This is a genomic window from Mycobacterium sp. ML4, assembly GCF_054515735.1.
This window is the reverse complement of record NZ_JBTNSY010000022.1, coordinates 1-102,972: the sequence shown is the minus strand read 5'-3', so window position 1 is coordinate 102,972 and position 102,972 is coordinate 1. Positions and strand designations below refer to the sequence as shown.

General features: G+C 66.7%; 101 protein-coding genes and 3 pseudogenes. 39 read left to right on the top strand and 65 right to left on the bottom strand.

Features of this window, described 5'->3' with window-relative positions; genetic code table 11:
- The 3 genes from ACX9NE_RS22805 to ACX9NE_RS22795 all read left to right on the top strand — a co-directional run.
- On the top strand, positions 1-215 hold a 215-nt coding region (locus ACX9NE_RS22805), incomplete at its 5' end, for a hypothetical protein (protein ID WP_459377741.1).
- A gap of 658 nt (positions 216-873) precedes the next feature.
- Positions 874-2,139, top strand: coding sequence for a PPE family protein (locus ACX9NE_RS22800; protein WP_459363329.1), 1,266 nt, complete (start codon positions 874-876; stop codon positions 2,137-2,139).
- A gap of 497 nt (positions 2,140-2,636) precedes the next feature.
- On the top strand, positions 2,637-2,945 hold the full coding sequence (locus tag ACX9NE_RS22795) for a WhiB family transcriptional regulator (RefSeq protein ID WP_065043238.1): 309 nt from the start codon (positions 2,637-2,639) through the stop codon (positions 2,943-2,945).
- A gap of 63 nt (positions 2,946-3,008) precedes the next feature.
- Here ACX9NE_RS22795 and ACX9NE_RS22790 read toward each other — a convergent pair whose 3' ends face one another.
- A complete protein-coding gene (locus ACX9NE_RS22790) occupies positions 3,009-3,545 on the bottom strand; it encodes a peroxiredoxin-like family protein (protein WP_459363328.1) in 537 nt (178 codons plus the stop codon).
- A 473-nt stretch (positions 3,546-4,018) separates the two neighbouring features.
- On the opposite strand from ACX9NE_RS22790, the gene ACX9NE_RS22785 reads away from it, so the two are divergent.
- On the top strand, positions 4,019-5,788 hold the full coding sequence (locus ACX9NE_RS22785; protein WP_459363327.1) for an NAD-binding protein: 1,770 nt from the start codon (positions 4,019-4,021) through the stop codon (positions 5,786-5,788).
- A gap of 162 nt (positions 5,789-5,950) precedes the next feature.
- On the opposite strand, the gene ACX9NE_RS22780 is transcribed toward ACX9NE_RS22785, so the two are convergent.
- Positions 5,951-6,139: a hypothetical protein gene (locus tag ACX9NE_RS22780; RefSeq protein ID WP_459370811.1), complete on the bottom strand. Its 189-nt coding sequence runs from the start codon at positions 6,137-6,139 to the stop codon at positions 5,951-5,953.
- Positions 6,140-6,258: 119 nt separating this feature from the next.
- Positions 6,259-7,695 (bottom strand): type I glutamate--ammonia ligase, encoded by a 1,437-nt coding sequence (gene glnA, locus ACX9NE_RS22775; RefSeq protein WP_459363326.1) that lies wholly within the window; start codon positions 7,693-7,695, stop codon positions 6,259-6,261.
- 111 nt (positions 7,696-7,806) lie between these two features.
- Here glnA and ACX9NE_RS22770 point away from each other — a divergent pair, with 111 nt between their 5' ends.
- On the top strand, positions 7,807-8,547 hold the full coding sequence (locus ACX9NE_RS22770; protein ID WP_459363325.1) for a superoxide dismutase family protein: 741 nt from the start codon (positions 7,807-7,809) through the stop codon (positions 8,545-8,547).
- An 83-nt stretch (positions 8,548-8,630) separates the two neighbouring features.
- Here ACX9NE_RS22770 and ACX9NE_RS22765 read toward each other — a convergent pair.
- Positions 8,631-8,800, bottom strand: a pseudogene (locus ACX9NE_RS22765) (hydrogenase); the annotation flags it as partial.
- A 268-nt stretch (positions 8,801-9,068) separates the two neighbouring features.
- Between ACX9NE_RS22765 and ACX9NE_RS22760 the strand changes: the two are divergent.
- Together ACX9NE_RS22760 and ACX9NE_RS22755 are read left to right on the top strand one after the other, a co-directional pair.
- Positions 9,069-9,506, top strand: coding sequence for a hypothetical protein (locus tag ACX9NE_RS22760; protein ID WP_459363324.1), 438 nt, complete (start codon positions 9,069-9,071; stop codon positions 9,504-9,506).
- Positions 9,507-9,684: 178 nt separating this feature from the next.
- Positions 9,685-9,861, top strand: coding sequence for a hypothetical protein (locus tag ACX9NE_RS22755; RefSeq protein ID WP_459363323.1), 177 nt, complete (start codon positions 9,685-9,687; stop codon positions 9,859-9,861).
- A gap of 78 nt (positions 9,862-9,939) precedes the next feature.
- Here ACX9NE_RS22755 and ACX9NE_RS22750 read toward each other — a convergent pair whose 3' ends face one another.
- A complete protein-coding gene (locus ACX9NE_RS22750) occupies positions 9,940-11,619 on the bottom strand; it encodes an amidohydrolase (RefSeq protein WP_459370809.1) in 1,680 nt (559 codons plus the stop codon).
- 283 nt (positions 11,620-11,902) lie between these two features.
- Between ACX9NE_RS22750 and ACX9NE_RS22745 the strand changes: the two genes are divergently transcribed.
- Positions 11,903-13,717 (top strand): N-acyl-D-amino-acid deacylase family protein, encoded by a 1,815-nt coding sequence (locus ACX9NE_RS22745; RefSeq protein WP_459363321.1) that lies wholly within the window; start codon positions 11,903-11,905, stop codon positions 13,715-13,717.
- A gap of 85 nt (positions 13,718-13,802) precedes the next feature.
- Here ACX9NE_RS22745 and ACX9NE_RS22740 read toward each other — a convergent pair whose 3' ends face one another.
- Positions 13,803-15,017, bottom strand: a complete 1,215-nt coding sequence (locus ACX9NE_RS22740) for an Rv1453 family transcriptional regulator (protein ID WP_459363320.1) — start codon at positions 15,015-15,017, stop codon at positions 13,803-13,805.
- A 152-nt stretch (positions 15,018-15,169) separates the two neighbouring features.
- Here ACX9NE_RS22740 and ACX9NE_RS22735 point away from each other — a divergent pair, with 152 nt between their 5' ends.
- The 4 genes from ACX9NE_RS22735 (at position 15,170) to ACX9NE_RS22720 (ending at position 18,619) form a co-directional block, all read left to right on the top strand.
- Positions 15,170-15,469 carry a PE family protein gene (locus ACX9NE_RS22735; RefSeq protein WP_459363319.1) on the top strand — a complete coding sequence of 100 codons (300 nt, stop codon included), beginning with the start codon at positions 15,170-15,172 and terminating at the stop codon, positions 15,467-15,469.
- Positions 15,470-15,483: 14 nt separating this feature from the next.
- Positions 15,484-16,599, top strand: coding sequence for a PPE family protein (locus ACX9NE_RS22730; protein ID WP_459363318.1), 1,116 nt, complete (start codon positions 15,484-15,486; stop codon positions 16,597-16,599).
- Between the two features lie 36 nt (positions 16,600-16,635).
- Positions 16,636-18,180: an MFS transporter gene (locus ACX9NE_RS22725; protein WP_459363317.1), complete on the top strand. Its 1,545-nt coding sequence runs from the start codon at positions 16,636-16,638 to the stop codon at positions 18,178-18,180.
- A 256-nt stretch (positions 18,181-18,436) separates the two neighbouring features.
- Positions 18,437-18,619: a hypothetical protein gene (locus ACX9NE_RS22720; protein WP_459363316.1), complete on the top strand. Its 183-nt coding sequence runs from the start codon at positions 18,437-18,439 to the stop codon at positions 18,617-18,619.
- A 43-nt stretch (positions 18,620-18,662) separates the two neighbouring features.
- Here the strand turns inward: ACX9NE_RS22720 and ACX9NE_RS22715 are convergent, their stop codons facing one another.
- The 5 genes and pseudogenes from ACX9NE_RS22715 to ACX9NE_RS22695 all read right to left on the bottom strand — a co-directional run.
- Positions 18,663-19,067 carry a DUF6596 domain-containing protein gene (locus ACX9NE_RS22715; protein ID WP_459363315.1) on the bottom strand — a complete coding sequence of 135 codons (405 nt, stop codon included), beginning with the start codon at positions 19,065-19,067 and terminating at the stop codon, positions 18,663-18,665.
- On the bottom strand, positions 19,051-19,251 hold the full coding sequence (locus ACX9NE_RS22710) for a hypothetical protein (protein WP_459363314.1): 201 nt from the start codon (positions 19,249-19,251) through the stop codon (positions 19,051-19,053). The genes ACX9NE_RS22715 and ACX9NE_RS22710 overlap by 17 nt, the downstream gene beginning before the upstream one ends.
- Positions 19,252-19,504: 253 nt before the next feature.
- The gene (locus ACX9NE_RS22705; protein WP_459363313.1) at positions 19,505-19,705 is read right to left on the bottom strand and encodes a YciI family protein; all 201 of its coding nucleotides are present in this window, start codon (positions 19,703-19,705) and stop codon (positions 19,505-19,507) included.
- Positions 19,706-19,893: 188 nt separating this feature from the next.
- Positions 19,894-20,316 carry an alpha/beta fold hydrolase gene (locus ACX9NE_RS22700; protein WP_459363341.1) on the bottom strand — a complete coding sequence of 141 codons (423 nt, stop codon included), beginning with the start codon at positions 20,314-20,316 and terminating at the stop codon, positions 19,894-19,896.
- A gap of 25 nt (positions 20,317-20,341) precedes the next feature.
- Positions 20,342-20,632 (bottom strand): annotated as a pseudogene (locus tag ACX9NE_RS22695) (alpha/beta fold hydrolase); the annotation flags it as partial.
- Between the two features lie 137 nt (positions 20,633-20,769).
- Between ACX9NE_RS22695 and ACX9NE_RS22690 the strand changes: the two are divergent.
- Entirely contained in the window at positions 20,770-21,264 is a 495-nt protein-coding gene (locus ACX9NE_RS22690) for a hypothetical protein (RefSeq protein ID WP_459363312.1), read from the top strand.
- 256 nt (positions 21,265-21,520) lie between these two features.
- Here ACX9NE_RS22690 and ACX9NE_RS22685 read toward each other — a convergent pair whose 3' ends face one another.
- From ACX9NE_RS22685 to ACX9NE_RS22605, 17 genes are all read right to left on the bottom strand, one after another.
- Positions 21,521-22,402 (bottom strand): alpha/beta fold hydrolase, encoded by an 882-nt coding sequence (locus ACX9NE_RS22685; protein WP_459363311.1) that lies wholly within the window; start codon positions 22,400-22,402, stop codon positions 21,521-21,523.
- 173 nt (positions 22,403-22,575) lie between these two features.
- The gene (groL, locus tag ACX9NE_RS22680; RefSeq protein ID WP_459363310.1) at positions 22,576-24,198 is read right to left on the bottom strand and encodes a chaperonin GroEL; all 1,623 of its coding nucleotides are present in this window, start codon (positions 24,196-24,198) and stop codon (positions 22,576-22,578) included.
- Positions 24,199-24,308: 110 nt separating this feature from the next.
- Positions 24,309-24,611 carry a co-chaperone GroES gene (gene groES / locus ACX9NE_RS22675; protein WP_011739140.1) on the bottom strand — a complete coding sequence of 101 codons (303 nt, stop codon included), beginning with the start codon at positions 24,609-24,611 and terminating at the stop codon, positions 24,309-24,311.
- A gap of 345 nt (positions 24,612-24,956) precedes the next feature.
- A complete protein-coding gene (tsaD, locus tag ACX9NE_RS22670) occupies positions 24,957-25,991 on the bottom strand; it encodes a tRNA (adenosine(37)-N6)-threonylcarbamoyltransferase complex transferase subunit TsaD (protein WP_459363309.1) in 1,035 nt (344 codons plus the stop codon).
- Entirely contained in the window at positions 25,988-26,455 is a 468-nt protein-coding gene (gene rimI / locus ACX9NE_RS22665; protein WP_459363308.1) for a ribosomal protein S18-alanine N-acetyltransferase, read from the bottom strand. Before rimI ends, tsaD begins: the two co-directional genes overlap by 4 nt.
- Complete coding sequence (gene tsaB / locus ACX9NE_RS22660) at positions 26,452-27,090, bottom strand: tRNA (adenosine(37)-N6)-threonylcarbamoyltransferase complex dimerization subunit type 1 TsaB (RefSeq protein WP_459363340.1); 639 nt, start codon at positions 27,088-27,090, stop codon at positions 26,452-26,454. Before tsaB ends, rimI begins: the two co-directional genes overlap by 4 nt.
- The gene (gene tsaE / locus ACX9NE_RS22655; RefSeq protein WP_459363339.1) at positions 27,069-27,530 is read right to left on the bottom strand and encodes a tRNA (adenosine(37)-N6)-threonylcarbamoyltransferase complex ATPase subunit type 1 TsaE; all 462 of its coding nucleotides are present in this window, start codon (positions 27,528-27,530) and stop codon (positions 27,069-27,071) included. The genes tsaB and tsaE overlap by 22 nt, the downstream gene beginning before the upstream one ends.
- Positions 27,531-27,738: 208 nt before the next feature.
- On the bottom strand, positions 27,739-28,842 hold the full coding sequence (locus ACX9NE_RS22650) for an alpha/beta fold hydrolase (protein WP_459363338.1): 1,104 nt from the start codon (positions 28,840-28,842) through the stop codon (positions 27,739-27,741).
- Positions 28,843-28,855: 13 nt separating this feature from the next.
- Positions 28,856-30,022, bottom strand: a complete 1,167-nt coding sequence (gene alr / locus ACX9NE_RS22645) for an alanine racemase (RefSeq protein ID WP_459363307.1) — start codon at positions 30,020-30,022, stop codon at positions 28,856-28,858.
- A gap of 63 nt (positions 30,023-30,085) precedes the next feature.
- Positions 30,086-34,540, bottom strand: a complete 4,455-nt coding sequence (locus ACX9NE_RS22640; RefSeq protein WP_459363306.1) for a PE family protein — start codon at positions 34,538-34,540, stop codon at positions 30,086-30,088.
- A gap of 408 nt (positions 34,541-34,948) precedes the next feature.
- Positions 34,949-36,331: a glutamate decarboxylase gene (locus ACX9NE_RS22635; RefSeq protein WP_459363337.1), complete on the bottom strand. Its 1,383-nt coding sequence runs from the start codon at positions 36,329-36,331 to the stop codon at positions 34,949-34,951.
- Positions 36,332-36,354: 23 nt separating this feature from the next.
- The gene (locus tag ACX9NE_RS22630; protein WP_459363305.1) at positions 36,355-37,773 is read right to left on the bottom strand and encodes an NAD(P)H-hydrate dehydratase; all 1,419 of its coding nucleotides are present in this window, start codon (positions 37,771-37,773) and stop codon (positions 36,355-36,357) included.
- A 2-nt stretch (positions 37,774-37,775) separates the two neighbouring features.
- Complete coding sequence (locus tag ACX9NE_RS22625; protein ID WP_459363304.1) at positions 37,776-38,129, bottom strand: rhomboid-like protein; 354 nt, start codon at positions 38,127-38,129, stop codon at positions 37,776-37,778.
- A 38-nt stretch (positions 38,130-38,167) separates the two neighbouring features.
- Positions 38,168-39,040: a DUF4436 domain-containing protein gene (locus ACX9NE_RS22620; protein WP_459363303.1), complete on the bottom strand. Its 873-nt coding sequence runs from the start codon at positions 39,038-39,040 to the stop codon at positions 38,168-38,170.
- Positions 39,041-39,078: 38 nt separating this feature from the next.
- Entirely contained in the window at positions 39,079-39,918 is an 840-nt protein-coding gene (locus ACX9NE_RS22615; RefSeq protein WP_459363302.1) for a DUF4436 domain-containing protein, read from the bottom strand.
- A 10-nt stretch (positions 39,919-39,928) separates the two neighbouring features.
- Positions 39,929-41,797 carry a glutamine--fructose-6-phosphate transaminase (isomerizing) gene (glmS, locus tag ACX9NE_RS22610; protein WP_459363301.1) on the bottom strand — a complete coding sequence of 623 codons (1,869 nt, stop codon included), beginning with the start codon at positions 41,795-41,797 and terminating at the stop codon, positions 39,929-39,931.
- A 393-nt stretch (positions 41,798-42,190) separates the two neighbouring features.
- Positions 42,191-42,385, bottom strand: coding sequence for a hypothetical protein (locus tag ACX9NE_RS22605; protein ID WP_459363336.1), 195 nt, complete (start codon positions 42,383-42,385; stop codon positions 42,191-42,193).
- A 180-nt stretch (positions 42,386-42,565) separates the two neighbouring features.
- Between ACX9NE_RS22605 and ACX9NE_RS22600 the strand changes: the two genes are divergently transcribed.
- Genes ACX9NE_RS22600 through ACX9NE_RS22585 form a run of 4 tightly spaced genes read left to right on the top strand, consistent with a single transcriptional unit; the run spans position 42,566 to position 45,098 of the window.
- Positions 42,566-42,751 carry a DUF2510 domain-containing protein gene (locus tag ACX9NE_RS22600; RefSeq protein WP_459363300.1) on the top strand — a complete coding sequence of 62 codons (186 nt, stop codon included), beginning with the start codon at positions 42,566-42,568 and terminating at the stop codon, positions 42,749-42,751.
- Positions 42,752-42,760: 9 nt separating this feature from the next.
- Complete coding sequence (locus ACX9NE_RS22595; protein ID WP_459363299.1) at positions 42,761-43,612, top strand: dienelactone hydrolase family protein; 852 nt, start codon at positions 42,761-42,763, stop codon at positions 43,610-43,612.
- A gap of 52 nt (positions 43,613-43,664) precedes the next feature.
- Positions 43,665-44,015, top strand: coding sequence for a nuclear transport factor 2 family protein (locus ACX9NE_RS22590; protein ID WP_459363298.1), 351 nt, complete (start codon positions 43,665-43,667; stop codon positions 44,013-44,015).
- Positions 44,016-44,051: 36 nt separating this feature from the next.
- Complete coding sequence (locus ACX9NE_RS22585; RefSeq protein ID WP_459363297.1) at positions 44,052-45,098, top strand: LLM class F420-dependent oxidoreductase; 1,047 nt, start codon at positions 44,052-44,054, stop codon at positions 45,096-45,098.
- A 14-nt stretch (positions 45,099-45,112) separates the two neighbouring features.
- Here the strand turns inward: ACX9NE_RS22585 and ACX9NE_RS22580 are convergent, their stop codons facing one another.
- The 9 genes from ACX9NE_RS22580 to eccCa all read right to left on the bottom strand — a co-directional run bounded on the left by ACX9NE_RS22580 (position 45,113) and on the right by eccCa (position 54,737).
- Entirely contained in the window at positions 45,113-46,426 is a 1,314-nt protein-coding gene (locus ACX9NE_RS22580; RefSeq protein WP_459363296.1) for a hypothetical protein, read from the bottom strand.
- Between the two features lie 2 nt (positions 46,427-46,428).
- The gene (locus ACX9NE_RS22575; protein ID WP_459363295.1) at positions 46,429-46,716 is read right to left on the bottom strand and encodes a type VII secretion target; all 288 of its coding nucleotides are present in this window, start codon (positions 46,714-46,716) and stop codon (positions 46,429-46,431) included.
- A 44-nt stretch (positions 46,717-46,760) separates the two neighbouring features.
- Complete coding sequence (glmM, locus tag ACX9NE_RS22570) at positions 46,761-48,098, bottom strand: phosphoglucosamine mutase (RefSeq protein WP_459363294.1); 1,338 nt, start codon at positions 48,096-48,098, stop codon at positions 46,761-46,763.
- A 129-nt stretch (positions 48,099-48,227) separates the two neighbouring features.
- Positions 48,228-48,683, bottom strand: a complete 456-nt coding sequence (rpsI, locus tag ACX9NE_RS22565) for a 30S ribosomal protein S9 (RefSeq protein WP_459363293.1) — start codon at positions 48,681-48,683, stop codon at positions 48,228-48,230.
- Positions 48,680-49,123, bottom strand: coding sequence for a 50S ribosomal protein L13 (gene rplM / locus ACX9NE_RS22560; RefSeq protein ID WP_459363292.1), 444 nt, complete (start codon positions 49,121-49,123; stop codon positions 48,680-48,682). The genes rpsI and rplM overlap by 4 nt, the downstream gene beginning before the upstream one ends.
- Positions 49,124-49,294: 171 nt before the next feature.
- A complete protein-coding gene (locus ACX9NE_RS22555; protein ID WP_459363291.1) occupies positions 49,295-49,591 on the bottom strand; it encodes a WXG100 family type VII secretion target in 297 nt (98 codons plus the stop codon).
- 14 nt (positions 49,592-49,605) lie between these two features.
- Positions 49,606-49,932 (bottom strand): WXG100 family type VII secretion target, encoded by a 327-nt coding sequence (locus ACX9NE_RS22550; protein WP_459363290.1) that lies wholly within the window; start codon positions 49,930-49,932, stop codon positions 49,606-49,608.
- Positions 49,933-50,001: 69 nt separating this feature from the next.
- A complete protein-coding gene (locus ACX9NE_RS22545; protein WP_459363289.1) occupies positions 50,002-51,183 on the bottom strand; it encodes a type VII secretion-associated protein in 1,182 nt (393 codons plus the stop codon).
- Complete coding sequence (gene eccCa / locus ACX9NE_RS22540; protein ID WP_459363288.1) at positions 51,180-54,737, bottom strand: type VII secretion protein EccCa; 3,558 nt, start codon at positions 54,735-54,737, stop codon at positions 51,180-51,182. Before eccCa ends, ACX9NE_RS22545 begins: the two co-directional genes overlap by 4 nt.
- Before the next feature lie 113 nt (positions 54,738-54,850).
- Here eccCa and eccD point away from each other — a divergent pair, with 113 nt between their 5' ends.
- On the top strand, positions 54,851-56,185 hold the full coding sequence (gene eccD / locus ACX9NE_RS22535; protein ID WP_459363287.1) for a type VII secretion integral membrane protein EccD: 1,335 nt from the start codon (positions 54,851-54,853) through the stop codon (positions 56,183-56,185).
- The gene (gene mycP, locus ACX9NE_RS22530; protein WP_459363286.1) at positions 56,182-57,495 is read left to right on the top strand and encodes a type VII secretion-associated serine protease mycosin; all 1,314 of its coding nucleotides are present in this window, start codon (positions 56,182-56,184) and stop codon (positions 57,493-57,495) included. Before eccD ends, mycP begins: the two co-directional genes overlap by 4 nt.
- Here mycP and eccB read toward each other — a convergent pair.
- Positions 57,460-58,845 carry a type VII secretion protein EccB gene (gene eccB / locus ACX9NE_RS22525; RefSeq protein ID WP_459363285.1) on the bottom strand — a complete coding sequence of 462 codons (1,386 nt, stop codon included), beginning with the start codon at positions 58,843-58,845 and terminating at the stop codon, positions 57,460-57,462. The two genes, mycP and eccB, sit on opposite strands and share 36 nt — an antisense overlap.
- A gap of 119 nt (positions 58,846-58,964) precedes the next feature.
- Between eccB and ACX9NE_RS22520 the strand changes: the two genes are divergently transcribed.
- The 5 genes from ACX9NE_RS22520 (at position 58,965) to ACX9NE_RS22500 (ending at position 64,531) form a co-directional block, all read left to right on the top strand.
- Positions 58,965-59,756 (top strand): cutinase family protein, encoded by a 792-nt coding sequence (locus ACX9NE_RS22520; RefSeq protein WP_459363284.1) that lies wholly within the window; start codon positions 58,965-58,967, stop codon positions 59,754-59,756.
- A gap of 30 nt (positions 59,757-59,786) precedes the next feature.
- On the top strand, positions 59,787-60,425 hold the full coding sequence (locus tag ACX9NE_RS22515) for a cutinase family protein (protein WP_459363283.1): 639 nt from the start codon (positions 59,787-59,789) through the stop codon (positions 60,423-60,425).
- 134 nt (positions 60,426-60,559) lie between these two features.
- A complete protein-coding gene (locus ACX9NE_RS22510) occupies positions 60,560-62,209 on the top strand; it encodes a purine-cytosine permease family protein (RefSeq protein ID WP_459363282.1) in 1,650 nt (549 codons plus the stop codon).
- Positions 62,210-62,343: 134 nt separating this feature from the next.
- Entirely contained in the window at positions 62,344-63,390 is a 1,047-nt protein-coding gene (locus ACX9NE_RS22505; protein ID WP_459363281.1) for a PPE family protein, read from the top strand.
- A 13-nt stretch (positions 63,391-63,403) separates the two neighbouring features.
- Positions 63,404-64,531: a PPE family protein gene (locus tag ACX9NE_RS22500; RefSeq protein ID WP_459363280.1), complete on the top strand. Its 1,128-nt coding sequence runs from the start codon at positions 63,404-63,406 to the stop codon at positions 64,529-64,531.
- On the opposite strand, the gene truA is transcribed toward ACX9NE_RS22500, so the two are convergent.
- The 8 genes from truA to infA all read right to left on the bottom strand — a co-directional run bounded on the left by truA (position 64,528) and on the right by infA (position 69,182).
- On the bottom strand, positions 64,528-65,370 hold the full coding sequence (gene truA / locus ACX9NE_RS22495) for a tRNA pseudouridine(38-40) synthase TruA (protein ID WP_459363335.1): 843 nt from the start codon (positions 65,368-65,370) through the stop codon (positions 64,528-64,530). The two genes, ACX9NE_RS22500 and truA, sit on opposite strands and share 4 nt — an antisense overlap.
- A complete protein-coding gene (gene rplQ, locus ACX9NE_RS22490) occupies positions 65,366-66,001 on the bottom strand; it encodes a 50S ribosomal protein L17 (RefSeq protein WP_459363279.1) in 636 nt (211 codons plus the stop codon). Before rplQ ends, truA begins: the two co-directional genes overlap by 5 nt.
- A 32-nt stretch (positions 66,002-66,033) precedes the next feature.
- Positions 66,034-67,077, bottom strand: coding sequence for a DNA-directed RNA polymerase subunit alpha (locus tag ACX9NE_RS22485; protein WP_459363278.1), 1,044 nt, complete (start codon positions 67,075-67,077; stop codon positions 66,034-66,036).
- A 130-nt stretch (positions 67,078-67,207) separates the two neighbouring features.
- On the bottom strand, positions 67,208-67,813 hold the full coding sequence (rpsD, locus tag ACX9NE_RS22480) for a 30S ribosomal protein S4 (protein WP_459363277.1): 606 nt from the start codon (positions 67,811-67,813) through the stop codon (positions 67,208-67,210).
- Between the two features lie 18 nt (positions 67,814-67,831).
- Positions 67,832-68,251, bottom strand: coding sequence for a 30S ribosomal protein S11 (gene rpsK, locus ACX9NE_RS22475; protein ID WP_158015564.1), 420 nt, complete (start codon positions 68,249-68,251; stop codon positions 67,832-67,834).
- 6 nt (positions 68,252-68,257) lie between these two features.
- Positions 68,258-68,632, bottom strand: coding sequence for a 30S ribosomal protein S13 (gene rpsM, locus ACX9NE_RS22470; protein WP_036352829.1), 375 nt, complete (start codon positions 68,630-68,632; stop codon positions 68,258-68,260).
- Between the two features lie 175 nt (positions 68,633-68,807).
- Complete coding sequence (rpmJ, locus tag ACX9NE_RS22465; protein ID WP_003886927.1) at positions 68,808-68,921, bottom strand: 50S ribosomal protein L36; 114 nt, start codon at positions 68,919-68,921, stop codon at positions 68,808-68,810.
- Between the two features lie 39 nt (positions 68,922-68,960).
- Entirely contained in the window at positions 68,961-69,182 is a 222-nt protein-coding gene (infA, locus tag ACX9NE_RS22460) for a translation initiation factor IF-1 (RefSeq protein ID WP_003418601.1), read from the bottom strand.
- A 240-nt stretch (positions 69,183-69,422) separates the two neighbouring features.
- Here infA and ACX9NE_RS22455 point away from each other — a divergent pair, with 240 nt between their 5' ends.
- The 7 genes from ACX9NE_RS22455 to ACX9NE_RS22425 all read left to right on the top strand — a co-directional run bounded on the left by ACX9NE_RS22455 (position 69,423) and on the right by ACX9NE_RS22425 (position 74,872).
- A complete protein-coding gene (locus ACX9NE_RS22455) occupies positions 69,423-70,265 on the top strand; it encodes an LLM class F420-dependent oxidoreductase (protein WP_459363276.1) in 843 nt (280 codons plus the stop codon).
- A gap of 17 nt (positions 70,266-70,282) precedes the next feature.
- Positions 70,283-71,143 carry an LLM class F420-dependent oxidoreductase gene (locus ACX9NE_RS22450; RefSeq protein ID WP_459363275.1) on the top strand — a complete coding sequence of 287 codons (861 nt, stop codon included), beginning with the start codon at positions 70,283-70,285 and terminating at the stop codon, positions 71,141-71,143.
- 11 nt (positions 71,144-71,154) lie between these two features.
- The gene (gene rfbB / locus ACX9NE_RS22445) at positions 71,155-72,150 is read left to right on the top strand and encodes a dTDP-glucose 4,6-dehydratase (RefSeq protein ID WP_459363274.1); all 996 of its coding nucleotides are present in this window, start codon (positions 71,155-71,157) and stop codon (positions 72,148-72,150) included.
- Position 72,151: 1 nt separating this feature from the next.
- Positions 72,152-72,766, top strand: coding sequence for a dTDP-4-dehydrorhamnose 3,5-epimerase (gene rfbC, locus ACX9NE_RS22440; protein ID WP_459363334.1), 615 nt, complete (start codon positions 72,152-72,154; stop codon positions 72,764-72,766).
- 85 nt (positions 72,767-72,851) lie between these two features.
- Entirely contained in the window at positions 72,852-73,355 is a 504-nt protein-coding gene (locus tag ACX9NE_RS22435) for a lipoprotein LpqH (RefSeq protein WP_459363273.1), read from the top strand.
- A 48-nt stretch (positions 73,356-73,403) separates the two neighbouring features.
- Positions 73,404-74,072, top strand: coding sequence for an ABC transporter ATP-binding protein (locus tag ACX9NE_RS22430; RefSeq protein ID WP_459363333.1), 669 nt, complete (start codon positions 73,404-73,406; stop codon positions 74,070-74,072).
- A complete protein-coding gene (locus ACX9NE_RS22425) occupies positions 74,069-74,872 on the top strand; it encodes an ABC transporter permease (protein WP_459363272.1) in 804 nt (267 codons plus the stop codon). The genes ACX9NE_RS22430 and ACX9NE_RS22425 overlap by 4 nt, the downstream gene beginning before the upstream one ends.
- 3 nt (positions 74,873-74,875) lie before the next feature.
- On the opposite strand, the gene ACX9NE_RS22420 is transcribed toward ACX9NE_RS22425, so the two are convergent.
- Together ACX9NE_RS22420 and ACX9NE_RS22415 are read right to left on the bottom strand one after the other, a co-directional pair.
- Complete coding sequence (locus ACX9NE_RS22420; protein ID WP_459363271.1) at positions 74,876-75,574, bottom strand: Rieske (2Fe-2S) protein; 699 nt, start codon at positions 75,572-75,574, stop codon at positions 74,876-74,878.
- The gene (locus tag ACX9NE_RS22415) at positions 75,571-76,110 is read right to left on the bottom strand and encodes an RNA polymerase sigma factor (protein WP_459363270.1); all 540 of its coding nucleotides are present in this window, start codon (positions 76,108-76,110) and stop codon (positions 75,571-75,573) included. Before ACX9NE_RS22415 ends, ACX9NE_RS22420 begins: the two co-directional genes overlap by 4 nt.
- Positions 76,111-76,399: 289 nt before the next feature.
- Between ACX9NE_RS22415 and ACX9NE_RS22410 the strand changes: the two genes are divergently transcribed.
- From ACX9NE_RS22410 to ACX9NE_RS22390, 5 genes are all read left to right on the top strand, one after another.
- A complete protein-coding gene (locus ACX9NE_RS22410; protein ID WP_459363269.1) occupies positions 76,400-77,920 on the top strand; it encodes a CoA-acylating methylmalonate-semialdehyde dehydrogenase in 1,521 nt (506 codons plus the stop codon).
- Positions 77,921-77,924: 4 nt separating this feature from the next.
- Entirely contained in the window at positions 77,925-79,085 is a 1,161-nt protein-coding gene (locus ACX9NE_RS22405) for an acyl-CoA dehydrogenase family protein (RefSeq protein ID WP_459363268.1), read from the top strand.
- Between the two features lie 9 nt (positions 79,086-79,094).
- Positions 79,095-79,979: a 3-hydroxyisobutyrate dehydrogenase gene (gene mmsB / locus ACX9NE_RS22400; RefSeq protein ID WP_459363267.1), complete on the top strand. Its 885-nt coding sequence runs from the start codon at positions 79,095-79,097 to the stop codon at positions 79,977-79,979.
- A gap of 116 nt (positions 79,980-80,095) precedes the next feature.
- Complete coding sequence (locus ACX9NE_RS22395) at positions 80,096-82,051, top strand: serine/threonine-protein kinase (protein WP_459363266.1); 1,956 nt, start codon at positions 80,096-80,098, stop codon at positions 82,049-82,051.
- A 129-nt stretch (positions 82,052-82,180) separates the two neighbouring features.
- A complete protein-coding gene (locus ACX9NE_RS22390) occupies positions 82,181-82,336 on the top strand; it encodes a hypothetical protein (RefSeq protein WP_459363332.1) in 156 nt (51 codons plus the stop codon).
- A gap of 454 nt (positions 82,337-82,790) precedes the next feature.
- Here the strand turns inward: ACX9NE_RS22390 and ACX9NE_RS22385 are convergent.
- From ACX9NE_RS22385 to ACX9NE_RS22365, 5 genes and pseudogenes are all read right to left on the bottom strand, one after another.
- Positions 82,791-83,301, bottom strand: a pseudogene (locus tag ACX9NE_RS22385) (hypothetical protein); the annotation flags it as partial.
- Positions 83,302-83,590: 289 nt separating this feature from the next.
- Positions 83,591-84,466, bottom strand: a complete 876-nt coding sequence (locus ACX9NE_RS22380; protein ID WP_459363265.1) for an alpha/beta fold hydrolase — start codon at positions 84,464-84,466, stop codon at positions 83,591-83,593.
- Between the two features lie 3 nt (positions 84,467-84,469).
- The gene (locus tag ACX9NE_RS22375) at positions 84,470-85,681 is read right to left on the bottom strand and encodes an aspartate aminotransferase family protein (RefSeq protein ID WP_459363264.1); all 1,212 of its coding nucleotides are present in this window, start codon (positions 85,679-85,681) and stop codon (positions 84,470-84,472) included.
- Positions 85,674-86,792 (bottom strand): N-methyl-L-tryptophan oxidase, encoded by a 1,119-nt coding sequence (gene solA / locus ACX9NE_RS22370; protein ID WP_459363263.1) that lies wholly within the window; start codon positions 86,790-86,792, stop codon positions 85,674-85,676. The genes ACX9NE_RS22375 and solA overlap by 8 nt, the downstream gene beginning before the upstream one ends.
- On the bottom strand, positions 86,785-87,681 hold the full coding sequence (locus tag ACX9NE_RS22365) for a DUF6206 family protein (RefSeq protein ID WP_459363262.1): 897 nt from the start codon (positions 87,679-87,681) through the stop codon (positions 86,785-86,787). The genes solA and ACX9NE_RS22365 overlap by 8 nt, the downstream gene beginning before the upstream one ends.
- A 96-nt stretch (positions 87,682-87,777) precedes the next feature.
- Here ACX9NE_RS22365 and ACX9NE_RS22360 point away from each other — a divergent pair, with 96 nt between their 5' ends.
- Positions 87,778-88,725: a LysR family transcriptional regulator gene (locus ACX9NE_RS22360; RefSeq protein ID WP_459363261.1), complete on the top strand. Its 948-nt coding sequence runs from the start codon at positions 87,778-87,780 to the stop codon at positions 88,723-88,725.
- Between the two features lie 266 nt (positions 88,726-88,991).
- On the opposite strand, the gene ACX9NE_RS22355 is transcribed toward ACX9NE_RS22360, so the two are convergent.
- From ACX9NE_RS22355 to secY, 12 genes are all read right to left on the bottom strand, one after another.
- Positions 88,992-89,492, bottom strand: coding sequence for a MarR family winged helix-turn-helix transcriptional regulator (locus ACX9NE_RS22355; RefSeq protein ID WP_459363260.1), 501 nt, complete (start codon positions 89,490-89,492; stop codon positions 88,992-88,994).
- Between the two features lie 34 nt (positions 89,493-89,526).
- A complete protein-coding gene (locus tag ACX9NE_RS22350; protein WP_459363259.1) occupies positions 89,527-90,570 on the bottom strand; it encodes a pyridoxal phosphate-dependent aminotransferase in 1,044 nt (347 codons plus the stop codon).
- Positions 90,570-91,589, bottom strand: coding sequence for a 3-oxoacyl-ACP synthase III family protein (locus ACX9NE_RS22345; RefSeq protein ID WP_459363258.1), 1,020 nt, complete (start codon positions 91,587-91,589; stop codon positions 90,570-90,572). Before ACX9NE_RS22345 ends, ACX9NE_RS22350 begins: the two co-directional genes overlap by 1 nt.
- Positions 91,590-91,596: 7 nt before the next feature.
- Positions 91,597-92,262, bottom strand: a complete 666-nt coding sequence (locus ACX9NE_RS22340; protein ID WP_459363257.1) for an SRPBCC family protein — start codon at positions 92,260-92,262, stop codon at positions 91,597-91,599.
- 206 nt (positions 92,263-92,468) lie between these two features.
- Positions 92,469-93,806, bottom strand: a complete 1,338-nt coding sequence (locus ACX9NE_RS22335; protein WP_459363256.1) for an FAD-binding oxidoreductase — start codon at positions 93,804-93,806, stop codon at positions 92,469-92,471.
- Positions 93,787-95,013, bottom strand: a complete 1,227-nt coding sequence (locus ACX9NE_RS22330) for a flavin-containing monooxygenase (RefSeq protein WP_459363255.1) — start codon at positions 95,011-95,013, stop codon at positions 93,787-93,789. Before ACX9NE_RS22330 ends, ACX9NE_RS22335 begins: the two co-directional genes overlap by 20 nt.
- Before the next feature lie 14 nt (positions 95,014-95,027).
- A complete protein-coding gene (locus ACX9NE_RS22325; protein ID WP_459363254.1) occupies positions 95,028-96,773 on the bottom strand; it encodes a thiamine pyrophosphate-binding protein in 1,746 nt (581 codons plus the stop codon).
- A 50-nt stretch (positions 96,774-96,823) separates the two neighbouring features.
- Positions 96,824-97,540 carry an anti-sigma factor family protein gene (locus tag ACX9NE_RS22320; RefSeq protein WP_459363253.1) on the bottom strand — a complete coding sequence of 239 codons (717 nt, stop codon included), beginning with the start codon at positions 97,538-97,540 and terminating at the stop codon, positions 96,824-96,826.
- 31 nt (positions 97,541-97,571) lie between these two features.
- Positions 97,572-98,117 carry a sigma-70 family RNA polymerase sigma factor gene (locus ACX9NE_RS22315; protein ID WP_459363252.1) on the bottom strand — a complete coding sequence of 182 codons (546 nt, stop codon included), beginning with the start codon at positions 98,115-98,117 and terminating at the stop codon, positions 97,572-97,574.
- Positions 98,118-98,169: 52 nt separating this feature from the next.
- Positions 98,170-98,973, bottom strand: a complete 804-nt coding sequence (map, locus tag ACX9NE_RS22310; RefSeq protein ID WP_459363251.1) for a type I methionyl aminopeptidase — start codon at positions 98,971-98,973, stop codon at positions 98,170-98,172.
- Positions 98,973-99,518: an adenylate kinase gene (locus ACX9NE_RS22305; RefSeq protein ID WP_459363250.1), complete on the bottom strand. Its 546-nt coding sequence runs from the start codon at positions 99,516-99,518 to the stop codon at positions 98,973-98,975. Before ACX9NE_RS22305 ends, map begins: the two co-directional genes overlap by 1 nt.
- Positions 99,515-100,840 carry a preprotein translocase subunit SecY gene (gene secY / locus ACX9NE_RS22300; protein WP_459363249.1) on the bottom strand — a complete coding sequence of 442 codons (1,326 nt, stop codon included), beginning with the start codon at positions 100,838-100,840 and terminating at the stop codon, positions 99,515-99,517. The genes ACX9NE_RS22305 and secY overlap by 4 nt, the downstream gene beginning before the upstream one ends.
- Positions 100,841-101,159: 319 nt before the next feature.
- Between secY and ACX9NE_RS22295 the strand changes: the two genes are divergently transcribed.
- On the top strand, positions 101,160-102,113 hold the full coding sequence (locus ACX9NE_RS22295; RefSeq protein ID WP_459363331.1) for an SAM-dependent methyltransferase: 954 nt from the start codon (positions 101,160-101,162) through the stop codon (positions 102,111-102,113).
- Positions 102,110-102,972, top strand: an 863-nt coding sequence (locus tag ACX9NE_RS22290; protein ID WP_459363248.1) for an SAM-dependent methyltransferase, incomplete at its 3' end; no start/stop codon positions are given. The genes ACX9NE_RS22295 and ACX9NE_RS22290, both read left to right, overlap by 4 nt.

Sequence of the window (102,972 nt, the reverse complement as noted above, 5' to 3'; positions counted from 1 at the left end):
ACCCCGCCGCACTCACCGATGCCGCCGCACGACTATCCGCCGTCGCCACCAACCCGATCACACTCACCCAGGTCAGCGCCGGTCCCGTCTCGACCACGCAGGCGACCACGCAGTTGGGTACGGTCACGGTCGATAGCTCGCTACTCACTCAATCCGCGACGCAACTTTCCGTGGCATCCGTACAACCCAGCCAGGTGCTGTCGCTGCTGCGCTGATTGCCATCGGCGAAGATAGAGCCGAACGTCTGGTCCGCATTCGCAGGACCGCTGTTCTATGCGATGTTGCGGTAATCCGGCGCGGCGACTGCTGCCTGTCGGCATAAGAGCCGCCTTCATACGTCCTTGCGGTCCACCACCGCACGAATAGGAGCCACGATTCCGCCGATCGATTTTGTGATTTGAAGCCTCCGTCGGCGCAGGTGGCCATCCACTTCTCGTGGCCGCGCGAGTGCGAACCCGTTGCCGATGCTGGAACCACAAGGTTGACATTCACAACGGCCGATCCGTGGCTAATCCCCCTGCAACCAATTCAGCAACGTATCCTTCAGCGTAATTCACCGAATACCTGACATTTGGGCGCGAGCGCCATTATCTTTTTCTTGTCATCATTCCGGTCACCGGCGCTTCAGACGAAAGGATGTGGTGCAGATGGGGACGACACAAGCCGGAATGCGGCAACCTTTAGCGCGTGGCAGGAAACTACCACGCGTTCAGCGCCGGGGGGGCGGCGGTTTCTGTCGGCATCGCTCGGAGCCCGGTGCCAGGGCGGGCCTTCGTGCGGGCGGTCGGCGGGCGGGGGTCGGGTAGATAATCCTCGAGGCCGTCACCAGGTGGCGGTCAGGCCGGGAAGGCCGGCCAGGAAGGAATGTTTGCGATGAGTTTCTTGGTGGCGTCACCGGAGGTCACTTCAACGCAGATGCACACCGGTGCAGGTTCAGCGCCGATGTATTCCGCCGCGGCGGCCTGGGACGGGTTGGCCGCCGAGCTTGATTCGGCCGCCGGGTCGTTTTCCTCTCTGATCAGGCAGGTCACGACATCAGCCTGGCAGGGCGAGTCGTCAAGGGCGATGACCGAAGTGGCGTTGTCCTATACACAATGGCTGGCCGGCGCGGCCACCCAGGCAGGGGGCGCGGCCACCGGAGCCAAAGCGGTGGCGGCGCTGTTCGAGGAGGCTCGCGCCGCTGTGGTACATCCGATCGAGGTCAGAATGAACCGGGTTCGGCTGCTGGCGCTGGCACGCGCGAACATCTTCGGGTTGGCTGCACCCGCAATCGCAGCCAACGAATGCGAATACGAAGAGATGTGGGCCAAGGACGTCGCGGCGATGCTGGGCTATCACGGCGGTGCCAGCGCAATCGCCCAGCAGCTTGCGCCGTGGCAAAACGCCCTCAAAGGTTTGACCAGCCAGATTTCTGCCGCGACCGGAGCCGGAGCCGCGGCGTTGCCGCCCGCGCCGGCAGCCACCGCGGTGGAGTACGGCTTGATCGCCGCCCTGATATCGGTGGCCGCGATTCCCGCTGTATCGGGGTTAGCGGACAACGTCGGGAGGACGCTGAACGCCGTGTCGGCGGCTATCGCCCCCGCGGCTAGAGCCGCCACGACGGCTGCGACGACGTTGGCAGCGACAGCGAATGCCGCCGTTGCGCCGGTGGCCAAGGCGCTTGCCGACACCCCGGTGGTTGCCGCGGCGAACGCCGCACTCGCCCCGGTGACCACACAGGTTGCGGCCGCGGTCGCGGGCGCGACGCAGGCGGCCAACGCCGTGATCGATCAGGCTGGCCGGACCATCGGGGTAGTCCAGAACGCGGCGCTGGGTTCGCAGCTTGCGTTGTTCGCCACGGATCCGGCGCTGTTGAGTCAGTTCGTGTCCGGAGCCCTCGGCAATCCGGCACTGTTGAACAGCTTGGTGCCGATCCTGGCGAATAATCCCGCCCTGGTGACCAGCATCTTCGGACTTCTGGCGAGCAATCCGCAGTTGGTGACAGGACTGATCGCGCAGGTGCAGAGCAACCCGGCGCTGGCGGCCCAGCTACTTGGCGCGTTCACCCAGCTGCAGGCGACCAATCCAGCCCTGGCGGCCCAGTTGGTGACTTTGGCTACGCAGCTGGCGAACCAGCTCGGCATCGGGCAGGTTGCCTGAGGTGAGGCCGTGTGGCCCCGCGGCCAGCCGGTGGGGCCACACGCTCTTTTTTTGCGGCCCGCCAGTGCAGCCGGCGAACTGTGCAGATGAGTTCGTCAACTCGCTGAGCGAGGGGTTTCAATCAGCGTGATATCTGCTGACCACTGGTAAAAAGTTTGTGCGCGCTGTGTTACCGGAATATTACCTATGGTCGCTTCGGCGCCAATTACGGCCAGTTCACATCACCCCCCTGACCAGGTCTTTTGTGCCGGCGACCCCGTCCGTTTAGCACAGCTAGCCTTCAGCAAAAGCGCCCCAGATGAACGCAGAGTTAATTCTCAAACAACGAGCACGTATTTCGCCACGCCGGGCGCCTATTGACTGAATTTCGATGGCCCACCTAGCGTCTAATGTGTTCGGTGTAGTCATCGGTGACGCCACTGCCAATTCAGTTGCACAACTCGCCCCGTTCGCGAGCCTGCCCGCCTCAGGTGTGCCGTGCAGAGAGGAATCAGCACATGCCACAGCCGGAACAGCTACCTGGACCCAACGCGGACATCTGGAACTGGCAGTTGCAGGGGTTGTGCCGCGGCGTCGATTCTTCGATGTTCTTCCATCCCGACGGGGAGCGTGGTCGCGCCCGGATGCAACGCGAACAACGCGCCAAGGAGATGTGCCGGCGCTGCCCGGTGATCGATGAATGCCGCACCCACGCGCTGGACGTCGGCGAACCCTACGGGGTGTGGGGTGGGCTGTCGGAGTCCGAACGCGACATGCTGCTCAAGGGCTCCATCGGCCGCAACCGGGGGATCCGCCGATCGGCCTGATCCCCGAAGACGACACAGGCCCGGGTGGAGTACCCCGGGCCTGTGTTCTGACCAGCAGCCCGATCAGCCAGCGGCCAGCTTCAGGAGTTCATCCACCGACCACTGATCGTCGGCATGCTCACCATACTTGTGTGCGTGTATCACGCCCTGCGGGCCGATGAGGAAGTCCGCCGGCTTGCCCAGGTGGTTCTCAGTGGGTGCCAGGCTTCCTACGACTGATCGCACCGACCGCATCCGGCGTATACCCCGGCCGGCGGCCCTCATTGCACCGAGATTGAGGACCGAGCGCAGCGAAGATCCGACGCCGAACTCGTCGTACAGCCGGCGACCCGGATCCGCCACCACGGCGAACGGCAGCTCGGCCTGATAGCGGCGTAGCGCCTCGGCGGACGAGTGGAAGACCACCACCTCCGTGACTCCGGCTTCCGTGATCTCATCATGCCGGGCCGCGATCTCACGCAGGTGCAGGCTGCAGATCGGGCACGCGGCGAACCGCCGGAACTGAAGATGCACGAGCCCCACGGCGGCGGGGATTGCGACGGAGGCACCATCGATCGTCGTCAGCGCCCGCGCATCGACTCTGTCGCCAACGTTCAGCATCACCGAATCCTTCCAGCCGAGCCGCTGCAGCCAGCTCCGCAGCCCATCAGCGTAGTCGACCTCCTCCGGGTAAACCGGGCGGACGCCGGGGTCCACCGGAACCGGCCAAGGCCGGCGAGATCGGTGCGCAGCGCGGTGGCGGTGGCCCGGCGCCGCGCATATCGAATTGCCGCCGATTGTCGCCGCGTTTATTGCACGTGCATATTCCGCCGGAGTCGATCCTGTTGCGTCCTAGGCGGCGGTGCCCGCACAGACGGCTTCCTCAGCGACTCCGCCTGCGGGACAACGGTCTTCACCTGCTGACGCAGGCTCCTCCGGTGGCACGATCCGACTCCGTGACCGATAGTCATATGAACTACGCAGGAACGGATGCACTCATGGCGAAAAACACCGGATCACCGGCACATGGCACAGGTCGCGTTTTTGTCCGCGTATCAGCGTCGGCCGACAAGCGAAGGTAACAGATTCCTCGAATGGGAGAAGTCTTTCAATTCCATCGTGAAATCATCGTCAGCGGCGACGACGCCCTGTCGAAGACGATCGCCGAGGAACTCAGGGGTGCCGGCGCCCGGATCATCAAGATCAACACCGCCGCGGATCTGCGCGCCGCTGGCGTGCACCGTGCCCGTGCTGTCGTCTGTGCCGGACCAAACGATGCGATCAACCTCGAAATTGCCTTGCTCGCAAGGGAATTCAGTCCTAACGTGCGCGTGGTCGCGCGTTTGACCAACGAGGTGCTGCGCAGAGGGGTGGCCGCAGTCAACGGACCCGGCGCGATCCTGGACCTGGCCGACCTGGCGACTCCGTCGATCGTCGAGGCGGTGCTGTCTCGCAACACCCACCAATTCGCCGCTGCCGGTATCGACTTCGTCGTCTGGGGATCCGAGGCGCCCCATGACGGGACGCTGCGCGAGATACATGCCGACCTGGCACCGGTGGCGGTGGTACACGGCAAGAACTCCCCGGTACCCGGCGAGGTGGTGCCGTGTCCGGGACGGGATCAGCAGGTGTACGCCGGTGACTGGACCTCGATGATCGGCGTCAAAGACGAGCTGGAGGCCCGCGGCGTCACGGTGCCCCCACCCACAGCGACGCGGTCACGCCAATCGCGGCTGCGGCGGGTGATCGATGCAGTCCGCGCCATGCGCGACGACCTCAACCCGATGGTGTACCCCTCGCTGGCATTCACGGCGTTGCTGACGCTCGCCGCGACGGTCGTGGTGCGCTTCGGGCACCGGAATCCGGCCCTGTCATGGCTCGATGCCCTCTATTTCGCCTCCGAGACCATCACCACTGTGGGTTACGGCGATTTCAATTTCGCTTACCAGTCCGCGTTCCTGCGATTGTTCGCCGTCGGGCTGATGTTCGGTGGCGTGATCATCACCGCGGTCCTCACGGCCTTTCTCGCCGACCTGCTGCTATCGCGACGTTTCGTCAACACCACCGGAAGGTTGCGGGCACGTCATATGCGTGGCCACGTCGTTGTCGTCGGACTGGGCTCCATCGGCGTCCGCGTGGTCACCGATCTGACCGCCGCGGGATACGACGTCCTGGTCATCGAGCAGAACGAAAGCAACCCATTCCTGCAGACCCTGGCCGACCTGGATGTGCCGGTCATCTTCGGTGATTCGACCATGCGCCAGACACTGGAGGCGGCGCGCGTCGAGTACGCGCGCGGGGTGGCCGTGGTCACCAGGGACGACATGGAGAACATCGAGACCGGAATCGTGCTGCTGGAAATCCTGGGATCGGACACCGAAATTCCGATCGTCATGCGGGTACAGGGGCGCGCTCTGGGTACGGCGGTAAACCGGCGATTCGGGTTTGAAAACGTCCGGTCGATCGTCGACCTGGCGGCCCCGTGGTTCATCGGCGCGGCGATGGGTCTGCAGGTGCTCGGAACGTTCTGGGTCGGTCAGCGGTCTTTCATGGTGGGCGCGATGCTCGTGGCGGCCGGCAGCGAGCTCGATGGACTGCTGATGCTGGAATTGTCCACTCAGACCCGCGTCATCGCGATCATCCGCCCGGAAGGGCCGATCCGGCTGCGTCCGCGCCGCGACGCGCGGTTGAAAGCGGGTGACACCGTCTACCTCGTCGGCCCGTACCGTGAGCTGATCGCGACGCTGCGCAAGGGCCAACCGCCACCGCTGACCACGATCGGCGGAGAGCGCGCGACGACGCTCGCGGCGGCACGCAAGCCCGATGTCCGCCCGCCGAAGTGGGCGCATGACGTCGAGGCGTAGACGTCAGCAACGACTCGCGCAGCTCACTCGGAGTGTCCGAGTCCTGTTCGGGCCCGGTCGATTTCGTCATAGGCGTACATCACCATTTCGGTGACGGTCATGGTTTCACCCGTGCGAGCGATCCGTGGGACTAATCGCCAAGGATCTCGCGCAAGTGCTCCATCAGTGTACCGAGTCCGAGGCGAATGCAGCGCAGACGCCGTCGCCCGTGTGCTTGAACACCCAGCCACCGTGCGCCTCAATCGCCTTGTGCAGCAACGCGTCATGGGCGGCCAGCGCCGCGCGCATCCCATCGGCGTCGGCCTTTCGCCGACGGGTCGAACCCTCGACATCGGTGAACAGAAACGTCACTACCCCCGAAGGAGCAGCCGCTGGCGCGGACACACCGGCAGAATCTCAGGTTTGTCTCGCACCATGCAGATTCGATCAGCGTCAGGGCGGGTCTCGCTTGGCCAGAAAGGTTGCCGGCTTTACACGTCGTAATACAGCGCGAACTCGAATGCGGTCGGCCGCAGATTGAACGGCGCCAGCTCGTAGTCACGCTTGTAGCTGATCCACGTTTGGATCAGGTCAGGCGTGAAAACGCCTCCCTCGGTGAGGTATTCGCTGTCTTCCTCCAGGCGGTCGATCACCGCGGCGAGCTGGGTGGGCGCTTGTGCGATGTCGGCGGCCTCTTCGGGAGGCAGGTCGTAGAGGTCCTTATCGATCGGTGGGGGTGGCTCGATCTTGTTCCTCACTCCGTCCAGCCCGGCCATCAGCATCGCGGCGAACGAGAGGTAGGGGTTGCCGGAGGCGTCTGGACAGCGAAACTCCAGCCGCTTGGCCTTCGGGTTGTTGCCGGTGATCGGGATGCGCACGCACGCCGAGCGGTTGCGCTGGCTGTAAACCAGGTTGATCGGCGCTTCGTAGCCGGGCACCAGACGCTTGTAGGAGTTGATGGTGGGGTTGGTGAAGGCCAGCAACGACGGCGCGTGGTAAAGCAGTCCCCCGATGTAGTGCCGCGCGATGTCGGACAGGCCGGCGTAGCCGTCCTCCTCATACATCAACGGCACGCCGTCCTTCCACAACGACTGGTGGCAGTGCATGCCCGAGCCGTTGTCGCCGAACAGCGGCTTGGGCATGAACGTCACGGTTTTGCCGGCCAGCCATGCCGTCTGCTTCACGATGTACTTGTACATCTGGTGGTCGTCGGCCGCATGAAGCAGAGTGTTGAAGCGGTAGTTGATCTCGGCCTGGCCGCCGCTGCCGACCTCGTGGTGCCCCTTCTCCAGGGCGAAGCCGGCGTTGGTCAGGTGGTTCAGCATCTCGTCGCGCAGATCAACGTAATGGTCGGTGGGAGCCACCGGGAAGTACCCGCCTTTGGGGCGGACCTTGTAGCCCCGGTTGGGACTGCCGTCGGGCTCCGTCTCCGCGCCGGTGTTCCACCAGCCCGACGTCGCATCCACCTTGTAAAACGCTCCGTCGATGCGCGAGTCGAAGCTCACCGAGTCGAAAATGTAGAACTCCGCCTCCGGACCGAAATACGCGGTATCGGCGATGCCGGAACCGATCAGGTAATTCTCGGCTTTGCGGGCGACGTTGCGCGGGTCGCGGGAGTAGGGCTCGAGGGTGAAGGGGTCGTGGACGTGGAAGTTCACGTTCAGCGTCGGTGCCCTGCGGAACGGGTCGATGGTTGCGGTCTCCGGATCGGGGAGCAACAGCATGTCGGACTCGTGGATCGATTGAAATCCGCGAATCGAGGATCCGTCGAAGGCCAGGCCTTCCTCAAACACGCTCTCGTCGAAGGCGTAAATCGGAATTGTGAAGTGCTGCATGGTGCCCGGCAGGTCACAGAAGCGTACATCGACATATTCGATGTTCTCGTCCCTGGCGAGTTTGAAGATGTCGTCGGGGGTCTTTTCGGACACGGGATGCTCCTTTTTCGGCTATCCGCTGGTGCGCACCTCCCATTGACACATGCCGTGCCGCACGTCGCATCCGGAGGGTTTGGCGTCGATCAATCCGGGTAAGTAGGCGTCATGAAAATGGGCGTAAACTTCGCGGTCGCGGCATTGGCCACGGCCATCGCACCGTTGGCCGCCTGCTCAACGCAGCAGGGCGGCCAGGGCAGCACCTCATCCTCGTCCGGCGGACAAAGCGGCGCGGAGAAGATGAGCACCCAGTTGAAGGGTGCCGATGGAAGCCAAATCGCGACGGCCACTTTCGAATTCACGAACGGCTATGCGACGGTGACGGTGGAGGCCGGCCCGAATTCGGTGCTGACCCCCGGCTTCCACGGGCTTCAAGTCCACTCTGTGGGCAATTGTGAGCCGGGTGCCTTCGAGTCCGCGGGAAGCGTCTACCAGGCTCCCGGCCATACGGGATTTCCCGCCAGCGGCCAGCTCACCGCCTTGCAGGTCCGGCCTGACGGCTCGGCGAAACTCGTCACCACGACCAGCGCCTTGACCGCCGCGGACCTGAGAAGCAGCTCAGGCACCTCCCTGATCATCTCCTCGGACCCGGGCAGCTTCGGCGAGAATTCCGCGGAGGAGACCGGCAAGCGGGTGGCGTGCGGCGTCATCGCGGCGGCGTCCGCGACGACGACCTCGTCCACCACGACCACGACGACCAGCCCCAGCGTCACCACAGTCACCACCACGACCGCCGTCGTGCCGCCGGCGACGACGAGTACCAGCACCAGCACGGTGACGGTCACCGGTACCCCGACCACCCCGACGTCCACGGCGTCCAAGACGGTGACGACACCGCCCGGCGGCTGAGCGTCTAGAGTCGGCGTATGCAAACCGGGCTCTCCGCCCAACGCCCGGGCGGTCACTGCCGCGGCGCTGATCGTGTGCACCGCCTACGCGAATTGGCTGATGCCCACGCCGACGACGAGCGCCGCCGCCAGCGATAGCAACATAAAACTGACGATGCCCTCTTTAACCGCGGGGCTCTGATGATCGCCGGTCGCAATCGGCGCGAGTCTGCGCCCGCGCCCCAGGCCGCGGCCAGCAGCTTAGCCATGTGATTGCAGGACTGTTGCGGGGATAGCGGCCGTGTGCTCGCCGGCGTGCCCATCGGGGCGCCGTCGACGCACGAGTTGATCCGATTCACGATTCCAGCGATTTGCGCGATCCCCGTTAATTCGCGACATTACTTCGCGACATGAATGGCCGTGCACACTCTTGCACCATCTGCTCGATAAATATGGGCAATCGCGCCCTTGGGGTTACGGTGCCGCGGCGTTGAGTATGGACCTACTCCGCTCAACGAGCGACCACCCCAAGGAGGTCTGACGATGAGGAACTACCTCCGGCACGGCGCGGCCGTCGCCTCGATCGCCATTGGGCTCGAGTTGATGCCCGCGGTCGGACTCGGCCTGCCGGCGATCGGCCACGCCGATGACAAGTGCCCGGTTGGCACCACCTGGAACGACGTATTGCAGCAGTGCGTGGAAACTCCCGCCACACCCGCCGCGCCCACCCTGCCCCCGCAGCCCGGCACACCGGGCGGTGTGTACGGACCCGGCGGATTCGGTGGGCCCGGTGGCCCGGGCGGACCTCCGGCGCCCGGCGAACCGTACGGACCCTACGGTCCCCAATCCGGAGCTCCCGGGACGCCGGGCGGGATCGGCTCACCCGGCCAGATCGGAGGGATCGGCGGGCCGGGCGGGTTCGGTGACCCCGGCGGCATGGGCGGCGGCCACATGGGAGGCGGCGGGATGGGACGACTCTAGTCGTCCCACCCTCGGTGATCGGCATAGCGCGCTTCGAGCGCGACGACGACGTAAACGTGGCCGTGCTCGAAGGGATCGCGAGAGCAAATGCAACGCGCGGGCGAGTCGGCGCGACAGCGTGTTGCGCTGCGCCAAAAGGACGGTCTGCTGTAACTCGGGGCTGGCCACCTCGAAATGCATGATCGATGAAATCGTCTGCGGCTTGCGGGTTTTGACTGATCAACACGATCAACTGGCCATAGCCGAAGAACGCGACCCGCTGCCGCATGCGCTGGAAGCCCTCGGCTCCTGTGGCCGCCGCGCCGATCCCGATTCGCGCACCCGAGCGCATCCGGGATGCAATAGCCCGAAATAGCCCGAACTTCAACGGATCGGCTCGACGTCGTCCGACGCGACCGGGCCGCCCACGGCAAAATACCGCGACGCTGAAAGCTCACGCTGACGTGGCGGATCTCCGATAGATCGTGCGTCCCTCTTTGATCGTCTCGATGACCCTGATGTCTTTGATGCGCATCGGGTCTACGGTGAGCGGATTGTCGTCCAGGATGACCAGGTCGGCGAGCTTGCCGACCTCGATCGAGCCCTTGGATTGCTCCTCGCAGTACTGATGCGCAGCATTGATGGTGATCGCTTTCAACGCCTCGAGCGGAGTGACTCGCTGATCCGCACCGATGACCTTGCCGTCACGCGACACTCGATTGACTGCCGTCCACACCACGAACATCTGGTCCAGCGGTGAGACGTTGAAATCGGTGTGGTTGGTCGGACGCAAACCCCTATCGATGGCGGCCCGCATCGGGCTCAGGAAATGGGCCTGCTCGGTGCCGCGCAGCCGAACATGAGTGTCGCCGAAGTAGAACGCGTGCTCGGTGAACAGCGAGGGAATCAGCTTGTACTCGACGTACTTGTCGAGCTGGTCGCGGCGCACGAACTGGGAATGAATGACCGTGGTATGGCGGTCTTTTCCGAGATCGTCGGCGGCGGCATATTCATGCGCCGCCAGCAGCACGTCAATGGCGGCGTCGCCGTTGGCGTGGATGTTCAGCGGCAGGCCCAGGTCGTAGACACGTTTGAACCATGAGTTGACGGTCTCTTGTGGAAAGCCGAGCTCGCCGGTCCAGTTCGTCTCTCCCTCGGGTCCGTCGACCAGGTAGGGGGTGGTGAAGTAGGCCGTTCTACCCTGCGGCGAACCGTCGAGGGTGATCTTCACCCCACCCAGCTTGACGCGGTTGCGGTAAGTCCCGAACGTCTCGGGGGGGTTGTCGTGCAGCACCTCGTCAAGTTCCAGGATGAATGGGTAGGCGACGACGTCGATGAGGGTGGCACCACCGGCGGCCGCCCGCTGCAGTACGGCGACGTCGGACGCGTGGGTCAAGCCCTCCTGGGCGGTGGTGATACCGGCTGCCGCATAGAGTCTTTGGCCTGCGATGCTCCACTCGACCTCTTGCTCCCGGGTGGGCTTGGGAAGCGCACCGAAGATCGGCAGGAACGCGGTCTCCATCACCAGCCCGTCGGGTTCGTTCGACCCTTCCTTGCGAACGATGACGCCGCCGGGCGGGGTCATCGTGCTTGCCGAGATCCCGAACATTTTCAGCGCCGCGGAATTGAGCACCGCCCCGTGCAGCGAGACGTGCCCGACCAGCACCGGGTTGTGCGGAAAGTCCCGGTCCAGGTCTTCGCGGTGCAGCGTGCGATCGTCGGACATGGCGGTCTCGTCGTAGCCGTAGCCGATGATCAGCTCGCCGTCACCGATGTTGCGCGCCTCGCGGAAGATTCTCAGCGCCGCGAGGATGGCGTCGACATCTGTGCCGGGCCCGGCCGGTGGCGCGAACACGTTGACCTGGTTGGCTACCGTGAGCGCATTGAGGTAGTGGCTGTGCGGGTCGAGAAAGCCTGGCAACAAAGCTTTTCCGTCAAGATCAACCCTGCGCGTTCGCGGGCCGCGATGCCGGGCCTCAACGTCGGCGCGAGACCCGACGGCGACGATGCGGCCATCCTTGACGGCAACGGCTTCGGCCATTGGTTGCTCGTCGTCGATGGTGACGATATCGCCGTTGGTGTAGATGGCATCAGCGGCACCAGCCATGTTGACCTCCTCGGGATCGGCAGTCATCTTAATTCGGCGCCCGGAGCACGCACCCACCCTGGTGATCCCCGCCGCAGCCGGCCCCGGTAGCAAAACATGTTGCAAGACAGCGGATTACTGGTCATCTTCGATCAGGCAATCGAGGGGATCGTCACTAGGCTACCCACCCAACCCTGACCGGGGATGCACACTTTTGCACTATTCTTCACGTTAATTGGGATGTTTTCGCCCTTGGGCCGCGCTCCCACGGTCGACACGATGGGCTGCACACTGTCACGTCGTGTCGAGGCAGCCGGAAGGGTATTGAATCGTGAACACCACAGCGGGCTCCCGCATGCCGAATCGGCGAGTCCTGATTTCGCGAGGGCTGGTTTTCGATGGCAGCGGCAAGCCGGGCGCAATCCAGGATGTCGCCATTGCCGACGGGGTGGTGATCGCCATGTCCCGGCAACCGTTGGAACCCGCGGACTTCGACGAGGTGATCGACGGCAGCGGAAAATGGGTGACACCAGGGTTTTTGGAGATTCACTCGCATTACGATGCCGAAATTGTGACCTCTCCCGGACTACCGGAGTCGGTGCGACACGGGGTGACCACGGTCGTCAGCGGTAACTGTTCGCTGAGCATGGTGACCGTGGACGCCGACGATGCCGCGGACCTGTTCGCCCGGGTAGAGGCCATCCCCCATGCGGGCATCACGGCGATCCTGAGAACGGACAAGTCCTGGAGCACACCCCGCGAATACCGGCAGTGGTTACAACAGCAGCCATTGGGACCCAACGTCGCGGCCATGTTGGGCCACAGCGATTTACGGGCCGGCGTGCTGGGTCTGAAGGCCGCGACCGACAAGCACTTCCGGCCCAGCGACTCCCAGCTGGCCAGGATGGAAAGCACTCTGGAAGACGCGCTCGATGAGGGTTTCCTGGGATTGTCGACGATGACCACCCGACGTGACAAGCTGGCCGGTGACCGAGCCTGGGCACAACCCTTGCCTTCGACGTTCGCGAGGTGGCGCGAGTACCGGCGCCTGCACAGTCGGTTGCGCCGGCGGGGCCGGATCCTGCAGAGCGCCCCTAACGCCGAGACGCAGGTCAATGTGTTTGCATTCGCGTTGACTGCTTCCGGCATCGGCCGGCGTCCGCTGCGCACCAGCCTGCTCACCGCGATGGATTTCAAGTCCAACCCGATGCTGCATCGGGTGTCGCGTCTGCTGGCTTACCTGACCAACCGAGTATTCAAGGGCGATTTGCGATTTCAGGCGCTACCCGGCCCGATGACGATTTATGTCGACGGGGTGGACTTCGCGGCCTTCGAAGAGTTCAGCAGCGGCGTCACGCTACGCAACCTGCGGAGCGCCGAGGACCAGTACGCGCTGCTGAGCGACCCCAAGTTCCGCTCCCGGTTCATCAAGGACATGGGCGGATTCATGATGAACGGACTGTGGAACCGGCGCTTCGACGACGCGATGATCACCGACTGCCCCGATTCGTCGGTGGTCGACCGCACCTTTGAAGACCTGGGCCGCGAGCGCGGGCAACACCCCGCCGAGGTGTTCCTCGATCTGGCCGCCACGTGGCGCGACAAGCTGCGCTGGTACACCGTGGTGGGCAATCACCGCCCCGACATCGCGCTGGACCTGCTGGCCAGCCCGGGCACCCACATCGGCTTTGCCGATTCTGGAGCGCACCTGCGCAGCTTGGCGAACTACAACTTCGGGTTGCGCGCGCTGACCATGGCCAAGCGGGCCGAACAATCAGCGCGCCCAAAGATCACCGTGGCCGAGACCGTGCGCAAGTTGACCTCGGACCTGGCTGATTGGTGGGGAGTCGAGGCCGGCCGCCTAAGCATTGGGGCCCGCGCCGACGTGGTCGTGGTCAACCCGGACGGGCTGACCGACCACGTCTTCGAGATCACCGAGGCCCCCGCCCCTGACGCCTTCGGACTCGACCGCGTGGTCAACCGCAACGACGACGCCGTGCACGCCGTACTCATCAACGGCCGCACGGCCTACACCCAAGAGTCCGGCTACTCGGCCGACCTCGGCCAATCGCACGCCTATGGGAGGTTTCTTCCGTCCACCCACACCGACTACCGCCCGCTTCGGCAGCAGAGAGGGCTGCGATGAAAACCTACCGACGATGCGGCCCCAAGCACGTCGTCTTCGCTATTGCCGTTGGGTGGACTCGGCAAGCCGGACGAATGGGGCGACCTCAGACATCGGTAGACCTGCCACGCCATTGCAGGGCCTCCAGTGCGACGGCGACGTGCACGCTGCAGTCCTCCAGCGGTCGGGGCAGCAGTTGCTGAGCACGGTCAAGTCGGCGCAGCAGCGTGTTGCGGTGTGTGTAAAGGAGTTTGGTCGTGCGCCCGATGCTGCACTGCGCGCTGATGAACGTCAGCACGGTCTTGTGCAGTTCGGGGCTGGCCGACTCGAAGTCTCCCAACGTATTCTTGATGAAATCGTCGGCGGCTTCGGCGTTCTGAGTGATCAAGGCGATCAGCTGGACGTCAGCGAAAAGCGCAACCCGCTGCCGGGAATGCAGCGCTGCCACCATGCGCTGCGCGGTGAGCGCCTCGAGGTGGCTGCGCCGGAACCCTTCGACTCCTTTCGCTTTGGTCCCGATCGCGATTCGTGCTCCCGGGGTGTCCTCGACGGCCTGGTGAACCCGCTCGACATTGAGGGTGGCGTCGGGCACCCATACCCACCGGGTGGCGGCGCTGGCGATCACCGTCAGAGGGCGCGCAAATCCAGCGGCATGGCCAAACGCTTCGGCGACTCGGTCGAGCCGGCTGAAGTCGCCGTCGGGATCGTCGCTCCAGATCACGGCGGCGGTGTGAGCGCGGTTGAGCGCGTACCCCAGTCGCGCCTCGGCGCGCTGGCGGCTGATCAGGGCGCCGTCGAGGATCAGCGCGGTGACTTCACGGCGTTCGGCGTGGGTACCGCGAGTCAGTTCCTCGCGTTCCTGCCGCATCTGGTCGGCGATACCGGCCGATGTCGCATCGATGAAGTCGCTGATTGAGCGGAACGACACCTCAAAGAGCTCGCGCAGCTCGTCAGGGTCGGTGGTGAGCTCAAACGCGATCTCCATCCAGAGCTGCCAGCCCACTCGCTGCGCAGGGCGGAAGGTGAACGGCTCGAGGCCGCGGCGTGCCATGTCGCGGGCGATGCTCAGCGGCTCCGGGCCGAGGTTGGGCGGTACCGGGGCGCCGGGGTTACTCACGTTGGCCGCGGCCCAGTGCATCAGACTGGATCGGATGCTGCGGCGGGTGGCCTCCGCCAGTACTGGGTCTTCGCCCACCGCCGGGTTCGAGTCCATGGATGCCGCATCGAATCTGTGAAGCCAGTCTTGGGGCGCATCCAGGACGATCCGCGCGCCCTGCCGGATCAGCTCACACACCCGCGGGGACGGGCGTTGCCACACCACCCGTTCACGGTACCGACTCTGCACGTTTTTGCACCATTCATCGGGCAAGTTGGGTGATTTTCAACCTTGGGCAGCGGTGCTGTGTTCTCGATCATAAAGAGCATCGATAGCTCGGCAGCCAGCTAAGAGCCCAGCACAGAGAGGTAAAGCGCATGTCTTTTCTGACGGTTCAGCCAGATGCCCTGATCGCCGCGGCGGGTGGCCTGCAGGGTGTCGGTTCGGCGATCAACGCGCACAACGCCGCCGCGGCGGTCACCACCGCCGCGGTTGTTCCCCCCGCGGCTGACGAAGTGTCGGCGCTCATCGCGGCTCAATTCGCCACCCACGCCGCGCTGTATCAGGAGGTCAGCGCCTACGCGGCCACCATCCATGACGAGTTAGTGACAACCTTGGGCACCAGTGCCGCGTCCTACGCGGCCGCTGAGGCCGCCAACGCCACTGTGCTCGGCTGAGCTGAACTACCGCAATGGATTTCGCAGTTCTACCGCCGGAGATCAACTCCGCGCGCATGTATGCCGGAGCCGGCGACGGGCCGCTGCTGGCTGCGGCGGCAACCTGGGACGGGCTGTCCGCCGACTTGTATTCCACGGCCTCCCAATGCTGGTCGGTGATTTCAGAGCTGGCCGGCGCTCCATGGCAAGGTGCGGCCTCGGTGACGATGGCGACCGCGACCGCCCCCTACCTGGCGTGGCTGGGCGTCACGGCCGGGCAGGCCGAGGCGACCGCCGGTCAGGCGAGGGCGGCCGCGGCCGCGTATCAGGCGGCGTTCGCGATGACGGTGCCGCCCGCGGAGATCGCGGCCAACCGGGCGCTGTTGATGGCGCTGGTAGCGACCAACTTCCTGGGCCTGAACAGTGCGGCGATCGCGGCCGCCGAAGCCCACTACGCCATGATGTGGGCACAAGACGCGGCGGCGATGTACGGCTACGCCGGCACGGCAGCAGCCGCAACCCGATTGAACCCGTTCACCGTTCCCCCGCACGTCGGGCACACAGTTGGTAGCACCGCCGGTGAAGCGGCCGCTCGCTCGGCGATCGTCGGTACCGCGTCGAAATTGGCTCAGCTGATCTGCTCTGTGCCGGCGTCACTGAAGTGGTTCAGCACCCGTCCGCTAGTCGCAGGCGTGGTCACGGTGGAGGAAGGGTTGTTGACGCCGATTGAAGTCGGTGCGGGGAGTACGTCGGCCACAATCGCCACCACGTCGGTTGCGAAGCCCTTGATGTCGGTAGGGGAGGCGGCCGCCGGGGCGGCGCCGCTAGCCGCCACTACCAACTTCGGACTCAAGATGCCGGGTCTGGGCCGTTCCGAGGTGGTGATGGCGACCTCGGGCCACGCCGGTTCGGTCGGAGCCCTGTCGGTTCCGAAGAGTTGGAGCGCCGCGACCCCCACCCTCGGCCACGCCGCCACGGCATTGCCAAGCCCAGGGCTGGCGTCCGCCTCTGGGATGGCTCCTGATGCAGCCGCCCCCATGCTGGGCAGCCTGCCGCCGGTGAGCGCAGCCGCCGACAAAGGCAGCGACAGCCTTACCCGCAACGGGCTCCGCCGCCCGCTGTTCGTGGTGGGCTCACCCGCGGCGGGATAACAGGACCCTCGATTGACGCAGATAAAGGACGCCTCCATGCTTACCGCATCCACACCCACGCAGTCGCGACCGGACAAACTGACGCTGGCTCAACGAATGACGCTGCTCAGCATGGCATCGGGCTTTGCCATCACAGGTGCCGATCCGGCCATCTTCGCCAGCAACCTGGTGCCGGTGCGCGAGAGCCTGCATATGTCGACCGCCACCGCCGGCTTCACCGCGAGCCTGGCCACTCTCACGCTGGCCGCAACTATCCTGGCCGCCGGCACCCTGGGCGACATTTACGGCAAGCGCAGGATGTACCTTCTGGGCCTGACGGGTGCGGTCGTCGGCGGCCTGTTGTCCGCGGTCTCACTCAATGCCGTGATGCTGATGGTGACTCGTGCCCTGACCGGCGTCTGCTTCGCCTTCTTGCTTGGTCTGTCACTGGCGATCATCAACGCCGTCTTTCCGTTCGCGCAGCGGGCCAAGGCGATCAGTCTTTTCCTCGGAACCGCGTTCTTGATCGTCGCCCCGATGCCGCTCCTCGGCACTGTCCTGGCGGAGTCGCTGGGGTGGCGTTGGGCCTTACTCATTACCCCAGCCGCCGCTTTGATCACCATCCCCGTCACGCTGCGGTTCGTCCCCGAGACGTTCCGAATCGGGGACCGAAGGATCGACTTTCCGGGTCTAGCCGCAGCCGGGGTAATGCTGGTCGGTCTGGTCTACGGGCTCTCCCGCCTCGCTCACGGCCCTGGCGCCGCAGCGCTGCCGACGATGGTGGGGCTGGTCGCCGGGGCTTTCTTCGTCTGGTGGGAGCGGCGCACCGATCATCCGGCCCTGCAGTTGCGGGTCTTTCGGGCCGGCCCCTTCAACGCTGCCATCATCGCCGGGGCGGCTTTCAACTTCCTGACCGCGGGGCTCATCCTTGTCCTGAGCTACTACGCCACCGTCGTGCGCGGCTATCCGCCGACCGTGCTGGGCCTCCTGTTGGTGCTGGCCGCCGCAGCGCAGGCACCCGCGGCCGTCTGGGCAGGTCGGCTGATGATTGCAACCTCGGCGCGGGCCACCATGATGTGCGGTCTTGGGCTGCTCACCCTGTCCGCCACCGCCTTCGCCACCTTCGATGTGCACTCATCGCTGGTTGTGATCGCGTTGAGCGTGCTGCTGCTCAGTATCGGAGCCGGCCTTATCGAGACTCCTCAGGCCAGCGTGATCATGAGTCACGCCTCGCCCGGGTTGGAGGGGTCGGTGTCGGCGGTCAAACCCGGTGCCGGGCAGTCCTTCTACTCGCTCGGTCCCACCGTGGTCACCCTGCTCGCCACCACGCTCTACACCGCTCGCGCCCGCACAGCGCTGGCCGGCACGGGTATCTCTCCTGATCAAGCCGCTAACGCCCTGGAGGCGTCGCGCTTGTCCGGCGCGAGCCACCCAGGCGGTGTACTCGACCGGGAGCTGACCCACCGGATCATGGCGGCGACCCAGGAATCAATCATTTCCGCACTGCACGCCACGAGCCTGCTCATGGCGCTGGTCCCCGCAGCCGCCGCAGTAGCCGTCTGGCTGCTGCTGCCGCCCGATCCCGCAATTGAGGCCGGATGACACGATCGAAACTGCGCGGATCGTCTTCGGAGACGATCGCCCGACGTTGCCCGGTCGACGAATGTCAGCGGGCCGCGTATGGGCCGTCAGCGATGATGGGCTTCTCGCCGACGTTCTCGACGGTGGCGTCGGACATCCACGCCCAACGGCCGGCAGCGCTGGCGGTCACGATGAATGGGCGCGCGAATCCCGTGGCGTGGCCTAACGATTCGGCAAGGCGATCGAGCAACCCGGGTCGTCGTCGGGTTCGTCGCCCATGATGTCGGCGCCGGTGCGCCAGCTGGTGGCCGGCAATGCCAAGGCCCGGGCGTTTCTGCCCAGGACGCTGAATGACCTTGCCGCCCAGTTTCCGCCGAACACCCTGGTTGTCCGGTTCGCGCCCGACGATTCGCAGCCGGGCGTGTTCCGGCTGGTATCCATCCAGCCGACGTCGCAGTAGGCGCGCGGGCTAATACCGTTCATCGCGACGGCACTAGTCGGTGTCAGCCGCGCTCGGTGCATCGGTGGGTACCGCGTTGATCGCCGCGAGCAGCCGATAGCGGCCGAATCTGTTGAGGGACAAGCATTTTCGGACCAAGGCGTTGTCCCTCGGCGATCATCGCGCGGTCCCACCCGCTCCGGTCCTGTTCGTGCAGTGGTACGAGTTCGCCGTTGACGATCCGGCTGGCGCGGCGGGCCTGGGTGAGCAGCATCAGTGCCAGCAGACCCGTCACCTCGGGCACCTCAGGCAAGAGCCCATGCAGGACCCGGGCGAGCCGGATCGCATCGGCGGTGAGGTCGTCACGCGCCGGCAGCCCCGAGGTGGACAGGTAACCCTTGTTGAAGACGAGGTAGATCACGGCGAGTACGGCCGCGACCCGCTCACCGAGGTCATCTGCGGCCGGCACCCCATAAGGGATGCGCGCCTCCGCGATCTTCTTTTTTCCCGGCTGATCCGCTGGGCCATCGTCGTATCGGCACCAGGAACGCCGCGGCGATCTCGGCGACGGTGAGGCCGCCGAGCAGTCGCAGCGTCAGCGCCACTCGGGCCTCGGGCCCGAGCGCCGGATGGCAGCTGAAGATCAACCCCAATCGGTCATCGTCGAGCGGACCCGTCGGTTCGGGTTCGTGTAATCATGAATTATTTTGGTCGCCAGATGTTTTGACCAGCGTTGCGATTTGCGGCGCAGCCGGTCGATCGCCCTGTTTCCCGCAGTCATCATCAGCCACCCGCCAGGAGTGGGCGGAGTCCCGTCTCCCGGCCACCGCTGCAGGGCAACCAGTAGAGCCTCCCGTACTCCTCGCGAAAACACTCGCTCGATCGGATCCAGGCTTTCGCCGACGCTCAGCCCTGGAACGGCCGCACCTCGCCACGCCCCTGACAGGCTTTCGACCCCTGCTTCGCCCACTCCAGCGCGGCATCGAGGTCGGCCGCCTCGATGACCCAGAATCCGCCGAGGTAATCCTTGGACTCGGTGTAGGGGCCGTCGGTAACGATGGGCTTGTCACCGGTGTTGTCGACGCTGGTGGTCGACTCACGCGGCATCGAAAATCGGCTGCATCTGCTCGATGGTCATCTCCGCCATCGCGGCGGCCGAGGCGGTGTCGTGATTACGGCCGAAAAGTACTGCTGCATCACATGCTCCTTCAACTACGCGGGTGGCTCCGGGTGGCTGCCCGTCATGATGTCTACGAAGGCGGCACGCTGGATATGACTCTGCCGCTCAGGAAAATTCATCGCGCGGCTGCCAAGTGCCGCAGGATGGCGGAATAGACGACCTCGGCGTGGTCCAGATGCGGAGCATGCTTGGCACCGGGCACGGTCAGCAACTCCCAGGCGGGGTACAACCGCAAGACGCGCCGACTGTTCACGTAAGGAGTGACGCGGTCGTCAGTGCCCCACACCACGAGCACCGGGCGTCGATCTCGTCCCACGGCTGCCCACTGATCCCCTGCGTGGGAAGGGAAGTGGGCGACGGTCGAGGCGAAGGATTCCGCCATGCCCGGGAACCGAAGCTGTTCGCGGGCTTGTTCGTTGTAGTCGGGGAATCGGTCTGGACGACTCAGGTGCTGGCTTTCCAGGCGATCGATGACGTCGTCGATGCGCGAGGCGACGAGTCTGCGGGACCCGGGCAGTCGTAGTAACGACTGGGCCAAAATCTTGAGCGCCCCACCCCCAATAAAGCCCGGGCGCAATGAGTCCGATGCTTTCGGTGCGGTCAGGATTCTCGGCGGCGAACCGAGTCACGATGAGGACGCCCATCGACCACCCGACGAGATGCATGCTCCCGATGCCGACGGTGTCCACCAGTTCACCTAGTTGAAGCACGTACAGGTCAAGGTCGTACGTCACCGGTGGCCGGTCGGACAGCCCGCGCCCGAACTGGCCGTAGCGCAGGACGCGAAACCCTTGAGCGGCAAGCGCTTCCGCCAACGGCTGCCACGCGTAGCCTGGGGTGACGAGGCCGTGCACCAGGACCACCCACGGCCCCTGGTCACCTGAAACGTGGTACGCCGTGACACCGTTGGACACTGACGCCGATCGCGCGCTTGCCGCCTCCCGCGCCTGCGGCAATGACTGCGTGTCCGCAGCCTATATAAAGTGCAGGGATGTCGACCCGCAGTCGTGCGCTAGCCGCTATCGCCGTCCTGTCGTTTCCCATCGTCCTGAACGTCCCCTTGGCCCAGGGCGCACCGCTGCCTGACTTCTGCGCGCCGCAGAGTGTGGTCGACAACGTCTGCACGGTGCGGTTGGGGTCGGTGACAGCCAATGTGACCGACGGGACGATCACCGGGAAGCCGGTCGGCGGCGGGACAGCGATCACTCTCAGCGGCCAAGCTGAGGCGTACCTGAAGTCCACGGGATTCGGAGCCACGCCCCCGGGCCCGATTCAACGCTGGGACACCACGATCGACGGTGTCGGCAGCCTCGACCCGAACGATCCCAATTGGTACGGCAATGCCAAGGCCAGAGCGTTCCTGCCGCGGACTCTCAACGAACTGGCCACCCAGTTCCCGCCTGACATCCTGGTGGTCCGGTTCACACCCGACGACTCTCAGCAGGGTTGGTTCCGGCTGGTATCGATCCAGCCGACGTCACACTGATGTAAGCGTCAGCCCGCGTACCGATCTCATGCCCACTGGTAGATGCGGTTCGTGGGGCCGAGATTACATGACCGTGCCGTAGCTGCGGGTGTGACAGACCCGCCGCGACACTGAAGCGACGCACACGACCACGCCGAAAAGTGTGTGCGTGGAATCCATCTCGCGGAGCGAACTCGTCGCTACAACGAAAACACTCGGAATCAACCGGATCCGGGGGTGTTTTCGTCACCTCGGCAGTCACCGTTCAAGGATTTGGCTATCCCTGGCAACAGCGCAGCGACTCGAAGATTTCCCGGTAGTACTGGTGCGCCAGGAAGTGCCCGCCCTGCTTCACATGCAGTGTGGCGTCAGGTATGCGACGTGCCAGTTCACCAGGCCACGACGGATCGAGGAGTTCGTCATCAGCGCCCGCCCATACGTCCGTCGGCACTGAAATGTCCTCGGGCGCGAACTCCCACGGGCGCACCATGGTGCGGTATTCCTCGACTACACCCCGGGGTTGGCGCAATGCCTCCTGTGACATGCGTGCGAATGTCGCGAAACCGTCGGCCCTCAATATCGCGGCGTCTGCCGTTCCGAGACTTCTCGCGGCTAGCCAACCGTATAGCCGCGGAGCAGCTCTGGCCGCCAGGCCCATGCCGAGGAAGCAGAGCCGAGCGCCCCAGGGTGCAAAGCGGGAAAGGCGAATGTAGCTGCGATCGATAATTGGCAGACGATCGAATGCACCGGCGTCGGTAAGCGGTAAGGCCCCAGCGACGATGGCGGCGCGCGTTACTCGCCCCGGCAGCGCGTAACCGACAGCCGCGGCGTACTGACCGCCCAGAGACCAACCCATCACGGCGAAGCGGTCGACTGCCAGCCGGTCAAGCAGTTCGGTGACGTCTCGGGTCCAGTCGAGAATGGTCCGGCCTGGTTGAGGATCCGAACGACCCACGCCCGGTCGATCGGGCGAAATCAGCCTGACCCCGCAGATCTCGGCGGCCGAAGCGGCGCCGGCCACATCCAGTCGGCAGGCCAGTCCGCCGTGTGCATTGAGTATCGGGAAACCTTTCGGGTCGCCATATTGCGCGTAGCTCAGTAACCGCCCGTCGCGCAACCGAACCGTGTGGTATGCCTCGTCGGCGACGAGTTCAGGCATGCCCTACCTCGGGTGGATGATGACCGGCGGACCCGGTACCCGTCATGGTGGCGGCACCGGCAGTGCGCGGGGGCGAAATCGAGGCCGTGGACCCATGCACTGAGACGACGCCGGCGCAGGACGCGAAAGACCCCCGGCCAGACGGGCGGCCGGGGGCGCTTCTTCCGCAGGACTCAGTGGTGGTGATGGCCGTGGCCGTGGCCGTGGTCGTCTTCCTCGTGGGCCGGCTTTTCGACGACGGCCGTCTCGGTGCTGAGCACCATCCGGGCCACCGACGAGGCGTTCAGCACGGCCGAACGGGTGACCTTGACCGGGTCGACGATGCCGGCCTCGGCGAGGTCCCCGTAGGTACGGGTGGCGGCATTCAAGCCCTGGCCGGTGGGCAGCTCGCTGACCTGGTTGACCGCGACGGCGCCGTCCAGCCCGGCGTTGGTCGCGATCCAGTACAGCGGAGCGGCCAGCGCTTCGGAGAACACGTCGACACCGAGCTTCTCGTCGCCGCTGAGCTCGTTGCGCAGCGACTCCAGCACGTGGCGCGCCTGGATCAGCGCCGAGCCACCGCCGGGGACGATGCCCTCCTCGACTGCGGCCTTGGCCGCCGCGACGGCGTCCTCGACACTCTCCTTACGCTCCTTGAGCTCGGTCTCGGTAGCGGCACCGACCTTGATGACGGCCACCCCGCCGGCCAGCTTGGCGACCCTTTCCTGCAGCTTCTCGCGGTCCCAGTCGGAGTCGCTGGCCTCGATCTCGGCGCGCAGCTGCTTGACCCGGTTGACCACCGCATCCTTGGAACCGGCGCCGTCGACGATGACGGTGTCGTCCTTGCTGACCACCACACGTCGCGCCGAGCCCAGCACCTCGAGGCCTACCTCGCGGAGCAGTAGGCCGGTGTCGGGGTTGACCACCTCGCCGCCGGTCACGATGGCCAGGTCCTGCATGAAGGCCTTGCGGCGGTCGCCGAAGAACGGCGACTTGACCGCCACCGCCTTCAGCGTCTTGCGGATGGAGTTGACGACCAGCGTCGCCAGCGCCTCACCCTCGACGTCCTCGGCGATGATCAGCAGCGGCTTGCCGGATTCGGCGACCTTCTCCAGCAACGGCAGCAAATCGGGCAGCGAGCTGATCTTGTCCTGGTGGAGCAGGATCAGCGGGTCTTCGAGCACCGCTTGCTGGGCGTCGAAATCGGTGACGAAGTAGGCCGACAGGTAACCCTTGTCGAAGCCCACGCCCTCGGTGAACTCCAGCTCCGTGTCGAGCGTCGAGGACTCCTCCACGCTGACCACACCGTCGTGACCCACCTTGCTCATGGCCTCGCCGACCAGGTCGCCGAGGCGCTCGTCGCGTGAGGACACCGTCGCCACCTGGGCGATGGCCTCCTTGCCGGACACCGGGGTGGCCGCGGCCAGCAGTGCCTCGGACACCGCGTCGGCGGCCTTGCTGATGCCCGAGCCCAGGGCAATCGGGTTGACACCGGCGGCGACCAGCCGCAGGCCACCCTTCACCAGGGCCTGGGCCAGCACGGTCGCGGTCGTGGTGCCGTCACCTGCGACGTCGTTGGTCTTGGTGGCAACGGACTTCACCAACTGCGCGCCCAGGTTTTCGAAAGGGTCTTCCAGGTCGATCTCACGTGCCACCGTGACGCCGTCGTTGGTCACCTGCGGTCCACCGAACGCCTTGGCCAGCACCACATGGCGGCCGCCAGGCCCGAGCGTTACTTTGACCGCGTCCGCGAGCTTGTTCACACCCGCTTCTATAGCGCGACGCGCGGTCGCGTCGTACTCAATGATTTTGCTCATGAGGCTCCTTCGCCAAACTGCCTAACGCGTGCCGCCCCGGAAATCACCCACGCTTGCGCGCGGGGATCGCCGGGGCGGAACACGTTGCGGTACTTGAAAAACGACCAGTGTTACTTGGAAACGACAGCCAGCACGTCGCGTGCCGACAGGATCAGGTATTCCTCGCCGCCGTACTTGATCTCGGTGCCGCCGTACTTGCTGTAGATGACGGTGTCACCCTCGGCGACGTCGAGCGGGATCCGCTTTTCGCCATCCTCGTCCCAACGGCCGGGGCCGACTGCGACGACGGTGCCCTCCTGGGGCTTCTCCTTGGCGGTGTCGGGAATGACCAGACCGGATGCGGTCGTGGTCTCGGCCTCGTTGGCCTGTACGAGAATCTTGTCCTCGAGTGGCTTGATGTTGACCTTCGCCACGATTGGAGCCCTCCACTAATTGAATCGGGTCCGGAGCGTATGCCCTGACCGGAGTTGGCGGTCGGTCCGGGACTGCCCCGCACCGTCCGAATTACCAGGTGATGTGGCATTCGTCCGGGTCCCTCGCGCCGTCGTCGCGGGTGCCGACACAGGGGTCGTCCGATTGCCACCTAGCACTCTATACATGAGAGTGCTAGCACTCAAGGGTGCCCCGGTGCTTCTATGCTCATCGCCGGTTGCAAAGTGGGCGCCGAGATTGCCGTCACGGTCGCCGTCGTGTGGAAAACCGCAGCCCCAGCCGCAATTTCGCTGCAGACGCCACAGCCGCTACGCGCTCAGCGAACATCACCGGACCTGACCCTGCACTACCGGCAGACCCGGGTCGCTGGGCGCATCCAGCGCTGACGGCGCCGCGCCCGCGGCCACCAGGTGCGCAGCGAACGACGCGATCATCGCGCCGTTATCGGTGCACAACCGAGGCTTGGGGATGCGCAGTGTGAGGCCCGCTGCGGCGCACCGCTGGGTGGCGAGCGCGCGCAGCCGCGAGTTCGCGGCCACCCCTCCGGCTATCAGGAGGGTCGACACGCCCAGTTCGGTAGCCGCGCGCACCGCCTTGCGGGTCAGCACGTCGGCCACCGCTTCCTGGAAGCCGGCTGCCACATCGGCGGGCGCATAGTTGGGATTACCCTCGACGTAGCGCGCCACCGCGGTCTTGAGACCCGAGAAGCTGAAGGCGTACGGGTCATCGCGCGGGCCGATCATGCCGCGCGGGAAGACGACCGCATCGGGGTCGCCGGCGCGGGCCAGCTCGTCGAGCACCCGGCCGCCGGGGTAACCCAGGCCCAGCAACCGCGCCACCTTGTCGTAGGCCTCACCGGCCGCGTCGTCGACGGTGCTGCCCAGTTCGGCGATCGGCTCACCGAGCGAGCGGACGTGCAGCAGGTGGGTGTGCCCGCCGGACACCAGCAGGGCGACCGACTCGGGCAACGGGCCGTGCTCGTAGACGTCGGCGGCCAGATGTCCGCCCAGGTGGTTCACCGCGTAGAACGGGACGCCCCAGGCAGCCGAATATGCTTTAGCCGCAGCGACTCCCACCAAGAGAGCACCGGCCAGCCCGGGTCCGATGGTGGCCGCGACGATATCGGGGCGGTCGATACCGGCCTTCGCCAGCGCGCGACGCATCGCGGGACCGAGGGCTTCCAGATGCGCCCGGGATGCGATCTCGGGCACGACTCCGCCGAACCGCACATGCTCGTCGACACTGGACGCCACCTCGTCGGCGAGCAGGGTCACGGTGGCCCCGGGACCGGAGCCGTCCAGCCGCGCGATCCCGACACCCGTTTCGTCGCAGGAGGTTTCGATGGCCAATATCGTTGTCACTGAGCATCTCTCCGCATCGTGTAGGCATCGGCGCCACTGACGCGGTAGTACCGCTTACGCAGGCCGATCTGCTCGAACCCCACGCTGCGGTAGAGACCGATGGCCGACTCGTTGTCGGTACGAACCTCCAAAAACACCACTCCTCCGTCCGCGTAGTCCAGCAACTCGTTGAGCAACCGGCGGCCGATACCCTGACCCTGGTAGGCGGGGTCCACACCGATCGTGTGCACCTCGTATTCGAAGGGCGGGACCCGCCCGAGCCGGGAGATTCCGGCGTAGCCGACGAGCATGCCGCCGCTGCGGGCGCCGACGTAATGATTGGTCTTGCTGTGCAGTTCGCGGGCGAATGCGACGGCGGGCCAGGGGTCGTCGCCCTCGAACAACTGCGCTTCGAGGTCGGCACACCGGTCGGCGTCGGCGTAGGTGAGCGGCCCGAAAGCGACCGGCTCGAGGCGCGCTGTCATTGCTTGACCGCCAACGGTTTGGCGTCGGGGCGGCGCAGATACAGCGCCACCAGCGGTGCCGGCTCGACGGACCAGTCGGACACCGCACGTGCCAGACCGGCTGGGGTGGGATACACCGGTTCACCACGCGGCACCCCGAACAACACCGCATGCTCCGGCGAACCCGCCACTGCCTGTGCCGGACCCGGGTCGACGTCGCCCGGCGCGTTCACCGCCGGGCCCTCGGTACGGACGCCGTCGTGGTATCGCGCCCAGTAGACCTCCCGGCGGCGGGCGTCGGTGACCACCAGCGTCTCACCGGCGGTCAGCACGCCGATGGCGTCCAGGCTGCACACTCCGTGCACCGGGATGCCCAATGCATGCCCGTACGCGGCGGCGGTCGCCATGCCGGCCCGCAGCCCGGTGAACGGACCGGGTCCGCAACCCACCACCACGGCGTCCAGCTCAGCCATCGTCAGACCCGCATCAGCAAGCGCCGCAACAACATTGGGGGTCAGTCGTTCGGCGTGCGCACGGGGGTCGACGGTCACTCGCTGCGCCAGCGTCGCGAAGTCGTCAACTCTGACGATGCCGGCGGTAACGGCCGGGGTGGAGGTGTCCAGCGCAAGCGTGATCACGAGCTCACCCACTCCCAGGTGGCGATTCGCACGTCGGAATGAGCCACCCGCTCGAGCCGAACGTCGAGGTGCCGCTCGGCGAGGCGCTCGACCAGTCCTTCACCCCACTCCACCACCACGACGGCGTCTTCGAGATCGGTGTCGAGGTCCAGCGAGTCGAGTTCCCCGAGCAGGTCGGTGCCGTCCTGGTCGAGCAGTCGGTAGACGTCGACGTGGATCATGGACGGACTGCCCGCCCGGCGCGCCTTGTGCACCCGCGCCAGCACGAATGTCGGCGACGTCACCGGACCGTCGACATCCATTGCCGCGGCAATTCCCTTGGCCAGCAATGTTTTTCCAGCACCGAGCGGACCGGAGAGCACTACCACGTCACCGGCGCGCAGCTGCTCGCCCAGCCGCGATCCCAGCGCGACGGTGTCCTCAACGCGCTCACAGGTGGTCTTGTGCGGCGATCGCAAGGGCGGCGAAGCCGGACGCCGCGGATCGCCGCCATCCACTGCGGGCGATCGCAAGGGCGGCGAAGCCAGGCGCCGCGGATCGCCGCCATCCACTGCGGGCGATCGCAAGGGCGGCGAAGCCAGGCGCCGCGGGTCGCCGCCATCCACTGCGGGCGATCGCAAGGGCGGCGAAGCCGGGCGCCGCGGATCGCCGCCATCAAACCCGGAGTCAGCCACGGCGCCGGAACCGCCCCCGCAGCCGTTCACCGAACCGCCAGTAGCGCATGGCCGCCTTAGCCGGCAACGCCCGGTCGATCAGACGGAGCAGCCCGTCGTTGATGGTTTCCGGCTTGTCCAGCAGGGCCAGGTGGCTGGCCCCCGCAACGATCACCAATTCCGATTGTGGCAGCGAGGCCGCCATCAGCCGTGAGTACTCGTCGGGAGTAAGCAGGTCGTGGTCGCCGCAGGCGATCAGCGTCGGAATCTTCAGCAGCGTCCACAGCCCGGCGGTTTCGTCGTGGTTTTCCAACGCCCGCAAAAAACCGACCAGGGTGGCGATCGGGGTGCCGTTCATCATCCGCTGCGAGAACGCGTCCAGGCTGCGGCTGACCTGCAGATCACTGTAGGACGCGGCACGCAGGATCGGCCCGATCACGGAACGGGACACGTTGCGGCCGCGGTGCATCAACTTCGGTGCGGATTTGGCGGTGAACCGGACCGCGTCGAGCGCGGGATTTGTCAGGAATGCCCCCAACGGTGAACGGGTGACCCCTTCGGCTGCCGAGGAGATCAGCGCCGCCCCCACGATCCGGCGGCCGTACTGATCGGGGAACTGTCCGGCGTGCGACAGCACGGTCATGCCGCCCATCGAGTGACCCACCAGGATGATCGGACCCCGCGGCGCGGTGACCCGCAGCACCGACTCCAGATCCTGGCCGAGTTGGGTGAGCGTGTAGGAGTCCGGCTCGCCCTCCCCGGACTGACCGTGCCCGCGCTGGTCATAGAACACCATGCGCACCTGTGAACCCAGCACCTCACCCAACCGCCTCCGCTGGAAGTGGAAGGCACCCATCCGAAGACAGAACCCGTGCGCAAAAACCACGGTCAGCGGGGCGTCGAGCGGGCCGGCCTCACGCACGGCCAGCGGTACGCCGTCAGAGGTCGTCACCACGTGGGCGCGATCGCTGTCCAGTCGCTCGAAATCCTCGTCGGCCCAGGGATCTTCGTCGAATGAGGCGCGCTCGATGATCGACCTGCGGGCCGACGCGCCGACCAGCGTGGCCACCGCCGTCAGCCCGGCGCTGCCCGCAAGCCAGGCCTTGCCCTTGTGCATACGGTGGTGGGCGTCAGCGCTCAACGGCGTCGACCTCGCGGTAGGTCTTGACGATGCGCCCCCGGATACCGGTGACCACCTCGTAGTGGATGGTCCCGAGCAGATCGGCCCAGTGCTGCGCCGTGGGCTCGCCGTGAGTGCCGGGTCCGAACAGGATCGCCTCGTCACCTTCGGCCACATCGGACTGACCGGGTCCCAGGTCGACGACGAACTGGTCCATGCAGACCCGCCCCACACCGGGGCGCAACCGGCCGTTGATCAGTACGTCCAGCCGCCCGCCGAGTGAGCGGAACACGCCGTCGGCGTAGCCGATCGGCATCAGCGCCACGGTGGTGTCCCGGGGAGCGATCCACGTGTGCGCGTAAGACACACCGTCGCCTGCGCTGACCGATTTGACCAGTGCCACGGGGCATTTCACGGTCATGGCCGGAATCAGACCCATGTCGCCCAGTGTAGGAACGGGACTCAGCCCGTATACCGCGATACCCGGGCGCACCAGGTCGAAGGCCAGATCGGGGCGCACCATGGTGGCCGACGAGTTGGACAGGTGTGCCACCTCGAACGCCACGCCTTGCTCTTTGGCCAGCGCCAGCATGTCGCGGAACCGCTGCGCCTGGATGTCGTTGATGGGTTGCTCCGGCGAGTCGGCGAAGACCAGGTGCGACATCAGCCCGCGCAGGATGATGGACTCGTCCGCGACAGCCTGCTTGAGCGCGGTCAGCATGGCCGGGAAATGCCCTGCGGCCACACCGTTGCGGTTCAGCCCGGTGTCCACCTTGACGGTGACGGTCGCTGTCACACCGGTCCGGTGCACCGCATCCAGCAACTCCTCGAGTTGGCGCACCGAGGACACGGCGATCTGTACGTCGCCTTGCAGCGCGGGAGCGAAGTCGAAGCCTGGCGGGTGCAGCCAGGCCAGGATCGGGTCGACGACGCCGTCGGCCCGAAGCGCAAGCGCCTCGTCGGCCGTCGCCACACCGAGTTCTGCGGCACCGGCGGCCAGCGCGGTGTAGGCGACGCGGGTGGCGCCGTGCCCGTAACCGTCGGCCTTGACCACGGCCATGACCTGGGCGTTTCCGGCGTGTTCCCGCAGCACGCGCACATTGTGCGCGATGGCGCCCAGGTCGATGACGGCCTCGGCGAGGACGCCCGGCGTCAGGGAGATCGGCGTAACGGACACGCCGACCATTGTCCCAGAAGGTGAGCGGGCGGTCTCGGCCCCGCGGTGACCGCACGCGATTCCCTATGCCGGTCCGATGGCGCCCGCTGCGCCGGTGGCACCGGTGGATCCGCCGGGACCGCCGGCCCCACCGCGTCCACCGGTGCCAGCGGTGGCGTTGTCCGGGTACACGTGCGCTCTGGCCATGCCACCTTTTCCGCCTCCGCCGCCGTCGGCGCCCGCGCCCGAACTGTCGCCGCCACGGCCACCATTGCCGCCGGTGGCGATCGAGGTGGCGGCATTGCCGTAGGCGGACGCGTCCCCGCCGATGCCGCCGCTGCCGCCCCTGATGCCCGATCCACCGTCTCCGCCGGATCCGCCGCTGGCGCTTCCGCCGCCCTCGGCAGTCGCCGTACCGCCGGCCCCGCCGCCACCGCCGTCCCCGGCGAGCCCAGCGCCACCGTCGCCACCGCCACCGGCGACAACATCGCCGAGTCCCTTCTGGAACGCGAAGCCGCCGAAGCCACCGGACCCGCCCCTGGTTCCATCGCCACCGCTGCCGCCGCTGCCGGATGTCACATGTCCCGTCGACACGCTGTTCAAGACATTGGCGGCGCCGCCGCCGCCGCCCGACCCGCCTGCGGCGGTGGTGCCGGCGCCCCCATCGCCGCCGTCGGCGCCGACCACGTTGCCCGTGCCCGTGGTCGTCACCGAACCACCGACGCCGCCCGCCCCGCCGCTGGCGCCGTCGCCCCCTTTCCCGGCGCTGGCGCCGACCATGTCGTGGCCATTGGCGGCGTTATTGATAAGCCCGCCACCGCCGTTTCCGCCGGCGCCTCCACCGGCACTGCTGCCGTCACCGCCGACGCCGCCGGCGCCTGAGGTAATCGCGCCGAGCCCATATGTGGTCGCATTACCGCCGGAGCCGCCGACGCCGCCGCCGGTAGCCCCCGCGCCACCATTACCGCCGCCGCCCGCGATGGCAGTCGCCGTCGAGGCGGCACCGAAGACTGCTACCGAGCCGCCACTTCCGCCGGACCCTCCACCCAAAGATTTTCCATCGCCACCATTACCGCCAGCGCCGGCCGTAACGTTGCCGAATCCGTAAGTCAACGCCGCGCCACCGTCGCCACCGGCACCTCCGCTGAGGCCGTCGCCCCCTCTTCCGCCGCTGCCGGTGGAGACCGTGCCGCTCGAGGCGTAGTTGTAGACACTGGCCGCGCCGGCGCTGCCGCCGGACCCGCCGTTCGAGCTGATACCGGCGCCGCCGGCGCCGCCCGCTCCGGTGGTGACGCTGCCGAGGCCCTGGCTTGCCACCGCACCGCTGGTGCCACCGTTGCCACCACTGATCCCGCCGTTGCCCCCTGATCCGCCGCTACCCGTGACGACAGCTCCGGTGGCAGCGCTGTTGATGATGTTCGCCGTACCCCCGGTGCCGCCGGATCCGCCATTGCCGGTGTTTCCGGCGCCTCCCGTGCCGCCGGCTCCGGTGGTCACGCTGCCGAGTGCTTGAGTGGACGCCGAGCCCCCGTGACCACCATTTCCACCACTGGTTGCCCCGTTACCGCCGTTCCCGCCGCTCCCGGAGGTGGCCGCGGCGTTCGAGATGGTGCCGGAGACACTCACCGTGCCGCCGTTACCGCCGGACCCGCCGGCGGCGGTCGCCCCGTTGCCGCCATCGCCGCCACCTCCGCCGGTGACATTGCCGAATCCGGGGGAAAACACCATGCCGCCGCTGCCGCCGTTCCCGCCGCTGGTTCCTCCGGCGCCTCCCGCCCCCCCGAGGCCACCGGTTACCGCGCCGACTCCTTGCGTGAACGCAGTTCCACCGCCGCCCCCGTACCCACCGGCACCGGTGAGCCCTTGGCCGCCATTGCCGCCGTTGCCGGCGGTGGCAGTTCCCGGCGAGGCGGCGCTGGACACACTGGCCACACCGCCACCGGCACCGGAGCCTCCGGCGGTTGCGCCCGCGCCGCCGTCGCCGCCGTTTCCGGCACGCACAGAGCCGAGTCCCGACGAGTCCGCCGATCCGCCGCTCGCGCCATTCCCGCCGCCGGCGGCGGTCCCCGCGCCACCGTCGCCGCCTGCGCCGCCCGTGACGTCGCCGGCCCCTCGGCCGAACGCGTTGCCGCCGAGACCTCCGTTGCCGCCACTGGCGCCGCCACCACCGCTGCCGCCGCCACCGGCGGTGACAGCACCTGTCGACGCACTGTTGCCGGCGTACACCGAGCCGCCGTCGCCGCCGGCACCCCCGCCGGAGGTGGTGCCCGCTCCTCCGTCGCCGCCGGCACCGGCGACGCCGCTGCCCGTTCCGGAGCTGTTCACCGCGCCGCCGGAACCACCGCTGCCGCCGCTGGTACCGCCGCCGCCGCTGCCACCGCCGCCGGAGCTAACGTGCCCCGTCGCAGCGCTGTTCACGGCGTTCACTGAGCCGCCGGTTCCGCCGATACCCCCGGACGACGTGACCCCGGCACCACCGTCGCCGCCAGCACCGCTGGTGAGGTCGCCGAGCGAAGTACTGAAAACCGCACCGCCGGAACCTCCGGCGCCACCGCTGGTGGCACCAGCGCCACCGTTGCCGCCGCGTCCGGAGGACACGGTGCCGGTGGCAGCGTAGTTGTTGGTATTCGCATTACCGCCTCCCCCGCCGGCTCCTCCGCTGGAGGTGGTCCCCCTGCCACCGTCCCCGCCGGCGCCGCCGGCGGCAATTCCGGTGGCGGAGGTGAGCACCGAACCGCCGGAACCGCCAGAACCGCCGCTGCCACCCGCGCCTCCTTTCCCGCCGATGCCACCGGTGGCGCTGGCGGCCGAAGCGGAGTTGGCGATGGTCGCGGAACCACCCATTCCGCCGGCCCCGCCGCCGGAGGTGGTCCCCGCACCGCCGTCGCCGCCGGTGCCTCCGGCGACGTTTCCAGTCCCGTCGGTGGAGGCGTTACCGCCTGAGCCACCGGCTCCGCCGCTGGTGCCGTGGCCACCCCGTCCGCCGTTGCCGGCGGTGCCGTCGGCGGTTCGGGTCACGGACGCATCGGCGCCGTTACCGCCCCTACCGCCCGCGCCACTGCCGGCGCCGTTACCGCCGTCGCCTCCGTTGCCTCCGTGGCCTGCGAGCGAACCGCCTTTGCCTCCTGCTCCGCCGTCGCCGCCGTCGCCGACACTGACAGCATTGCCGCCAGCACCGCCGGTGCCGCCGTGGCCGTAAGCGCCGCCTGCACCGCCGGCCCCACCATCACCGCCGTCGCCACTGCCGGTGTAACCCGCTCCGCCGGTTCCACCGTTGCCGCCGTTGCCTCGGATGACGGTGCCGGCGGCACCGGGCGCGCCGGCGGCGGCGCCGGGGCCGCCCGCCATGCCCCCCGCACCACCACTTCCTACGCCGCCCGGGTCGCCCCCGGCGCCGCCCGCACCGCCCGGGGAGGTCGCGTTGGCGCCGGTCCCTCCTACGCCGCCGTCTCCGGGTGCCCCGGCGTCACCACCGGCGCCGCCGGACCCGCCGTTACCGCTCGCCCCCGCCGCGCCGAACCAGACAGACCCTTTGCCACCGGCACCACCCGCACCGCCGGTGCCGCCGTTACCCCCGGTACCGCTGTTACCGCCGTCCCCGCCGGCCGCCCCGGCGGTGGTGGCGTTCCAGCCCGCGCCGCCGGCGCCACCTACGCCGCCAGCGCCGCCCACTCCACCGTGCCCGCCGGCCCCACCGTTGCCGCGTAACAGCCCACCGTCACCGCCGGGTCCGCCGTCGCCGGCGGCGCCGCCCGCACCGCCCGGGCCGCCGACCCCGCCGTCCACCGATATGGACATACCCGCCGCGCCCGCGGCGCCCGTCGCGCCGGCCGAGCCGGCCCCACCGGCGCCGCCCGGCCCACCATCGCCGAACAAAAACGCCCTGCCGCCCATCCCGCCGGACCCGCCGTTCACGGTGACACCGCCGAGGCCGCCCGCTCCGCCGGCACCACCGTTGCCCCATAACCACCCGCCGGCACCGCCCATACCCCCGGCCCCGCCGCCCGGCCCTCCGGCACCGCCTGCTCCACCGTTGCCGAACAATCCAGCTGCCCCGCCGGCGCCGCCCGGTTGACCGGCTGCTCCCGAGCCACCGTCGCCGCCGTTGCCGAACAACAATCCCCCGGCACCGCCGCCGGCACTACTGCCGGCTGCGCCGGCTGTGCCGTTGCCGATCAACGGTCGTCCGAGCAGCGCCTGGGTAGATGCATTGAGCACCCCCAGCACGGGGTCCCCCGCCGCGTGTAACGAACCGAGATTGAGCGCTTCAGCTGTGCCGTAGGACGAGGCGGCGGCGGTCAGCGTCCGCACGAACCGGTCATGAAACGCTGCCGCATGGATGCTGAGGTCCTGATACTGCCTGCCGTAACCACTGAACAGCGCTGCGATCGCCACCGAAACTTCATCAGCCGCCGCGGTCGGAAGCACGGTCGTCACCCTGGCAGCAGCTACGGTGGCGTTACCCACTGCCGCCTGGATGTCGGTCAGATCCGACGCCGCCATGCTCAGCGCGCCGGGCGCTACGTCTACAAATGCCATCGTCTTGCCTCCGCCTGAGCGCAATCAGCACCGGTCGCGCCAGGAGTTCGCGTCAGAACGCGGAGTCGGTGGCACCGTAGTAGCCTCCGTCGATACGCGGCATTGCGTCCAATAGAAGCTTCTGCAAGAAGACTTGCGAAAATCGCTTTCGTGTGACGACGTGTTCACGCTCGCCGCGGGTACCTTCCAGCCGGTTTCAAGCCTTTGATTGTGCGCGAAATAGGTTGGCGGAGGTGCTTATTCGGTACTCGCACGCAAATACTCATTGCTTCCGTGCGCGTTGGGAGATACGCCGAAGACCATGAGCCGCTTGCACGGCACGAAAGGCTTTCTTCCGATTTGGCGTCCGCTCGCCAGACTGCCAAGCGGGTGGACTGCAGAAGCCGACTGCGTAAACGTCCTGGCCGCTCAGTGCGCGAAGTGCTCGGCCTGGTAGTGCCCACCCGGCTTGAGCTTGTCCAGCGACGCCAAAGCCTTGACCGCGTCGTCGTGCAGCGCCCGGGCGAGGTCGCCGGACAGCCCCTCACGCACCACGACGCGCAGCACCGACACGTCGGTGGCGTTGTCGGGCATGGTGTAGGCCGGCACCTGCCACCCGTAGCCCCGCAGCTCGTGGGAGACGTCGAACTCGGTGTAGCCGCGGTCTTTGGCCAGCCGGAAGCTGACCACCGGGATCGCCGAACCGTCGGAGATGATCTCCATATGCTCGCCGGTGCGCAGCTGCTCCCCCAGCCAGCGCGCGGTCGAGGACAACGACTGCATGACCTGGGTGTAGCCCTCGCGGCCCAGCCGCAGGAAGTTGTAGTACTGGCCCACCACCTGGTTGCCCGGCCGGGAGAAGTTCAGCGTGAAGGTCGGCATGTCACCGCCCAGGTAGTTGACCCGGAAGACCAGATCCTCGGGCAGGTATCCGGGGCTGCGCCACACCACGAACCCGATGCCGGGATAGGTCAGGCCGTACTTGTGGCCGCTGACGTTGATCGAGACCACCCGCGGCAACCGGAAGTCCCACACCAGGTCCGGGTGTAGGAACGGCACCACGAAACCCCCGCTGGCGGCGTCGACGTGCACCGGAACGTCGACGCCCCCGCCTGCGGCCAGTTTGTCCAGGGCCGCGCAGATCTCCGCGACGGGTTCCAGTTCACCGGTGTAGGTGGTGCCCAGGATCGCCACCACCCCGATGGTGTCCTCGTCGACGGCGTCGACGACCTGGTCGGGCGTGATGACGTAGCGGCCTTCCTCCATCGGCAGGTAGCGGGGTTCGACGTCGAAGTAGCGGCAGAACTTCTCCCACACCACCTGCACGTTGGAGCCCATCACAAGGTTGGGGGTGCGGCCCTTCCAGTCGCTGGTCTTGGCGCGCCACCGCCACTTCATCGCCAGACCGCCCAGCATCACCGCCTCGCTGGAGCCGATAGTGGACACGCCGATGGCGCTGCTGGGGTCGTCGTCGCGCAGCCCTTCGGCGTGGAACAGGTCGGCCACCATGCACACGCAGCGCTGCTCGATGGCCGCGGTGGCGGGGTATTCGTCCTTATCGATCATGTTCTTGTCGAACGTCTCGGCCATCAGCTTGCCGGCCTCGGGGTCCATCCAGGTGGTGACGAAGGTGGCCAGGTTGAGGCGCGAACTGCCGTCGAGCATCAGCTCGTCGTGGATGAAGCGGTACGCCGCTTCGGGATCCATCGACTCGTCGGGCATCCGCAACGCGGGCACCGGCGCGGTGAACAGCCGGCCGGTGTAGGCCGGGGTGATGGAGTGGGTGGCCATCGCAGGGTGGCTCTTGGACACGGGGATCCTTTCGTTGCTCATTGCTAGAGAGCGGCCAGGGCCGCCCGGATGTGGTGCAGAATCCTCGAGGACGAGGTAGGCGCCTCGCCAGGTCCCGGATCGTTGGCCGACAACGCTGCCGCGCGGGCGTGCACGAACGCTGCGGCCGCGGCGGCCTCGGCGGCGGGTAGCCCCGAAGCCAGCAGGGCGCCGATCATCCCGGACAGCACGTCCCCAGACCCGGCGGTGGCCGCCCAGGACTGCCCGGCTGGGTTCAGGTAAACCGGACCACCGGGATCGGCGATGACGGTGACGTTGCCCTTGAGCAGGACGGTCACCCCCAACGCGTCGGCAAGCCGGCGTGTCGCGCCCACCCGGTCATCCCCCGGCGGCGAGCCGGCCAGCCGGGCGAACTCCGTCGCGTGCGGCGTCAGCACCGTGGGCGCGGTGCGGCCGGCCACCAGATCCGGATGGGAGGACACCATGGTCAACCCGTCGGCGTCGACCAGCACCGGCAGGTCGGTCTCCAAAGCGAACCGCAATGCCCCGGCTGCCTCCGTGCCGGAGGTCCCCAATCCCGGGCCGACCACCCAGGCCTGCACCCGTCCGGCCGCTGCCGGGGTAGGCGTTGCGATCACTTCCGGCCACTGGGCGAGCACTTCGTGCTTGGCGCTGCCGGCATAGCGGACCATGCCCGAGTGGGTCGCCACTGCGGCGCCGGTACACAGCACCGCGGCACCCGGATAGGTCGAGGAACCGGCCAGCACGCCGGTTACGCCCTGGGTGTACTTGTCGTCGTGCGGTCCCGGAACGGGCCAGCGCGCCAGGACGTCGGCGGCCTCAAAACCGAGCAGGTCGGTGTCGGGCAGGTCGAGGCCGATGTCGACGAGTTCGACCCGGCCGCAGTCCGCGAGCGCGTGCACGGGTTTGAGGCCGCCGAAGGTGACAGTGAGCGCGGCCCGTACGGCGGGTCCGGTGATGGCGCCGGTGGCCACGTCGATGCCGCTGGGAATGTCGACGGCGACCACCGGGATGTCCGCGGCAGCGTCGAAAACTTGTGCGGCGGCCGGTCGCAGCGGACCCGAGCCGGAGATGCCCACCACCCCGTCGATGACGAGATCTGTTGTGGCATCGATGTTTTCGACGACGCGACCGCCTGCCTTGCGGAACGCCGCGAGTCCTTTTCGGTGGGCCTTGTCAGGTTTGAGCAGCACCGCGTCGGCGGCGGCGCCGCGCCGGCGCAGGAAGGTTGCCGCCCATAGGGCGTCGCCGCCGTTGTCACCGGATCCGACGACGGCGCAGACGCGGCGGCCGCACACTCCGCCGGTGCGCGCGGTCAACTCGCGAATGATCGCCGTGGCCAGTCCGTACGCCGCGCGTTTCATCAGCACGCCGTCGGGCAGGCTGGCCAGCAGCGGCGCCTCGGCGTCGCGGATCGTGTCCGCAGAGTAGTAGTGGCGCATGGTCAGCCCGCCGCCTCCTGCGATCTGCGCCGACCAAACACGGCTCCGAACCGCTCGGCGGGATTCCATGCCACCGCTTTAATGTCCCCGGCCAGCAGGTACGGTGCCAGGCTCTTGCCGTCGATCCACGACACGCTGGACAACAGCACCCCCAACGGATCGGTGGCCAGCGCACGGATGCTGGTGTAACGGTGCGGCGGTATCGAGTGCAGCTGGTGTCCCGCGAGCACGTTCTGCAGGATCGTCGTGATCGCCAGCACGAGCAGACAGCCGTAGGTCAGCGGTGGGCTGATGACGTAGCGCCCTACCCGGCGCACCAGCGCCCGAGCCCGTACCGACGCCGATACCCTCGCCACCGTTCAACCCTTTCACGCGCGCCGTCGCAGCCTACCGCTTACACGCCAGTCGTTGGTTCCCCGACGCTGCCCGGTTTCGCCGGCGGCTCGGGTGCCAGGTGTCGCCACCAGCAGGTGATGTAGATCGTCATCGAAAGCACCAGCACGACAATGACCCACAACACCACCCGGATGTCGACCCAGGCGCCGAAGGGAGGTGCATTGGGCATCGCGTTGCGCAGCGGCACCACCGCGAAGAGCATCGCGGCATACCACGTCGTCATCGGCGGCTGGAATTTGCGCCGGCCCCGAGCCGTCTGGACCGCAACGAACATCGCCAGTCCGGCCAGGGCGATCAGCACGCCGAGGATGACGATGGCGAATGCCGCCGTGCTGGCAGATCGATGCAGTGCAACCCGGTAGGGAGCGGGCGGGCCCGGGTCGTCGGTGGTCGGGATGTCGATACGCCAGCCGGGTAACCGGTCGGTGAATCTCACCGCCACGCGTTCCATCACCTGCCGATCGCCGCCGATGAGTTCCACTGTGACGGGCCCGGAGTGGTACTGGTCGAAAGGCCAATCGGCGACGTTGCCGCTGATGCTCAGCGGCACTGGAAAGCTGCCGGGGAGCATGCCTTTCGACCAGCTGCGCTTGACGGGGGTGACGGCCGAGGTGACTACCACGCTGAGGTCGTCAGCCAGGCCGTGGGTCTGCGGGTCCAGCAGTGCCGGCCCCGGTGCGACGTTGAGGTTACCGATGAGCACCGTGTTGGCCTGCTGGACCTCCTGCAGGTCGATGGTGACCGTGGTGCCATCGGAGGTCGGCCGGCCTTTGGTGACGTCCTCCGGGCCTCGGAGGGCCTGGCCGTAGAGTTCCGTCGAGGCGAAATAGGCGGCGATGAACAGCAGCAGACCCGCGATGCCGAGTTTCATAATGTCGTTCTACTTACCCACCGCACACACATCCACTATCAGCCGTTCGGTTCGGGTTTCAGATGTCGCCACCAGCACGCGATGTAGAGAGTCAGCGAAATAACCAACACCACCACGACCCAGAGCACCACGGTGACGTCGATCCAAGCACCGAATGGTGGCGAGTCGGGAAGCGCGCCGCGCAGCGGCATCACCGCGAAGAGCATCGCGGCATACCAGGTGGTCATCGGCGGCTGGAATCTCCGGCGGTCGCGAAACGTCTGCACCGCGACGAACAGAGCCAGAACGGCAAGTGCGACAAGGACACCGAGGATGACGACGGCAAAGGCCGCAGTACTCGGTGAGCGGTAGAGATTCAATCGGTACGGCGCACGTTCATTGCCCGCGCCGAGACGATTGACCTCGATTTTCCAGCCGAGCAATCGGTCGACCAGGGTCGCGTGGGTGGGCTCCGGCGTCAGGGCGGCACCGGAAAAAAGTTGCATAGCCAGCGGCCCGGATTGGTAACTGTCGAACGGCCAGTCGGCGACGTCGCCGGTGAGGGTGACCGATACCGGGATGATGTCGGGCAGCGTGCCCTTGGGCCACGTCCGCTTACTGGCCGATGTCACCGACGTGGCCACGACGCTGAGGTCGTCTTTGAGTGTGTGGGTGCGAGGGTCCAGCAGTCCCGGGCCCGGTACCACGGTGATGTTGGCCCGCAGCAAGCTGTTGTCGGACTGAATGTCCTCGATGTCGAACGTCACCTGGGTTCCGTCGTCCGACGACGGGCCATCGGCAATCCGATGCGGGTGACCCATGCCGCTGTCGATATACAACACGATCGATGCGATATAGGCCGCGAGAAAGACAGCGACACCGATGACGCCTCGTCTCACGGACCCTGTTCTACTCGACGGTGACGGACTTGGCCAGGTTTCGGGGCTTGTCGACGTCGTAGCCGCGCGCCCGGGCCACCGACGCGGCGAAAACCTGCAGCGGGATGGTCGACAGCAACGGCTGCAAAAGCGTTGACACCGAGGGTATTTCGAATAGATGGTCGGCGTAGGGGCGGACCGTTTCATCGCCCTCTTCGGCGATCACGATGGTCACCGCGCCGCGCGTCTGAATTTCGCGAATATTGGACAGCAACTTGGCGTGCAGCGTTGCCGAACCCTTGGGTGAGGGCATGACGACGATCACCGGCAGGTCGTCCTCGATCAGCGCGATCGGGCCGTGCTTGAGTTCGCCGGCGGCGAACCCCTCGGCGTGCATGTAGGCAAGTTCCTTGAGCTTGAGGGCGCCTTCGAGGGCAACCGGATAGCCGACGTGGCGTCCCAGGAACAACACCGTCGACGACTGGGCGAGCCGGTACGCCAGCTCGGTCACCGGGCCGGTGGCCGCGATCACCCGGGCCACCAAATCCGGCATGGCTTCCAGCTCGCGGTACTCGCGTTCGACCTCGTCGGGATATTTGGTGCCACGCGCCTGCGCCAGTGCCAGGCCGACCAGATAGTTCGCGGTGATCTGCGCAAGGAACGTCTTGGTGGAAGCCACGCCGATCTCCGGCCCGGCGCGCGTATAAAGCACCGCGTCGCATTCGCGTGGAATCTGGGAGCCGTTGGTGTTGCAGATCGCCAGCACCTTGGCCTTCTGCTCTTTGGCGTGCCGGACAGCCTCGAGCGTGTCGGCCGTCTCACCGGACTGAGAAATGGCCACGACCAGCGTGCTGCGATCCAGAACCGGGTCCCGGTAGCGGAACTCGCTGGCCAGCTCCACCTCGACCGGCAACCTCGTCCAGTGCTCGATCGCGTACTTGGCCAGCAGCCCCGAGTGGTAAGCGGTACCGCATGCGACCACGAACACCTTGTCGACTTCGCGCAGTTCCTGGTCGGACAGTCGCTGCTCGTCGAGCACGATCCGGTTGCCCACGAAATGGCCGAGCAGCGTCTCGGCCACCGCGGTGGGTTGTTCGGCGATCTCTTTGAGCATGAAGTACTCGTAGCCGCCCTTTTCCGCGGCGGCGAGGTCCCAGTCGATATGAAACTCCCGGGCATTTGCGGCGTCGTCGTTGCCGTGGAAGTCGGTGATCCGGTAGCCATCGGCGGTGATCACCACCGCCTGATCCTGACCGAGTTCCACCGCCTGGCGGGTGTGTTCGATGAAGGCGGCGACATCGGAGCCGACGAACATTTCGCCGTCGCCGATGCCGACGACCAACGGTGTCGAGCGACGGGCGGCGACGATGGTGCCCGGTTGATCGGCGTGGGCGAAAACCAGGGTGAAATGGCCTTCCAGGCGGCGCAGCACCGACAGCACGGACCCGGCGAAATCGCCTGCCGTCTCGCCGTGGTGGTAGGCCTGCGCAACGAGATGCACCGTAACCTCGGTGTCGGTGTCGCTGGCGAACTCCACGCCGGCGGCCTCCAGCTCCTGACGCAGCGACGCAAAGTTCTCGATGATGCCGTTGTGGACGACGGCGATTTTGCCGGCGGCATCGCGGTGCGGGTGCGCGTTACGGTCGGTGGGCCGACCGTGAGTGGCCCAGCGCGTGTGACCCAAACCCGTGCTGCCCGCCAGTTCGGCAGCGGTCATCTCGGCCAGTGCCGCCTCCAGATTGGCCAGCTGACCGGCGCGCCGGCGCACGGTCAGCTTGCCCTTGCCGTCGGCCAGCGCGATGCCGGAGGAGTCGTAGCCGCGGTACTCCATGCGGCGCAGCGCGTTCATGACGACGTCGCAGGCAGGACGCTGCCCGACGTAGCCGACGATTCCGCACATTCTGACCAGGGTAGTGCAGGTGTGCAATTAGCACTTGGACCGGCGATATCGTGTATCTCTAACTGCACGAAAAATACTGCCGTGTCACAACCGAATCAGACGCACGCTGCCCAATCGCAACCTGTCGCGCCTGGATACCCGGAGCCGCTGTTCCAGGTCACGCTGCGCAAGCACACCGCCCAGAGTGGGGGAATTACGTGACAGCCGGGTTGAGGAATTACGTGTGACGGACAACCCCTCAAACCTGGCGAAATCCGTGACCACTGACAAACTGATGCAGCAGCGCCGAACGCCACCCGATCGGCCCCGATCGGTGCAACGCCCAGACCGCCAGTTGTGAACCGCGCGACCGCTTGCGCCAATGCGGTTCAACCACCTGCCGATCAACCATGCTCACTGGCCCGCGCACTTGGATCTGCCGCGCAATTCGATACCACGGAAACGTTGCCGAAGCATAGGGTGTCGCCGCCAGCTGGCGGCCCTTTCCGACTCGTAGCGGGTGAAAAAAGTGATCTCGGTTTCGGCTGCGTCGTTGCACCAGGCCGTACGGCTGACGGGCCGTCCCTCTGCCACCGTGGCCACCACCATGGCATTGGGCTCGGACAGACGCGCGACCTGTGCGTCGCCAAACCACCTGGGGAACAACGCAAGCCAGCCTCCCGCGAGCCAGTCAGCATCGAGGTCAGAGCAACCATCGTGCTTGGATAAGCTGTAGTCCACTGGTCACCTTCCTAGCTTGGGCCTAGCTGTTGTTGAACCGAGACGTTTGTGCCATTCGCGCCCAGATCTGTGCGCACAGGCCTCGCCGGGCCGATCCTCAACCGGGTCCCGCCCACCCGGCCGCCGTCAGCGACGCCGCCCGGTTGGTACCCCGACCCGTCCGGGCAACCCGGCCGCCGCTACTGGGACGGCACGGCGTGGACGAACTTTACCCATCCACCGGCGCCCGGCTAACGTCGACGCGTGGCCCGCATCCGCAAGCTCTTCGCCGCCCTCAACCGTCGTGGCCCACATCGTGTTCTGCGCGGTGACCTGGCCTTTGCCGGTCTTCCCGGGGTGGTCTACACCCCGGAAGCCGGATTGAACCTGCCCGCCGTCGCGTTCGGTCACGACTGGCTGACCGGTTCCGCGCAATATGCGGGCCTGCTGGAACATCTGGCGTCCTGGGGCATCGTGGTGGGGGTACCGGACACCCAGCGCGGACTCGTCCCGTCGGTGATGAATCTCGCCTTCGACCTCGGCGTTGCACTCGACATCGTGGCGGGAGTGCGGCTGGGTCCCGGCGAGATCAGCGTGCACCCCGCGAAGCTTGGCGTGGCCGGCCACGGCTTCGGTGGTTCAGCGGCGGTGTTCGCCGCGGCGGGTATGGCCGGCTCGGCCCGTACCTCGCTCGCGGCGGTGGCAGCGCTCTTCCCGACGGTGACCGCTCCCCCGGCGGAGCAGCCCGCCGCGGCGCTCGACGTGCCGGGCCTCATCCTGACCGCGCCCGGAGACCCCAAGACGCTGAACTCCAATGCCCTGGCGCTGGACCGCGTCTGGGACAAGGCCACGTTGCGCATCGTCAGCAAAGCACAAGCCGGTGGCCTGGTCGAGGGTCGGCGGCTCGCGAAGGCGGTGGGGCTGGCCGGATCAGACCGCAAGACCCAACGGGCGGTCCGCGCGCTGCTGACCGGCTATCTGCTCTATACGCTGGGTGGCGACAAGACCTACCGCGACTTCGCCGATCCCGAGGTGCACCTGCCGAAAACCGACCCGGTGGATCCCGAAGCGCCGCCCGTGGCCCCCGAAGAGAAGATCGTCGCGCTGTTGAAGTGAACACCGGGTGCGCATGGGTGTCCAGACGTCCGAGATAGGGTAATCGCCCCCCATGGCAGACGTGCACACGTTGTATCAACGATGGATCACCGAGTTGTGGGCCGGCCGGCCCGTCGCCGCGGAGATCGTCACCGACGACTTCGTGGGCCACTGGCCCGACCGCGATGTGCGGGGGCCCGACGAGCTTGCGCAGATCATCCGGGAAACGCGAAACATGTTTACTGACCTGACCTTTGCCATAGTGATCGGTCCGCTGCGAGACGGCGACCTGATCGCCGGCCGCTGGGCCGGCACCGCTGTCGGCCAACACGGCCCGGTCAGTTTCACCGGCAACGACATCCTGCGCCTCGCTGACGACGGGCAGCAGTTCGCCGAGTACTGGACGGGCACAGCGACCGGTTGAGGGCCGCCCGCCTGGCGGCCGTGGTAAGTGTCGTTGATGCGAATCGGTGTCGCGCTGGACTATTCGGGCGGATTCCACGAAGCCGTCGACCGCGTCGTGGAACTCGAGAAGGCCGGTATCGATGTTGCGATGGTCGCCGAGGCCTATGCTTTCGACGCCATCAGTCAGTTGGGGTTTCTGGCGGCCAAAACGAGCACCGTCGAACTTGCTTCGGGCGTGCTGCCCCTCTACATCCGCACGCCCACGCTGCTGGCGATGACGGCCGCCGGCCTGGACTACGTATCCGGCGGCAGATTCCATCTCGGCATCGGAACCTCCGGCCCCCAGGTAATCGAAGGATTTCACGGCGTCGAGTTCGACGCCCCCCTGGGCCGCACCCGCGAAGCCGTGGAAATCTGCCGGCAGGTGTGGCGCCGGCAGCAGCCGCTGCAATACGCCGGCACGCACTACCAGATCCCGCTGCCCGCCGACCGTGGAACGGGTCTGGGCAAGCCGCTTGAGCTTATCAATCATCCTGTGCGCGAACGCATTCCGAGTCCGATTGCGGCACTGGGCCCGAAGAACGTCGAACTCGCGGCGGAGATCGCCGAGGGATGGCAGCCAGCGTTCTACTATCCGGACAAAGCCCATCTGGTGTGGGGAAAGGCGTTGGCGGCGGGTGCGGCCAAGCGCGATCGAGCGCTCGGCCCGCTCGACGTCATGGTCGGAACGGCGCTGGCGATCGGCGAGGACGTCGAAGACCGGTTCGGCTGGATCAAACCGCAGCTGGCGCTGTACATCGGCGGGATGGGCGCCAGGGGGCGCAACTTCTACCACCGCCTGGCGACCAGATACGGCTTCGGCGAGGCCGCCGACCGGATCCAGGACCTCTACCTGGCCGGCCGCCAACGCGAGGCGATCGAGGCGCTTCCCGGCGAGCTGGTGCGTGGGGTGTCGCTGATCGGGCCGCGCGGCTTCGTCGCCGAACGGCTCGCCGCTTTCGCCGAGGCCGGGGTGACGACGTTGTTGGTGCGACCGGCGACCACCGACCCCGGTGAGGCCGTTCGCTACGTCGAGGAGCTGCTGGAACTCCGGCAGTCCTGACGCCGTCCCACGTTTCACTGGCCGGCCTGCGGAAGCTCGTTCGCCGCGATCTCACACGGCGTCGATGCGGCGGGAAGCGGCATCGGCGGCGGCGCGGCCGCCGGCGGCCCGGCAGCCGCCGGCTCGGGAGTCCGCGGCCCGGCCCCCGGCGACTCGGTTGCCGGTCTCGGCGGGCCGAGCGGTTCTGAGGCCGGGACCGCGACGTCGCCGGCCCGCGGGACCGGCTCGGAACTCCGCGGCTCATCGGGTGCTTCGAGCGGGTCCGGTTCGCGCCCGTCCTGCGCGTCGTCTTCGAACAGATCGTCACCGGATGCGTCGGCGCCCGGCCCCAGCACGTCGCCCAGGGCGGCAATGATGCGATTGGCAAGACCAGCGAGCCCGCTCAGGTCTGCCGGGATGGTGTTGCCGGCGAGCCCACCGACGCCTTGTGACATCCCCGGGTCCTCGGACCATCCCGTATCCACGGCCGGAGTAGGTGGCATCGGACCTGGATTGGCTGCGTCAGCAAACGGGTGCGTGGCGAGCGGCGATGCCGCCGTCGAGGGCGCGGTGCCGAGTTGCCGACCCGGCGTCCCCGTCGGCAGGGCGGTGCCGGGCACGGCACGCCCTGTCGTCACCGTCGCCGGTCGTACCGGTTGACCGGCCGTCCCGAAATCGCCCGGCACTTCGAAGCACACCCGCGGCGCGGCCGCCAGCCGGTCAATGACCATGTCATAGGCGGCCGTGATCCCCGCATGGGCGGATAACATCGCCGAGCGCCAGTCACGTCGAATGTCGTTGTCCACGTATGGCTTTATCTGCTGGTCGACCACCTCTCGGGCGGACGCCTGAGTCATCACCGAGGCAGCCGCGGCCAACCATGCCGGCCGGTGCGCGAGCGTGCGGTCGTCGATCGCGAGGGTTGTCGAGACCTTGGCGTCCACCATGTGCCACAGGTTGTCCCGCAGCGACTCGCACCGCTGGGCCGCCGCTCGAACCTCGGCCACGACCGCGCCGGCAGTGCCGCAATGACGCTGCAGCAAACCGACCGCGGAGTCGGCACCGGATCCGGTCCACGCGGTGCCCAGGACGGCGATTTGATCACGCAGCAACCGCAGCGCTTCGGTGAGCACCGATCCCGCGGCGCGCAGGGCCGCGCAGTCGGCGCCGAGAGCCTGCAGATCGAGTCCGTCTTCGCTCGCGTACAAGTCGGCGATGTACGCAGGATCCCCGGTCAGGTCCGGATCCCGATAACCGATCTGCCGGCAGGCGTGCAGATAACTCCGCATGTGCTCGATCGCGGGCAACCCCTCAGCCACGCGCCCTGCGACGTCCAACCACCCGGCCACGATCAGGCGATCCGGGCCGCGGCATGCAGCTCGGCCTGGGCGTAGCGGTCGACCTCGGCGCGCAACGCGACGGCGATCTCGACCGCAGCCCGCGACCACTGCGACAAATCCTCCGCCAGGCGGTGCAGCCCCGATCGGACCGCATCTCCGCGCGCGGCGTAGGACCGGCCGGCCCGGGCGCCGTCAAAAGCCAACCCCGCCAAGTGTCGTGATACTGCGTTGTCGATCAGTTCAGCCGCGTCGTCGATCCGGTCAGCGATGCTGCGCACATCCGCGCTATCGAGTCTCATAACCACTTCGACGCCGCACGGGGCGCCGGGGTTCCACCGGGTTTCTAGCCGGCGGCGCTGACCGCGTCGGCCACTCCCGTGGCCAGCCGCCGCGCAATGTCCTCGTCCGCCGCCTCCACCATGACGCGGATCAAAGGCTCGGTTCCCGAGGGCCGCAACAGGATTCGCCCGGTGTCGCCAAGCTCGGCCTCGGCCTCCCGCACGGCGGTCTGTACCGAGGGCGCAGCAGCGGCGTTGGCCTTGTCGGCCACCTGTACGTTGATGAGCACCTGCGGCAGGGTCTGCATCGCCGAGGCCAACGTGGCCAGTGATGAACCAGTTTGGACCATGCGCGTCATCAAGCGCAGGCCGGTGACGATGCCGTCGCCGGTTGAGCCCAGTGCCGGCATGACGATGTGGCCGGATTGCTCGCCGCCGAGGCTGTAATCGCCGGCGCGCAGTTCCTCGAGTACATAGCGGTCTCCGACGCCGGTGGTGCGAACGGTCACCCCGGCCGCACGCATGGCCAGGTGCAGGCCGAGGTTGCTCATCACCGTCGCCACCAGCGTGTCGGAGGCCAGCTCGCCGGCCTCCTTCATGGCCAGGGCCAGCACCACCATGATGGTGTCGCCGTCGACAAGTTCGCCGTTGGCGTCCACAGCCAGGCAGCGGTCGGCGTCTCCGTCGTGGGCGAGGCCCAGGTCGGCGCGATGCGCGACGACGGCCGCCCGCAACGCGTCCAGGTGGGTGGAGCCGCAGCGCTCGTTGATGTTGAGGCCGTTGGGTTCGGCGTTGATCGCGATGACCCGCGCACCGGCGGCGCGGTAGGCGTTCGGTGCCGCCACGGAGGCCGCGCCGTGGGCGCAGTCGACCACCACGGTCAGCCCGTCCAGCCGGTGGGTGCTGGCTTTACCGACATGGCGCAGGTAGCGTTCGGCGGCGTCCTCGGCGTCGACGACCCGGCCGATCCCCGCGCCGACGGGACGCAGTCCGGGGCCCGCAGCGACCAGGTTCTCGATCTGGTCTTCGGTGTCATCGTCCAGTTTGTGGCCACCGGGACCGAAAATTTTGATGCCGTTGTCGGGCATCGGGTTGTGCGACGCCGAGATCATCACGCCGAAATCGGCGTCGTAGGCTCCGGTCAGATACGCCACCGCCGGTGTCGGGAGCACCCCGACCCGCAGCGCGTCCACGCCTTCGCTGCTCAAACCCGCGATGACCGCGGCCTCGAGCATCTCGCCGCTGGCCCGCGGATCGCGGCCGATCACAGCGACGCGCCGGCCGGGGCCGCTTGAACTCGCCAGGTGACGTGCCGCGGCGGCGCCCAGCGCGAGCGCCAGCTCGGCGGTCAACTCGCGATTGGCGACTCCGCGGACGCCGTCGGTGCCGAATAGTCGACCCATGCGGACAAACCTCTCACAGTTGGCTCACATTTGTGCACTGTGCACATACCCACTGTTGGCTGCGAGCGAGCGGACCAGCCGCGCGACACGCCGAATGATGCCCGCTCGCAGCCAAAAAGTGGCCCCTGATCAGCGCTTGCTGTACTGAGGCGCCTTGCGGGCCTTCTTGAGGCCGTACTTCTTGCGTTCGGTGGCGCGCGGGTCACGAGTCAGGAAGCCGGCCTTCTTCAGCGCCGGCCTGTCCTCGGGGTTTGCCACGATCAGTGCACGGGCGATGCCCAGACGCAGCGCGCCGGCCTGCCCGGACGGGCCGCCGCCGTGCAGCAGGGCGTAGATGTCGTAGCTGTCCAACCGCTCCACGGTGACCAGCGGCGCCTTGATCAGCTGCTGGTGCACCTTGTTCGGGAAGTAGTCCTCCAGGCTGCGTCCGTTGAGGTCGAACTTGCCGGTGCCGGGCACCAGGCGCACCCGTACCACGGCCTCCTTGCGGCGGCCGACGGTCTGGATAGGACGCTCGAAGACGAACGACTCACTCTCGACCACGGCTTCAGCGACGTCGGTGGTTTCCAAACTGGTCTCGGTCACTGCGCCACCTGCTTGATCTCGAACGGAACCGGCTGTTGAGCGGTGTGGGGATGCTCCGGGCCTGCGTAGACGCGCAGCTTCTTCTGGATCTGACGGCTCAGCTTGTTCTTGGGCAACATGCCGACGATCGCCTTCTCCACCACCCGGTCGGGGTGCTTTTCCAGCAGCTCACCGATGCTGCGCTTGCGCAGACCGCCGGGATACCCCGAGTGGTTGTAGGCCATCTTGCTCTGCAGTTTGTCGCCGCTGATGGCGACCTTGTCGGCGTTGATGACGATGACGAAGTCACCGCCGTCGACGTTGGGCGCGAACGTGGGCTTGTGCTTGCCACGCAGCAGGTTCGCCGCTGCGACGGCAAGGCGGCCAAGCACGACGTCCGTGGCGTCGATGACATACCACGACCTCGTGGTGTCACCCGCCTTGGGCGCGTATGTGGGCACGGCGCTTACCTTCTCTTCTCTCGGGTGGATCCCGGTGCGAACCGGGGGCCGGTCAGGCGTGGTTAAGGCTGGTCTCGGCGACCGACAGTGACCCGAGGACCCTATGTACCCGTAGGTACCCGCACGCCAACGGAGCAGCTTACCGAGGCGTATCCCCGCAGGTCAAAATCACTAGCACCGCCAGCTGCCGGCCGCGCGGCGGTCTGCGGCGGCCACCTCGTCGGCGCCGTCGCGGACCGCGTGCCCCAACTCGACGAGAATCTCGTTGAGCGCGGTGGCCGCGCGGTGCCAATTGAGCTGTTCGACCTGGTAGGCCGCGGCCGCCTGCCGCGTCCACAGTTGCTGCAGCGGCGCGATCTGCGCCCGCAGCTCCTCGAGCGCGGCGTTCAGGCGTGCCGCGGTGGTGTGAATCTCCTGCCGAACGGTGTGTTCGATGGCATCAAAGTTGTACGAGAGCCCCGCATCCATCGCTGCTCTCCTCCTCAGAGCCTGCCGCCGGCCGCGGCGATGTGATCGGCATGACTCTGCCCGGCTTGCCGCAGTGTGGCCTCGTTGCTCCGGATCGTTTCGGCGATGGACGCGAGCACGTGATGAAGCCGCGTGGACTCGGCGTTCCAGCGATCCACCACCTCCTTGAAGCGTGCCGCGGCAGGGCCGCCCCAGACCGAAGGCGGCACACTGCCTACCCGGCCGATGAAAGCGTGCAACATGGCCCGGATTTCCTCGTTACGGACATCGGTGGTGGCAGCGACCGATCTCATCAGGTCGAAGTCGGCGTTCAGTTCGTGGGTGGTGACCGGCGTGGTCATGTTCTTCTCCTGTCTGTCGATAGATTCGACCGCGCACGGGCCGGTTTGGTTCCCGCAATTTTCCGAAGCTCAGTCCAGCGCGTGTGCGGTGCGCACGGCCTGATCGCAGGCAGCGCGGACGGCGTCCCAGTCCGCGGGACTGCTCTGGCATCCGACACTGATTCGCACCGATCCGTCGAGGAACACCGACCACCGCACCTCGTGTGCCGTGCGGACTTCGCGGTAGGTCACCGCCGGCCGGCCCGCACTGTTCCCGGCAGGGTTGAAGTCGACGAACACGCCGGCCCGTTCGGCATCCAGGGCCCTTCGCAACCGCTCGGCGGACCCGGCCGGCGTTTCGCCGGGCGTGGGTGTTTGCGTGACCAGCAACGCCGTCTCGGGATCTGACGGCGAAGTGAGCTGCAGTCGCGCCGAACCGGGCCCGCCGAGCACGCGCCGCGCCGGCCAGCTCGCCGGGACGGTCAACGCCACACGGCCCTCCACCAAAACCGTCGTCGCCGCCTCTTCGGTGGTCGGGCGCGGATTCTCGAAGCGCCCGGCGGCCACTGCCAAACCCACCATCGACGCGGCGGCGCCCGCGAGCACCAGCCGCACGACCGGTCGGCCACTGGACCGCGGACCCGGCACCGGTTCTTCCGTTGCGCCGGGAATCAGCGCTGCGGCGCTGACCAGTCGATCCAGTTCCTCGTCGTCGACGGTCGTGACGGTCCGTCCGGCCCCGACCACGCCGGCGATCAACGCTGCCAGCTGCGGCGCTCCGCAGACCGCACCCGGTGCGTCGATCAGCACGTTGTCCTGGTGCGAAGTTGAGACGACGCGGCCGACCTCACGGGCGACGGCTTGCTCGTCGGTGAGCCGTGGCACGGCCACCAGCTCGCGTGCCGTGATCGCCACCAGGCGTTCGGCGATCTCCACCAGCACCGACGGATGTTGTGTCAGCAACCATGACCGCGGCCGCACCTCGGCGTCGTCGCCCCCCACCGCCCGCGCGGCCGCGGTGACCACAGCGGTGCGCGACGCCGGCCACCATGACGGATGTACGACGGTCATGCCGCAATGCCCGTCGGCCAGCGAGCGCAGCACAGCGCACCACAGCGCATCGACAGCGATCGGCCGCTCGTCCACCAGCGCCACCGGGTCGTCGATCGCGTCTACAGCGGCCACCAGACAGTCGCTGATTTCTGTTGTCCCGCAACATGGTCGGCGGACGACTCCGGGACCCGCAACGACAACGGCGCGGTGCGCGGTCATGCCGGTGGGCTCCAGGCGACCTGAATCAGCTCGTCGATGCCGGGCCGGGTGATCAACGTGCCGCGTCCGGGCGGCAGCGGGACCGGTGGCCTCGATCCGAGCAGAACCCCCTCTTCGGAGCGCCCGCTCATCACCAGTCCCATAGAGCCAAGTTCACGCAGGCCGGCCAGCAGCGGCTCGAACAGCGCCCGCGCCGCGCCTCCGCTACGCCTGGCCACAATCACATGCAACCCCAGATCTGCTGAGTAAGGCAGATATTCGAGCAGTTGCAGTAGCGGTTGTGCGGCCGAGCCGGCGACCAGATCGTAGTCGTCGACCACGATGTAGAGGTCGGGACCGGTCCACCAGGATCGGGCGCGCAGTTGGGTCGGGCTGACCTCGGCGGCGGGCATCCGTGCCCGCAGCCGTTCGACCACGTCCGCTACCACAGCACTCAAGGCCGCAGGCGACATGGCGTAGCCGCCGAGATGATCGGACTCGACGACACCGAGCAGGGTGCGCCGGAAGTCGACAAGCATGAGCCGGGCCTGGGCCGGGGTCCGGGTGCGGACGATCTCGCGGCACAGTGTGCGCAGCACAGCGGTCTTGCCGCAGCCATTGTCGCCCAGGATCAGCAGGTGCGGATCGGCTCCGAAATCTAGTGCAACAGAGCGCAATTTACACTCGCTGAGGCCGATGACGATGTCGTCTCGGTGTTGGTCGGCGCAGATCACTGTCTGGTAGTCGACTTCGCTGGGCAGCAACGGTATCGGAGGCGCTGCGCGCCCGCTCCGGCACAGCGCGAGTCCGTCCCGGACGGGCAGGGCGATCAGCATGTGCTTGCCGTCGCCACAAAGGCCGCGACCGGGACGGTCGATCGGCACCAGGCGGGCCTGCCGGCGATCGACCTCGGAATCCGCGGCATCGCCTAGCCGCAGTTCGATACGGGTACCGAGTTGATCCTTGAGCGCCGGCCGGAATTCCGCCCAGCGGGTCGCCGTCAACACGATGTGCACTCGGTACGAAAGTCCTTGGGCTGCAAGCGCGGTGATGGTCTCCGCGGCCGCGTCGAATTCCTGGCGCAGGCCGGCCCACCCGTCGACGACGAGAAACAGATGGGCGAACGATCCGAGCGTCCCGCCGTCGCGAACGAAGGCTTGGCGATCATGCACGGCCGACTCCATTTCAGCGACCACGCGCCGGACGAGTTCGGGCCGGGACCGATCGGCGACCGCGCCGACATGCGCCATGTCGCGCACCGCGGACAGCTCACCGCCGCCGAAGTCCAGGCAGTAGAACTGCACCTGTCCGGGATCATGAGTGGCGGCCAGTGCGGTGATCAGGGTGCCAAGTGCGGTCGATTTTCCTGATCTGGGTGCTCCCACGACCCCAACGTTGCCGGCACCACCGGACAGATCCACCGTCAGCGGTGTCCGGCACTGGTCGAAGGGCCGGTCGACGATCCCGATCGGAGCTGTCAAAGGTGTTGGCCTGCAGTCCTTCAGCAGATCACGCAACAACGGCGGGCCGTCCAGCGGTGGCAACCACACCTGATGGGCGGGCGGCGCCTGGTGCTGCAGTCGCTCCAAAACCGTCCGCAGCACAGACCGACCCGGTGCGGTCGCCACCGGGGTCTGGGCCCCCACGGCTTCGGCGGTGAACCGGCCCACCGCGATCGATGACGGACTCTCGACACCGCCGGCCCGCTCGGTGCCCGAGACATACGCCGCCTGAAACCGAGTGAGTTCCCCGCTCGCGGTCCGCAGGAAGCCGGCGCCCGGATGCAGCGGCAGCTCGTAGGCATCCGGGATGCCCAGCACCGCGCGCGATTCGCCGGCAGACAGCGTCTTCAGGCACATCCGGTAGGACAGGTGAGCGTCCAACCCCCGCAACCGTCCCTCCTCGAGCCGCTGGCTTGCCAGCAACAAATGCATCCCCAGCGAGCGGCCCAGTCGTCCGATCGCAACGAACGTGTCGGCGAAATCCGGATGCTGACTGAGCAGTTCGGAAAACTCGTCGACGATGATGAACAACGTCGGCAGCGGCTCCGACCCGGCCCCGCGAGATTGTTCATAAGCCGCGACGCTGATGACATTGCCAGCTGCGCGGAGCAGCTGTTGACGACGGTTCATCTCACCGGCAAGCGCGTCGCGCATCCGCACCACCAGCGGCGCTTCGTCGGCGAGGTTGGTGATCACGGCCGCCACGTGCGGCGCGCTGGCGAGGTCGAGAAAGGTTGCTCCACCTTTGAAGTCGATGAGCAGCAAATTGAGCACCGCGGGCGAGTTACGCGCCATCATGCCCAGAGCGATGGTGCGCAACAGCTCCGACTTGCCCGATCCCGTAGCGCCTACGCACAGACCGTGTGGACCCGTACCGCGCTCGGCGGCCTCCTTGATGTCCAACTCGACCGGCCGACCGTCGGGTGTGGCTCCGATCGGGACACGCAGTCGCTCCCGGCGGTCTTGGTTGCGCCACAATGTCACAGGGTCGAATCCGGTGAGCGGTTCGATGCCGACCAGGTGGGTCCAGTCATACGGCCGTTGCGGCGACGCGCCCGCAAAACCGGCCATCCGACGCGCGAATACCACAGCGTCGTGACGGTCGAGAAAGTCCGGTGTTGCCGGTATTTCCTTGCCGTCTGCATGACGAATCATCAATGACGTCGCGTGCCCGCCGACCCGCAGCACCGTCGCCCCGGCAAGCGCGCTGTCGTCGCCGTCCGGGCCGTCGATGACCACCACCACCCGCGGCGACACAACCGCTGCCAGCGCGGCGTGCGCTTCGGCGGCGCTTCGGTACATCATCCGCGCCGGCCCGGCCCGGTCCGCGGCGACGGGGTGCTGGTTATGCGGAAGCCATTTCAGCCAGTCCCACTCAGACCGGTCGCGCGCGACGCCGGCGATCCGTAACTGCTGTGGTGCGTGCGATGTCGCCAGCTGACAGATCATCGCGCGGAGCAGTCCGCGCACCATCGTCGCGTCACCGTCGACGGTGACGGTGTCCGCCACCGCCAGTGTGATCGCGACCGGCACATCGACCAGGGCGGAATGCGTTCGCACAAAGCGGCGCAGGGCGAGGATGGTGACGGGATCACAGCGCTGCGCCGACGGGGTCGGCGCGGCGACCAACGGGGTCGCGAGCGGGACACATCCCAGACCGACCCTGACCCGGCAGAAGTCCGGATCAGCGGATTGTCGCGGCCACATCCGCGCTCCGCCGACCAGCGTCCACAGCGTGTCAGGGTCCGGATGTGCCAGCTTCATCGAATGACGTTGCGTCACAGCGACTTCGGTGACTCGGTCGCGCAGTCCACGCAAGTATGCGAGGTACTCATCCCGGTCGATGCTGATCGCCAAGCCACGGCGCCTCCCGATCGTCAGCGCCAGGGAGGCGAGCATCATCACCGGCATGGCCAGCAACGCAGGATTGCGTGCCCCCGGCGATGCCTTGACGAACACCGCCACGGTGACGCCCACTGTAAGAACAGACATCACGACGGGCAGCATCAGCGGACTCGACATTGCCGGTCGCGGCACCTCGGGAGGGGCAGCGATCTCGATGACCGCAGGCATAGTCCGGGTAACCTAGGCAGCACGACAGCTCAGCGCAATTCATCTGTGTACAAGCCCAGTTCGGCTGTGAACGGTGCATGCGCCCTACCCACGAACCGTCTATCGTCCCAACCATGTCTGCATCCGATCCGGTCCTGCGCCGCGTCGCGGTACACGCCGACCGCGCCGTGATCGACCTGACGCTGCCCGCTACCGTGCCCGTCGCGGAATTGATCCCGGCGATAGTCGACATCGTGGGCGGTGCAGCGCCGGCCACGCGCTACCGGTTGGCCCGGCTCGGGGCATCCCCGCTGCCGAACTCGACAACGTTGAGGCAGAACGGCATTGGCGACGGGGCGGTCCTCGTTCTGAGCCGTGAGACGCCCGCGCCCCCAGCGGTGCGCTACGACGACGAGGCCGACGCGGTGGCGGCGACGCTTGCCGAATCGGCCCGCGGCGGCCGGCTGACCGCGATGACGGCGGCGCTGGCCGCCGGCTGCTTCACCGCTGTGGGCGCGCTGGCGCTGATACGGAGCGCGTATAACGCCAGCGAGTATGCCGACAACCTCGCCGCGGGTGCGGCCGTCGCCGCAACCCTGACCCTGCTCGTGGCGGTGCTGGTACTGCGGCTTCGCCACGACCGGATCGCCGGCCTCACACTCAGCGTCATCGCCACGATGATTGCCGCCGTCGCCGGCCTGCTCGCGGTACCAGCTGCCCCCGGCGCCCACCACGTGCTGCTCGCGGCGATGGCCGCGGCCACCACTGCCACCGTCGCGACACGGGTAAATCGAAGTGCTGCAACCGCATTGGCGGCGATCGCTTATTGCGCACTGATCATCGCGGCAGCGGCACTGGCTGGTGCCGTTACCGGAGCACCGGCGCACGTCGTCGGATCGCTGACCGCGCTGGCCGGCCTCGGCCTGATCGAGGCGGCACCGCGACTGTCGATCCGGGTGGCCGGCCTGAAGCCCGGACTGGACCCGGACGACGGGCGAACCGCAGACGCACTGAAGGCCCGCGCCGGGCGAGCCCGCAGCCTGCTGAGCAGCCTGCGCGCCGGTTTCGCGTCCGCAGCCGCCGCCGGCGCCGTTGCCGCGGCACTGGCAACACCGCGGGCCATCGCCCTGGCCACGCTCACCGGGGTATTGCTGATGTGGCACCCCCGGGCCGACCGCGCCCGAGGACCGGTGTTCGCCACCGCCGGAATAAGCACAATCACAATCGCATTCGGTGCCGGTGCGCTCGCCGCGCCGAAGCACGCGCCGTGGATCGCGGTGCTGGCCGCGACCGCGGCCGCGGTGGCGATCTACGCGGGCTTCGTCGCTCCCGTGGTGACGCTTTCGCCGATGGCCGACCGCAGCCTTCACGCATTGGGGTGCATCGCACTCGCCGCGGTGGTCCCGCTGGCGTGCTGGACATGTGGCGCGTTCGGGGCCGTCCGCGGCCTGAACATCCTCCGGGCGTGAGCGCGGGCCGAACGGCGTGCCTGGTCCTCACCGCAGTGCTGGTTGGCCAGTGCGGCACGCCGCCGGCGCACGCGGTGACAGCTCCGCCGGTCGACGAAAAGTGGCTTCCCGCAGCCGCCTTGCCGTCACCGGCGCAGCGCGTCGTACAACGCCAGACGTGCGCGTTGGCGACGGCAGTCCCGGACAACGCTGAGGTACCGGCCCAGCTGGCCGGCTTCGATCTGCCGCAGATCTGGCGGCTCACCCGGGGCGCCGGACAGCGGGTTGCAGTCATCGATACCGGCGTTCACCGACATCCTCGCCTGAAGGAGCTCATCGGCGGCGGCGATTACGTGGCCACCGGCGACGGAACTCAGGACTGTGACGCCCATGGCACACTCGTGGCCGGAATCATCGCCGCCACACCAGGTCCCAAGTTCACCGGCGTGGCCCCGGATGTCACGTTGATCAGCATTCGGCAGTCGAGCTCAAAGTTCGTCGCGTCCGCCGACCCGTCCGGTACCGGTGTAGGCGACGTCGCGACGTTGGCCCGGGCTGTTCGCACCGCCGCCGATCTCGGTGCATCGGTCATCAACATCTCCTCGGTCGCCTGCGCTCCCGCTGCCAAGGCACCGGATGATCGAGCGCTGGGCGCGGCGCTCGCCTACGCGGTGGACACCAAGAACGCCGTTGTCGTTGCGGCCGCGGGCAACACCGGCGGTCCGGCGCAATGTCCACCGCAACCGCCCGACGTCACCCGTGACACCGTCGCGGTGGTCGTCAGCCCCGCCTGGTACGACGACTACGTTCTCACCGTCGGTTCGGTGGATTCCCGAGGCGCGCCCTCATCGTTCACGCTGGCCGGCCCCTGGGTGGATGTGGCGGCCACCGGTGAAGGCGTGACGTCACTGGACCCGGCCGGCGACGGGATCGTGAACCGCCTCGCCGGTCCGGCGCTGATCTCGGGCACCAGCTACGCAGCCCCGCTCGTCGCCGGGCTCGCGGCCCTGATCCGGGCGCGCTTTCCCGAACTGACCGCGCGCCAGGTGATGCAACGCATCGAGGCCACCGCGCATCATCCGGCCGCGGGTTGGGATCCGCTCGTCGGCAACGGCCCGGTCGACGCCCTTGCGGCAGTCAGCACGGACACCACTGCGTCGAGCGTCCCGGCGGCCCCCAAACCGCTGACCGTGTCGCCGCCCGCGACCAGTACCCCGCCGGATCGGCGCTACCGCGCGCTCGGCGGCGCCGCGGTCTGTCTTGTCGTGCTGCTGGCGGCGCTGGTACGTCGACGGTCAGGGTTGCGCGGCGACCGTATCGCGGGCGACTGACGCTTTTTCCCGACTCAGTTCCGGCCCGCACGGCAGCGCGCTCAGCACGGGCCACGGCGCGGCCGCCGGTGCTGCGGGCAGACCAAGAGCGTGCGCCGCATCTTCGTCGTGGATGGCGAACCGCACCCCGGTCTCGGTCACCAGATAGCGCGTGTCCATCCTGCGCTGGTCACCCGTCTGACTCACCGACGCCACGTAGGCGCTGCGGCCGGACGGGATGGAGAACGAATCCACCGCGGGCCCACGGCCGTCGGCCTGCGTCAGGGCCACGGGGACGGGAAACCGCGTGCCGGTGCCCGCCATGACCACGACGTCTGGCCGGCCCGATTCAACAGGGGTCCACGCCACGCACAGTGCCGCACCGGCGATATCCGACGGTGCCTGGTCCGGAAATTTGGACACCGGCAAGGTGTTGACGATCGGAGCTGCACGGAGCAGGTCGGGGGGCACGGTGATGACATCGGCGGACCCCTGGGAGACGCTGAAGCGCAGCACATCCGCGATGATCTGGCTGATTCGCTGGACTCCGCTGTCGAGCACGACGTAATACTCGTCACCGGCTGACCGTGTGATTCGCAGCACATTGCCGACCTGGAAACCCGGCAGCCACGCCCCGGCCGGCGCTCCGGCTCCGCGAATGCGGGGCGCCGCGATGGGCGGCCCCTCCGTGAGCGCATTCAGCAAAGTCTGCGAGACGATGCGCGGGGTGTGCTCTTGCAACCTCAGCGAGCGCACGATGGCGCGGTCGGCAACATTCACCAGCGCGCGTTGCCCGTGATAGAGCAGATACGCGGGGGCACCGGCGCCAACCGCCACCAGGACGGCCCGCTGCGCATCGATGCGGTCCACCGGCAGGCCCGATACCGGCCCGACGAACACCGATGTTCCCGCGGTTGCGTCACCGTCACACACCGTCCAGGCCGATTCCGTCATCGGCAGCGTTGCGGTCAACAACTGCGGCGCACCCGGGATACCAAGCAAAGGGCCGCGTTTCGTGCGAGAAAGCCGGGACTCGGGTACCGGCCGCGGATTCACGCTGGTCCCGGTGATCAATCGCGCCGAGGCCAGGTTGAGCACCGGATGCCAGGTGTCGCCGACCCGCACAAACAACGCTCCCGATGCCTCGTCCATCACCATCCCCGCATCGCCGAGACCTGGCTGCGGCCACAGCTGGCTGGCGATCAAGCAACCCACCAGGGCGACCAGCGTCACACCGCAGCCGATTGCCAGCGAAACCCGCCGCGGTCCGACCGACCTCGCGAAGTCCGCACCCAGCAATGCACCTTCCATACGGTGCAGGAGATAGCGGCTGGCGCTGACCTGCAGCCAGGTTGCCGCCTGCGGAGGCACTCATTCCCCCTGTCGTCGCCTGGTACGCCCGTCACCGTAGCCCGTCCGACGAAGCTGTCTCGCCGGTTATCCACAGCCGCTCGGGTTTTGCCCTGCTGTGTCGCGGGTAAAATCTCGGCGTGTACCAGCACTTCATCCGCCTGGCCGGTCGGGCCGGCTTAGGCCTTGCAGCCCTGTCCGCCGCCGTCCTGCCCGTCAGTGCGCTGGCCGCGGCTCCGTCCGCCCGAGCCGACGACTGCGCGGACGCCGAGGTCATCTTCGCCCGAGGGACCAACGAGGCACCCGGCCTGGGCCGCGTGGGTGATGCCTTCGTGGAGTCGCTGCGCCAGCAGACCAGCGGCCTGAGCATCAGGACCTACGGGGTGAACTATGCGGCGAGCAAGTTGCAGCTGCATGGTGGTGACGGCGCCAACGACGTGATCTCACACGTCAAATCGACCGTGACCGCCTGCCCTAACACCAAGATCGTGCTGGGCGGCTACTCGCAAGGGGCCTCGGTGATGGACATCGTGGCCGGCGTTCCGATCGGCGGCATCAGCTGGGGCAGCTCCCTGCCGCCGGAGTATGTCGACAACATCGCGGCGGTCGTCACATTCGGGGACATCGCCGACCGGGCCGGGGGATCACTGCCGACCAAGAGCACCCTGCTGGGGGCCAAAGCCGTCGATTACTGCAATCCGCAGGACCCGATCTGCCACGCCGGGTCCGGCAATGAATGGAGCGGCCACACTGAAGGCTACGTACCGGTGTACACCACCCAGGGCGCAGCTTTCGCCGCATCGAAGCTGATGAACGGCACCCCACATATGCCCGGTCAGCTGCCGCTGCTTCCGCAGATCCCGGGCAGCGTCCCGCAGGTGCCCGACGCTCCCTCCACCGCGGTGCAGCAGCCCGTGGTTCAGGTGCACTGACACCCTGTCAGTAACGCCTAGCATGGGGCCATGAGATGTGTCCCGCTGCGTCGGTTGGCGGCCGCCGTACTCGCGGCGGCCGCTCTCTTGATCGCCCCGCCGCTGGCGCCACCCGCGCACGCGGCCTGCCCAGACGTCGAGGTGATCTTCGCCCGCGGCACCGGTGAACCGCTCGGTCTCGGTCGCGTCGGTAACGCCCTCGTGGGGGCACTGCGCGCGCAGACCGGCCGCGACGTCGGCGCCTACGGCGTGAATTATCCGGCGAGCAGAGACTTCCTCGCCGCCGCCGACGGCGCCAACGACGCCAGCGACCACGTTCAGCAGATGGCCAACGCCTGCCCTGACACGAGACTGGTGCTTGGTGGCTACTCGCAGGGCGCGGCGGTCATCGACATCGTCACCGCCGCCCCGCTACCCGGTCTCGGTTTCACCCAGCCGTTGCCGGCCGAAGCCGCCGATCACGTCTCGGCGGTCACCCTGTTCGGCAATCCGTCCGGCCGGGCCGGAGGGCTGTTGACCGCGTTGAGCCCGCAGTTCGGCGGCAAGATTCTCAACCTGTGCAACGAGGGCGACCCGATATGTTCCGACGGCAACGTGTGGAAGTCGCACCTCGGTTACGTCCCCGGCCTGACCACTGAGGCCGCGACCTTCGTTGCCGGCAAGCTCTAGCGCCAATTGGCACTGCGGGCTGCAGGACGGCTAGTATCACCGAACCTCACCGATGACGCTGATCGAAATATTCACTTTCAGCTATTGCCAAGGGCTTTCGCAGTTTACTGGCAGTTTTGCGCCCGGGAGGATCGATGCAGAGGCTCGCAGCCGAGACCACCGACGCATCCGAACTCGGCAACACGGCGTCCACCGCGCAGACGCTTGAGGATTACACGCTGCGGTTCGCCCCGCGGCACTACCGCAGATGGTCGCCCGCGGTAGTGGGGATATCCGCGCTCGGTGGCATCGCCTACCTTGCGGACTTCGCGATCGGCGCCAACGTCGGCATCACCTGCGGTACCGGAAACGCATTGTGGGGCATCGGCATCTTCGCAATGGTGGTGTTGGCCAGCGGGTTTCCGTTGGCCTACTACGCGGCGCGTTACAACATCGACCTGGATCTGATCACCCGCGGCAGTGGATTCGGCTACTACGGGTCGGTGGTCACCAACGTGATCTTCGCAACCTTCACCTTCATTTTCTTTGCGCTCGAGGGCTCGATCATGGCGCAGGGTCTCCAACTGGGCCTGCACGTTCCGTTGTGGCTCGGTTACGCCAGTTCGACCTTGCTGATCTTCCCCTTGGTGATGTACGGCATGAAAGTTCTTTCCCAGTTGCAGCTTTGGACTACTCCGCTGTGGCTGGCACTGATGGTGGCGCCATTTGCCTACCTGGTATTGAGCCACCCCGATTCCATCGGTCAATTCTTGGCCTATCCCGGCAGCCGGGGCGGGGGCGGCGTCAACCTCGGCTCGGCTCTGCTGGCCGCGGGTGTGTGCTTGTCGCTGATCGCCCAGATCGCCGAACAGATCGACTATCTGCGCTTCATGCCACCACGCACTCCGGAGAATTCACGCCGGTGGTGGACATGGACGGTGCTCGCCGGGCCCGGTTGGGTCGTTTTCGGCGCGATCAAGCAAATCATCGGTCTGTTCCTGGCGGTCTACCTGATCTCCCATGTCGCGGGTGCCACGGACATAGCCAATGTGCCGGTGCACCAGTTCACGCAGATCTACCGCAATTTCATGCCGGGCTGGCTGGCACTGACCCTCGCGGTGATTCTGGTGGTCATCAGCCAGATCAAAATCAATGTGACAAACGCTTATTCGGGCTCGCTGGCATGGACCAATTCGTTCACACGCGTCACCAAGCACTACCCCGGACGCGTGTTGTTCCTCGGGGTGAATCTCGGCATCGCGTTGATCCTGATGGAAGCCAACATGTTTGACTTTCTGAACACCATTCTGGGCGGCTACGCGAATTGCGGGATAGCGTGGGTGGTGACGGTCGCATCCGACATCGCCTTCAACAAGTACCTGCTCGGCCTGTCGCCTCGCTCGCCGGAGTTTCGGCGCGGAATGCTGTACGCGGTCAACCCCGTTGGCTTCGGGTCCATGCTTCTTGCCGCCGGCTTGTCGATCATCGCATTCTTCGGTGGTCTTGGTGAGTCATTGCGGCCTTATTCTCCGCTGGTGGCGATCGCCATTGCGTTGGTGATGCCACCGATCCTGGCGATCTGCACCAGAGGTAAGTACTACCTGCGCCGCACCGATGACGGCATCGATCTGCCCTCGTACGACGAGCACGGTAACCCCTCGGATGAACAGTTGAACTGTCATGTGTGCTTTCACGATTACGAAAGGCCCGACATGATGGCCTGTCAGAAACACGACGCGTTCATCTGTTCGCTGTGCTTATCCACCGACAGCGCCGCCGTCCACGTAATGCCGGCATCCCGATAGCATCGTGATGGCTTTTTATATCCTGCGACTATTATTGCAATAGGATATTATTGGCCAGGCCGCCTTAGTGCTGACCCATCGATGTCGCAGCAGGCCGGTGTTCCCTACCCATGAAGGCCTGGACCGCTACTGACATGCCTGTGCACCCATACGCGTTCGGGGCGCTGCCGCCCGAGATCAACTCCGGTCGCATGTACACCGGAGTGGGTCCGGGTCCCATGCTGGCCGCGGCAACCGCCTGGGACGCCCTGGCGGCCGAACTCTACTCGGCGGCCAGCGGGTACAGCGCGGCGCTCTCGGACCTGACCGGCCTGGCCTGGCTGGGCCCCTCGTCGGTTGCCATGGTCGCCGCCGCCAAACCCTATGTCGCGTGGTTGCAGACGACTGCTTCGCAGGCCGAGCAGACCGGCCTGCAAGCGCGGGCCGCCGCCGCGGCATACGAGGCAGCCTTCGCGATGACCGTGCCGCCGCCGGTCATCGCGGCCAACCGACTCCTATTGCTGGCGTTGATCGCCACCAACTTCTTTGGACAGAACACCGGTGCGATCGCCGCCGCCGAGTCTGAATACGTCGAGTTCTGGGCCCAAGACGCCACCGCGATGTACACCTACGCCGAAAGCTCGGCAGCCGCCTCGGCGCTGTCTCCGTTCGGACCGCCGCCAACGAGCACCAGCGCGGACGACCTGCTCGCGCGGGGCGCAGCGGTAGCCAAAGCCGTTGCCGTGCAGTCGCATTGGCTGCCGATACTTCCCACCAAAGACTGGAACGCGCTGGTCGACACGTGGGGTCTGGCCTACTTCGGCATTGGGATTCTGCAGCTGGGCACCATGTTCGCGCAACAATTCCTGTCCGAGCCGGTCAGCGCATCGGCATCTGCCGGCGCCGCCATCGCCGCGACCCCGTCCATGGTGAGCGCAACGTCGGCGGCGTCGGCGGCCTCGGCCCAGGCGGCTCGGGTCGGCTTGCTCTCGGTACCACCGAGCTGGGCGTCGTCCGTGTCGACGATCGATGCCGGCCCCCAGTCGACTGCGAGCCGGGTCATGCTCACCGCAACGAGCGCCGCACCGAGTCCCCCGTTTCCTGCCATAGGGCCGGTGAATAGGCAACGCACCGCGGCCCTGGGCCGACGCAGATACGGGCGGCGCTACCGAGTGATGTCGTGCCCGCCGGCTGGGGGCTGAAAGAGGAGGAACAATGGATTTCGGCACACTACCGCCGGAGATCAACTCGATGCGCATGTACACCGGACCGGGGTTGACACCCTTGCAGACCGCCGCGGCGTCATGGAGTTCGTTGGCAGCCGAATTAGCCTCGACGGCAGGCGAATACGAGGAAGCGATCGATCTGCTGCGCAGCGAACAGTGGGCGGGACAATCGTCGGCCGTGATGGCCGAGTCCGTCGCACCCTATGTCGCATGGCTGCGCACCACGGCCGGCCAGGCTGAGCAATCGGGTGTCAAGGCGCGCCTCGCCGCGGCCGCGTATGAAACCGCTTTTCTGGCGACGGTGCCCCCGCCGCAGATCGCGGCGAACCGCTTGCAGCTGACGTCGCTCGTCAGTACGAATCTCCTGGGTCTCAACGGCGCCGCCATCGCCGCCGTAGAAGCCCAGTACGGCGAAATGTGGGCTCAGGATGCAGAGGCCATGTACGGCTATGCCGCCGCCTCGGCCTCCGCCGCGGCGGTGACACCCTATACGCCGCCGCCGCAGACTGCGAGCCCGAGCGCGGCTGCCACGCAGGCCAATGCCGTTACCCGTGCCGCTGCCACCACCGCGGGGGCGACGCAGTCGACACTGGCGGAACTGATCGCCATGGTGCCGGGCGCGTTGAGCGGACTCGCGTCGCCATTGACGGACGCCGCTGGGCCGATCGAGCGCTTTCTCGAGTGGTACGCACCATTCGCCAACTTCTTCTATGACACGCTCGGACTACCCTTCTTCGGTGCCGGTATAGCCAGCTTCTTCGCCGCGACCGCAAAGACGGCCGGGCTGCTGCCTGCGTCCGTGGCGCCCGAAGCTGCCGCGGCCGCAGCCGGTGCGGCGCCAGTGGGCAGTACCGGAGCGGTGACTGCGGCGGCCGGCAGCGCCGGCACGATCGGCAAGCTGTCGGTACCGCCCAGCTGGGCGGGAGCAAGCCTGACGCCGCAAGCCGTACCCGCCTCCGAATGGGTCAGTGACGTGGTCGAGCCGGCCGAATTTGCCTCAACCGGCGGCGTATTGAGCGGCATGCCGGTGGGCAGCTCGGGCCGGCACTCAGCGGCGTCAGGCCCGCGGTACGGAGTCCGTCTCACCGTCATGGGCCGCCCGCCGTCGGCGGGCTAGCGCGTGCGCAGATCCCGGGTGATCAGGTTTCTCGACTCCAGCTGATCGTCCGGCGGGTAGTCCACCCCGATCAGCGTCAGCCCTTGCGGCGGCGCGGCCGCGAAATCGCTGGACCGCGCTGTCGCAGTGAGTAGTTCACGGCACCACTGCGGGTCTCGACGATGCTCACCGACGGCAAGCAGGGCGCCTACCAGAGACCGCACCATGGACCAGCAGAACGCGTCGGCGCTGACGTGCGCGGTGACCAGATGCCCATCGCGTGACCAGTCCAGCCGTTGCAGCTCCCGAATGGTGGTGGCACCGTCGCGGTGTCGACAGAACGCGGCAAAGTCATGCAGGCCCAGCAATTCTCGCGATGCGCTGGTCATCGCATCCAGGTCCAGCGGGCGCGGCCACGCAGTCACGTAACGCACCTGCTGGGGTTCCGCACCATAGGGCGCCATCGACAGCCGATACACGTAATGGCGGCGAAGCGCTGAAAACCGTGCGTCGAAACCGGCCGGCGCGCGGGCGATATCGGTGACCCGGACATCAGCTGGCAGAAACCTGCCCAGCCGTCGCAACAGGGATCCGAATTCCGGGTCCCCCGGCCGATCGGATCGCGAGTAGCCGTTGGGCAGAGCGTCGGCGGGAACGTCGGCATGGGCGACCTGCGCGGTGGCGTGTACGCCGGCGTCGGTACGGCCGGCGGCACGCAACCGCACCGGCGCCCGGAAGATGGTCGTCAGCGCCTCGTCGAGCACGCCGGCGACCGTGCGCCGTTCCGCTTGCGCCGCCCACCCCGCGAAATCGGTTCCGTCGTAGGCGATATCGAGCCGCAGACGGACGAGTTCACTAATTCTCGGTGGCCTCGTCGGTGGCCTGGCCGGCGTCCTCGTCGGTGGCCTGGTCGGCGTCGGAGACGCTAGCCTGCGGCGCCGCAGCCGCGGCCTCGGGGGTGGCTTCCGCGGAGGTGTCGGCCGCAGCCTCCTCGGCTGCCGAGTCGTCCACCGCCTCGGGCTCCACCGCCGCCTGCGGCGCCGCCGCGGCCGCCTCGGGCGCAGCCTTCTTGGTGGCCTTGGTGGCCTGCTGGGCCGCGACCCGGCGTGCCCGGTCGGCCTCCGAGGTCACCGTCTTCTCCCGCACCAGCTCGATCACGGCCATCGGCGCGTTGTCGCCCTTGCGGTTCTCGACCTTGATGATGCGGGTGTAGCCGCCGTCGCGGTCGGAGAAGAACGGCCCGATCTCCGCGAACAGGGTGTGCACCACATCCTTGTCACGGATCTTCTTGAGCACCTCACGCCGGTTGTGCAGGGTGCCCTTCTTGGCGTGGGTGATCAGCTTCTCCGCGTACGGCCGCAACGCCCGCGCCTTGGGCTCGGTGGTCTTGATCCGGCCGTGCTCGAACAGGGACGTTGCCAGGTTGGCCAGGATCGCCTTCTGGTGCGAAGACGACCCGCCGAGGCGAGGTCCCTTGGTGGGCTTGGGCATTGCAGACGCTCCTGTCTAGATGTCGAGAGCAGTTAGAGCTGTTCGGTTTCGGCGTAGTCCGTGTCATCGTAGGCACCCTCGGTGGACCAGGTACCGGTGGCGACGTCGTATCCGGCGACCTCGGACGGGTCGAAGCTGGGCGGGCTGTCCTTGAGCGACAGACCCAGCTGGTGCAGCTTGACCTTCACCTCGTCGATCGACTTCTGCCCGAAGTTGCGGATGTCGAGCAGGTCGGACTCGGTGCGGGAGACCAGTTCGCCGACGGTGTGCACACCCTCGCGCTTGAGGCAGTTGTAGGAGCGGACTGTCAGGTCGAGGTCATCTATGGGCAGCGCGAACGAGGCGATGTGGTCGGCCTCGGCCGGCGACGGCCCGATCTCGATGCCCTCGGCTTCGACGTTCAGTTCGCGTGCCAGCCCGAACAATTCGACCAGGGTCTTACCCGCTGAAGCGAGCGCGTCGCGCGGGGTGATCGAGCTCTTGGTCTCCACGTCGAGGATCAGCTTGTCGAAGTCGGTCCGCTGCTCGACACGGGTGGCGTCCACCTTGTAGGTCACCTTGAGCACCGGCGAGTAGATGGAATCGACTGGAATGCGGCCGATTTCGGCACCCGAGGCCCGGTTCTGCACCGCCGGCACGTAGCCGCGGCCGCGCTCGACGACGAGTTCGACCTCGAGCTTGCCCTTGTCGTTGAGGGTCGCGATGTGCATCGACGGGTTGTGCACGGTGACACCGGCCGGCGGCACGATGTCGCCCGCGGTGACCTCACCCGGGCCCTGCTTACGCAGGTACATGGTGACCGGCTCGTCCTCCTCGGAGGACACCACCAGGCTCTTGAGGTTCAGGATGATGTCGGTGACATCTTCCTTGACGCCGGGCACGGTGGTGAACTCGTGCAGGACACCGTCGATGCGAATGCTGGTGACGGCCGCGCCGGGGATCGACGACAGCAGCGTACGACGCAGCGAATTGCCAAGGGTGTAACCGAATCCGGGCTCCAGCGGTTCGATGACGAACTGGGACCGGTTGTCGGTGAGGATGTCCTCGGACAGGGTGGGCCGCTGAGAGATCAGCATGGTGTTTCTTCTTCTCCTTCTCGGCACCCGCTATTTGATGCCGCTGTGTTGCCCCGCGGCGACCCGCTGCGCCCGGCTTCGCCGCGCTTGCGATCGCCGCAGTACCCGCACCGGCTGGTACGGGACATCTTTACTTCGAGTAGAACTCGACGATCAGCTGCTCGGCGAGCGGGACGTCGATCTGGCTGCGCTCGGGCAGCTGGTGGATCAGGATGCGCTGCCGCTCCCCCACCACCTGCAGCCAGCTCGGTATCGGACGGTCACCCGCGGTCTCCCGCGCGATCTGGAACGGCACCGTGTTCAGCGAATTGTCCCGGACGTCGATGATGTCGTACTGCGACACCCGGTAGCTGGGCACGTTGACGTGTACGCCGTTGACCGAGAAGTGACCGTGACTGACGAGCTGCCGGGCCATCCGGCGGGTACGCGCCAGCCCGGCGCGGTACACGACGTTGTCCAGTCGGCTCTCCAGGATCCGCAACAGTTCCTCACCGGTCTTGCCCGAGTGACGAACGGCCTCTTCGTAGTACCGGCGGAACTGCTTCTCCATCACGCCATAGGTGAAGCGCGCCTTCTGCTTCTCCTGCAGCTGCTGACGGTATTCGCTTTCCTTTACCCGGGCACGGCCGTGCTGGCCGGGCGGGTAGGGGCGCTTCTCGTAGGACTGGTCGCCACCGACGAGGTCGGTGCCCAGCCGGCGGGACTTGCGAGTAACGGGTCCGGTGTAACGAGCCATAGGTATGTCCTCCTGGTCCTAGACGCGCCGACGCTTGGGCGGACGAACGCCGTTGTGCGGCTGGGGAGTGACGTCGGAGATCGCGCCGACCTCCAGGCCGGCGGCCTGCAGCGAGCGGATCGCGGTCTCGCGGCCCGAACCCGGGCCCTTGACGAACACGTCGACCTTGCGCACGCCGTGCTCCTGGGCCTTGCGCGCGGCGTTCTCCGCGGCCAGCTGAGCGGCGAACGGCGTGGACTTACGGGAGCCCTTGAACCCGACGTGACCCGACGAGGCCCAGGCGATGACATTGCCCTGGGGGTCGGTGATCGTCACGATCGTGTTGTTGAATGTGCTCTTGATGTGGGCGGCACCGTGCGGGACGTTCTTCTTCTCCCTGCGGCGGGTCTTCTGGCCCTTCTTGGCGGATGTGGCCTGCCCTTTTTTTGCTGGTGGCATCGGGTTCTACCTGGCCTTCTTCTTGCCTGCGATGGTGCGCTTGGGGCCTTTACGGGTCCGCGCATTGGTTTTGGTCCGCTGGCCGCGCACGGGCAGGCCGCGACGGTGTCGCAGGCCCTGGTAGCAGCCGATCTCGATCTTGCGACGAATGTCGGCCTGCACCTCACGGCGCAGGTCACCCTCGACCTTCAGGTTCGCTTCGATGTAGTCACGCAAATGGGTCAGCTGGTCATCCGTCAGGTCCTTGGTGCGCAGGTCCTTGTCGATGCCAGTGGCCGCAAGAATCTCGTTCGAGCGGGTGCGGCCGATGCCGAAGATGTAGGTCAGCGCGATCTCCATGCGCTTGTCGCGCGGCAGATCGACGCCTACTAGTCGAGCCATAGGTGGCGTTTCCTCTTTTTCAGCGGAGGTCTTTTCCCAGTCCGTTCCCGCAACCCGAATTGGGTCTCCCTCGAGGGGCTAGCGGGGCCCGGCCTCCGTCCGGGCGTGTCCGAGCGACGTGTTCGCTCAGTGGTGCTGGGAGGTCAGCATTCAGTTGTGCGAGCGCAAGCCTTGACTAACCCTGTCTCTGCTTGTGGCGCGGGTCCTGGCAGATCACCATGACCCGTCCATGCCGACGGATCACCCTGCACTTGTCACAGATCGGCTTGACGCTGGGGTTCACCTTCACGGCAGTCTCGGTCCTGTTCTCTGGTCTTTGGGTGTTTCGTTACTTGTACCGGTACACAATGCGGCCGCGGGAAAGGTCGTAGGGAGACAACTCCACGACCACCCGGTCCTCGGGCAGGATGCGGATATAGTGCTGCCGCATCTTGCCGCTGATGTGGGCGAGCACCTTGTGGCCGTTTTCCAGCTCAATGCGAAACATGGCATTGGGCAGGGGTTCGACCACGCGACCCTCGACCTCGATGGCACCGTCCTTCTTTGCCATTACTTTTCGGCGATCCTCTACTTTTCGTCCATACCTGGTTTGGAGCAGCATTCGTCCGGACTGCAAAACGTGGGCCGATAATGGAAATTCCCGGAAGAAATTTCAGACAGGGCACGCCAAGAGTCGGCACGGACGCCGCACCGTTGGTCCACGATACCCGCAGCCCCACGTTCCACGCAAAAACGCCCGGGTCCGCCGTGAACAGGAATAGGCCACGTCGCCACGCCGGTTGCAGCAACCATGACCGCCCCTGTTGACAACAAGCCCGATCTTGGCCGGTTCGGATCGTTCGGTCGCGGCGTCACGCCACGACAAGCGAAGGAAATCGAAGCCCTGGGTTACGAGGCGGTGTGGGTGGGCGGCTCCCCGCCCGCCGAACTGGATTGGGTGGAACCGATCCTCGAAGCGACGACGACGCTGCAGGTGGCGACCGGAATCGTGAATATCTGGACGGCGGCGGCCAAGCCCGTCGCCGAATCGTTCCACCGGATCGACCGGGCCTACCCCGGGCGTTTCCTGCTCGGTATCGGCGTCGGCCATCGCGAGGTCGTCACCGAATACCGCAAGCCGTTAGACGCCCTCACCGAGTATCTGGACCAGCTCGATGAGTACGGCGTGCCCGCCAACCGCCGGGTGGTGGCTGCGCTGGGCCCGCGCATTCTGAAGCTGTCCGCCGAGCGCGGTGCCGGTGCGCACCCGTATCTGACGACGCCAGAGCACACGGCCCGAGCGCGCGAACTGATCGGGCCCTCGGCGTTTCTGGCTCCCGAACACAAGGTGGTACTGACCACAGACGCGCAGCAGGCCCGCGCGGTAGGACGCAAGGCCCTCGGCATGTACCTCAACCTGGCGAACTACCTGAACAATTGGAAGCGGCTGGGCTTCACAGACGAGGATCTGGCCAAACCCGGCAGCGACCGCCTGGTCGACTCCGTGGTGGCCTATGGAACCGTCGACGCCATTGCGGCACGGTTGCGCGAGCACCTCGACGCCGGCGCCGACCACGTGCCGGTGCAGGTTCTCACCCGCAGCCAGGACCTGGTCCCCGCGCTGGCCGAATTGGCCGGGGCGCTCGGGCTGTAAACGGGTATAGACCGGCGATGACTGAATCCGTTTCGCTCAAGCCCGACCTGGGCAAGTTCGGCGTGTGGCTGGGCAGCCGCACACTCGCCCCCGAGTTGGCCGCCGAGATCGAGTCGCTGGGCTACGGCGCCGCGTGGATAGGGGCGTCGCCGGACGCCGATCTGGGCTGGGTCGAACCCGCGCTGGAGCAGACCACGACCCTGCAGGTGGCAACCGGGATCGTGAACATCTGGACGGCGCGGGCCGAGGAGGTCGCCAAGTCCTACCACCACATCGAGGACGCGCATCCGGGTCGGTTCCTGCTGGGTATCGGGGCGGGCCACCCCGAGCACACCGAGCACTATCAGAAGCCCTACGACGCCTTGGTGTCCTACCTCGACGATTTGGACAACGCGATGGTTCCGAACAGCCGTCGGGTGCTTGCCGCGCTCGGGCCCCGGGTGCTGCGCCTGGCGGCCGAGCGCAGCGCGGGTGCCCATCCCTACCTGACCACCCCCGAGCACACCGGTACGGCTCGCCAGCTGGTGGGGAACACGGTGTTCCTGGCACCCGAGCACAAGGTCGTGCTCACCACCGACGCGGACGAGGCGCGCGCCGTCGGCCGCAAATTCATCGATTTCTATCTGGGCCTCAGGAATTACGTGAACAACTGGCTGCGGCTGGGATTCACCGACGAGGACGTGCGCAGGCCGGGGAGCGACCGGCTCATCGACGCCCTGGTCGCCTACGGCCCCCCGGAAGCGATCGCGCACCGTCTCAACGAGCATCTGGACGCCGGCGCCGACCATGTGGCGATTCAGGTGTTGGGTTCCTCACGGCCGGAAAAGCTGGTGCCCGCACTGGCCGAACTGGCGGGAGCGCTGCGGCTCACCGGATAGGGTTTGTAGCCATGCGGCTGCTGGTCACCGGGGGGGCGGGGTTCATCGGGGCGAATTTCGTGCACAGTACCGTGCGCGAGCACCCGGAGGACTCCGTGACGGTGCTGGACGCGTTGACCTATGCCGGACGTCGCGAATCGCTGGCCGACGTCGCCGACTCCATCCGGTTGGTGGAGGGCGACATCTGCGACGCCGAACTGGTCTCGGCGCTGGTGGCCGAGTCCGACGCCGTCATACATTTCGCTGCCGAATCCCACGTGGACAACGCTTTGGACGACCCGGAACCCTTCCTGCACACCAACGTGATCGGTACGTTCACTATTTTGGAAGCAGTACGACGAAACGGTGTGCGGCTGCACCACATTTCGACCGACGAGGTATACGGCGACCTGGAGCTCAACGACCCGCGGCGGTTCACCGAATCCACGCCCTACAACCCGTCGAGCCCGTACTCGGCCACCAAGGCCGGCAGCGACATGCTGGTGCGGGCCTGGGTGCGGTCCTACGGGGTCCACGCAACATTGTCCAACTGCTCCAACAACTACGGCCCCTTCCAGCACATCGAGAAGTTCATCCCGCGCCAGATCACCAACGTGCTCACCGGACGCCGCTGCAAGCTGTACGGCAGCGGCCACAACGTGCGCGACTGGATCCACGTGGAGGACCACAACAGCGCCGTGCGCCGGATCCTGGAAAAGGGCGAACCCGGGCGCACCTACCTGATCAGCTCGGAGGGCGAACGGGACAACCTCACGGTGTTGCGGACGCTGCTGGCGTTGATGGGTCGCGATCCCGACGACTTCGATCACGTCACCGACCGCGTCGGCCACGACCTGCGCTATGCCATCGATCCCTCACTGCTCTGCAACGAGTTGGGTTGGGCGCCAAAGCACACCGATTTCGAGGAAGGGTTACGATCCACCATCGACTGGTATCGCGACAACGAATCCTGGTGGCGGCCGGTCAAGGACGCAGCGGAAGCCCGCTATGAGAAGCGTGGTCAGTGAAATGAAAGTCCGCGACCTGGGCATCGCAGGCGCCTGGGAGATCACTCCTACCATCCACGGCGACTCACGCGGCATGTTCTTCGAATGGCTCACCGACACGGGGTTCAGGGGCTTCACCGGCCACCGGTTGGACGTCCGGCAAGCCAACTGTTCGGTGTCCTCGGCCGGCGTGTTGCGTGGGTTGCACTTCGCCGAACTACCCCCGAGCCAGGCCAAGTATGTGACCTGTGTGCGCGGCGCCGTGTTCGACGTGGTCGTCGATATCCGGGTCGGCTCGCCGACGTTCGGTGAATGGGCCTCGGTGTTGCTCGACGACCAAGACCGCAGAACCATCTACATCTCCGAGGGCCTGGCTCACGGTTTCCTTGCGCTGCAAGACAATTCGACGGTGGTGTATCTGTGCTCGGCGGAATACAACCCGCAGCGCGAACACACCATTCGTGCGACCGACCCGGCCATCGCAGTGGACTGGCCACTGGTGGACGGCAAGCAGCCCAGCTTGTCCGACCGCGACGCCGCGGCGCCCAGCTTCGCCGACGTGCAGGCTTCGGGCCTGCTTCCCACGTGGGAAGCGGCCCGAGAATACACCGCACGGCTGCGCGACGACATCAACTGACACTCGTCCTATGCGGCGCGACGATCGGCCGTACATACTGCTTGTCAGCCTGTGCGGCTGTGCCGATCAATCGAAGGAGACACTGGTGAAGCGTGAGCTGTTGATTGCCCTGGGTGCGACGACCCTTGTCGTGGGCATGGCCGGATGCTCGAAGGATGAGAAATCGTCCGGCACCTCGTCCAGTTCGGCGACATCGTCGAGCGCACCCACGTCATCGACCGCTGCCGCCAGCCCGACCGCGTCCACACCCGCGGCCGCCGGCGCGACGAAGGTCATCATCGGCGGCCAGGCACAGAATGTCAGCGGCCCGGTGGTCTGCGAGACGAACCAGGGCAAGTTCTCGATCGCCATCGGCGACATGATGACGGGCGTGATCGTCGGCCTGGAGCAAGACGCCTCGGCAGTCCGCAACGCCGGCCTGGGCACCGTTGACGGCGTGGTCCTCAGCTTCACCGAGGGAGCCCCCGGCAACAGCGCCAAGGCGACCAAGAACGGCAATACCTACCAGATCACCGGCACCGCGACCGGTGTCGACAACGCGGGGCAGCAAGTCAGCAAGACCTTCGAGGTGGACGCCACCTGCCCCTAGTTCGTCAATTCCGTACCCGGGGGAGGCGGACTGTTGGCTCAGACCGCGATGTTCGAGTTCATCGACGTGGTGGTGGACCGTGGCGGTGTGCGGGCTCTGGACGGCTTCGCCGCGGCGGTCCCCGGGCAGGGCGTGACAGCTTTGTTCGGCTCCTCGGGATCGGGCAAATCGACCCTGCTGCGCTTGTGCAATCGGATCGAGGTGCCGACCAGTGGACGAGTCTTGTTCTGCGGAAACGACATCGCAGATTTGGATCCGCTGTCGCTACGACGCCGGGTGGGCATGTGCTTTCAGCGTCCGACGCCGTTTCCCGGCACCGTGGCCGAGAACCTGCGAGTCGCCGACCCGGATGCGTCCGAGACGCGGATGGGCGAGACGCTGTCCCGGGTGGCCCTGACCGGATCGTGGCTGGAACGCGACGCGACTGCGCTCTCCGGTGGTGAGGCACAACGCATGTGTCTGGCCCGCACGCTCATCACCAGACCACAGGTGCTGCTCTTGGACGAACCCACCTCCGCCGTTGACGCCGAGGCTGCCGGGGTGATCGAGCGCGCGGTGCGCGAACTCGCGGAAGTCGACGGAATCCCTGCACTGTGGGTGACCCACGACCGGGCACAGGTGGACCGGGTCGCCGACCGGATGTTGCGGATCGACCGGGGACGCTGCCTGGGGCTAAGTCCGATTGCCCACGCGGAGAACGGCGACGGTACCCAGTGAATGGCCAGGTCGGTTGGATCGGGTTGGCGACCTCGCTGTCGTTGGTAGCCTTTGCCGCGGCGATCTCGCTGTGGCAGCGGCTGGGCCTCGAGCGTCAGGTCCTGTGGGCAGCGGTCCGGGCGATCGTCCAGCTGCTGCTCGTCGGCGGCGCCTTGACGTTGCTGTTCGCCCCGGGCCGATCCATGTGGTGGTCATGCGCCTGGACCGCAGGCATGGTCGTTTACGCCGGGGACGTCGCCCGCCGGCGTGCACCGGAGGTCCCCAAACTCGGGCCGCTGGCCGTCGCCGCACTCGCCACGGCTGTGCTGGTCACCCTCGGGGTGATCTTCGGGTTGCGGGTATTTCCGCTGCAGGCCCGCACGCTGGTGCCGGTCGCCGGAATGATGATCGGCAATTCGATGACCGCCATGGTGCTGGTGGCGCGTCGCCTCGTCGATGAACTTCGCGACAAGCGCGACGAGGTCGAAGCCAGACTTGCCCTCGGACAGACGTCGCGCCAGGCAGCGAGCCCGTACCTACGGATCGCGTTGCGCTCGGCAATGTCTCCGCAGATCGAAACCACCAAAGCCACCGGGCTCGTCTTCCTGCCGGGCGCCATGACCGGACTCATCCTCGCCGGCGTGCCGCCGGTGCAGGCCGTGCTGGTGCAGGCAGTGGTGATGTTCCTCATTCTCGGCTCAGTCGCCACCACAACCGTCGTTGTCGCCCTGGGTTTGGTCCGCCTCGTTTTCACCGCTGACCACCGGCTGCGGCCACTGGCCAATCGCGCGGGAAAGTCCGCCCGGGCGCAGTCGGGCTGACCATCAGGCCGGTTCGCTGGGACGCGCCGGGGCAAATACCTCGATCACTCCGTCGACCTCGCGAACCATCAACGTGGGCAACGGCTTTGGAGCAATCGGCAACTGGTGGGCAAGCACCTGCCCAGCGGGTGAAAACGATGTCGTATGACATGGGCAGCGCAGCTGGTCACCCGACGCGTCGAACCACAGCCGGCAACCTTGATGGGTGCAGACCCCCGACACCGCCTCCGGTTTGCCGTCCACGCGCCGGACGAACCCGTTGATCGCACCCAGATCGAACGGGCGCATCCCGCCGTCGGGCACGTCCGCACTCGCGGCGACGCGCATCCAGCGTCCGTCGTTGGGGGTGAGCGGCCCGGCCACGGCAGGAACTTCGCCCCCCCGGTCGCCGATCACGAGTCGATCGGCGGCGACCGCAGCGACCGCGGCAGCCGCGGCGGCCGACGTGCCGACGATGACCTGCCGGCGCGTCGTGTTCTGCTCTGGCGCCACCTCCGGAGGCGTGCCGGCCAACTGCTCCGCGAGCCGGGCATGGAGGTCGTCAAGGAATTCCTGCCTCGGGGCACCGGCGCCGGGCGCTGCGGCCCGTAAGTCGATGGCGGTCCGGATCTGGGCGGCCTCGAAGTCATTGGGCCGGAACGGCCGGGGGCGTCTGCCCCGGAAAAGGTCGTCGAGGTATCTGCGCAAGCCCCGCGGGTTCATGACTCGCTCCCCTCGTTCACCTGCGCGGCGAGTCGCAGCGCCCGATGCTGCAGAACCTTGGCGTTGGCGACACTGACCCCGAGCTCAGCCGCGGATTCCTTGATCGAATCGCCTTTGAGAAACCTCAGTTGAAGGATTCGACGATAGTTCTCCGGCAGTTTTTCCAGCACGCGCGCGACGCGCTGGGGAGCGTCGCTGATCGCCTCCTCGCTCTGCGGGGGTGCTTCGATGTCGTCGATCGTGGTGATCTCGCGCCCCAGGGTTTCGCGCCAGTGCGCGGCCAGTACTGTGCGTGCGGTGGCCCGCAGGTAGGCTCGCACTTCGCCGACGCTGGCCGTCAGCCGCAGCGGCCGCAACGCGGCCAGGAAGACTTCTGCGGTGAGGTCTTCGGCGTCCGCCCGGTTGCCGACCCGGGCGAACAGCGTCCGGTATACCCAGGTGGCGTTGTCCTGATAGACCGCCTCCCAGTTGGCGTAACCGTCGTCGGGCACCGCGCGCAACGGCCGCGGGCTGACGGGTTGATCGCCTGCCGACACATGCCTCCTCGCGTGCGGGGATCCCCTCATGACCAGTCAATAGGTGAGCGGGTTACACGCACAAGTCACGACCCGCCTGAGTTGTGAGAGCCGCGCCCGAAGGGCGTCCGCGGCACACCGGTCCGCGCTGCCGACGGCACGTTTGGACTGACCACTTTCGCGGGCGGTGCCCGTTCTGGCAACGATGTCCCGGCGGTCACACGACGGCGGCTTGCCAGCCCACCGCCGAGGTTACTAGGATATGCAAGTATTCTATCGCCGATTCATCCGCACACCTTTTGGGACAATCATGACCACGCAGATTCCGCACTTCATCGATGGGCAGCGCAGCACCGGCAAGTCCGGCCGCACCGCTGATGTCCTCAACCCGAGCACCGGCGAGGTGCAAGCGACCGTGCCCATGGCGTCGGCGGCTGACCTGGATGCCGCGGTGGCCTCTGCGGTGGTGGCCCAAAAAGACTGGGCCGCCTGGAATCCACAGCGCCGCGCCCGGGTGTTGATGCGATTCGTCGATCTGGTCAACAAGAACATGGACGAGCTGGCGCAGTTGCTGTCTCTCGAGCACGGCAAGACGCTGGCCGATGCGCGCGGCGATGTACAGCGCGGCATCGAGGTGATCGAGTTCTGCATCGGCATACCGCACTTGCTCAAGGGCGATTACACCGAGGGCGCGGGCCCCGGCATCGATGTGTACTCGCTGCGCCAGCCGCTGGGCGTCGTCGCGGGCATCACACCCTTCAACTTCCCGGCGATGATCCCGCTGTGGAAGGCCGGCCCGGCCCTGGCATGCGGAAATGCTTTCGTGCTCAAGCCAAGTGAGCGTGATCCTTCGGTTCCGGTGCGGCTGGCCGAGCTCTTCATCGAGGCGGGACTTCCTCCCGGGGTGTTCCAGGTCGTGCACGGCGACAAGGAAGCCGTCGACGCGATCCTGCAGCACCCCGACATCCAGGCGGTGGGTTTCGTCGGCAGTTCCGACATCGCGCAGTACATCTACGCGGGCGCCGCGGCGACCGGAAAGCGTTCGCAGTGCTTCGGCGGCGCCAAGAATCATATGATCGTCATGCCCGACGCCGACCTCGACCAGGCTGTCGACGCGTTGATCGGTGCCGGTTACGGCAGCGCCGGCGAGCGCTGCATGGCGATCAGCGTCGCCGTTCCGGTCGGCGAACAGACCGCAGACCGGTTGCGCGCCAGGCTGATCGAGCGGATCAACGCCCTGCGCGTCGGTCACAGCCTGGACCCCAAGGCCGACTACGGACCATTGGTGACGGAGGCCGCGCTGACCCGGGTGCGCGACTACATCGCGCAGGGCGTGGACGCCGGCGCCGAACTGGTGATCGACGGCCGCGAGCGTGCCAGCGACGACCTCACCTTTGGCGACGCCAATCTCGAAGGCGGCTTCTTCATCGGCCCCACCTTGTTCGATCACGTCACCCCGGAGATGTCGATCTACACCGACGAGATCTTCGGGCCGGTGCTGTGCATCGTAAGGGCCAAGACCTACGAGGAAGCAGTGGCGCTTCCTTCCGAACACGAATACGGAAACGGCGTGGCGGTTTTCACCCGCGACGGCGACACTGCGCGCGACTTCGTCTCGCGGGTGCAGGTGGGCATGGTCGGCGTCAACGTCCCCATCCCGGTGCCGGTGGCCTACCACACGTTCGGCGGCTGGAAGCGGTCCGGTTTCGGCGACCTCAACCAGCACGGCCCGGCCGCGATCCAGTTCTACACCAAGGTCAAGACCGTCACCTCGCGCTGGCCTTCCGGCATCAAAGACGGTGCCGAATTCGTGATTCCCACCATGAATTAGCGACATGTTCACTCTCAACGACGAAGAACGGGTGATCACCGCGACGGCGGCAGCTTTTGCCGAAAAGCGGATGGCGCCGCACGCCCTGGAATGGGATGCCACCAAGCACTTCCCCACCGACGTACTGCGCGAAGCCGCCGAGCTCGGGATGGCGGCGATCTACTGCCGCGATGACGTCGGCGGCAGCGGACTGCGCCGCCTCGACGGCGTGCGCATCTTCGAACAACTTGCCATCGCCGACCCGGTCACGGCCGCGTTCCTGTCCATCCACAACATGTGCGCCTGGATGATCGACCGCTTCGGCACCGACGAGCAACGCAAGGCCTGGGTGCCGCGGTTGGCGACGATGGACGTCATCGCCAGCTACTGCCTCACCGAGCCGGGGGCGGGATCCGACGCGAGCGCGTTGAGCACCCGTGCCGTCAAGCAGGGCCCGGATTACGTACTGGACGGTGTCAAGCAGTTCATCTCCGGTGCCGGGGCATCCGACGTCTACGTGGTCATGGCAAGGACAGGCAGTGAGGGTCCGCGCGGCATCTCCGCCTTTGTCATCGAAAAGGGCACTGCGGGTCTCAGTTTCGGTGCACTCGAAGAGAAGATGGGCTGGCATGCCCAACCCACCGCGCAGGTGATCCTGGACGGGGTGCGGGTACCGGCGGACGCCATGCTGGGCGGTGCCGACGGCGAGGGCGCCGGCTTCGGCATCGCGATGAACGGACTGAACGGCGGCCGGCTCAACATCGCCGCGTGCTCACTGGGCGGGGCGCAGGCCGCCTTCGACAAGGCGGGAGCCTACGTGCGCGAGCGTCAGGCATTCGGCTCTACCCTGCTTGACGAGCCCACCGTCCGGTTCACGCTGGCCGATATGGCCACCGGGCTGGAGACATCGCGAATGATGTTGTGGCGCGCGGCAAGTGCGCTGGACGACGATGCCGCCGACAAGGTCGAATTGTGCGCGATGGCCAAGCGATACGTCACCGACACCTGCTTCGAGGTGGCCGACAAGGCCCTGCAACTGCACGGCGGCTACGGCTACCTGCGCGAGTATGGTCTGGAAAAGATCGTCCGCGACCTGCGGGTGCATCGAATCCTGGAAGGGACCAACGAAATCATGCGGGTGGTCATCGGCCGAGCCGAGGCAACGCGCTTTCGGGCCAGCGCCTAGAAGGGCACCATGACAACACGTCTCGCGATCGCGTTCCTGGGGCTGGGCAACATGGGCGGACCGATGGCGGCCAATCTGATCGGCGCCGGCCATCTCGTCCGCGGCTACGATCCGGTGTCTGCAGCCGCAACCGCCGCAGCCGACAGGGGGGTGACGCTGTTCGGCACCGCCGCCGAGGCGGTGGCCTGGGCGGATGTCGTCATCACCATGCTGCCCAGCGGCGAGGTGGTCAAACGCTGTTACGCCGAAGTGCTGCCGGCCGCCCCGAAAGGCGCCCTGTTCATCGACAGCTCCACCATCTCGGTCAACGACGCCCGCGAGGCACACGAGCTGGCCCTGTCGCACGGCATGCAGCAACTGGACGCGCCGGTGTCCGGCGGCGTCAAGGGTGCGACCGCCGGGACGTTGGCGTTCATGGTCGGCGGCGAGTCCGACGCGCTGGTGCGCGCTCGCCCGGCGCTGGAACCGATGGCGGGCAAGATCATCCACTGCGGAGGGTCGGGCGCCGGCCAGGCCGCGAAGGTGTGCAACAACATGGTGCTGGCGGTACAACAGATTGCCATCGGTGAGGCATTCGTGCTGGCGGAGCGGCTCGGCTTGTCGGCGCAGTCTTTGTTCGACGTGATCACCGGGGCGACCGGCAACTGCTGGGCGGTGCACACCAATTGCCCTGTCCCGGGCCCGGTTCCGACGTCACCGGCCAACAACGACTTCAAGCCCGGTTTCGCGGCGGCGTTGATGAACAAGGACCTGGGCCTGGCGATGGACGCGGTGGCCTTCACCGGTTCGGCCGCGCCGCTGGGCCGCCACGCCGCGCAGATCTATGCAGAATTCGCCGCCTCCCATGGCGACAAAGACTTCAGTGCGGTGATCGAAATGCTGCGCGGCAGCTAGTTTCTGACGGCTCCGGCAGCGCGTGACCGCCCGAAGGCATCTGCAAAAGACACGTCACCGCGGCGAGCCGCGTTGCTAGCATCGACACCACGCTGTTGATGACCCGGAGGCGGCTCATGGAGGAAACCCGGTTCGGCCGCTATCGGCTGTTGTCGCTGATAGGCGAGGGCGGCATGGGCAAAGTGTTCAAGGCCCACGACACAATGATCGACCGCGATGTTGCGATCAAAATCCTGCCAACCGATCTGGCAAACGAGCCGGGCTATCGCGACCGCTTCCGCCGTGAGGCACATATCGCCGCCCGGTTGAGCGAACCACACGTCGTCCCCATCTACGACACCGGTGAGATCGACGGACAATTGTATTTGGTGATGCCGGTGATCGACGGCGTGGATGTGGCGAGCCTGCTGCGCCGCGATGGGCCGATGAGCCCGCGGCTGGCGGTGAAGGTGATCGAGCAGCTTGCGAACGCCTTGGACGCCGCTCACATCGCCGGACTTGTGCACCGCGATGTCAAGCCGTCCAACGCGTTGATGACCAGGCGCGAATTCGTCTATCTGATCGATTTCGGGATCGCCCATGACGCGTTCGCCACGAAACTGACTCGCACCGGCTCCGTCATCGGCACCATCGCCTACATGTCGCCCGAGCGATTCGAAACCGGGACCGCCGACGCCCGCACCGACATTTACGCGCTGACGTGCGTTCTGTACGAATGCCTCACCGGTAGCCCGCCGTTCCCCAGCGGCACCCTCGCTCAACTGATGCACGCCCACATCTACCACGATCCGCCCATGCCCAGCGCCCAACGGCCCGACCTGCCAGCGGGATTCGACGAAGCGGTCGCTCGTGGCATGGCCAAGAGCCCCGACGACCGCTACCAGAGTGCGCTGGAGCTCGCGGCGGCGGTGCAGAGTGCGTTGACCCAGCCGCTGTCGGTGCCCGAAGTCGAACCGCGTCCGCTGCCAACCGTCGAGAGCACCGTCGTGGACGACGCCGAACCTGTCCCGGCCGACGACGAATCACAGACGCCCGTAGACCCGGCCGACGAGCTGCCCACGCAGATAGCACCCACCGTCCCCGTCCACGCCGAGCAACCCACACCGCCTACCACGACGGTGACTCGACGGCGTAGTCGGCGCGCAAAGATTGCGTTGGCTGCCGGCGCCGTTGTCGTCACGATTTGCGCTGCCGGCCTCATCGGATACTTTGCGACACAGCCCGACCGGCAGTCAGCGTCGCAACCAAGCGCGGGCCGAGCCACACCCGCGAACCGGCAAACCGTCCTGCCGATCAAGGGCTTCCGCTTAGCCGTGGACGGCACAGGCAACGTCTACACCACCTCCGGCGCAACCGGCCGCAAACAGGTGCTGAAGTTGGCCGTCGGATCGAGCGCTCCGACGGTGCTGCCATTTACCGACCTCGACGGCGGCCCCGGTGGCGTGGCGGTGGACGCCGCCGGTGACGTCTTCGTCGCAGAGTACGTGCACAATCGGGTGCTGAAGTTGGCGGCAGGTTCAAGCACACCCGTCGAGTTACCCTTTACCGGCCTCGCCGGACCCTTCGGCGTGGCTGTGGACACAGCCGGCAACGTGTACGTGGCCTCGAATCTCAATGGGCGAATTCTTAAGCTGACGGCCGGATCGAATACCCAAGTCGAGCTGCCTTTTCCTGCCAGCCACACGCAATTACCCGTCAGCATCGCGGTCGACGGGGCGGGCAACGTGTACGTCACCTATGGCGGCGCCAGCGGCATAACCAAGCTCCCCGCCGGCTCGACGACCACAACGCTGCTGTGCGCGAGATGTCCGCAGTTGGTCCACTATGTCGCCGTCGATGCCGCCGGCAACGCGTACGGCGCGGGCCCGGCCAATGTGTTTCCCGCAACCAGCAACCAGGTGGTGCGGTTCCCGGCGGGATCAGAAACCGCGACCATACTTCCATTCACGGGTCTCGACGGGCCTGACCCGTCTAACTCTGACAAATTGCCCTCCGTAGACGTGGCGGTGGACGCCGCGGGCAACGTGTATGCCACAAGTGCCGCCGGGGTGCTGAAGCTGTCGATGGCGTGATGTGTTGCGGGAGAGTCGAATCAGAAGGCGCTGGCGTTGCGCCGCAATGTCCCGATCGACCACACCGGGGCCTGTGATTCGTCGGCGGCCATGCCAATGTCGACAAATCTTATTGCCGCACAGCATGTTGTGAGTGGATTCGACCGGCGTCGGCTGCGGCGACCGCGGCTGCCGAGCACTGCGACGGTATTCAACAGCGCCGACGAGGCCGTGGCAGCAGCGGACGTCGTCATCACCATGGTGCCCGACGGCGAGGTGGCCAAGCGCTGCGACGCCGAGGTGTAACCCGCCCTGCGCTCGGGTCCGCCGAGTTCATCGACAGCTGAGCGATCTTGGTGAAGGGCGCCCGGGACGTGCCCGCACTGGCGGGAAGCGCGACATGGCTCAACTCAACTGAGTTGCAGCGTCCACGTGATGGATTCGGGTGCGATCGCGACGCGAAGGTTGCGCGCGCGGCCGCACTTGGTCGGAGTGCCGCCGGGAATCGAGTGGTAGCGCCACGTGGCGTCCACGAAACGTCGCGAACGGGAAAGTTGGACTCGGTCATCCAGACGTCGTCGCGCAAGTAGACCGCCGCTGATTGCGGTGAACGAGTCGAAGCGTTCGGCAAACCGGGGACGGCCTCCCCGCTGACGCTAGCGCCGTAGTCGTGAGCGACGAGGTTGTCGCACAGCACCGCACCGAGCCACCACCATGGCCATTCCTCATGGCCCGCAGCTAGCGAACATTCCCACCGGGTTTCGGTCGAGTCCCTCGCTTGCGACAGCCCCGGTATGTCGGGCGCAAAGCCTTCCGTGGACCACCCCACCGGCTGGTTACGCCACGCTTGCGGAAAGTCCGGCAACGAGAAATCGTTCTGATAGGCCGAGCAGCCGACCGTGCGGCCGATATCCAGTGCGACATCAGCTAATTCGCGCAGCTCGACCCCGGTGCCCATCGGCATGATGTGAATCACGCAGTTACCCACGATCGCCCTCACATGACCCAGGTCAAGGAGCACGAACACGTATTCTGCGGGGCGCGCGCCGGTGATTTCGAAGGCCTCCGGATTCGGTGATCGCAGATCGAGGCCGGGGGGGCACTCTTCGCGCATCATTTCCCTAATCCCATCGGCCTCCTGTTCGCCATCCGCCACCTGGTAGATCGAAACCGTGACGCTGCGGGTGTATCCCGTTTCCCGGTCGCCCCAGCTACTTGTTCCAGAGCTCTTCGGCGATTTCGGAGGTCGGTCTCACGTTCTTCGGCAGCATGGCGCTGATGTCGAAGTACGGTTGGAGCTTTTTGGCGATGAGATCGCGGCGCCCGGTGTAGCTGCGCGGGCTCGCTCATACGGCCCACTCCTTTCGGCTCGTCGCTTCATCCCTTGGTACCCGTTTGCGGGAAAGCCGTGATGATTGTTCCGTCACCCGCCGAAATAACAACGCGAGATCTACGCCGAGTTCATTGCGTCCGACGCCTCGTGCTGACGACGACGTCAGTGCGGTGATCGAAATGCCGCGCGGCAGTTGAACTCCGCAAACCTCCGGAGATAAGTGAGCATCAACTTGGAAGAGGCAAGGAGGGCATCGACGCGACATCGTCGAACCAGTTCAGCAACAGCCCGGTGACGTGATCCGGGCGCTCCAGGGGAACCCAGTGGCCACCGGGAATCGAGTGGTAGCGCCACGTGGCGTCCACGAAACGTCGCGATCGGGCGAGTTGGCCCTCGGTCATCCAGACGTCGTCGCGCGAGTAGATCGCCATCGTCGGCACCGGGATGCGGCGCGCAGTGCTGGGGCGAGCGAGGCGGGCGACAACGGCCGCGGCGGGGTTGGCGCGCTCCCAGATGGTGAACGCAAATGCGTCGGGGTCCGCGGTGAGCCGCCGCAGAATGGCGGCGGCGTCGGGGTGCGCGGCGAACGCGCGGCGGAATCGGCGGGCGTCGTTGGCGAGGTAGTGGCGACGGCTGTAGCGCAGGCCGTGCAGGACCATCCATCGGTAGCGCGCAGCATGGCCGAGCAGGAGTTCTGCGGCGATTTGCAGGGAGTGCCCGACGCTGATTGCGGTGAACGAATGAAAGCGCTCATGGAAACGGGGGACGGCCTCCCAGCTGACGGTGGCGCCGTAGTCGTGAGCGACGAGGTGGGCCTTGGTCGCGCCGGTGGCGTCGAGGATCCCAACCAGGTCCTCGCCGAGCTTGGGGATCCGGTAAGCGGAAAATTCGCGAGGCGTGTCGCTTTCGCCATGAGCGGGCCAGTCAAATGTCATGACGCGGTAGCCGGCTGCGGCGAGCGCTTGCTGCTGGTAGCGCCACAGGGTGCTGTCGTCGGGCCAGCCATGCGCCATCAGCACGGCGGGCCCGTCGCCGCCGGTGTCGCGCATGAAGAGTCGCTTGCCGTTGACGACGTGGTGAGTTCCTGGGGTGAGTGGGGTCACGGATCAGATCTCCTCGGCGGATCGACGGATGGCGTCGACGAGGAACGCGAGGTCGTCGCGGCCGATGACGAGCGGGGGCAGAAGTTGGCAAACGCTGAGGTCGTTGCCGGCAGGGACGACCCACACGCCGTGGGCGAACAGGCGCTGGGCCAGGGCGATGCCGCCGTTCTCCCGGCCGGTCGCCAAGCCACGGAAAAGCCCGCGGCCGCGGAGTTCGAGAGGCAGGCCGACCAGACCGGCGCTGAGAGTGTCTCCGGATCGCCGCACTCGGTCGAGGAACCCGGGCTCGTCGAGGACGTCAAGTACCGCGAGCCCTACCGCGCAGCCCAAATCCGATCCGGCGAATGATGCGAACTGCGCGAACGTGTTCTCGGAAAGAACCTCGAGCAGGTCGTCGCGGACCAGGGTCGCCGCCATGGGATACAGGCCGCCGCCGAGGCCCTTGCCGGTGATGATGAGGTCTGGGTCCAGGCCGTCGTGATGTTGATAGCACCAGTGCCGGCCGCTGCGTCCGAGGCCGGTCTGCACCTCGTCGAGCGCCAGCAGTGCGCCCCGTTCGGCTGTCAGGCGGCGTGCGGTTGGTAACCAGTCATCGGGAGCGTTCGGCAGCCCGAGAGTGGCGGGGATCGTCTCGAGCAGGACTAGCGAGGTGCGGTCGTCGACGGCGGCGTCCAGCGCATCGACGTCACCCCAGCGGACGCGAACAAAATCGGGGAGCCGGTAACGCCAGGGGCGCTGAAACTCAGCGGTGCCGGTGGCGGTCGCCAGGCCCGTGTGGCCGTGATAGCCGCCTTCGATCGAGACGACGTTCGGGCGTCGGGTGTGGCGGCGTGCGAGCTTGATTGCGACGTCGATCGCCTCGCCGCCGCTGGTGGCAAAGAACGCGCCGCCGAGCCGCCCATCGGTGGTCGCCGCAAGGCGGTCGGCAAGGCGGCCCTTGATCTCCGACGGCAGCCAGGCGTTGCCGACGTCCAAGCCGGCGTCGAGCGCCGCGAGCAGCGCGCGACGGGTTTGCTCCGGCTGGTGTCCGAGGTTGAAGATGCCGCCGTTGCAGTGGCAGTTGAGGTACCAGCGGTCGTCTGCGGCGTTGTGGAACCGCACGCCGTCGCGGCCGTCGATGAGGGGTGCGTGGCCGTAGAAGTGCGCGAGAAGCGCGACGCGGCCGGGGTTGATCCGGCGCGTGTAGAGGTTGCTCTGGGCGGCGGTGTCAGGCATGGGTGAACCTCCCGATCCTCAACTCTTGTGGCGCGGGCCGGCCGTCGACGATGCCCGCGAGAATCTCGCCGACCGCCGGTGCGTAGCGGAAGCCTCGTCCAGAATCACCGGTGGCGATCAGCACATTCGGGTGATCGGGATGCGCATCGAGGACCCAGTTCAGGTCCGGGGTATTGGTGTAGGTGCAGGTCTGCGCATCGAGGACCGCCGGACCGAGGTCGGGCAGGCGGCGATCGACGACCGCCCGCACCGCGGCGAGATCCTCGGTTCGCACCTCGCGGGGAAGCGTGTCCGGGTCGCCGGTCATTCCCTCGTGGTGCAAGGCGACCTTGTATCGTCCGGGCCCGTCTTGGCATCCGTAGAATCCGGACCGCGGCCCTAGACCAGGGGCCACGGCCATCACGATCGGCAGGTCCATGAGCTGCGGGGGTGACCGGAACGCGACGAGCACCTGGCGCTCGACCTCCAGAGGTAGGTCAAGGTGCAGGTGTTGCGCTGCCCGGTTGCCGACGCACAGCACCAAGGTGTCCGCAACCAGCGTGCGCGCAGCGGTTCGGACCAGGATGCGGTCGCCGTTCGCCTCCCAGTCCACGAGCATTTCTCGGCAGGTGAGGGCAGCGCCTTCGGACCGCGCGGCGTCGTGCAGCACCTGGATGGCGGCCGGCGCGTCGATGACGCGTGCCCAATGTTCGAAGACGCCAATCTCCCCGTCCAGCAAGCGAATTCCCGGGAACCGGGCGCGCATGGCCGCATGGTCCAGCTCTTCGAATTCCCACCCGCCGTCCAACAGGGTCCGGCGGCTGTCTTCGATGAGCGGCCCGTCGGGCCGATCGAGCAGGAGCGCGCCGGTCCGTGTCGTCACCTGCCTTCCCGCGACGGACTCCAGCTCATCCCACAGTGCGAATGCACGGCAGCTGATGTCGGTGTAGACAGGGCCGCTGTGCGCGGAGCGGCGGGCGGTGCGCGTGCGGCCCGTATGCGAGCCAAAGGCGTGCGGCGGCACGTGTGTGTCGATGCCGGTCACTCGATGGCCGGCCCGCGCGAGCGCGCGTGCGGCCGATGCACCCCAAGGTCCGAGTCCGACGACGACGACGTGACGGTGGTCAGCCATGGTGCTCCTTCGGTGGCAGCAGAGTCGGACACGGGCCGCAGCGGACGCGGCGCTGCCAGCCGGCGTGGAATCTTCGCAGGGTGGCCAGAACGCGCCACATGCGACCGTCGGTGATGTCGCGGCGGCGCGCCCGCTCTTCGTCGAGGGTTACTCCGTTGTCGGCGGCGGCCGAAACGAGCACTGGGACAAGGTGTCCGAGTTTCTCGCGGTGTAAGTTCCCGCCGACATCGAGCAGCACGGTGTCGGGCCGGTGATAAGCGGCCAGGATGCTCGGCACGGAGAACCGCCGCAAGGCCGGGCGCAGCAACGCCGGGTAGACACCCAACACCAACTCCGCGTCCAGCCGATCGCGGCCGTCGGCGTCGCGGCGCAGGGGCGTCGAGACGTCGTGCAGCTCCAGCTCGTCGTTCTCGTCCACCGCCCAGTTGGACACCTGGGCGTCCAAGCCGAGCCGGTTGTCCACCACACCGACGACCACCCGGCACAGCGCTGAGAACACCTTCGCCGCCCACGCTTCGTCTGCAGTTCGCAGACGCTGGGTAAGCATCAGGTCACCGGGTATGAGGCGTTGCACCATGAAGGCCCGCACACCGCGCTCGTCCTCACCGGATAGCAACACCTCGGTGTGCGCGACGCGGACACCCGCGGCCCGCAACTCGGCAACGTATGAATCGACCTCAACCTGGTAGGCCTGCAATCTCGCCCGCGAGCTGAAGCGCGGCAGCCGCTTGACTGCCCAGCGCGGATCAGCCGGTGGCCACGCGATAACCGTGGTGATCTCGCCGAAGCCGATGACCGGCAACTCGGCGGCACGCCACGACCAGAGGGCAAGCTCGACGCGAGCGTCGAGATGATCGAGTTCGCGCGCGTCGAGGGTGTCGCTCACCATGCGCATGACTCTTCCCGCGCGGCTGCGCGGAGGGAAACACCAATCGCTCAGTGAGACTCACAATCGATACTCACCTAATTGTGTAGCGTCAAGGACGTGGACCTCAGCACCCGACGTTTGCGATACGCGCTCGAGGTCGACCGGCGCCGCAGCTTCACGGCGGCCGCCGAGGCGCTTCACCTCACCCAGCAAGGGCTCAGCCAGCAGGTCCGCGCGCTGGAACGCGGCCTCGGGTTCGCGCTCTTCGCGCGCACGACGCGCAACGTCACGACGACGGTCGCCGGGCGCGCCTACCTGGACCGCGCCCAGCAGGCGGTACGCGAACTCGAAGCCGCGCGAAGCGCTGCGCTCGAACTCGTCCAACCGACGACCCGCCTGGTCCTCGGGACGCTCCCCGGCGCGGCCGCCGAGCTCACCGATCACCTGATCGCACGGCTACGCGATGCCGTCCCAGCCATCGAGCTCGAGCTATGCGAGACCCCTTTGGACGACCCGACCGCCGGCCTGACAGCCGGCCGCGCCGATTTCGCCATCCTGCGCGCGCCGCTCGACACGACGGGGCTCAAGCTTTACGAGCTGTTCGCGGAACCTCGTGTCGTCGCTCTGCCCGCCGGGCACGCTCTGGCAGGCAGAGACACTGTCGAGCCCGCCGACCTGCGTGCGTTCGCCGTACTCGGTCTTCGTTCTCCCGACGCGATTTTCAACGGCTTCTGGACCCTCGACGACGTCCTTGGGAGCGGAGCCCTGCGCGTAACTGGGACGACCGCATCGATCACGCAAGAACTCCAGACCGTCGCCAGCGGCGAGGCCATCAGCATCACTGCCAGCGCCGCAGAGCGCCTGTTGCCCTTCCCAGGGGTCGTGTTCCGCCCACTCGCCAACTGCCCTCCCAGTCGCGTCTGCCTCGCACATCGCGCGGACGACGACCGGCCAGTCGTGCTGCTGGCCGTTGCCGCGTGTCTGGAAGCCGCCAAGGAACGTGCAGGCACCTTAGCGACCCTTCTCACAATCCATCCGGTTTCCAAACCCGTCGGGAAGCCCTGAGAGTTCCGGCGGTCACCCACGGGGCCGAAATCCACGTTGCCTTCGCCGCCGTGGACTTCCGCGCGGTCATACCGTTCACTGTCCCAGTTGTGGCGCCGGCCGCGTCAGCCGCTTCCTATGCCGCCGCTGCCCGACATGTCGGTAGCGGAAGTCGGCGCGGTGTGCGGCAGGCTGCCACCGGTATCCGGGATGGGCCAGGTGACCCCACCGTCCAGTGAAAAGCCTGAAGTTCCCGCGTCCGGTGCCCGCCGGGGCGCCACGATCGCTCAAAAATCACCTGCGTTGCGGCGCAACGTTTCAATGGCCGACACCAGCGCCTTCGATTCCTCAGCGCCCATCCCGATGTCGGCGAATACGTGTTCGTTGAGCGTGACGGTGGCGTCCTCGACGGTGGAGCGGCCCAGTTCGGTGATCTGCACGAGCGTGGTTCGCCCGTCGGTCGGGTGCGGCACCCGCTGCACCAGCCCGTCGGCTTCCAGCCGCCGGATCGCATGCGTGACGCTGGTGACGTGAACTTGCAGCCGGTCCGACGCTTTGGTGATCGGCAAGGCCCCGGTCCGGCTGAACGCCAACAGTCGCAACAATTCGTACCGGGAAAAGCTCAGATCGTAGGGACGCAGAGCTGCCTCGACGCGGGCCAACAGGATCTGATGCGCGCGCATCACCGACGTCACCGCGACCATTCCCTGCGTCACGTCGCCCCATCCGGCGCGTTCCCAGTTGGCCCGTGCCGCGGCGATGGGGTCGCGTTTGCGAGAGGCTGGCACGCCCCCTTCTTACCTCAATTCCGGGCGAATCGGGTCAGCAGGCCGACTTTGCCGCCGAGGCCAGGACCAGCTGGGTAGACACACGGCTTCCGACGGTGATCCGGGCCGCACCGTCGGGATAGTAACGGGCCTTGAGTCCGGCGTCGCCGAATACCTCCCGCCAGGGTCGCTTGGCGGGGGGCAGGTAGACGAAGTTGGCATGCCCGGCGGTGGTGTACACGCCCATTGCCCAAAGGCGCCGGCACAGGCAATCGCGCTCACCGGTGATACGCAGGACCCGTTGTCGCAGTTGCTCTTCGGCGTCGTAACACGCCGCCACGGCGATCAGGCTGGTGATGCCCATGCCGAACGGCAACTGCATGTGCCACAGCCGCCCTGCCAGCTCAGGCGCAGCGAAACCGTATCCGATACGGAGTCCGGCCAGCCCGTAAGCCTTCGAGAAGGTGCGCAACACAACGACATTCGGAAAGCGCCGAATCAGGTCAGGACCATCGATGCGGTGCTGCGGGGCTACGAATTCGATATAGGCCTCGTCGAGCAGCACGATCGTATCGTCTGGCACCTGCCGCAGGAACCGCTGCACATCTGCGGCGGATTCCACGGTGCCGGTGGGATTATGGGGCCGGCACAGGACGACGACGGAGGCGTCCGCCGCCGCCCGGGCCATCGCCGCCAAGTCGTGGTGGCCACTCCCGTCGAGCGGCACGGTGACCGAACTCAACCGGGCCATCCGCGCGAAGATCGGGTACCCGTCGAAAGTCGGGGCGCTCAGCACAATTCGGTCACCGGGCCGCGTCACCGCGTGCAGGACTTGCATGACCACCCCGCTCGCTCCGGCTCCCAGCACGACCTGCTCCTCACCCACCCCGATGTGTCTGGCGATCAAACGGCGCAGACGCTCGGGCAGAAACTCCGGATACCGGTTGGCGACATCGATCGAACGCATCAGGGCGGACCGCACCGCAGGTAGCGGCGGAAAGGGGTTTTCGTTGAGAGACAGTGCGAATGGATCGCTGGCATGGGGCAGTCCGTCAAGGATCCCCGCGGTCACCGGTGTGTCCCTGAGCGCGGAGAGCATCATGGCCTTCCTCCCCAACGGACCGCCGCCGCGCCCGCGAAGTCGCCGGCGTGCGCAAAGGCAGCCATCATCACGACGTCCCCGGCCTCGACCTGACCGTCCGTTATCGCCCGATCCAGATTGATCGGGACTCCAGCGCCGAACAGGTTGCCACATTCGTCGAACGTGTCGCGGTGCCGTTCGGGCGGCACTTCCAACGCGTCGCGCCAGTTCCGCAGGAATACGCGATTGGGCTGATTGGTGACGAGCAGGTCAATATCTTTGGATTCCAGGTTGATTCGGTCACAGACCGCGAGGGCGACTTCGGGAACCTGACGGTTTCCGCGCGCCAGAACTTTGGCGATCTTGGTTTCGGTGAACCCGATGCACCCCTCACCGGGGCCGGGCTGCCACCACTTGCGGGGTGGGTCGATGGCAAGCGTCATGTCACCGGCGTACTCGCCGTAGGTGCGGCACTCGATGCCGAGGATGGGTGACTCACCGGCGACGGTGAGCAGTCCCACCGCGCTGCCGTCACCGGGCACGCACGACTGTGCCTTCCGGCGCACCCCGGGTTGGTCGAAGATCTGGCCCGCGGCGTTCTGGGCGATCGCGATCAGCGCTGTGCGCCCCTGCCCGGAGGCCAGCAGTTGACGCGCCACGTCGAGAGCGAGAATGAACGCCGCGCATCCGCCGTTGTGCAAATCCAGCACCCAGCGCGGACGCATACCCAAGCGGTGTGCGATCGCGCCGCCCCCGCCGTAGAACGGCATATCAGGCATCTGCGCGTGGGTGATCAGCACGTCGACGCCGGCAACGACGTCCTGGCCGTGCCGTTCGATCAGACCCTGCGCCGCCCTCTCGATCATGTCCGCCGCGGATTCGTCCGGACCGACGTGGTGGCGGAACTTGGGCGCGCGGAACATCACGTTGTCCGCCAGGGCGTCCGCTTCAGCGAATTGCGCGTAGTACTCGGCGCCGACGGGTTCTCCGGGCAGGTAGGTGGAGATGTCGGTCAAACTGACGGTGGTCTGGTTCACGGCCTGCTCACTTCATCCACGCCGGCGTGATCGGCAGCCCGTGACGGTGCCGGTATTCGGCGATCGTCTTGAGGTTGTTGAGTTCCAGGCCGTGACCGGCGCCGAAGATGTCCCAGAAGTCGCCGACCCATCCCGTGCGCTCCGGCGGAGCGGCCTCGGGATACGGGTTGCACGCGTAGAACGGATGACGGCAATTGGTCCACAGCACAACCGAACCGGGCTTGTTCAGGACCGCCTGCGCATCGAGGACGCGCATCAGGTAGATCATCCACAGGTGTTCGCTCTGATCCCAGGCGCAGTGGTAATCGACGGTGCGCGCCTCGGCGACGGCCTCGGTCCGGGTGTAGATCTTGGTATCGGGCAGCAGTCGGTCGTAGGCCAGCCACAGCCCCGGCGTGTCGGTCGGAGTGAAGCCGCGCAGGGTGTACGTCCACTCTTCCAGGCTCCGGGTGTCAGCCAGGTATTCGAACAGCTCATCGGGTGGGCAGTCGACGTAATCGTTGACCGTGCAGTACTGGCCGTAGACCTCGTCGTGAGGGTAGACCGACCGCATCTTCGACAGGAACATGGGAGCGGTTTCTTCCAGTGGCGAGGTCTCGATCCGGACCAATCCCTCGATAGGCTCGGTGGTGCCGCTGTGTACGGCGATATCGTCAAGTGCAGCTACGGACATAGGATCTACTCCTTCGACGAGGTGATCTGTTGCCGAACAGAGTGTTTAGCGTGGAACCAATCCCATACCGCTGAATATTGTTGAGCGATAGAAACATTGGCGCTCAGCGCCGCCCCCGACAACAAGCCACTCGGCTCTGTATTGATACCGGTACCACGAGCTGCGGGCGGCTCCGGTTCACTCCTGGCGAAATCTCGCGCACGCCGTCACCGGTCCAGCCAACTGTGGAAACGGCCCTGCGGGTCATACACCGAACGCACCCTGTCCAGGCGCGCCATGTTGGATTCGGTGATGAATCGCGCCGGACGTCGGCACAGATTCTCGTCGGCCAGCGAGCTGCCGGTCGCCAGGTGCGACATCGCCGCCATATTGGACGCCGCCCAGTCTCCGTACCGGTCATCGTCGGCTGGGTCCTCCCAGATGGTGTACAGCGCCAGATAGATCTCGTCTTCGACGCCGTAAACCATGTCCGCGCGGTCTGCAGAGGTCTTCCAGCCCGTGAAAATGAAGTGCGAGGGGTGCGGCGGCATGGTGTCGATGATCCTGCGGATACCGGGCCGCAGGTCGTCGGCGGACGCCGAGGTGAACATGTTGTCTGCGATGTAGCGGCGGCCCTTCGGGTAGCTGGTCATTACGGCGGTATACCAATTGGCCAAATTCGTTGGCGCGTAGGGAAGGCTGACGATCGCCTGGTCGATCACGGGACAGGTGCCCAGCGGAGCCAGTGCTGCGGCGGCCTCGTCCTCGGAGTCGGCGAACACCGGCGACGCGATCGTGATGCCGGGTCGATCGAGTCCGGCGCCGGGAAAACTACGCGCGGTGTGGATCTGCAGTTCCACGTTGTCGCCGATCTCCGGACAGATCGAGCGGCCCCAGGTGAACACCTCGTCGGCGACCTCGATCGGGTACATGTACAGGCACGTGCCCCAGGCCGGCGGCCGTGAGTGAATGCGCAGGGTGAAGGAGGTGACCACCCCGAAAAAACCCGGTCCCGAGCCACGTGCGGCCCAGTACATGTCGGGATGGTTCTCGGGGTCGCAGTAGATCCGCTCGCCTTCTGCGGTGACGACGTTGAGCCCCAGCACGCTCTCGCAAGCCGGACCGAGTGCCGGACTGTTCCAGCCGTACCCGCCCTGCAAGAGGTAGCCGCCGAGGCAGATGCCTTCGCAGTGGCCGGCGGGGAAGAACAGTCCCTGCGCGTCCAGTTCTGCCGCGAAATCGCTGGCGACCTTGCCCGGTCCGACCTCTGCGATCATCCGATCGGGCTCGACAACGCAGTGATCCAGGCCGCTGACGTCGAGTAGCAGGCCGCCGTCTCGCAGGTGATTGGCCGACCAGCTGTGTCCGCCCGACCGCACACCGACCCGGTGGCCATGTGCCTGCGCGTATCGCATGGCGGCGACCACCTCGTCGGTGTCGTGGGCTTGCACGATCACATCGGGAAACCGTTGCGGCAGAATGCCGTTCCAGACCGTCCGGCGGCGGGCCGCCTCGTACCCCGCCGCGCCGCGGAAGAAGGCGTTTTCAGTGAAGGCTGAAGTCATGACGTCCCTTTGCTTTTTCAATGCGATCAGATCGGCGGGCGCACGGCTGCCGAGCGGTCCGGTCCTGTGCAGATACGCCGCAACGTCGCGGGCCAGCGGTGTCGCATGGCGACGGATAGCCCGCAGCGGGCCATTGGGCGGAATGCCGTATCCAATCGCGAACATTCCTTCGGCGACGTGGGAGGCAAAGCCACCGCGTGGGTTGCCGTGCTTGTCGAGCACGCCGAGGTGGCCGACCAGATCGTCGAGATCGGTGCGAAAGCCGGTGGCGGCGACGATCACCTGTGGCGTCACGGACGTGCCGTCGGCGAGGATCACGGCGTCGGATTGGACGGCGTGGACGGCCCCAACGACCTTGACGCGCCCGACACGTACAGCCTCGATGAGCTCGTCGGGCCAGCGTTGGGATCCGCCCTCGTTGCTCCACGGTGGCCTTCAGCCCCAAGGGCGGCCGCGGGAACCCCAGCTCTGACAGGTCACCCCACAGCAGACGGTTCATCCATGCGATCAACGGGTCGACCACGCGCGCGGGGACCCCCGCGAACAACTCGAGGAAGATGTCCGAAGGGAACGGTCCCATGGCCCGCCGCACGAGGTGGGGCGGGGTGCGCACGGAAAGCCAGATCCGCCGCGCTCCCCCGTCAGCAAGCTGGACAGCGATGTCGGCCGCGGAATTACCGGCTCCGACAAGGAGGACGTCACGTCCACGGTAGGGCCAGGCGTTGACGAAGTCACCGGAATGAACGAACGCACCGCCGAAGCGATTCAAGCCAGGCCATGCCGGGATGCTGAGTGCACTGGAGTTGCCCGTAGCGAGAATGATTGCCGTAGATCGGATTTCACCGGATGACGTGTCGAGGTGCCACTGCCCGCCGGATCTGTCGATGCGATGAACTTCGCAGCCCAGCATGAGTGCGGTGTCCTGCCGCTGGACGTAACGATCGAAATAGCGGACCATGTCCTCTTTGGTGGGCCAGCGCCCGGCGGTCAAGGGAATCCGTTGTCCGGGAAGGTGCGACAGAAATCCGGTGGTGTTGAGGCGGAAGTTGTCATAGCGCCTGCGCCACGACATTGCCGGAGCCGCTGCACGGTCGACAACGACCGCGTGGATGCCGTGCTGATGCTCGAGTTCGCGCGCTACGGCCAGACCCGCGGGCCCGGCGCCGATCACTACGACATCGTGAGAGTCCCGGCTGGATGCGTTCATTCGCCACCTCCGACTCAAGCGCTCGACACGACCTCTGTCCGGTTCCCGGCAACCCTTCCGGTTTTCTCGGCGGTCGCCGTCGTGTGTGTCCTGGCGGTAAGGAACGGCACGAACGGTGGGATTTCGTCAGCCGCACACTCGATACTGACCACCGCCGGCCCGTCGGCGTCCACGGCCGAACGCAGCGCCGGAGCCAACCCCTCGAGGTCGGCGACATCGACGGATTTCAGTCCCGGAAACATCGCAGCCAGACCGGAACCCAAACGGCTGGACCGGAATCGGTTGTAGCTGTATACAGCGTCATAGAACATTTGCTCGCGCGTCACACACATGGCATGAGCGTTGTTGTTGAACAGGATGAAAGTGACCGGAAGTCGATACTGAACGGCGGTGTGCACCTCCATGCCGTGCATGAAAAAGGCTCCGTCCCCGGCGATGATCGCGATGCGCGCGCGGGCCTTTCCCCGCTTGGCATGCCCGAACGCCATTCCGATGCCGGCTCCGAAGCTGTACCCCATCCCGCCCATCCCGAGCGCAACGACGAACCTGCCGTCCCGGCGGACCGGGAGATGATGGATCGCCGCGGCCCCGGTGTTGCCGGCGTCGACCACGATGTCGGTTCCGGCGGGCAGCACGCGGTCGATCACCGCCATGGCGTCGCGGTACCGCACTCCCGCACCGGTACAGCGCGGCGGAGTCAGTTCAGAGCGTGGCACCTCGTCGGGCACGCGTAACCCCTTCGGCCTGCCGGGCCCGGACAACGCTTCGGTGAGCATGCGCAACGAACCGCGCAAGTCGTCGGTGTGCACGTGGGTGCACGGAAAGTATGGTGGTGCCGAACCAATCGAAACCGTTGGCACCGTTGTCAATGCGTCGTCCAGGCCGGTTCGCGCGGTCACCGGCAGTCGGGTGCCGACCACCACGCACACGGCACTGGCGGCCACCGCCTCGGCCACACCGGGGTGACCCATGACGCCGGTGACCCCGAGCGCCGACGATGAACCCAAACCGGGTGTTCCCGCGGCATCCTTGGCGTCCGGCACGGTTGCCACCCGCGCGCGTAGGACCGCACGCAAGTCTTCGAGCTCGGCGCGGGCGTTGTCACGGGCCACCTGCTCGCCCACAATGATGGTGACGGGGCCGCCCCTGTCGCGTAGCACCGGGACGATCGGTTGCGGGTTTCCGATGGCCGGCAAAGCAGGAACCACCCGGTCGGCAAGGTTCGCGGCCTCCACCGAGCCCTGCTGAATATCCTTGGGCAGCAATAACACTGCGGGGCCACCAGTCCGTGCTGTCGCGATGGCGCGGGTCAGCGCCGAGACGATGCCCGCCGGAGTGAGCACCCGCTCACACGACAGCGACACCGCCGAAAACAGCGATTCGGCATTCAGCGCTCCGTTGCGTCCGCTGGTGTCCTGGAAACTGCCCCGCCCGTCCATGCCGGTGGCTGTTTGACCAACCAGTGCCAGCACCGGCACTCGGCTCGCCAGCGACTCTCCGAGGCCCGCAACCAGATTCAGTGCGCCGCCACCGGATGTTGCGGCAACCACACCCAGCCCGGCGCCGCTGCGGCTGTAACCGTCGGCCATGGTGGTCGCGGAAAACTCGTGCTTGGCCAGTACCGCGGTGATCGACGACTGGAAATACGCGGCGTCGTAAAGGTCCTCGATATTGGCGCCGCCGACACCGAAGATGTGGTCGACTCCGATTGCCGCAAGATGTTCGACTATGTGGTCGACCACCCGATGTGTTCTTGGCATACCTGAAACACGACGGGCGATGAATTCAAGTTCACCGCCCGCGGGTGGACCTACAGTGAACGCTCCAGCAGAACCTGGCCGCTGTCGGCGGAAACCACTTGCACAGAGGCGATTTCATTGATCGGCGTGGAGATGCTGCCGGCTGGCGTTGCACTGTGGCCGGGTTCGGCTACCCAGGTCGCCAGCCGGGTCTGGCTGCCGTCGCGGCCGACCACCACCATCGCCAGCGTGTCGTGCGGGGCATCTGGCGGCGCCAGGCAGAAGCAGCGCAGGTTGATGAACGTCCCCCAGTGTTCGCTGGACAGCGAAATCGTCGACGTCAACAGCTTGGTGCCGACCTGCGCCATCGGCTGCGCCGCCACGCTCACCGATTGCTGAGGCGGCCTGGAATAACCGTTCACGGCCACCAGCACACCGACAGCCAACACCACCGCCGCGGCGGCCGAGGCCAGCCACGTCATGCGGGCGCGGCGACGGCGCCAGCGCACGCTCTCCAGCAGTGCGGGCAACAGCTCGGGTGCAGCCGGCGCGGGACCCGCCTCGTTGATCGCGGCCATGTCTTCGCGGGTCAGCCGCGAGAGCAGAGCTGGGACACCGCTGATTTCGGCGACAGCCTCTCGGCAGGGCGCACAGTCTGCCAGGTGCGCTTCGAATTCGCGCCGCTCGGCACCCGACAGGGAACCCAGCACGTAAGCGGCATCCCATGTCGCGTAGCGGTGCGTGTCGCCGGGTTGGTGATGTCTCAGCGACCCCGTCACGTCATCCACCTCCTGTCACGTTCACGCTGTGGGAGCCTCGTCATCGCATGACTCCCAGTTCCTGCAGAGTGAGCCGCAATGCGCGCACAGCATAGTGCAGGCGCGACTTCACGGTTCCCTCGGCGATTTTCAAATCGTTGGCTATCTGAGCGGTGCTCCAGCCCCGGTAGTACGAACGCTCGATCACCGTCCGGTGCTCGGCGGACAACTGCGCCAGTGCGTCGGCGATGAGCAGTCGATCCAGCGCCGCGTTCACCTCGTCCGGTGTGGACTGCTCGGGAGCGCCCGCCTCGTCGATCGATCCGACGACGTTGCGGAACCGGGCGCTACGACGATCGTCGATGATCATGTTGCGGGCGACGGTGAACAGCCATGCCCGCGCCGAACGCTCGGTGTCACCGATGACTTCCGGGTGCTGCCACGCCCGCAACAGCGTCTCCTGGACGACGTCCTCGGCCTGGCTGGCGTCGCCGGTCAAGCGCAGCGCGTAACGCCACAACACGCCAGCGTGCTCGTCGTAGAGCGCCTTCATCAGAGCAGCCTCAGCGGCCCCGGACGCGCCCCGGGTACCGGAAACACGAGCCACCTGATCACCTCCCGGTACTGGCACGACTCGAGAAGGCGTTTAGTTCAACTCGTCAGGCCAGCGTGAGGATCCGCGGTCCATTCTCGGTCACTGCCACGGTATGTTCCCAGTGCGCTGAGCGCGACCCGTCGACGGTGGTTACCGTCCACTGGTCGTCGAGCACGGTGGTTTTTCCGGTGCCCAGTGTCAGCATCGGTTCGATGGCCAGCACCGAACCGACCGCCAGCAGCGGCCCCCTGCCCGGCGCGCCCTCGTTGGGCAGGAAGGGGTCCATGTGCATCTGCCGTCCGATGCCATGGCCGCCGTAGCCCTCGACGATTCCGAATGCCCGGTCGTAGCGTAATGCGGCAGCACGCGTACCCGTCTCGATGGCGTGCGAGACATCGGTCAACCGGTTACCGACGACCATTGCCGCGATTCCGGCCTCCAACGACTCCTTTGTCGCCTGCGACAGCGAGGCATCGGCGGGAATCAGCTTGCCGACGCCGAAGGTGACGGCCGCATCGCCGTGCCAGCCGTCGAGCACCGCGCCGCAGTCGATGGAGACCAGGTCGCCGGGGACCAGTACCTCGGCTGCGGAGGGAATGCCGTGCACGACACGGTCGTTGACGGAAGCGCAGATCGAAGCCGGGTAGCCGTGGTAGCCGAGGAACGACGGGATGGCGCCAGAGTCGCGGATTACCGATTCGGCAATCTGGTCGAGACTCAGGGTGGATACCCCGGCCACCGCAGCGGTCTGGACCGCCCTCAGCGCGGCGGCGACGACGGCACCCGCTGCGGCCATCGCATCGAGTTCACCGGCAGTGCGTTGTGGTACCACTCGGCGGCCCCGCAGCCGTGCCAGGGTGCCTACCATTACTTGCCCAAGGCTTGCAACGCGCGAGCGAACACTTCATCCAAGGTACCGACGGCGTCGACGGTTTTCAGCTCGTCGCGGTAGTAGTCCAACAGCGGCGCGGTTTCGTCGCGGTAGACCTTCATGCGGTTGAGGATCACTTCCTCGGTGTCGTCAGCCCGGCCGCGGCCCGTCAGGCGGGTCAACAGCTCGTCCTCTGACACCCGGAACTCCACCACCGCGTCGATGTCGGTTCCGCGCCGGTCCAGCATTTCGTGCAGCGCCTTGGCTTGCTCCACCGAACGCGGATAACCGTCCAGAATGAAGCCGTTGGCGGCGTCGGGGTCATCGAGTCGGTCGTCGACGAGTTCATTGGTCAGCGTGGATGGCACCAAGTTGCCGGCGTCCAGATAGCGCTTTGCCTCCACGCCGAGCTTGGTGCCCTGTTGGATATTGCTACGGAACAGTTCCCCGGTCGAGATATGCGGGATGCCCAGCTTTTCGGCCAACTTCTCGGCTTGCGTCCCCTTACCCGCCCCAGGCGGCCCCAGCAATACCACTCTCACTTGAGGAACCCTTCGTAGTTGCGCTGCATCAGCTGACTCTCGATCTGCTTGACCGTATCCAACCCGACGCCAATCATGATCAGAACCGCGGTACCCCCGAAGGGTAGATTCTGTATGCCGCCGCTGTTGCCGATCTGCAGGAACATGTTGGGCAGTACCGAGATGACGCCGAGGTAGATCGAACCGGGCAGGGTAATCCGGCTCAGCACATAGCGCAGATAATCAGCGGTGGGACGCCCGGGCCGAATACCGGGAATGAAACCGCCGAATTTCTTCATTTCGTCGGCACGTTCGTCGGGATTGAACGTGATTGACACGTAGAAATACGTAAAGAAGATGATCAGCCCGAAATAGATGCCGATATACACCGGGCTGCTCGGATCCGAAAGATAGGTTCCGACGAATTTGTCCCACCAGCCGGTGCCGCCGCCGCCGCTGCCGCTGCGGATCAGCTGAGTGATCAGATTCGGAATGTAAATGAGCGAGGAAGCGAAGATGACCGGGATAACACCGGCCTGGTTGACCTTGAGCGGCAGATACGTCGACGTGCCGCCGTACATCCGCCGGCCCACCATGCGCTTGGCGTACTGCACCGGGATTCGCCGCTGACCCTGCTCGACGAACACCACGCCGACGATGATGACCAGTGCGGCCGCACACACCGCCGCGAAGATCATGCCGCCGCGACTCTGCAGGATTTGATTGCCTTCGGCGGGGATCCGGGCTGCGATCCCGACGAAGATCAGCAACGACATGCCGTTGCCGATGCCGCGCTCGGTGATCAGCTCACCCATCCACATCACCAGTGCGGCACCGGCTGTCATAACCAGCACGATGACAATCTCGGAGAAGATGCTCTCGCTGGCCAGGATCGGGAGAGAGCAGCCTTGCAGCAGACCGCCGTTGGCGGCCAGCGCCACGATGCTGGTGGCCTGCAGGACGGCCAGGGCGATCGCAAGGTATCTGGTGTACTGCGTCATTTTGGCCTGTCCGGCCTGGCCCTCCTTCCTGAGCTCCTCGAAGCGCGGGATCACCACGGTGAGCAGCTGCACGATGATGCTCGCGGTGATGTACGGCATCACGCCCACCGCGAAGACGGTGAGCTTGAGCAGTGCGCCGCCGGAGAACAGGTTGATCAGCGAATAGATCTGTCCGGCCTGGCCGCCGCTGGCTTCCTTGATGCACTGCTGCACATTGGGGAAGTTGACGCCGGGAGAGGGCATCGCGGCACCCACGCGGTAGAGCACGACGATGCCCAGCGTGAAGAGGATCTTCCGTCTCAGGTCGACTGTTCGCAGCGATGAGATGAAAGCCGAAAGCACTCTTCCTCCTGCGCAGCCGAACTGTGGTCGCGGCATCCCAACCGGGATTGGCCGGCTGGTTCCAATGTCTTATGGTCCGTGTGTCTGATCTTCTGGGTTTATCCCGCGTCACGCACCCAACACCAGCAGGCCAGGACGTACGGCCTGCCAAGGTCAAAGCGCGTCAAACCGTGTACGAGACTAACAGCTGATGTGTGCTGGTCGGTCCAGGGTGGCCTTCGTTCCGGGAAGCGCGCCAGTTGTGGAGCGTACAGTCTGGATAGCTCGTTATATTTGCTAAGTATCAGATAGTACTTTTGGGAGCACCTCGATGACCCAGATGGGTAGCGCACGGCATGAAGGGGACACGTGGGACCTGGCGTCCAGCGTGGGTCTGACGGCAACCATGGTCGCCGCAGCGCGGGCCGTCGCCGCCCGAGACCCGCACGGCGCCGGTGCCGTGGCCACGGATTCCTTCGCCGAGCCGCTGGTCCGCGCCGTCGGCGTCGACTTCTTCTCCCGGCTGGCCGGCGGTGAGCTCGAACTGTCCGAACTGGACGAAGAAACGGCGACGGGCACCGTGCACTTCGCCAACGCGATGGCCGTTCGCACGCGGTTCTTCGACGACTTCTTGGCCGCCGCGACCGCGATCGGTATACGGCAGGCCGTGATTCTGGCCGCAGGCCTGGACTCGCGCGCCTACCGGCTGCCCTGGCCGTCCGGCACCACAGTGTTCGAGGTAGACCAGCCCCAAGTGATCGAGTTCAAGACGGCGACCCTGTCCGGTCTTGGCGCCCAGCCGACCGCGGACCGGCGCACGGTGGCGATCGACCTGCGCGAGGACTGGCCGGCGGCCCTGCGCGCAGCCGGCTTCGACCCCACGCAGCGCACCGCGTGGATCGCCGAGGGGCTGTTGGGCTATCTGCCATCCGACGCCCAGGATCGACTACTCGATCAGATCAGTGTGCTCAGCGTGCCGGGAAGTCGTTTCGCGACCGAGGGGCTGTTGGACATCAATGAGCTCAACGAGGAGGAATTGCGGAGTCGCATGCGGCGCCAGAACGAGCGCTGGAGCCGTCACGGCTTGGATTTCGACATGGCCGCGCTGGTGTATTTCGGCGATCGCACCGACGCGGGCACTTACCTGGCCGCGCATGGCTGGCAGACCACGAGCATGCGCAACTCGGAACTGTTCGCCCAACACGGGCTGCAGCCGGCGGACGGGGATGACGCGCCGTTCGGCGAGGTGGTTTATCTGAGTGCGGAGCGGTGCGAGGAGGGCGACCAGCGATGACATCGACCGAGCGATCGGCCGGAGACGCCTGGGACCTGGCATCAAGTGTGGGGGCGACTGCGACGATGGTGGCCGCGGCCCGCGCAGTGGCCTCCGCCCAGGACGATCCGATCATCAACGACCCGTTCGCCGCGCCGCTGGTGCGGGCGGTGGGTCTGGATTTCTTCACCCGCCTGGTCGATGGTGACCTGCCTATCGACCAGGTGCCCGACGCCGCCGACGGACGTGACCTGCAATTCGAAACCGATTCGATAGCGGTGCGCACTCGCTTCTTCGACGACTTCTTCCTCGGCGCGGCGCGCGCTGGGGTCCGCCAGGCAGTGATTCTCGCCGCCGGGCTCGATGCGCGTGGTTATCGATTGCCGTGGCCCCGCGGCACCGTGGTTTATGAGGTCGACCAACCGCAGGTCATCGAATTCAAGAATGCAGCCATGTCGGCGCTTCGCGCCACGCCCTCGGCGCACCGCAAGGCGGTCAGCATCGACCTGCGCGACGACTGGCCGGAAGCGTTGCGCCGCAGCGGATTCGACCCCACCCAGGCGACCGCCTGGAGCGCCGAAGGCCTGCTGATGTACCTGCCGCCGGAGGCGCAGGACCTGCTCTTCGACCACATCACCGCGCTCAGCGGACCCGGCAGCAGGATCGCCACCGAATACCATCCCGACTCGGGTGTGCCGTTGAGTCAGCGGGCTCAGGAGTTCAACCAACGCTGGGCGAGCCTGGGCTGCGACATCAATTTGTCGAACCTGTTTTACGACGGCGAGCGCCACAACGTCGTCGATTACCTGGCCGCTCATGGCTGGACCGTGTCCGCCAGGCCGCGGCGGGAGTTTTATGCCGAGTACGGCCGAGTGTTCCT

Coding starts and splice junctions, on each gene's coding strand:
- ACX9NE_RS22295 (WP_459363331.1), top strand. CDS start 101,160: ATGGGTAGCGCACGGCATGAAGGGGACACGTGGGACCTGGCGTCCAGC.
- ACX9NE_RS22500 (WP_459363280.1), top strand. CDS start 63,404: ATGGATTTCGGCACACTACCGCCGGAGATCAACTCGATGCGCATGTAC.
- ACX9NE_RS22365 (WP_459363262.1), bottom strand. CDS start 87,681: ATGGTGAGCGACACCCTCGACGCGCGCGAACTCGATCATCTCGACGCT.
- rpsD (WP_459363277.1), bottom strand. CDS start 67,813: ATGGCTCGTTACACCGGACCCGTTACTCGCAAGTCCCGCCGGCTGGGC.
- ACX9NE_RS22720 (WP_459363316.1), top strand. CDS start 18,437: ATGATGTCGGCGCCGGTGCGCCAGCTGGTGGCCGGCAATGCCAAGGCC.
- mmsB (WP_459363267.1), top strand. CDS start 79,095: ATGACAACACGTCTCGCGATCGCGTTCCTGGGGCTGGGCAACATGGGC.
- rfbC (WP_459363334.1), top strand. CDS start 72,152: ATGAAAGTCCGCGACCTGGGCATCGCAGGCGCCTGGGAGATCACTCCT.
- ACX9NE_RS22755 (WP_459363323.1), top strand. CDS start 9,685: ATGATCGATGAAATCGTCTGCGGCTTGCGGGTTTTGACTGATCAACAC.
- ACX9NE_RS22800 (WP_459363329.1), top strand. CDS start 874: ATGAGTTTCTTGGTGGCGTCACCGGAGGTCACTTCAACGCAGATGCAC.
- glmS (WP_459363301.1), bottom strand. CDS start 41,797: ATGTGCGGAATCGTCGGCTACGTCGGGCAGCGTCCTGCCTGCGACGTC.
- ACX9NE_RS22510 (WP_459363282.1), top strand. CDS start 60,560: ATGCAGAGGCTCGCAGCCGAGACCACCGACGCATCCGAACTCGGCAAC.
- ACX9NE_RS22730 (WP_459363318.1), top strand. CDS start 15,484: ATGGATTTCGCAGTTCTACCGCCGGAGATCAACTCCGCGCGCATGTAT.
- ACX9NE_RS22760 (WP_459363324.1), top strand. CDS start 9,069: ATGAGGAACTACCTCCGGCACGGCGCGGCCGTCGCCTCGATCGCCATT.
- ACX9NE_RS22545 (WP_459363289.1), bottom strand. CDS start 51,183: ATGACCGCGCACCGCGCCGTTGTCGTTGCGGGTCCCGGAGTCGTCCGC.
- ACX9NE_RS22770 (WP_459363325.1), top strand. CDS start 7,807: ATGAAAATGGGCGTAAACTTCGCGGTCGCGGCATTGGCCACGGCCATC.
- ACX9NE_RS22350 (WP_459363259.1), bottom strand. CDS start 90,570: ATGCTCTCCGCGCTCAGGGACACACCGGTGACCGCGGGGATCCTTGAC.
- infA (WP_003418601.1), bottom strand. CDS start 69,182: ATGGCAAAGAAGGACGGTGCCATCGAGGTCGAGGGTCGCGTGGTCGAA.
- ACX9NE_RS22750 (WP_459370809.1), bottom strand. CDS start 11,619: ATGACTGCCGATCCCGAGGAGGTCAACATGGCTGGTGCCGCTGATGCC.
- ACX9NE_RS22640 (WP_459363306.1), bottom strand. CDS start 34,540: ATGGCATTTGTAGACGTAGCGCCCGGCGCGCTGAGCATGGCGGCGTCG.
- ACX9NE_RS22585 (WP_459363297.1), top strand. CDS start 44,052: ATGCGAATCGGTGTCGCGCTGGACTATTCGGGCGGATTCCACGAAGCC.
- rpsK (WP_158015564.1), bottom strand. CDS start 68,251: ATGCCACCAGCAAAAAAAGGGCAGGCCACATCCGCCAAGAAGGGCCAG.
- ACX9NE_RS22325 (WP_459363254.1), bottom strand. CDS start 96,773: ATGCCAAGAACACATCGGGTGGTCGACCACATAGTCGAACATCTTGCG.
- rfbB (WP_459363274.1), top strand. CDS start 71,155: ATGCGGCTGCTGGTCACCGGGGGGGCGGGGTTCATCGGGGCGAATTTC.
- ACX9NE_RS22450 (WP_459363275.1), top strand. CDS start 70,283: ATGACTGAATCCGTTTCGCTCAAGCCCGACCTGGGCAAGTTCGGCGTG.
- ACX9NE_RS22620 (WP_459363303.1), bottom strand. CDS start 39,040: ATGAAACTCGGCATCGCGGGTCTGCTGCTGTTCATCGCCGCCTATTTC.
- ACX9NE_RS22405 (WP_459363268.1), top strand. CDS start 77,925: ATGTTCACTCTCAACGACGAAGAACGGGTGATCACCGCGACGGCGGCA.
- ACX9NE_RS22605 (WP_459363336.1), bottom strand. CDS start 42,385: ATGGTGGTGGCCACGGTGGCAGAGGGACGGCCCGTCAGCCGTACGGCC.
- solA (WP_459363263.1), bottom strand. CDS start 86,792: ATGGCTGACCACCGTCACGTCGTCGTCGTCGGACTCGGACCTTGGGGT.
- ACX9NE_RS22430 (WP_459363333.1), top strand. CDS start 73,404: ATGTTCGAGTTCATCGACGTGGTGGTGGACCGTGGCGGTGTGCGGGCT.
- ACX9NE_RS22590 (WP_459363298.1), top strand. CDS start 43,665: ATGGCAGACGTGCACACGTTGTATCAACGATGGATCACCGAGTTGTGG.
- ACX9NE_RS22795 (WP_065043238.1), top strand. CDS start 2,637: ATGCCACAGCCGGAACAGCTACCTGGACCCAACGCGGACATCTGGAAC.
- eccD (WP_459363287.1), top strand. CDS start 54,851: ATGTCTGCATCCGATCCGGTCCTGCGCCGCGTCGCGGTACACGCCGAC.
- ACX9NE_RS22515 (WP_459363283.1), top strand. CDS start 59,787: ATGAGATGTGTCCCGCTGCGTCGGTTGGCGGCCGCCGTACTCGCGGCG.
- ACX9NE_RS22690 (WP_459363312.1), top strand. CDS start 20,770: ATGTCGACCCGCAGTCGTGCGCTAGCCGCTATCGCCGTCCTGTCGTTT.
- ACX9NE_RS22575 (WP_459363295.1), bottom strand. CDS start 46,716: ATGAGACTCGATAGCGCGGATGTGCGCAGCATCGCTGACCGGATCGAC.
- ACX9NE_RS22485 (WP_459363278.1), bottom strand. CDS start 67,077: ATGCTGATCTCTCAGCGGCCCACCCTGTCCGAGGACATCCTCACCGAC.
- glmM (WP_459363294.1), bottom strand. CDS start 48,098: ATGGGTCGACTATTCGGCACCGACGGCGTCCGCGGAGTCGCCAATCGC.
- ACX9NE_RS22705 (WP_459363313.1), bottom strand. CDS start 19,705: ATGCCGCGTGAGTCGACCACCAGCGTCGACAACACCGGTGACAAGCCC.
- ACX9NE_RS22630 (WP_459363305.1), bottom strand. CDS start 37,773: ATGCGCCACTACTACTCTGCGGACACGATCCGCGACGCCGAGGCGCCG.
- ACX9NE_RS22335 (WP_459363256.1), bottom strand. CDS start 93,806: ATGACTTCAGCCTTCACTGAAAACGCCTTCTTCCGCGGCGCGGCGGGG.
- ACX9NE_RS22330 (WP_459363255.1), bottom strand. CDS start 95,013: ATGAACGCATCCAGCCGGGACTCTCACGATGTCGTAGTGATCGGCGCC.
- map (WP_459363251.1), bottom strand. CDS start 98,973: ATGGTAGGCACCCTGGCACGGCTGCGGGGCCGCCGAGTGGTACCACAA.
- ACX9NE_RS22650 (WP_459363338.1), bottom strand. CDS start 28,842: ATGCACAAGGGCAAGGCCTGGCTTGCGGGCAGCGCCGGGCTGACGGCG.
- ACX9NE_RS22685 (WP_459363311.1), bottom strand. CDS start 22,402: ATGCCTGAACTCGTCGCCGACGAGGCATACCACACGGTTCGGTTGCGC.
- ACX9NE_RS22550 (WP_459363290.1), bottom strand. CDS start 49,932: ATGACCACGCCGGTCACCACCCACGAACTGAACGCCGACTTCGACCTG.
- ACX9NE_RS22340 (WP_459363257.1), bottom strand. CDS start 92,262: ATGTCCGTAGCTGCACTTGACGATATCGCCGTACACAGCGGCACCACC.
- ACX9NE_RS22790 (WP_459363328.1), bottom strand. CDS start 3,545: ATGCTGAACGTTGGCGACAGAGTCGATGCGCGGGCGCTGACGACGATC.
- ACX9NE_RS22420 (WP_459363271.1), bottom strand. CDS start 75,574: ATGAACCCGCGGGGCTTGCGCAGATACCTCGACGACCTTTTCCGGGGC.
- ACX9NE_RS22455 (WP_459363276.1), top strand. CDS start 69,423: ATGACCGCCCCTGTTGACAACAAGCCCGATCTTGGCCGGTTCGGATCG.
- ACX9NE_RS22505 (WP_459363281.1), top strand. CDS start 62,344: ATGCCTGTGCACCCATACGCGTTCGGGGCGCTGCCGCCCGAGATCAAC.
- ACX9NE_RS22735 (WP_459363319.1), top strand. CDS start 15,170: ATGTCTTTTCTGACGGTTCAGCCAGATGCCCTGATCGCCGCGGCGGGT.
- ACX9NE_RS22555 (WP_459363291.1), bottom strand. CDS start 49,591: ATGGATGCGGGGCTCTCGTACAACTTTGATGCCATCGAACACACCGTT.
- ACX9NE_RS22785 (WP_459363327.1), top strand. CDS start 4,019: ATGGGAGAAGTCTTTCAATTCCATCGTGAAATCATCGTCAGCGGCGAC.
- ACX9NE_RS22725 (WP_459363317.1), top strand. CDS start 16,636: ATGCTTACCGCATCCACACCCACGCAGTCGCGACCGGACAAACTGACG.
- rimI (WP_459363308.1), bottom strand. CDS start 26,455: ATGACAGCGCGCCTCGAGCCGGTCGCTTTCGGGCCGCTCACCTACGCC.
- eccCa (WP_459363288.1), bottom strand. CDS start 54,737: ATGCCTGCGGTCATCGAGATCGCTGCCCCTCCCGAGGTGCCGCGACCG.
- ACX9NE_RS22375 (WP_459363264.1), bottom strand. CDS start 85,681: ATGCCTGACACCGCCGCCCAGAGCAACCTCTACACGCGCCGGATCAAC.
- ACX9NE_RS22410 (WP_459363269.1), top strand. CDS start 76,400: ATGACCACGCAGATTCCGCACTTCATCGATGGGCAGCGCAGCACCGGC.
- rplQ (WP_459363279.1), bottom strand. CDS start 66,001: ATGCCCAAGCCCACCAAGGGACCTCGCCTCGGCGGGTCGTCTTCGCAC.
- groL (WP_459363310.1), bottom strand. CDS start 24,198: ATGAGCAAAATCATTGAGTACGACGCGACCGCGCGTCGCGCTATAGAA.
- ACX9NE_RS22395 (WP_459363266.1), top strand. CDS start 80,096: ATGGAGGAAACCCGGTTCGGCCGCTATCGGCTGTTGTCGCTGATAGGC.
- rpsM (WP_036352829.1), bottom strand. CDS start 68,632: ATGGCTCGACTAGTAGGCGTCGATCTGCCGCGCGACAAGCGCATGGAG.